We start from the raw sequence: 112,910 nt of genomic DNA, 5'->3' as shown, positions 1-112,910 counted from the left end.
TCGTCATCCAGGGCGATCCAGGCACGGGCAAGACCGTCGTTGCGATCTACCTGCTCAAGCTTCTCAGCGACGTGCAGGCCTGGGATCCCAAGGAGCCGGTCGATGCCGATACGCCGCTGGCTGAGTTCTTTCTTGAGGGCTACCGCGGCCTGCTCCAGGGGTTTCGCCTTGGCCTCGTCGTTCCTCAGATGTCGCTGCGTAAGACGATTCAGCGGGTCTTCAAACGAACTCCCGGGCTGCATCCCTCGATGGTGATGTCGCCCTTCGAAGTTGGTAACAGCGCGGAGCACTTCGATCTCCTCGTCGTCGATGAGACACACCGCCTCCGCCAGAGCGGCAACCAACCCGCCGGCCCCCTCTACAAGATGTTCTCCGACATCACGACGAAGCTGTTCGGCTCCGATGATCCCGACATCACTCAGCTCGACTGGATCAAGGCGAAGAGCACCCACCAGGTCTTCCTGATGGACTCAGCTCAGAGTGTCCACACCGGTGACATCTCCTCCTCGACGCTCGCAAAGCTGATGGCACGGCATGACGATCAACACCGCACTTACCGACTCATGACGCAGATGCGCGTCGCGGCTGGCGAGGACTACGTCGCGTACGTCCGGTCAGTCCTGAGCCCCGCCGCGCCCCAGCCGCAGTCATTCGCCGACTACGACGTCCGCATGTTCGATGACCTTGGCGACATGCAACGCGCCATCCAAGCGCGTGAGACCGAGGTCGGGCTGGCTCGGATGGTCGCCGGGTTTGCCTGGCCGTGGAGCAGCAAGAAGGACAAGGCGGCATACGACATCGAGGCCGACGGCATCCGGCTCCGCTGGAATCAGACGGACGTCGACTGGGTGAGCTCGCCGACGTCCATCGACGAGGTCGGCGTCATTCACACGATCCAGGGCTACGACCTCAACTACGCCGGCGTGATCATCGGCCGCGACCTCCGTTACGACCCCGCCAAGGGCAGGCTTTGGTTCGACCGCGCGAACTACTTCGATCCGACGGCAGCCAACAACATGCCCCGCCGAGGCATCAAGTTCAGCGACGAGGACATCCTGGGCCTCGTCCAGAACATCTACGCCGTCCTACTCACCCGAGGCATTCGAGGGACGTACGTCTACGTGTGCGACGAGGGTCTTCGCAACTACTTGCGCCCGTACTTCAACGCGACTGTCTAGGCGCTGACGAGGCTGGCCGCAGCGAAGAACTCGCTGGGCATGGCGTGCTCGAGTTTCCATGTGATCGCGATGGGACGCTCTCCGACATGGCTGACGTACGACGCCGGTCCAAGGAAGACGTACGGAGCCGTTGCAAACTCGCCCTGCTGCTCGATACGACAGAACAACAGCACCGTGCTCGTTCCCTCGAGGTAGCGCCTTCCGGTCGCGGATGTCAGCGACGTCGCGTTCTGCGACTCCCAGTGAAACAGCGTCGGGCTGATCGGATAGTCGCGATACATCGTCGTCGGGGAGTAGTCCGCTTCCGACTTCTTCAAAGTCACGAAGAGCACATCGACATTCAGCCCCTCCGAGTACGCAACGCCTTGCATCATGCTCGTGGGCTTGCGCTGCAGGTTTGCGTATTCCAGCGCGGCGAGGATCTCCTCGCGCTGGTAGGAAGAGTGGATTCGAAGCGGCACGTCGGCGAGGGCACCACTCATGGGGGCGGCACCGTGCCGTGACTCGTCGAAGACCAGGTCGACCACCGCCTTGAGTTCGGCCGTGACCGCCTGCTCGCTTCGGATGGCTCCGAGTCCCTCATCGTACGAAGCGAAACCCCCTCCGCTCGGGAACGCAGAGAAGAACAGCATGCGCGCAAGCCGTTGCTCCGCGGGCGTCAGATCCCCGTAGTCCCGGTCCGAGGCGAGAAGGCGCTGGTACCCCTCGGCGCGCACGCCGTCGTCGACGTGGGCGAACGCACGGATGCGCTTGAGCAGCTCAACCTCGTGTGTGGAGCCAGTCGGGGTAGGGAGGTCAGCATCGCGACGGAGTTGGGTCCACGACTTCTTACCGGCCCGAAGCACGTCTGGAAGTTCGAGGCCTGATTCGTAAAGGAACGTGGCCAAGTCGAGATCGCCGTAGGAGCGAAGCTCGGCAGTCATTGACCTCCAGCTGTTCGCCACTTGGGTTCGAAGATTCTCGAGGATCAGGCTTTGCGCCTGGCGATCCATGACGATCTGACATCCCGACGGCAGGAATGGGAAGCCGCGCTCCACTTCCCGTTCGAGGCCACGACGGGTCTCACCCGTCAGCGCTCGCAGCTTCTTGTCGAACCTGAACTCCTGGCGATGATGACCAACGAAGTCGAGGACCGTCAGAACCGCCTTGTCGTGGGTTCGACGCAATCCTCGGCCGAGTTGCTGCAGGAAGATCGTGGCGCTCTCGGTTGGCCGCAGGAACAGCACCGTGTCTACCGAGGGGAGGTCCAATCCCTCATTGAATAGGTCAGCAGCAAAGAGGACGTTGACCCGACCGGCCTTGAGGTCGTCCAACCCGCGTTGCCGCTCGGCGGGAGGCGTGTCGCCATCCACCGCACGTGCGGCAATGCCAGCGGTGGTGAAGGTGTCCGCCATAAAACGGGCGTGGGCAACGCTGACACAGAATCCCAGCGCTCGCATGGCGCCGGGATCGATCACCTTGTCGCGGAGTTGCTTGAGAACAAGCGCCGCCCGAACTTGGTTCCCTGTATAGACGTCTGAGAGCTCGGCCTCGTCGTACCTCCCACGACTCCACGCGACGCGACGAAGGTCGGTGCCGTCCGAGACGGCAAAGTAGTGGAACGGGCAGAGGAGATCTTGTCCGAGCGCATCCCACAAGCGCAGCTCGGTCGCCGTCCGCCCATCGAAGAACTCCGCGCGAACGTCGATCCCGTCCGCACGTTCCGGAGTCGCGGTGAGCCCCAAGAGTTCTCGAGGCGTGAGGTGGTCCAAGATCCTGCGGTAGGTCGGCGCCTGGGCGTGGTGGAACTCGTCGATCACGACAACGTCGTAGCTATCGGCCGGGATGTTGGTGACGCCGTACGACTGAAGTGACTGGACGCTGGCAAAGACGTGGTCCCAGCGCTCCGGCCTTGCTCCAGCGACGTAGAGCTCCCCGAACTCTGGGTCGGCCAGCACCTCGCGGTACGTCCGCAGCGATTGCTCGAGGATCTCCTTGCGGTGAGCCACGAAGAGAAGTCGCGGGCGGTCAGCTCGCGTCGAACCGCATAGTCGTCGGTAGTCGAGCGCCGCGACGACCGTCTTCCCCGTTCCCGTCGCTGCCACCACCAGATTGCGGTGTCGTGCGTGGAACTCGCGTTCCACCGCGATCTCGTCGAGCATCCGCTGTTGGTATGGGAAAGGGCGAACCTCGAGTCCTGAGAGGCTGATGGTGACTCGGTCGCTTGGCCTGCGCCCTGACGCCTCAGCAAGGGCGTCGTCAAGCCGGTCGCGATCCCGGTCCGGGTCGTAGAGCTCGAAACTCGCATCGTTCCAGTACGTATCGAAGGTCGCCCGGAACTTCTCCAGGAGAGACGGGGTCGCAACACGCGAGAGTCGGACGTTCCACTCCACGCCATCGAGGAGCGCAGCCCGCGAGAGGTTCGAGGATCCGACGTACGCGGTGTCATACCTCGTCTCGCGACGGAACATCCATGCCTTCGCGTGCAGCCGGGTGCGTGCGGCGTCGTACTGGATTCGAACTTCAGCGCCAAGCTCTCGGACCAGGCGATCGAGAGCACCTCGCTCCGTCGCGCCCATGTACGTCGTCGTGATGACTCGCAATGGAGCTCCGCGCCGACGCAAACGTCCGAGCTCGTCTTCGAGAAGGCGAAGTCCATGCCACTTGACGAAGGCGCACAGCAGGTCGACTTCGTCTGCTGTGTCGATCTCGGCGCGCAGTTCCGCTCCAAGATTCGGCTCACCTGCGCTGTTCGTCAGCAGGGCAGCCTCGGACAGCGGTGTCTTTGGGCGAACCGATTCAATTCTGAATGCCCCGGGCGCCGCGGGGAGCGTCAGGCTCCGAAGTTGGCGCGCTGGCGCGATGACAGATGACTCGGGCGCATCCAAGAGGGCGACGAGTTCGTTCAGGAGTCCGAGTCGACGGTCAGGGTCCGTCCGGCCCTCAAGGGCACGGCGGGTCAACTCGTAGACGTGCCGGGCAAGAACATGCGCCTGGTCGGCAGTGTCGACGTTTGCGATATCCGCGGTGAGCTCACTCGCGAGGTCGAGCACCGCCTGAAGCTCGTTAGTCACCAGACTCTCGTGGAGCCCGAGCTCAATCGGCATTTCCGTCACGGACTCAAAGCTCTCATGCCCCATCACTCGCGTTCACCAGATCGACCCGATTTACGACGTGTCGGGACGGAAGGACCCGTATTGAAGGGGCGCCGAGGCCACGCGTCCCGAGCAACCATCCGCCATACGGAGGACGTCAATATTGGCGTCCTCTCACATCGACCGACTGCCGCTGCCAGGATCTATCGCAATCGATTGAAAGAACCGAGGGGCAGCCCAATGAGCCGGAGTGAGAAGTCCTTCCCCCGGCGTCAGCTCGCCGCCGATCTTCGGAACTACCTGCGTCACAACCGTCTACGCCTACTTCTTGTGGGCGCATATTTGTTCGCTCTCGGGACCATCTTCAGCGTCGTCGAGTATCTACTCCTCCAGCACGTCCCGGCCTTTTGGTACGGACTGGGAGCCGTGCACGCGACCATCGTCGCAGTCTTCGTTGGGATGGTTGGGGTCATGTGGCTCGCCAGCTCTCAACGGGCGATACTCCTGTTGCGAGGAGCGTTCGGCGAAGACAACACGACCGACGTACTTAAGGCGGCCCGGCGTAAGACAATCTGGGGCTATGTCACCAGCGTCGAGGTCGCGAGCGGCGACGTCGATCACGTGGTTGTCACCCGCGCCGGCGGCGTACTGGCGATTGACTCGAAGTGGCGGAACGAAGTCACCCCCGACAAGATTTCGGCCATGGCGGACTCCGCGCGAAAGGCCTCACGCCGCGCCGAGCTCATCATGCGATCAGAACAAGTCGGAACCCTGAAACGCGACTCACGGGCACGGCATCGGTCATCCGGGACCGCCTATCAGGTGCGGCCCATCGTCGTCTTGTGGGGAGCTGAAGGCCACCGAATGCCCGCATCCGCCATTCACGGGGACGTGGAGTTCGTCGCCGGGCCGAATCTGGCCGCATGGCTCAGGGGCATCGACGGGGAACACGTCGATGCCGCCTCCGCTCGCGATCTGCTCAATCGATTGGCCGCGTTCAAAGTGCGGCCGACAGCTCAACGACGCCCGGCCGGATCAGCTTCAACCTGAGATTGTCGTCGCTACCCCTGGCCTTCCGACGCCCCGCCGATCGTGCCTCCTCCGCCGCGTCCACTCCCCACCGTTACTAGCAATCGACGGCTCACCAACTAGTCCTCCTTTCAGGCCGCTTCACCCTCCCAACCAAGCGGCACGCATGCTACGAACGTAGGTAACGGGAGGACTGCAAAGGACCCCCTGAACTGCGGAAACACGGTTGTCGACGGTTGTTGCGGGAGGCGCTTTCGATGCACGGCGGGCTCAAGATCTATCGCGGCGCAGCTGCGGCCGCGCGGCACTACGTCGAGGCCGATCGATCGCGTGCCGATGACTATTACCTCGCCGAGGGCAGCGGCCTCGCCATGCACGTCATCTCGCGACGCAGGTCCGACACCGGCTCCGTCATTCTCGACCGGTCCCCGGACTTGGACGGCGATACCTACGAGCGCTGGGTCGCGGGCCTCGACGTTGACACCGGGGCCGCCAAGGGCCGGCTCCGCAAGGACGACCAAGCCGTGCGGTTCCTTGAGGTGACGGTCAACGGGCCGAAGACCTGGTCGCTCGCCGCTGCCCTGCATCCGGACATCGCCGAGGCGTACGACGCCGCCCAGATGGCTGCCGCAGACGAGATCGTCACCTGGCTCGGGACCCACGCCACTACCCGAGTTGGACCGCGCGGCCGACAGGTGCAGGTACCTGTGGAGCAGCTCGATGCAGCTGTCGTCCGACACTTCACCTCCCGAGCCGGCGACCCCCATCGACACCTCCACCTCCAGATCAACGCACGAGTCTTCGCCGCCGGGGCATGGCGCGGGATCCACACCGTCGGCGTTCGCGACAGCCTCGAGGCGATCAACGGGATCGGACACGCCGCAGTGATGACGAACCCCGAGTTCCGCGACGCACTTGCCACCCACGGATTCCACCTCGACCCAGAGACCGGCGAGGTCGCCCAGCTGGCGTCGTACGTTGCCGCCTTCAGCGCACGCGCCCGCCAGATCGAGGCCAACATCGAAACCTACGAGTCCGAGTGGCGCGACGAACACCCTGATGAGGAGCCAGGGCCGGCCCTGCGCCAGGCATGGGACCGCCGGGCGTGGGCCGATGCCCGCCCGGACAAGGTCGTCCCGATCTCGGGCGAGGACCTGCGGCGCCGGTGGATCGAAGACCTCACCGAGAGCGGATTCACTCCCCCGCCCACATCCACCGTGACGGAGTACCTGAAGCCGGGCGAACTCAACAGGGACGCAGTCGTCGACCTCACCCTTCATCGCCTCGCTGCCAAGCATTCGGCCTGGAACGAGGCCGACTTACGTGGCGAGGTCGAGCGGATCATCGCGGGAACGGGAGAGGCCATCGATCCCGTCGTTCGCCGCGAGCTGGCCGAAGACCTCACCGCGCGCGCCGTTGCCTCGTCGAAGCGACTCCTCGAGCAGGCCGACGTGCCCGAGCACATCCGCTCGCTAACCTCCGACCGCGTCGTCGCGGTGGAGCGAGAGCTCATCGACCGGATCAATCGACGCGGCAGCGCAGGCGCCCTGTCGATCATCGAAGGCGCCGCCGGGGCAGGCAAGACGACCCGACTCGCCACCACCCGACAGCAGGTCGAGAGCCACGGTCATCGAATGGTCGTCGTCACCCCGACCCGGAAGGCATCCCAGGTCGCCTCCGGCGCAATCGGGGCGCCGTCGTACTCCGCCGCCTGGCTCCTGCACCAACACGGGTTCCGCTGGGACGAGGACGGACGGTGGACTCGCGTCACCTCCTCCCCCGACACGCGAGCGCGGCTGCGCGCCGGAGACCTGCTGGTCATCGACGAGGCCGGGATGGTCGACCAGGACACCGCTCGCGCGCTCCTCCGCATCACCGATGAGGCTCGCGCCAGCGTCATGCTCGTCGGCGATCGCCACCAACTGCCGGCCGTCGGCCGCGGCGGCCTCCTCGACCTCGCAGCTCGGTACGCCCCCGACCGGGTCAGCCAGCTCGACCACGTCCGTCGGTTCACCGATCCCGAGTACGCCGACCTCTCGCTGCGGATGCGAACCGGCGACCGGCCGGGCGACGTCTTCGACGAACTTCTCCGCCGCGGCGAGATCGTGGTCCACGCCAGCGACGCCCAACGTCAGGGCCAGCTCGCGCAGCGCGCGAGTGTCGGCGACCTGGTGGTCGCTGACACCCGCGACCAGGTAGCCAAGGTCAACCTGCTCACCCAGACCCGATGCCGCGCCTTCGGGGACGTCACCGACGCCGTTCTCACCGCTGCCGGAGAACGGATCGGCGTCGGCGACCGGATCGCGACCCGCCGCAACGACCGCGACGCCGACGTCGCCAACCGCGAGACCTGGACCGTCATCGCGAACGACCGCGGCCAACTGACGATCCAAGGGGAAGCGGGCCGCCGAGTCCTGACGCCCGAGTACGTGCGCCAGCACGTCGAGCTCGCGTACGCGACCACGGTCCACGGCGCCCAGGGCTCGACCGTCCCGGTCAGCCACGTCGTCGTCGGCGAGCACACCGGCGCCGCTTCGGCGTACGTCGGAATGACCCGTGGCCGCGAAAGCAACGTCGCCCACCTAGTGGCCGACTCCGTCGAGGAGGCACGCGAGCAATGGATCGGTGTCTTCAGCCGCGACCGCGCCGACCTCGGGCCGACATACGCGCGTGAAGCCGCCGCCGAGGCAGTCGAGCGCTACCGGCCGATGCAGCGTCCGTACGTGTCCCGACCGCCGCTGCGACGCTCGAGGCCAACGACTCCGCCACCCAACCTCACACCCCGGCCGCCGGCGCCCTCGCGCGGGCCGGGGCTCGGGATGTGAGCGATTAATCCGTGGGTGGTGGACGCGGGTCGAATCTCGAGCGCCGCGGCTTCGGTTTCGGCCGCGGTGGCGGTGGTGGCAGCGGGGTCCACTTGTGGATGCTCGCTCGCGAGGTTCGGTACCGGTCCTCGTCGTAGAAGTAGCTCAGGGCGTCGATCTCGAGCGGTTCCTGAGCGAGTCTGATCGGCCAGAACCACGCCTCGCGGACCGGGTCGGGCAGGTCGAGCTCCTCCCACACGTCGACGAGGAGACCGCCATCGATCCAACGGATCATCTGCTCCGGGAGCCCGCGCCGAATCAACTGTGTGTAGGCGCCTATGCGTTCCTCGCGGTCGCGCAGGTTCCACGTACTCTTCCCGCCCACCTGGATAAGGTTGGGAAGCTCTAACGTCGCGAAGCACGTCGGGGTCTCGACGCCCCACAGGATGCTCGGCGCCCAGAACGGCACGATCCCCTGCGGATGATGCTCGGTCCAGTCCACGTGTATCGCCAGGCTCAGGTCGTGGCCGGCGGCCTCAATGATCCGCTGGGCCACTTTGAGCGTCGGGGACTTCACCCCTCGCTCGTACGCCGACAGCGTCGCCTGCGACGTACCGGCCCCCTTCGCCAACTCGACCTGAGTGAGTCCGCGGGCTCGACGGGCGACTTCGATCAGGTACGACCGATCCATCCGTCGACCATAACTCCGATCGGATGTACCCAGCCAGGGCTGCCCTCGGCTCCCCGATCGGGCCGCCGACCCTCCTCCGTATGGGGGAACTTCGGCGCTCTCCACCAGAATCGCATATCCGGTTGAATCTATTTGCACCTCCGGTTGGTGTGGCTCGTGCACCTCACTGTTGTCCGCATCTCCCGCGGACCCTCACCAAGAAGGAGTGGTCATGCACACCAACACCCACGATGTTCCCTTCCGGGAGCGCCACGACGACGATCTCCTCACCCTCGACCAGGCGGCGGAGATCCTGATGAAGTCACCGAACACGCTCCGGTGGTGGCGCCAGACCGGCGATGGACCGGCCTTCTTCAAGATCGGCCGCTCCCTCTACACCACCGTCGGCGACGTACGGCGCTTCATCCGCCAGCAGCGGATCGCGGAGAAGCCGGTGCTCGAGCGGCCGAAGGCGGTCTGATCAGATGGAACCGATCCGCGACGTCGACGACCCGCGCCACGTCTTCCTCCATTCCAAGGACGTGCTCAGGCGCTACGGCTGGGGAACGACCCAGGGCTACGAGAACCTCAAGGACCGGGCGTTAATCCCGGCCCCTCTGATGACCCACCCCAACCTGTGGCGGCTAGACCAACTCCTCGCTTGGGAAGAGAAGCGGATCGCGTTGGCCGAATCCGCTTCGATCGAAGCATTCGCTTCGGCGGCCCCGCAGTTCGAGGGCATCGCCGAACTGCTCCCCCAGCCGAAGCGTCGCGGACGATCGGCCTGAGAGAAGGACCCTACGGGTCAGGGCGCCGGCGAGCTCGCCGGCGCCCTGCACCTGACCTGAGTTTCGCTCTGGCCGACCAGGTCGAACGCGGCGGATCGACGCACCTGCAACCGCCGTCCCGGTTCGCGCGACGCACGCAAACGTGCCGGTCTACCAAACCGCCTACCCCTATGCCGGACCGATCTTTACGTCCGTAAGGGCCGGAATACCAATCTCCAACAGCGTCTCGTTCCGCGTCTCGTCTGCGCGGGGCCAAGTTCGCGCAGCCAATGCGTCGCCAACCATCGTGCCAAGGTCATGTGCCATTACAACTCGATAAGCAGGAGCCAACCCAAATGGTAGGTCGATGCGTTCGATATAGGACGGGCATCGTGCCTTCACGTCTATCGAACCCCAGACAAGGTCGACCCGGATGCCCTCGGGATTTGGGTCGGCGATCGGTTTCCGTGCCGAGACCGCGGCATCTCGGTTCGCTTCCGATGGCTGACCGAGGTAAGTCATCGCCACTAGCGCTCTGTCCAGGCAAATAGCCAAATGACGGACTGCAGCTAGTGACATCGCTTGCTGAAAACGTCCCTCCGAGGAATCGTCGGTGCGGTAATTTAGATAGCGACCGAGGAGCTCGGAAACCAGTCGCATGGAATTGCGCACTCGGACCGGAAGACGTTCGATCCAGACGACCCATTCTTCGGCGACGCCCGGGTTTACAGCGAGCCATGACCTTTGGGCATCAGCTCGTTCCAAGATCTCGGTGGCGAGATTCTTGTAATCCGCATTCAAGAGGATAACGGGACCAGGCTCCTCGGCCGCGGACGGCAACGCCCCAAGCGCGTGACGCAATCGCTCACCGTCAACTTGCAACCAAAGCGAGGGGCTCGGCTCTGGAGCGGGCTCGCCGAGGGCCGCCGAGATTCGGCTCGCGTCGACGGTCGCACTCGTGCCGCTCGACATGTAAACGATCGATTCAAGTTCTTGAGGTAGATCGCTGCCCGCGACGCCGTCGACCAACACGCTGATGATTTTGGGCGCGGCCGGACTGTTCAGGGCTAATCCGATTTCCTTTCGTACGAACGGGGAAGCCAGGGACGTCTCGGAAGCCACAAGTAGGAAAACCTCCGACCCATGGATTGCGTCCTCGATCGGCGGCCACAGGGTGTCGCCAAGCATTTGATGCGTCTCATCGACCCATACGTCGTGCCCTCGTTGATTGAGCTCGAATGCTAACTCGTGAACGTAGCGGCGGTCCGCGTGGGAATGGGAAAGAAAGATCACTGGCCGAAGTCTAGAATGACCGCGCTTCGGGCGTGGGGCCTTAGCCTAAAGGTGCGGTCGCAAGCGATCGGCGATGGAGTCAGTCTCCGCGATGCTCAGTTCACATCGCCGCACTGCGTGCTACCACCATCGACCGTGCCTGCGACGTGAAGTGAAGGTGGGGGATCGCTTGATGAGCGTCGGCCCCATTGTTCTGCCAGATGCAGATTCCAGGATTGCTACGCGGAGTCAATCGCCATCGCTGCCCTACGGAGGAGGTCCATCGCCGAACGTGCTTCGCCGTCCTGGGGCTCCAGCATGGCGGAACATGCTGTGTGGGGACCACCAGCCAGTGGGACACCTGTGCACAATTCACCGTGGATGTAAGGACCGGACGGCAAAGTGCGGACTTGCTGCTCGCGAAGGCGGTTCGACACTCCCCAATAGGCATTGCTCCAGCGCCGCTCAGAGATACGGGCGTAGACGCTCCGCGATCAGGTCGGTTTCGCTGATGCTGAGCTCGTCGACGTCGTCCCATTCGGTGCCGCCCCCTGGAACTGTTCCCGCGACGTGGATATGAAAGTGCGGGATCGCTTGGTTTGCCTCCACGCCGTTGTTCTGCCAGATGCTGATGCCTGGTCGCCTGTCGGCTTGGTCAATGGCTGAAGCTGCCCGCCTCGTGAGGTCGATGACAGCGTGGGATTCATCATCCCTTAGGTCTAGGACGGTCGGAGCATGCCTGACGGGGACAACCAGAACGTGGGATGCGCCCCGCTGCTCGCGGGTTACAAGGATGGCTGCAAGCTCCTCCCGGAAGACCACAGTGTATGGACGCGCGCCCGATAGGTAGTCGCAGAAGGCACATGGAAACGCATCTGGAAGAACGATGTGGCTCATGAGTACTTTCGAAGCGAGGCAAGGAACTCCCGGATCTCAAGCAGGTCGAGCCGCTTCTCGTCCTCAGGCCGAACAACGACCACCAGTTCGTCGCATACCCGCTCCTTCCGCGAGGCGAACATGAACGAGAGGATCAAGAAGCGAACCGCATCCTGCATTGGCAACACCGTGGACATGCCGGATTGACCTAGGCCGATGACCGGCGCAGAGACGGCCTCTCCATTGGAGCGTCGGCGAACCTCGTCCCAGAGCCGTTCCATGGCCTCCCACAGCACACCCATGGAGGAGGAAGCCTTGTTGTGCTCATCCAGGCTCGTGTACGCGACACAGAAGTAGTTTGTCCGGTGGTGGCTGATCGTTGCCACAGTGCCAAGCGCGTAGCGGTCGGTGTTGCCCGCCTTAGCGACCGATCCAACCACAGGCTTGCCTGCGAGCGCGGCGTCAAGCTCCGAGCGGAGTGATCCAACATCGTGGGCATAGACCCGATCGAGAAACTGACCCTGGACGCTGTTCGTCGCAATGATGTGCGGCGTCTCGATGTCGAAGGTATCGGCCATTCCAATAACCAAGCTTGTTCCCTGCTCGAACAGGTCACCCGTTACGACCCGGATCTTCGTGTCGGGCGTCGAATAGTGCTGCTCAACCGGGTACGGCCACGACCTACCTACTGCGTAGGCGAGCGACAGCGCCGGGACCACAAGAACCCCGGGGGTGCCCCACTGGTCAAGCTTGTCCGGCCAGAAGAGATCGAATAGCCCAAGCACCGCCGCAAAAATACCCAGCGCAACGAATGTGTGGGTCGCAAGACCAAGCCAGAACCGGCGGTTCCGCAGGTCACGAGTGAAAGTCACGCTCACAGCCTGTCGTAAATCTCCTGCTTGTAGTAGTGAGGCCCCTTGTTCGCGCTGGAGGGGTAGACCGCGGCGTAATTGTCAAGCGCGAACTTGATGATCTTCGGGCTGAAGGCCACCGACAACGTGTAGTAATCGGCGTTGAGAAGCGGAGCAGGAATGAAGTTCTTGTCGATGTTCTTGTCCCCGTCGTGGTTCGCGATCACCACGGGTAGGTCGAACTCCATCATCACGGCGACCTCGTATGCGAAGAACGAGACACCGTCGCCACCCTTCTTCTTCGCCTCCGGCGTGCCAATGATGACCACCTGCTTGGCGTTCTTCATCCGCTCACGCAGGTTGCGCTTGATGGTCTCGGGCTTGCTCGTGTCACGAGAAACGAAGAGGTCGTGTGCATCGAGGAAGCTGAAGTCGATCTTGTCGTTCTCTCGCCAGGCCTCCATGAGGCGGTAGAGGTGAATATTCTCGCTTGCGAATGCCACGTAGGTCTTGTTGCGGTAACTCATGGGTCTCCTGTCGGCTGCCGACCTGAGTGTCACAGCCTAGAAGAGGCGTCCGACACAACCAGCCGCCCACGCCGCTAAGGCATGGCTTCGGAGGCCTGCTCTGGACCGATGCGGTGGTGCGGCCACGTCCGCTTTGGGGCTTAACAGCGCGGGAGTGGTCGCGGCCTTGTGGTAGCCCATTGCGGGTGAACAGACGTACCTACTTCGGAACCCAGCGCCGCTTGCCGTCGGTATCTATGACCAACTTTGTGCGCGCCCGGGATTCGCGGTCGGCGACCCGGGCTGCGGCAGCGCGTTTTCGCTTCTCTACCAAAGTCAATTCCGGCACGTCAAGCTGATCACCGATCTGGTGGCCCGTCGGATGGAACGGGCGTGATGTCAGTCGATAGCGATCAGCGAAGCCGACTGTTTTGATCAAGCCAGCGGCGGCGAGGTGAAGGAGCCAGGCATTTATCGGAGCATCGGCCGCACGGCGATCGAATCCAATGCCGTTCTTCTCCAAGGCTTCAGCGGCGGCTACTAGACCGAAGGGTTCGGTCTTCTTGTGTACGAGGTCCTCGTAGATCAGTGCGCGCCAGAGCGGGTCGGCCGCCTCGATCGCGGGTGAGGTTCCCTGCCAGGCGCCTTCGTTGGAGCCCTTCGTCATCGCGAGGTCCTCGGGGATTGAACCCCATCGGTCAATGAAGGTTTGGCGGAGTGGCGAGGCCTCCCACAGCGCCGCCCACGCGATGCGGTACTGCTGCCGTTGGTCCTCAACTTCCGCCTGTTGCCTCTCGGCGGCCTCGATCGGAAGCATTGACGGCGTACGAATGCCGTGCCGGGCGCTAAACCGGCATTCGTCGAGCGGATCAATATGAAGCCAAGCGTGCCCGCTGCCGTCATACCAGGCGGCGCCGGTGCTGTCTGTCAGCGTGCCGATCTCGCGGGTCACCGGATTAACGAGGACTACCGGCTTTCCTGCGCGTGCGATCGCTGCGGCCAGTTCGGGGAGCACGACTTCGTTGGCTGCGCATCCGATGGCTTTCGCGGGTCGGACGCGAGTGTGGCCGATTAGCCAGAGGGTCGTGATCGATGCTGCATCGAGGTCCTCCTGCTTTTTGCGCCAGTCGTCGACCGCCCAGGCTTTGTACTCGACCTCATACGCGACCTGGGCTCCTGTCCTGCCTGTGGCGATGACGTCCGGCCTCCGGTGAAGTGCGCTGTTGGGGTCCTTCACTGTCTGCTCAACTTGGACTGTCGCACCATCCGGCACGACGCCGGCGAGCCACTGGGCGATCATCGCCTTTGCAGCGAGGTGCGATTCCGACTCAGGCTCGGTCTCATGCGGCGTCGTGTTGGGGTGAAAGTAGTGATCTCTTCTCGATCCGCCTCGGGTCGATATCTCGACGTCGCATCCGGGATAGGGGCATCGGAGGTGCTTCTTTGCGTACGGCCGAAGGCTGTCGGCCTCACCGACCTCGATGTACCGAGGCTCGCCTGTATCGCGGTGGAGCGCCCACACCTGGCAACGCTCACCGTTAAGAAATACCTTCGGGTGCGATGTCATCCGACGAGGGTAGGTAGGGATAGCCGCCCTTGAGGGCGCATTGCAAGGATTCCTCGGCGACCACGCGCCCTCGGAGACAGCTCAGGGGTGCAGGGCGGTGTGCTCGTCCCGTGTATTGGATGCCGCCCGGTCCAGCTCGTCGGAGAAATGCTGGATTGCGGCGATGGCATCACGAACTCTGCTGTGTGAAGTCTCAGGACATCGTGGACGCGCCATGCACGGTCAACGCCCATTCAAGTGCGTTCAAAGCGACTGCGCGTGACCCCCTGCTCGACGTCTCGAACGGCTGTCTCGCGGCAGATCCGGCCGCTGCGTCGATCTGGGCTACTAGAGACTTCTGGAAGGACCGGTGTCTGGCCAGACTTGGTCTAGGTGCCTAGCGGGCTCACTCTCTTCTGGGCTGCCCACTCCGGTGTGGCTCTTCTGGTTTGCGGCCCGCCGGGCGAATCGGTGATGTCCTCGACCGGGCCCGCCGTTTCGACGATCAGATCCGCGACTTGGTCGATGCCGCCGATGTCGTGGCAACGCTTCAGATGGTCCGTTGCTTCAACCAGACTGATGGCGAAGAGGGCCTTTTCGGATGACACCTCGACCGCTCGCAACTCGATCTCCTTCACACGATGCGAGCAGACATCGGTTCCGACGAATACGGAATCACTCACTGGTTGATGCATTGGCGAGCGACGGGCCAAGCTCCCCAGGCGACGCCAGGTATGACGTTTCGCGATGTGTTCAGCTGCGATTGCCCACCCCGCGTGCTGGCTGAGCAACTGCCGACACGGACTAGGCAGCAGCCGAAGGTCGCGCCCCTGTGTCTTGGAACCCAAGGACCGCACAAGTCATCGCGTTACCGGTAGCAAGCTGGGGCGGCCAAGGCTTGCTCAGGCTCCTCGATGACTGCCGACGACGCCTCTGTCCCGGAGTTCGTGCGGCCGGCTGCGATCATGGCGGAGCGCCGCAGAAGCCTTGAGGAATGGACGACTTAGTTACCGATGCCGTACGCCGTGTCGATCCGCCCACGTCGCACTTTTCGGTCGATCGTCTAGCGACGCCGACTTTGTCTACCAGCCTTGCAAATGTTCCATCCGTTCCTCAGACACGGCTTCGTCTAGCTCCGTCCGTAGTCGGGACGCGGCAACCTCGCAAACGCGTCCCAGTTCTGGCCGGCGCGCACTGAGCCCAGCGAAGAAGGTCAGATCTCCTCGGATGGACTCAGCCACAGATCCAGACGTCTCGCGAGTCATCAACGCCCTGCCGGCGATTACCTCGGGGTCGACCCCAGCTGCGACCAGCAATGGCGCAAGACCCTCAACCGTATGATCACGGCGCCCGCTCATCGAACGAAGCAACAGGTCGACTTCGACAACGCCTTCGGCGAGGAGTTCGGCAGCGACCCCATCGCCCATCCCGAGCAAGTCACCGGCGAATCCGCTCCTGATCAAGGTAGCGGCAGGAAGCTGCGTGCAAATGCGCCGCTTCTGCGCAGAAGGCAACGCCCGAATTACCTCTGAGAACGATTTCACTGGGCCACGGAAGCGATACGACGAAGAACGCATCTCGGCGTTTGCAATGAACCATTCTGCGCATAGTTCGGGATCCGAGGTGACCGCGTATGCGAGGATTTTCTCAAGTCGCCACCGTGAGTGATGCGGTAGGTCTTCAGGATCGGCACCGACCAAGGCGGCACGCCATTCTTGACGCAGGCCATCGGGAAGTTGGGGGCCGTGTTTGGTTCCCTCCCCGAAGGAGACAGCCGCCGCGGCCCGAACCTCGGCGAGCGGGTGAACAATCAAGGCACGAAGCATCGGGGTCGCAGTATCAACGGTCCAAATGTCTCCAGCGATGGCAGCGTCGCCCTTGCGCAGAGCGGCTAGGACTGACTGCGCGACCGAGTCGAGTTCGTACGTCTCGTGGAAGAACACGCGCAGCACCAAGTCACGCAGGTTGAGGTCCCCGAGAGCGTCCTCCACCAAGTCATCGACTACCAGCTGATCCGCTCGAGCTCTGGTTAACATCGGGCCGACGACACTGCGGATCCCGCTGTCGACCGCTATGCGAAGCCAGGCAGCTGGCTCAGCCACATGCTCAGCTAGGAGCGTTGCGAGGCCATCCCCGCCGTAGTGCCCATCGAGCACCTCCGATTCAAGTAAGAGTCGTTCGAACTCGTTCAAGCCGTCTCTGGCGCCGAGACCGGCGAGTTCCATGGCCAGGGCGTCCTCCTCACGGCGACGTTCTGCAATCCATTCTTCGATGTCATCGTCAGGCTCTCGGACACCAACGAACCGCGCGATGCGGTCATCCAAAATTGGTAGCGCATCGAACCCACTCGCACCGTTGCTCCAAAGCGCAATCAGGTCCAGTTGACGATTCACTCGGACTGGAATCGCAGGGAATCGATGAGCTAGGTAAGCCAGGGTCTTGAGTACCCGCGCGGCTCCCTCGCGGGCGACCGTTTCGAGTTGGGGCGATGTCGCTTGTCGTTCATCCACGCTGCCTGTGGAGAGAGACGACCACACCCGGAACACTTCGCAGAGATGCGAGGCCGCGGGGCGGGACAACTCTGATCCGACGGCACCGCGTACGCGCGAGTCAATCTCGTCCCAGAGGCTAACGAGCTTGGCGACGGCGTCTGCTGTCTCGATTCCCCTCGCGATCGTGAAGCTGCGATGGCTCCCTGGGTCCAGCCAGGTGCCCTCGACGTGCGGATCGAAGATGTAAGAAGCCGCTTCTGCGAGCACTCGCCAACGCGTTTCCCCAGGGTTCTCATCGAACCAGTCGAGTGCATTGCCCAGTATTCGCTCCCGGAGTTCAGAGATAGGCCCCATATCGGGATCGAGGTACTGCGTCAGCTCCTGGACAGCTCGCATCGGGTGATCGGGGTGACTATGACGGGGCCTATCGTCCTCGATCGTCAGGTCGAGCAGGCCTTTCGTTGATTCACTCGAGCAGGTTCGACGAAACGCCGAGACCAAGACGTCGGTCGCAGCGTCTCCGATGGGATCGGAGCGCGTACCGAAGGCATTCGTCTCGATCTCACGGGGCGCGGCAAGCACCCGCCGCGCCAGCGCCGCTGCCCGGTCGGCGGCCCCTTCGGTGAGTTGGCCGTACAACGCGACCAGCCCGAGCACCGCTTCGTCGTTCGTGCCACTCGCTTCAGCCGCGAGGAACCACTTGTCCGCGAGGTCAAGAGCCTCTCGGCCCGGCACAAGGCCCGCGATCTGGAGCAGCGTCCGATCTAACCTTGGATCCGGGGCGAAGCGCGTCACGATGCTTTCCCAGCGTCGCGTCTTACGCACGCCAAAGAACCATGCCGCAACCATCAATGGTTGAAGAGCCGGGAACACGGTCCAGGAATCTCCCGTCCGCGCGACCATGCCGCCCTGAGCAGTCGCCTCAAGCCACGAGACGAGGTCGGCGTAGCCCGCACCTGTCACGGCCGCAACAGTCTCGAGATCCTCGAGGGATGCCGTTCCCAGCGCTGCGATGCACGCGAGAGCATCATTGAGTGCAGCAGTCCCCGAAATGGATCGCGATAGCCCGGCCACCTGGTCAAGTAGATACTGCCCCGACGTCAGGCCCTCACCGTTGCCATCGACTACTAGCTCGCTGAGGACCGACGCCCACCCCGGCCTGCCGTCCGATTGGTCAAGGATCACCTGACGAGCGCGTACCCCAAGAATGCCGAGCTGCTGGATCAGCTCGTCGATCTCCGCCCGCGGCTGGCGGTCAAGTTGAACTCGCGTTGGCATCTCCAACAGCGGCTCGACATCGGACTCAGCGCCCGGCCAAAGAACGGCAACAATCCCGAACGAGAGCTGCTCCCTGACGCGCACGCGGACAAGCTCCTCGAGAACATCCAAGTGCAAATGCGCGTCGTCGAGCACGACAATGGAGGGGGCGGTGGCGACGAGGTCATCAGCTAGATGCTCCCGCGCGCGCCACTCGATCTGGTGGATCGAGCCGTCGAGCTCAGAGACCAGGCGGCTCTTCCCGACTCCAGGGAGACCCACCAGGCTGGTGTCTCCCGGGAGCTCGACGGCAGCCTGTAACTCACTGAGCTCGTCCGCCCGCCCGATCATCGCCGGTTGATCTGAAGTTTGCGCTGTCCGGGACCTCACCGCTTCAAGACGCCCTTGCACTCCGGTCAACGCGACGCGCCATTCCGGGTCCTTCCGCAACGCGTCTAGCAGCCAGCCTCGGGTCCAAATCTGAGGCACCGGAAGGTTGTTCAGTTCGCAGAACTTCAGGATGTTGCGCCGCTTAGCGTCTGAGAGCGGAGCATGTGTGACCATGACTAGCTGGTCGACCCGGAAGGGCACTCCAGAGGCTCGGGTCTTCTCCCACATCGCGTGGCTGCTCTTGAGATTGTCGAGCATGTCGCCGGTCGTGACGAGGATGCGACCACGCGAGTCAGGATCGTCCGCGATCGGCCCGTAGATGTCCGCGTCGCGACCGCCATCACTACCGCCCTCGATCGGCTCGACCTTGTCGTAGACGTTCGCCATGAGCGCGACAGCGCATCGCTCGAAGACGTCGGCGTTCACACCGCGATCGAGCGCAGCCTCGACCCGGCCAATAAGGTTCACACGCCGAGGATCTCAGGTGTGCCGCCCGCCCGGCTGGATTCAAGGGAACTGACTAAGGTGCGGGCGGTCGCGAACGCTCGATCTCGAGCGCTCCACGCTCTGGGCTGATAACTGTTGGAAAAGAATCATTTATGTCTTCCAGGCGCTGTTACTATTCGAATGTGAACAGTGAAGGTGGCGCGATCGAAGACCTGATCCTCCTCCTCGGTACACAGTTCCGCGCCCAGCGACTGGCCCTCGACCTCGACCAAGAGACCCTCGCACTGCGCGCCAACGTGAGCCCGAGCGCAGTCCGCGGGCTCGAGGCCGGCCGCGGCACCAGCTTGCGAACCCTGGTTCGCGTCGCCCGAGCCTTGGGCCGCCAGGACTGGATCGAGGACTTCTATCCCGAACCCGAGGTCAGCCCGCTCGCGCTCGCCCGCACCATGGAAGGCACCACCGCACCTCAGCGCGCCTCACGGAAGAAGAAGCACTGATGGCCTTCGAAGCCGTCACCGTGCTCCGCGTCCGCGCCTGGGGCCATGACGTCGGCGCCCTCGCCGCCAGCCGCCAACGCAACCTCTACGCCTTCGAGTACGAGCCCGCGTGGGTGCGCCGCAAGATCGAACTCTCCCCCGCCCAGATGCCCACCACCTCCCGCGTCCGCACCTGGCTCTTCCCTCAACTCCCCACCGAGACCTTCCATGGGCTGCCCAGCCTGATCGCGGACTCACTGCCCGACCGGTTCGGCAACGCGATCATCAACGCCGCCCTCGCCCGCGAAGGAGTCACGCCCGAAGCCGTCACCCCGCTAGACCGTCTGGCCTACCTGGGCGAACGGGCGATGGGGGCCTTGACCTTCCACCCCGACCAGGGCCCGCGACGGAACCTCCCCACCAGCATCGAACTCGCCGACCTCGTCACCGCCGCCCGCGAAGCACTCCAGGGCAACCTCAACCCCGACTCAGCCACCCACTCACTGACAGAACTCCTCTCGGTCGGCTCCTCCGCCGGAGGGGCCCGCGCCAAGGCCGTCGTGGCCTGGAACCGCAGCACCGGCGACCTCCAAGCGGGCAACCTGCCGGCCCCCCACGGCTTCGAACAGTGGCTACTCAAGTTCGACGGCGTCGAGAACACCGACAAGGGCACCGTCTTCGGACTCGGCCAGGAGTTCGGCCGCATCGAGTACGCCTACTCCCTCATGGCCCGCGACGCCGGAGTCGACATGGCCGAGACCCACCTGCTCGAAGAAGGCGGCCGGGCGCACTTCATGACCCGCCGCTTCGACCGGCCCGGCGTCGACGGAGCCCGCCTCCACATGCAGACTCTCGGCGGGCTCGACGGACTGGACTACAACCTTGTCGGAACGCACGACTACGCGAGCTTGTTCAACCGGACGCGCAGTCTGACCGAATCCCCTGCCGACCTCGCCCAGGTCTTCACCCGCGTGGCGCTCAACATCCTTGCGGCGAACAACGACGACCACGTGAAGAACCACTCGTTCCTGCTCCCAGAGAGCGGCGGTTGGATGCTCTCCCCGGCCTACGACATCACCTTCGCCGACGACCCCAGCAACAAGTGGCTCGCCCATCACCTGATGGGTGTCGAGGGGAAGTTCTCCGACATCACCCGCGCCGACCTCATCCGCCTCGGCGAGCGCTACGAGGTCCCCGGCATCAAGGGCATCCTGGACCGGGTCAGCGAAGCCGTCGCCCACTGGCCCACCCATGCCGACGCCGCCGGACTCAGTCCTGGCCGACGCGACGCCATTGCGGCCCGCCTGGCCGAGGTGGCCCGGATCAGCGCCTGATTCTGCTGACCGACCGGGCGGGCCGCTCCGAGGTAGAGTGGAGGTCGCAGGCCCCCGCTCCGCTTCGGCGTTCGAGCAAGGTCACGAACCCTCGCCAGGCAGGCCCGGTGATGCAACTTGACGATGCAAACGGCCTCGAAACGGCCGTTTTTCGCCGGATTCACCCGGTCCATCGCGGGGCACGATTCACGGCGAAAAGGGCCTCTGACCTGCGGTTTTCGTCAATGACCGGTCGCTGTAATTATGACACTGAGGGCCATGGCACCAATGACAGCACCAGCGGCCAGCGAAAGCCTCCCGACGTAGACGGCGGCAGACCCGGAACGGCAGGCTCAGTAGCCGAAAATGTGAAGTGATCGCACGTTCGTGTAGTTGCCGCTGGTGAAGAACGACCCAAGACGCTTCACGACGGCGGCGTACTCCTTCTTCGGCGCCATCGTCGGGTTGTGCCGCAGCGCCTGAGGCACCATCAGGAACAGATGATGGGCGTGCTCGCAGATGTGGCATTTCCAGAGATCGAGGAGGTCCATGTTGTTCGTGGTCGTCTTCCCCCGCTCGACCTCCATCAGGATCCCGGAGTCGCCCTCGGGCCGGAAGTAGTCCGGGCGGAGGGCTCGGTTCTCGTAGGTCTCGAAGAGCCCCTTCGCCTCACTCGTGAATCCGAGCTCGGTGGCGAAGGGGAGGAATGTGGCCTGCACCTCGGCGCTACTGATCCCCGGCATGTTCGCTCGGATCAGGAGCTCCCGCGCGCTCACCGTGTTGAGGTGGCCCAGAAGCTTGTCGCTCACCCGTGTCACGGCCCTGCTCTCCGCCGAGTCTCGCCATTCCTCCTGAAGGAAGATCGATCGCATGGTGGGCACAGCGGCAGCTTGGCGGACGAAGGGACCGAGCGTCAGCGAATGCGAGGTTCCGAGTTGCGAGGCTCGCTTCACTCACACCTCGAACAGCGGCGGGCGGGTCGCTACGGTGGGCCAGTGGCGACCGATGACACCCTGAAGCGCTGGCACGACGCCGTTCGAGCCAAGCGCCTGCCGGACGACTTCCTGGCCGACGACGCGGTCTTCCGTTCCCCGGCGGTGCACCGGCCGCAGGAGGGTGCCGAGCTGACGAGCCGTTACCTCCAGGCTGCCCTCGTCGTTCTCGGCCCGACGCTCGCGTACCAGCGCGAGTGGATCGCCGAGAACAGCGCAGTGCTCGAGTTCACCGCCGACCTCGACGGGATCGCGGTGCACGGGGTCGACATGATCACCTGGGGCGAGGACGGCAAGGTCACCGAGTTCACGGTGATGGTCCGACCGGTGAAGGGGCTTCACGCGCTGATCGAGCGGATGGCAGCAGAGCTGACGCGCGAAGCCACCGCCTGAGCACCAGTCCGGTCTAGGGTGCGAGGCGTGACTTCGCCCAGCGGTGCACCGGAACGTTTCGTCTCTGCCGGCCGGCTCCCGGAGATCGCCGCCGTCCAAGCGATCGTCGATGACGCCCACGCGCAGTTCCTCACCGAGACCTCAGGTGCGCTCTCGACGGTCTACCCGGCGCTCGAACGCGCAGATCCGAACCAGTTCGGGCTTGCCGTCGTCTCGGCCGGCGGGGAGCTGGCCACGGCCGGCGACGCCGAGGTGAGCTTCACGACGATGAGCGTGGCCAAGCCGTTCGTCTTCGCGCTCGCGTGCGAGGCCCACGGCATCGAGGGCGTACGGCGCCGGATCGGGGTCAACGCCACCGGGATGGCGTTCAACTCCGCCTTCGCCGTCGAGCGCGACCCGCACGGTCGCACCAACCCGCTGGTCAATCCGGGCGCGATCGCCACGACGAGCCTGATCCCTGGTGACTCGGTCGAGGAACGCTGGACCTACGTCCGCGATGGCCTGTCGCGATTCGCCGGCCGCCCGCTGGAGCTCGACGAGGAGACCCTCGCCTCGGCGCGGGCGACCAACTTCCGCAACCGCGGCCTGGCCAACCTGCTGACCGGGCTCGACGCCCTGTTCTGCGAGCCGAGCGACGCGGTCGAGGTCTACACCCGGCAGAGCTGCCTCTCCGTGACCGCGGTCGACCTGGCTGCCATGGGCGCAACGCTCGCCGCCGGCGGCTCGAACCCGATCACCGGGCTTCCGGTGATCAGCCCCGAGGTTGCCCGGGCCGCACTCGCGGTAATGACGATCGCGGGCCTCTACGAGACCTCCGGCGACTGGCTCTTCGACGTCGGCATGCCCGGCAAGAGCGGGATCAGCGGCGGGATCGTCACCGTCTCCCCCGGCAAGGGCGCGCTCGCGACGTACTCTCCACCGCTTGATCCCGCAGGGAACAGCGTGCGAGGTGGCCTCGCTTCACGCCACCTCGCACGCCGCCTCGGGCTCGACGTACTCGCCTCCGAGTCCGTCGCTCCCTGAGGCGCTCAGGTGCCAGAACTGACGGGCAGGGACCTATGCGGCACGCGCGCACGCTGACCTTCCCGAGTTCGATGAAGGTCAGGCCTGCCGGGCGCCAGCCATCGCGGCTCGGCGGGCTCTGAGTGCACGAAGGACCTCTGTCGCAGCAGCCCGATCAACTGGCTGGCCCTCGAGCGCGGCGAGCCAGTCGCCCAGCTTCCGTCCAGCGACGAAGTCGATCCCGTCGGTGTTCTCCCCTTCAGACACTGAGTCCTGATCGGCGCCCCACAGGACAACCACCGATCGAACGCTCAGCGGATTCACCCGTGCGCGTCGACTTCCGCGGGCCGCCCCGTTGACGAGGTCCCGCGTCAGCCCCTCGGCTCGCAGGCCCACCTTTCTGGCCGCTTGCGCCATTTCTGCTCGATCATCTGCCTTGTTCCGCCACTTGGAGTCAATGGCCACGAGTCCGCCTCGGCGAGTCACGACGAGGTGATCGATATCGCCGTACTCAAGCTCGAGGCTGTCGACCCACCCCCAGATGTGGCCCTTCCGCTTCGCGCGCAAAAGCTCATCCCGTGTGTTGTCCTCTCCCCAGGCTCCTCGGACATGCCAGATCGCCTCGGTGTCATTCGCGAGGTACGCGGTATTGAGGAGATGGAGATACGCGGCTACGCCTCCGGCTTGGAGCACGCCGACAAACCACCAGGTGAAGGGGCGGTCGGGCATGGTGGTGGCGACGAGCCACCCGAGCATGCCCAGAAAGACAACGACACCCAGGGTGAGCGGGACGATGAGCCTGGCGTTCCGACCGAGCCAAGCGGCCAGCCGCGTTCGGAACCTTCGCCGAGAGTACGGATGAGGTGCGCGCATCGTTGCTCCCAGGGTGTCGGGTGTCCAGCGTCAAACTAGTGCGACTTTTGCTAGTCACGTGGCTGAATCCACCGACCCAGTTCGAAGAACGTGTGATCGTGCGGCCCTTCCTGCCCGCTGTCACGAACAGGAAGGGCCCTCACCGGATCAGGGGCAAAGACCGATCCCGTACGCCCGGCCGTTGACCGTGCCCAGCTCGATGCAGGTCTTCAGCAGCGGGATGGCGGTCGGGGTGGAGCCAGCCGGGCAGTAGCCCAGGCCGACGACGGGGCCGGTGCTGGAGGTCGCGAGGCCGAAGCAGGCGCTCGGCAGCGTCGGCGCTGCGGTCGGGGTCGCGGCCTGGGCGGCGACGGGGGTGGCGACACTGAACGCGAACGCGGCCAGGGCGATGGAGGCGGAACGGATCTTCATTGACATGCCTTTCATAGGAATCAGAAATGGCAGTTCTGCGCCCTCCCGCACAGGCACCCTGCGGACCGATGTGACCCATCCCACACATCAGCCCGCGAGCGGACGCTAGCAGCGCTCACGGCACCGCGCGTGCGAATACGAGAACAGGTTCTAGTGCTGCTGGCCGAGAGCCCGCTCGGCGACGTAGCGACTCTCCAGGTCCAGCACGCCGGTGAAGATGCCCCCGAAGAAGCCGACGATGGGCAACAGGAACCACGAGACGAGGACCACCATCGTCGCGATCGCGTTCCAGAACACGGTCCCCTCGCTGAGGGCATCCGACTCGGCGACCACCGCCACGAACGCCTGCGAGACGATGAAGGCCACCGACACCAGCAGGTACGGCGCCATCGTGACCTTCCACCGCAGGCGCATGCGTTGTCCGTAGATGACGACGCCCACAGCCCCGGCCGCGACGATGCCGGACTGCGCGAGCCACCCGAGAGTGCTCGGCCCCACCTCCGCATCCGGTTGGAGGGTCAGGGCCCATCCCATGCCGATGGTGACGAACAGCGGTCCCAGGACCAGGGGCAGTGCTCGCTTCATGGGCGCGGCGGGCGGGTCGCGACGAGGTAGCCCTCGATCGTGACGTGCCGCTTGAAGAAGTTCCAGAACCCGCCCACGTCCGGCAGCGAGCTCGGGTCGGTCACGATCACAGGGTCGACGCACGCGAGCTCGCGCCCGCGGAAGGTGAGCGTGAAGGTGCCGGCGTGCCGCAGATTGCGCACCCAGTCCCGCTCGAGGCCGTACATCAGCGGGATCACGATCGAGTCCCGACGGACGGCGACGAGAACCGGAGACGCATAGGCCTTCCCGCTGCGCCGGCCGACGTGGTGCACGATCCCGAGCCACGGTGCGACGCGCGCGAGCGGCATCATCACCCGGTTGGTGAAGACCCGATTGATCCGGGCCAGACGCTCGGGGAATCGGATGGTCCTGGGCCTGGTCACGGTCTTCACCGTAGCCCTGCGGAGCGCGCGTTCTCAGGATTACTCTGGCGGCGCGAGCAGGTACGCCGTCCAATGTCGGTGGCTTTCGGGGCCCGTTGTCTCGCGACATGGCCGAGATAGGTGCGGGATGTGTGACGACGCGAGCTGGCTCGTCGGCGACGGTCCGATCGAGCAGCTGATCCGCGCCACGGACTGGTCACAGACTCCCCTGGGCACCATGGCCACGTGGCCCGAGAGCCTGCGCACCACCGTGTCGCTGACGCTGGCGTCCTCCTTCCCGATCAACCTGATCTGGGGCGACGGTGCGGTCCAGATCTGGAACGAGGCCTACTCCTTCCTCGCCGGTGACAAGCATCCCGCCGAGTTCGGCAGCGACTTCCGGGAGTGCTGGAAGCTGGCGTGGCCGGTCATCGGCACAGCGTTCGACGAGGCCCGGGCGGGGCGGGCGGCATTCCTGGAGAACCAGCCGATGCACCTCGATCGCAACGGCTTCCTCGAGCAGGGCTGGTTCACCCTGTCACTCAGCCCCATCCGCGACGAGCACGGCGAGGTCGCGGGCCTGTTCCACCCCGTCACCGAGAGCACCGCCCGGATCCTGTCCGAGCGGCGCACCCGGACGCTGCGCGACCTCTCCGACACGATCGGCGGAGCCAGCTCCACGATCGAGGCCCTCGACGGCATCGGCGCCGTCCTGGCGCGCTCGCTCGCCGACGTACCGTTCAGCCGTCTCTACCGCCGCGACGACACCGGGCGTACGGCGACGCTGCGGGGCCAGACCAACGACCACCGCGCCCACACGGAACCGCCGGCGGAGATCGACCTGGCCGGCGAGTCCCCGATCGCGACCGCGATCCGCGACCTGACCCCGATCCGGCTCGACGAGCCCGGCGCCCGGTCGACGCTGATCCTGCCGATCGTGGCACCTGGCGCCACCCGGTCCGACGCGGCGATCGTGCTGGGGATCAACGAGCACCTCGTCTTCGACGAGAACTACCAGAGCTTCCTGGAGCTGATCGCCCAGACGGTCACGACCGCGATGACCAGTGCCGGCGTGCGGGAGCGGGAGCGCGAGCGCCTGGCCGCGCTGGCGGAGCTGGACCGGGTCAAGAGCGCCTTCTTCGCCGACGTGTCCCACGAGTTCCGCACCCCGCTCACCCTGATGCTCGGGCCGCTCGAGGCCGAGCTCGCCGCGAGCGAGGGCTCACCGGAGCACCGCGAGCGGATCGAAATGGCGCACCGCAACAGCCTGCGCCTGCTGCGGCTGGTCAACTCGCTGCTCGACTTCTCCCGCGCCGACCAGGCCACGACCGAGGCGGCCTTCGTGCCGACCGACCTCACCGCCTTCACCACGGACTTGGCCGAGCTCTTCCGCTACGCCGTCGAGAGCGCGGGCGTGACCTTCACCGTCGACTGCGAGCCGATCACCCACGCCGTCGCCGTCGACCGCGACATGTGGGAGCGGATCGTGCTCAACCTGCTCTCCAACGCGTTCAAGCACACCTTCACCGGCGAGATCACGGTCGCGCTGCGGGAGGACGGCGACGCGGTCGTGCTGTCGGTGACCGACACCGGCGTCGGGATCCCCGAGGCCGACCTGGCGACCCTGTTCGAGCGGTTCCACCGGGTCAAGGGCGCCCGGTCGCGGTCGATCGAGGGCACCGGGATCGGGCTGGCCGTGGTCGACCAGCTCGCCCGACGCCACGGCGGCGACGTCGCCGTGGTCAGCGAGGAGGGCCGCGGCTCGACGTTCAGGGTCACGATCCCCGCAGCGAACGGTCTCACCGCAGCCGAGCCCGCGACCCCGAGCGGGGCTGCCGCCGCCGAGGCCGAGGAGGCCGCGCGCTGGCTGCCCGAGGCTCCCAGCACTGACCGCACACCGGACCTCCCGAGCGGAGTCGAGCGGCCCCGGATCCTGCTGGTCGACGACAACGCCGACATGCGCCGGTACGTCGCCCAGCTCCTCGAGCCGCACTACGCAGTGCTCACGGCGGTCGACGGCGTCGATGCCCTGGCCACCGCGCACGCCGAGGTCCCCGACCTGGTGATCAGCGACGTGATGATGCCCCGGCTGGACGGGTTCGGGCTGCTGCAGGCGCTGCACGGCGACGAGCGGACCAGCACCATCCCCGTGATCATGCTGTCGGCGCGTGCGGGCGAGCAGGCTGCGGTCGAGGGCATCCGGGCCGGGGTCGACGACTACCTGGCCAAGCCGTTCGCCGCGCAGGAGCTGCTCATCCGGGTGGCCCGCAGCCTCGAGCTCGCCCGGGTGCGCCGGGAGAACGAGCAGCGGCTCGCGGCCGCGAACGCTCAGCTCTCCGACGCCCTGGAGCAGGTCACCCTGCTGGCCCACACCGACCCGGGCACCGGGCTGCCGAACCGCCGCAGCTGGGACGAGGAGCTGCGCACCCAGCTGGACCTCGCGAAGCAGCGCAGTCGTCCGGTCTGCGTCGCCCTGCTCGACCTCGACAACCTCAAGGAGTTCAACGACCAGCGCGGACACCAGGCGGGCGACGAGCTCCTCGCCGTCACGAGCGCGGCCTGGCGGTCGGCTCTGCGGTCGTCCGACCTGATCGCACGGATCGGCGGCGACGAGTTCGCGATCCTGATGCCGGGCCAGACGCTTGAGCGGGCGAAGGCCGCCATCGACCGGATCTGCCGCGCCACCCCGCTGGGCCAGTCGGCCTCCGCCGGCGTCGCCCTCTGGGACGGCCAGGAGTCGGCCGACGAGCTGACCGCACGGGCCGACGCGGCGCTCTACGCCGCCAAGAACGCCGGCCGCGGCCAGGCCATCGAGGTCTGAGCTCCGCCCCTCAGTCGCGGGTCACGAGCACTGCGCCGGGTTGAAACCGGCCTTGTAGGTCGGCGCCCCGTCGACGTACGTCGTGCCGGGCCAGGTGGTGCTGGACTGGGTCAGGTCGACCATCGGGACGGCCGAGAGCTCGGCGGGCGGTGCGTCCTTGCCGATCACCGGCATCGTCTGGCCGAACGAGCGGTAGCCGCCGCTCGGTGCGTTGGCGGTGACCTGCTGGTTGGCCAGGCTCGTGAACTGGACGCCGTGCTGCTTGAAGTAGGGGCGCCAGTCGTAGCCGGTGATCCGGCTCAGCTCGATCAGCATGAAGTCGTTGCCCGGCATGTCGTCGACCTGCCGACCGGCGCCGTAGACGGCGTCGTTGGTCCAGCCGAACAGGCTCATCCCGTGCCGGGCCCGGGCCCCGGTGGTCCAGGTGGCCGCCGAGTCGGTGTCGCGGGACCAGGCACGGGCCGCCTCGTAGAGCAGGGTGTGGATGTTCCAGCCGTCGGTGAGCACGGTGCCTCCGGCCATCGTCTTGCCGTCGACCATGAGGGGCAGGTCGTCGTAGAACGAGAGCCGCATGTTGGTGTCGGTGGCGTTCCAGATGGTGTCCGAGATCGCCACGTCGGCCGGGGTGGAGAGCGGGAAGGTGGCCTGGGTCGCGCAGTTCTGGTCGTACACGACACGGGCGCCGGCCTTGGTCAGCAGGCCGTTGACGGACTGGTTGACCGAGAAGAGGTTCTCCCCCGCGTAGTTGATCCCGAGCTGTTTCGTGTCGGGGCCGCTGCCGGTGCGGGCCGGCAGCAGGACCCGGAAGTACTGCCACAAGGTGTGGGACGGGAACAGGTTGTTCGAGACCTCGCCCGACCGGCCGACGTAGTTGGTCCACAGGTCGCGGTTGGCCAGCGCGTGGCCCTGGTCGGTGTCGACCCAGCTGACGTTGAGCTGGCCGCGTTGCAGGTTGTGCCCGAGCTCGTGGCTCTCCCCCCATCCCATCGGCGTCGGGGTCCAGTCGGCGTCGAACGGGTTGCCCGAGCAGCCGTTGCCGCAGGTGGCGTGCAGGTCGTAGTTGACGTGCTGGATCTCGGTGCGGCTGTTGATGCTCGCGTCGGTGCAGGGCAGGCCGAGCGTCGTGCAGATGCTCTGCACCTCCGCCGGCAGCGTCTCGGTCAGCGGCTTCGTCCCGATCTGCAGCCCGGCCTGGCGGTAGACGGAGAAGACGAAGGCATCGCGGAAGTCGAGCAGGAACTGCTTGATCCCGCCGAAGGCCTGGTTGTAGACGACCGACCGGCCACCCGAGCCGACGGGCTTCGTCATCGCAGCCTTGATGTACGAGACCGGCAGGTGGGCCTGGAAGCCGTTGCCGACGAGGTCGGCGTAGTAGGCGCCCTCGGCCAGGTCGTCGACGAACCGGTCGATCTGGGTGTCGTCGGTCATGTCGAGGATCGCCGGATGGGTGGCGACGTGGTCGAAGGTCAGCCGCACGTCCTGGCCGGCCAGCGCGGAGGTGCCGGCCAGGTTCACGTAGAGCGGGCCGCCGTACGGGGAACTGATCGTGACGGCCTTGCCGGGTGTGACCTTGACCCAGTCGGTGGCGAGGTACTGCGGGCGGTCGTAGTGCGAGACCGCGCCCGACATCGAGCGACTCTTGGTGGTCGGCGAGCGCTGGAAGAACGTCCGGACGAGCACCTCGAGGCCGGGGTCGCCGGTGAGCCGGACGGACACCGGCTGGCCCGGGACGGCCGACAGGCCGGTGGCCTGCCACTCGCTGCGGCCGGTCGCTTTGAGAGTGAGGTCGTGGGTGCCGACGTGCGGGAAGACCGGGGTCGGGCAGGTGTGCGCGAGCACGTCGGCGCGGCCGCAGTAGACGGTGCCGAGGTCGGCCGCCCGCTGGTTGCGGTCCCACGCGGTCGGGGTGACGAAGTCGGCCAGGAGGGCGCGGGTCAACGCCGTGCCGTCCTTCTGGGTGTCGACCGGGTAGGTCAGCGCGACGGCGTCGTCGTCGGCCGGCGCCAGGCCCGGGGTGTTCTGGGCGGTGCCGGTGCGAGCCTTGTCGGCGAGCATCACCACGAGCCGGAACAGGTCCAGGTCGGGGGTGCGTCGTCCGTCGAAGACGGTGGCATCGCGGCGGTCATAGCTGCTGATCAGGCTCCGGAGGGTGCCGAGCGCGGCGACGTACGGCTCGATGCCCAGCGCGGGTCCGCTGGTGGCCTTGCAGCCCGCCCAGTCGCCGCCGCTGCTCTCGCAGCCGGCGTAGTCGGCGGGCACCAGCGGGTGGGCGCCCTGGCGGTCGACGATCCTCGTGATCATCCGGCCGAGGGAGTCCAGTCCGCCGGGCAGCTGCTGGGCCTGCGTCGCGCCCTGGAGCCCGGTGTTGTCGAAGTAGGCCGAGTAGTAGTCGACGCTCATCCCGAAGGCGGCCGCGATCGCTCCCGGCGTCTTGTTGTTCCAGCCGTGGGCGAAGAAGAGCACCGGGGTGCCGGCCGCGTGAGCCGCGGCCACCTGCGCCCCGACCGTCGGTGCGTTGGCCTCCGAGCCGTCGCCGCCGACGATGAGGAGGTCGGCGCCGTTCAGACAGGTCGTCGTGGTGGGCAGCTCGCAGCTGTTGGCGGCGTTGACGGCGGCGTGCGGCATCCGGCTGGTCAGCCAGGTCGCGGTGTGGGCGTCGAAGGAGCCCCCGACGTTGCTCAGCACGATGTGGGCGGTGGAGTCCGCGAGCGGGGTGCCGCCGAGCAGCCAGGACACGGTGGCGGCGCCGAGCTCGTTCATCCCCGGGTCGGCCTGCGGCCGCCAGCTGCCGCCGTCGGGCTGGTCGACGAAGGGGTCGGTGGCGAAGTACGCCAGCCGGGTGGTCGAGACCGCCGTGGAGCCGACCAGGCCGAGGATCTGCTGGTGGCTCGCGGTCGGGTCGGGGTCGGCGTAGTCACGGTTGCTGATCAGCAACGGCTGCTGATAGCCGAGCGCGTACGACGTCACCGTCTGCCCCAGGGAGCGGGTGTTCCACGTCATCGGGGTGGTGGGCGGCAGCAGCTGGGCCGCGAGAGGGCTGCGACGAGCGAGAAGCGCCTCGGCCCGGGCGACGAGCTCCTGGCGGGAGACGATGTTGGGGTTGCCCGTGGTGAGCGCCTGCTCCATCCGGTCGACGCGGGCCGGCGGCGTGGGCGCGACCACCGTGATCCGTGCCGTGCCGCGCTTGCCCTTGAACGTGGCGCCGACGGTCGTCGTCCCTGGTCGGCGGCCCGTGAAGCGGGCGCCGGTGCGGGAGACGATGCCGGCGCGATCGGGGCGCCATTTCACCCAGCGGGTGACGTCCTGCCTGAACGTCCGGAAGACCGCCGTGGCGACCACGGCGCGGCTCTGGCCCTGGGCGACCTTGCTCGTGGCGGGTGTGAGCACGACCTTGATCGGGGCGCCGGAGCGCACCACCAGCCGGGTCCGAGCGACCTGGGTGCCGTACGCCGCCGTGATCGTCGCCTTGCCGGCTCGGCGCGCCTTCACGTAGCCGGCGGCGTTCACCTTCGCCACCCGCGGGTTCGAGCTGCGCCAGCGCACGCCCGCGTTGAGCCGTTCCACCGAGCCGTCGGAGAAGCGTGCGGTCGGCTTCAGCTGGACCCCGGTGCGCGTCGCCAGGACGGCGCGACGCGGTGCCAGCGTGACCCCTGTCAGAGCGGCGTCGACCGCAGGGGACGCGGTCGGTGCCGTCTGGGTGGGTGCTGCCACCGCGGCAGGATGCGGGACCAGACTCAGGCCGGTGATGATGACACCGGCGACCAGCAGGGCGGAGATGGAGCGGCGGATCCGCATCGTCCTCTTTTCACGAATCTGGGAGCACGAGGAGGCGCCTGCTTCACGATCGGCCACAGCCGTGCGCGAAACCCATGACAGGCGCTCCTCGGGTGGACTCGTCCACCAGCGGGATCAGTATGGTGCGGACGATTTCGGCCGAGCAACCACCGAACGGTCAATCCCCCGTGGCCCTCTTGACCTTGGCGAACACCACCGTGTGCACCGCCCGTTGATGCCCGGGCGCGGTCACGATGGGTCGGACCTTGGCAATCAATCGCGACCCTTCCGTTTGGCGCCGTTGGCGGCAATTCCCAATTTGAACGATGGCGCACCGTGATCGCGTGTGCCGCAATTGACCTGTCGCTCATGGGGGCCACCAGCGATGACCATCCCCCACGAAGGACGACAGATGAGACGTCAACGAGCAGCCATTCTCGGGAGCGCGGTCGCGCTCGCGCTCGGATTCCTCCCCACACCGGCGGCCACCGCCGGAGGTGGCGGCAGCGGCGGTGACTGGACGATGTCGGGTTACGACACATCGAACACCCGCTACAACACGTCCGAGGACGAGCTCGGCGTACGCAACGTCGGCCGCCTCAAGGTGAAGTGGAAGCTGCCCACCGAGGGAGACATCTCCGCAACCCCTGCCGTCGTCGGCGGGATCGTCTACGTCCCGGACTTCGCAGGGAACCTGTACGCGGTGAACGGCCGCACCGGCGCGGTCGTGTGGCAGGCCGACATCGCCGCCTTCACCGGTATCCCGGGTGACCACGCCCGGGCCACCCCCGCCATCTCCGGCAACACCATCGTCATCGGGGACCAGGCAGGAAAGGTCTACAACCCCGACGGATACCTGCTCGGCATCGACCGACGCACCGGCGCCCTGAAGTGGAAGACGAAGCTGGCGGGCGGCTACCCGATCATCACCCAGTCGGCCACGATCAAGGACGGGGTCGCCTATGTCGGGGCCGCCTCCAACGAGGAGGCCCTGGTCCGCTTCGGGTTCCCGTTGACCTTCCGTGGCTTCATGCTGGCAGTCGATGTGGCGACCGGGGCCGTGCGCTGGAAGACGTCGATGGTCCCCGAGGGCTACACCGGCGGGGCGATCTGGGGCAGCTCCCCCGTGGTCGACACCAAGCGCCGGAAGGTCTACATCGCCACCGGCAACAACTACTCGATCCCCGACTCAGCCACCGCCTGCATCGCGACTGCTCCCACCGATGCTGCGCGTGCGGCCTGCATGCCGGCGGGCAACCTGTTCGACAGCATCGTGGCGTTGGACCAGCGCACCGGCGCGGTGGCCTGGGCCTTCAAGGCACTACCCGTCGACGCCTGGAACGTCGCCTGCGGGATCTCGTTCGTCCCCGGTCTCGACTTCCCCGTGGAGGGCTGCCCCGATGATCCCGGGCCGGACTTCGACTTCGGCCAGGGGCCCGCGCTCTACACCGCCGCCACAGGCCACGGGAAGAAGACGGACTTCGTCGGAGCGGGCCAGAAGAGCGGCAAGTACTGGGCACTCAACCCCGACACCGGCGCGCTGAAGTGGAGCACGCAGGCAGGAACGGGCGGCCTCGCCGGCGGTCTGCAGTGGGGCTCGGCGGTCGACGGGGAACGGGTCTACACCGCCAACTCCAACAGCGAGTTCAAGCCGTGGGTGCTCGCGGACGGCAGCTCCGCCGGCAACCGCGGCGGGTGGAGCGCACTCGACGCTGCGACCGGGGCAATCAGGTGGCAAACGCCGAACCCGGCGTACGAGCGCGCGATGGGCCCGGTCTCGACGGCCAACGGTGTGCTCTACGGCTGCTCGATGGATCCCGAGGGCCACATGTACGCCTTGAAAGCCTCCACCGGAGCGATCCTGTGGGACTTCCCGTCCGGCGCATCCTGCCTCGGCGGGGCCGCGATCTCCGACGGGACTCTCTATTGGGGCACGGGTTACGACGCCTTCTCCTCAGCACCTGATGACGACCAGGCGCTGTACGCGTTCGCCGTGAAGCGGTAGATCAGAGGCTGCGTTGCGCCGGGCCTGACGGGGTCCGGCGCACGTGGTCGTGCCGCTACTTCATCCTGCCTTTGCCGTGGCGCTTGGCCTTGCCGGGCTTCTTGGCGTGCTTGGCAGCGTGGCTCGCCTTCGGCGGGGTGGCCTTGGCGACGACCCGCGGCGACACCGACGCCGAAGTCGATCGCGGTGTCGCACTGGCCGACGGACTGGCCAGGGGGGCGATCGTCGTTGCCGCACCTGGATCGACCGGCGGCGTGGGGTCTGAGCCGCCCTGCATCCAGGCCGTCCCGCCTGCGAGAGCGATCATCGCGACCATCGCGGCCGCCACGATCGGGACCTTCCGGGACCACCGAGGGCGTGAGACGACGGCGGCCATCCGCGCCGTGCTCGCTCCCGTCGGGAGCACAGCCGACCTCGTCCGGGTTCCTTCACCGCTCAGCACCGCCAACCTGGCGGCCACCTGAGCGGCGTCGGGACGATCGACGGGCTGACTGGCCGTCATCTCGTCCAGAAGCCGGACCCACCCCGAACCCAATGAGATCGGAATGAGTGGACCGCGGTGCAGCCGCGCCAGCGCCGACTCGGTTGCCGGACCGGGGTAGGCCCGAACACCGGTCGATGCCTCCAGCAGCACCAGCCCCAGCGCGTAGACATCGGTGGCTCCCGTCACGGACAACCCCATGGCCTGTTCGGGCGCCAGGTACGCGGCAGTCCCGATGGTCTGGCCGGTGCCGGTGAGGTCGGAGATCTCGCCGGTCATGCGTGCCACCCCGAAATCCGCGAGCTTCACGTCTCCGGCGGTGGTCAGGAGGATGTTCGCAGGCTTGACGTCGCGATGCACGATGCCGTTGGCGTGCACGTGAGCGAGCGCTGACGCGAGCGCCGCACCGATGCGTGCCGACTCAGCAGGATCGAGCGGACCTGCAGCGATGCGTTGCGCCAACGACGGCCCTTGGACCAGCTCCATCACCAGCCACGGGCGCTCCGCGTTTCCACGGCAGTCGATCCCGGCGTCGAGCAGGGTCACCAGATGCGGGTGGTCGAGGCTCGCGAGGACCCTCGCCTCGGCGGCGAACCGCTCCCGGTCGACATCACCGGCGAGCGTGGGGCGCAACACCTTGATCGCGACGTCGCGTCGGAGCGCGAGGTCGCACCCGCGATAAACCGCCGCCATCCCACCCTGAGCGAGCAGCTCCCGCACCTCGTACCGCCCGTCCAGGACTGTGCGAGCAGGCTCAGACATGGGAGGACTCCGTACGATCTCGGGGCGCCGCTGACACGTGAGTCGAGGGCAGCGGGACCCCTCGCTCAGGCTATGTACCCCGATGAGCACCACCTCAAACGTGAGCCGGCGCCGCGTCAGTCCCCACGCAGCATCGCGGTCGACAGCATCCCGAGGGCGGCGCCGAGCGCGATCACCTCGGGGGCCGGCGAGCCGAGCTGGACGTCGATCGCGTGGTCGGGCGACGCCGCACCGAGCGCGGCACGGACGGCGTCGAGGTAGGCCTGCGGCTCCCGGCGGATGTGGCTGCCGTAGAGGATCACGCTGTCCACGTCGAGGAGCCGGACGAGATCGAGGAGGCCTTCGCCGACCAGCTCCCCACGCTCGGCCACGGTCACCGCCTTCCGGTGCAGCTCCTCAAGGCAGCCGCGCCGCCCGCAGGCGCACACCGGTCCGCGGCGATCCAGGGTGATGTGCCCGAACTCGCCAGCCCCCGAGTGCGGGCCGCGGTAGACCCGGTCGTCGTAGACCAGGCCGGCACCGATGCCCGTGTCGACCAGCACCACGGCCGTCGCCCCGCCGGGCGCCGCGGGCCAGCAGTGCGCGAGCGCGCCCGCGTTGGTGTCCTTCTCGAGTGTGACCGGCAGGCCGGTCTCGGTCTCGAGCAGCTCGCCCAGCGGTACGTCGACCCAGTGACTGAGGCCGGTCGCTCGCAGCACCCGGCGGGTGCGGTGATCGAGCGGCCCGACGGCACCGACCCCGATCCCGAGCGCCCGCCCGGGCGGCTGGTTGGCGAGCAACGACGCCACCGCTCCCCCGAGCCGGCGCACCGCGGTGGCCGGGGTGAAGTTGCGCGGCAGCCGACCCTCGTAGCTCTGCTCGAGGCGCCCGTCGAGCCCGATCCGGACCGCGGTGAAGCCCTCGCGGCCGAGCTGGATCCCGATCACACAACCCGCCTCGCTACGCAGCTTGAGCAGGGTGCGCGGCTTGCCGACACCAGGACCGGGCCGGGTCGACCGCTCGACCATCCCCGCCTCCACCAGTTCGGCGGTGATCTTGGAGATCGCCTGCTGGCTGAGCCCGATCGAGCCGGCCAGATCGAGCAGGTCGGAGCCCCCGGACCGGAGCAGGATGTCCAGGACGAGGCCGCGGTTGTGACGCCGCACCGCCTCCAAGTTCATCCCGCCGCCTGCGTTCACATCACTATCCTAAGTTTCACAACAGCATGGTGTAATAGATCCTATGAGCACTCCTTTGCGTGTCGGCATCGTGGGCTACGGGATCGCGGGGCGGGTCTTCCACGCCCCGCTCGTCGCGGCGACCGATGGACTCACTCCTGCCGTGATCGTGACGTCGTCCCCGGAGCGCGTGGCCCAGGCACACGCGGAGTATCCGGACGCGACGATCGTGCCGACGATGGACGACCTGTTGGCCCACGAGCTCGACCTGGTCGTGGTCGCCTCCCCCAATGCCACCCACGTCCCGCTGACCCTGCAGGCGATCGAGGCCGGGCTGCCGGTCGTCGTCGACAAGCCGATGGCTCCGACCGCTGCCGAGGCCCAGCGGCTGGTCGACGCAGCCGCGGCCCGTGGGGTCGGGCTCACCGTGTTCCAGAACCGTCGCTGGGACTCCGACTTCCTCACCGTCCGGCGCGTGCTGGAGTCGGGTCGACTGGGCAACGTCGTCCGGTTCGAGTCGCGCTACGACCGCTGGCGCCCCGAGCCCAAGGAGGGCTGGCGCGAGCTGGCCGATCCCGCGCAGGCCGGCGGACTGCTCTACGACCTCGGCGCTCACATCATCGACCAGGCGATCCAGCTCTTCGGGCCGGTGCGTGAGGTCTACGCCGAGGTCGACGTCCGGCGTGCGGGTGCCGCGGTCGACGACGACGTCTTCGTCGCGCTGCACCACACCAACAGCGTGCGCTCGCACCTGTGGACCACCGTGCTGGCCGCGACGCTCAACCCGCGCTTCCGGGTGCTGGGCGATGCAGCGACGTTCACGAAGTTCGGCCTCGACGTGCAGGAGCCGCAGGTCAAGGACGGCCTGCGTCCGGGCGACGAGGGCTGGGGCGTGGAGCCGGCCGCGGATGCCGGCGTGCTCGGCGACGGCGTCGACCTGGAGGTGGTGCCGACCGAGGTCGGTCGCTACCAGGACTTCTACGCCGAGGTGCGTGACGCGCTCCTGACCGACGGGGCGTTCCCCGTCGACCCGCGCGACGCCGTGGCTGCGCTGCGGGTGATCGAGGCGGCCCAGACGTCGGCCGCCGAGAAGCGCGTCGTGACGCTGGGATCCGACCGATGAGCGACTCCACCGCTGCCACCGCCGCTGCCCTGATCCCCGCGCTGGAGGCCGAGCTCGCAGGGTTCGAGCTCGACGCGTTCGAGGCCGCCGACGCGTGGCGCCTCGGGGTGCTGCTCTCGGACCTGGCCGCCGAACGCGACCACGCCGTCACGATCGACGTGCGCCGTCCGAACCAGGTCCTCTTCCACCACGCCCGCCCCGGCACCACCGCGGACAACGACCGCTGGGTGGAGCGCAAGTCCAACACCGCGTTCCACTACGAGGAGCCGTCCTGGCTCGTGCGGCAGCGCTTCCTCGCCCGCGGCGCCGTCTTCGAGGAGGCGTCCGGCCTCGACCCGCAGGAGTACGCCGGCCACGGCGGTGCCTACCCGATCCGGGTGCGCGGTGCCGGCGTCGTCGCCGTGGTCACGGTCTCCGGGCTGCCCCAGCAGGTCGACCACGAGCTCGTCGTCACCGCGCTGACGGCGTTCACCGCCAACGGCTGACCGCAGCCCTCAGGCGTCGTACTGCTCCGGCTCGTTCGCCGACGCGACGCGGTTCTCGGCGTCCATCATCCATGCGAGCTGCTCCACCCGCGCGGTGATGGCGTGCAGCAGGTCCGTCGAGGTCGGGTCCTCGGCGTCGACGTCGTCATGGATCGACCTGATCGTGCTGGAGACGACGTACAGCGCGGTGACCACGAGGTCGATCCCGACCGCGGTGTCGACCTCGCCGGCGGGGAACGGTGCGAGGTTCGTGGACTGGGTGACGACCGACGATCGTCCGTCCGGGGTGACCATGATCGCGCGCATCCGCTCGGCGACCTCGTCGGCGAAGCCACGGGCGGCGTCGACGACCTCGTCGAGCTGGAGGTGCAGGTCGCGGAAGTTGTGCCCCACCACGTTCCAGTGCGCCTGCTTCCCCTGGAGGTGCAGCTCGATCAGGTCGACCAGCACCGCCTGGAGTCCGTCGGCCACCGTCGGCGACGCCTGGTAGCTCGGACGGGAGGCGTGGCGGGCCCGGGACGAACCGGGCTGGGTCTCGTCGGTCGGGTGGGTGTGCGCGTCGGGCATCAAGGTCATGAGATCTCCTTCGATCGGTCCCCCGGCAGGTACCCGGCCCGGACGCGACCGAAACAGGCTCACGCCTCGGGCTGGGCCAGCCGGAGCACGGCGCGGTCGAGGCTGCCCTCGGTTTCCAGGGCGGCCCGTTGCCGACTCGCCCCGGTGCCCGAGGAGAAGATCCGCTCGATCCCCCGGTCCACCCGGGCGACGTCCCCGGCTTCGGACAGGGCCTTGGCGACGTGGTCCAGCAGGCCCTCGATCACGCGTCGGGCGGGCTGAGGCCGCCGGGTGGCCGGATCGATCAGGTCACCGGTGACGCCGTACCGACCGGCCTGCCAGGTGGCCAGGCGCAGCACGCCGATGGAGACGTCGTCGGCCTCCTCGCCGTCGTGCCACGCGGCTGCAGCGGTGGTGACCAGGCCCCGCACCAGCGCGGCGACGACGAGCGAGTCCTCCGGGTCGAGGCAGACGTCGGCGACCCGCACCTCGACGGTCGGGAACCGCTGGGACGGCCGGACGTCGAAGTACGCCATCCCCTCGTCGAGGACCACTCCGGTGTCGATCAGCTCCTGGAGACGGGCGGCATAGACCTGCGCGGTGCCGAACAGGTCCGGGGGTCCGTGCATGGGCCAGCGCGCCATCACCTGCGACCGGAAGCTCTGGTAGCGCGAGTCCCGGCCGTGCCAGAACGGGGAGTTCGAGCTGAGCGCGAGCAGTGACGGCAGCCAGGCGCGGATCCGGTCCTGCACCGCGATCGCCTCGTCGCCGGAGTCGATGCCGACGTGCACGTGGAAGCCGCAGGTGAGCTGCTCGGTGGCCGTCATCCCGAACCGCTCCGTGATCCCGGCGTAGCGCGCGACCGCGGCGGTCCGCTCGCGCCGGACGGAGAGCGGCGTGGTGCCGCTGGCGAGGACGAGAGCTCCGGTCTCGGCCGCTGCCTCCCGCGCCCGAGTCCGCCACCCCCGGAGGTCGGCCTCCAGCTCGGCGAGATCGGTCTCGGGTGGCGAGTTCGTCTCGAGCTGGTGCTCCTGCATCTCCGCGACGATCGACCCGTCGGCCTCCGCGTCGAGGCCCTCGGAATCGGCCGCCCGCTCGGCAAGTCGGAGCACTTGGCTCGCCGAAGCGCGCGGCTCCCCCGTCTTCTCATCGACGAGGAGCAGCTCCTCCTCCACCCCGACCGTCCTGATCACGCCGTCCCCGTACCCGCGGCCGGGCACCGGCATGCGGGGCGCGACCGGACCGTCAGTTGATGATCTCGCCGCGCTCGTCTGCCCGGAGGGCGGCGAGACGCTCGCGCCACATCGCCAGGGCTTCGGGCGTCTGCCGGGTCCAGTCCTCGACCTCGCCGATGACCCGCAGCGGGTCCCGGGTCCGGTAGGAGCGGGTGGGATTGCCCGGGAACTTCTTGTCGGTCACGTTCGGGTCGTTCTCGAAGGGGCCGGTCGGCTCGACGGCGTAGACCCGCGGCGGCGCGTCACCCGGTGCGAGCTCCGCGGCCAGGCCCGCGCCGTCGGCCAGGGCGGTGAAGTAGACGTGGTTCATCACCACCTCCGGCCGGTAGTTCGACCGGAACCCCGCGGTCAGGAAGTCGCCCACGCGCAGATCGGCCTTGGTGCCGTGGAAGAACGGGCCCTCGTCGAGAACACTCATCGGCTGAGCGGCGCCTCGGCTGCGATCCCGGCCAGCTTCTCGGGGTTGCGGACCGCGTAGATCCGGCTGATCCGACCGTCCTCGACGGTGAAGGTGATCGCGGTGTCGTAGCCGTCCTCGAGCCCGACGATCCGCGCGCCCGGCGCCGCGTTGTAGGAGACGGACAGGATGTCGGCACCGGCCCCGAACTTCGGGAACGTGCGCAGCAGGTTCGCCACCTTCTTCGCCCCCAGCACCGGGATCTTGATCGCGTTGGCGACCCCGCCACCGTCGGCGATCATCACCACGTCGGGGGCGAGCACGTCCAGCAGCGCCTGGAGATCCCCGCCGGCCACGGCGGCGAGGAACCGCTCCACGACCGCGGCCTGCTCGCTCGCGTCCACGTCGACCCGCGGCCGCCGAGCGGCGACGTGCTTCCGGGCGCGCGTCCCGATCTGGCGTACGGCGGCAGCCGACTTGTCCACCGCCTCGGCGATCTCGTCGTAGGGCAGGTCGAAGACCTCACGCAGCACGAAGACGGCCCGCTCGGTCGGCGTGAGCGTCTCCAGCACGGTCAGCATCGCGAACGAGACCGAGTCCGCGAGCTCGACGTCGTCGGCGACGTCGGGGGCGGTCAGGAGCGGCTCGGGCAGCCACTCGCCGACGTACTCCTCACGGCGGCGGGCGTTGGCACGCAACCGGTCGAGCGCCTTGCGGGTGACCATCCGGACCAGGAACGCCCGGTCGTCGCGCACCTCGGCGCGGGCCTCGGGCCCGATCGCGTCCCAGCGCAGCCAGGTCTCCTGGACCACGTCCTCGGCGTCGGAGGCCGAGGAGAGCATCTCGTAGGCGACGGTGAAGAGCAGTCCGCGGTGCGCGACGAACGGATCGACAGCTGACTCGGAGGTCACGGTCACGACCCTACGACGCTGTCGTTCGGTCGGTCGGCCAGCGGCTTGAGCCCGCAGGCGTCGGCGAAGCCGTCCGACTCGATCCCGAGCGCGACGTTGGGCCGGGTGGTGAAGTTGGCGAACGCGATCACCGCGGTCAGCTCGATGAGTGCGGCGTCGCCGAGCTGGGTGCGCAGCGAGGCGACCATCTCGTCGGTGACGGTCGGCGCGGTCTCGGTCATCGCCTCGGCGTAGGCCAGCACGTCCCGCTCGAGCGCGGAGAACACGTCGGAGGTGCGCCAGCGCGGGATCTCGCGTGCCTTCTCCATGTCGAGCTTCTTGTTGTTGGCCTCGAAGTAGTTGAAGTCCAGGCACCAGGTGCAGCCGACCTGGGAGGCGACGGCCATGTGGGCGAAGGACTTGAGCTGCTCGTCGCAGGCGTCCCACTTCTTCAGCTTGCCGCCCAGCCCGGCCATGGACATCAGGACCTTCTGGTTGTGCCAGTAGACGCCGATCGAGGTCGGCACCCGTCCGCCGAGGGACTTCTTGGCGAACCGCTTGATCAGTGCTCCCTTGAAGCCGGTGATCTCGGCGGCGGGGATGCGGGTGGTGCTGGTCATGTCGTGCTCCTCTGTGAGTCGGTACGACATGAAGACGCCGGCCGCGGGCGATGTGTGACAGATCAGCCCGACTCCGGGGTCGGGCGTTCGAACACTTGGAGCACCCCGGCCACAGCGAAGCACACGGCACCGGCGAACGTGCCCCAGTCGACCAGCCCGAGGTTGACCACGGTCGACGTCGCCGGGCGGGTGTACGCCGCCACTCCGGCGAGGAAGAACAGCACCGATCCGAGCTGGTTGATCGCGACGATCCACCAGCCGAGGTCGTCGAACCGCAGCCGAGGGCGGCCGTGGCAGACCTCGACCAGCGCCAGGTGGCCCGAGATCAGGAAGCACACGCAGCCGGCCATGTCGGGGAGCCAGATCCACCCGTTGGTCTGGCGTGCGGTGAGGTCCGAGGCGAACGCCGCGACCAGGCTGACGCCGAACAGCAGGGTGCCGGCGAACAGCACGGCTGCGCTGAGCCAGCCGATCTGGTGCGGCTGCCAGGCCCACCATCGCCACCGGGTCGAGCTCAAGGAGGCATGCTCGTCGATCTCGGTCGGTGCGTTCGAGGCTTGGAGGACCGAGGCGTACCCGCCGAGGCTGAACCACACTCCCCCGACGAGGTAGACCAGATCGATCGCGTGGACGCTGCCGACCTCCCGGTCGGCCAGGACGGCACCGAGCGCGAACAGGGATCCACCCAGGATGAACGAGGTCGCCGCCACCCCGTTGACCCGGCCGAGCCGCCGTGCCGTTGCCGGTTCCGCCGCGACGAGGCCGGTCAGGTTCCCGTCGCTGTCACGGCGCTCGACCCGACCCCGCCGCCGTGCCGTCCGGGAGGCCCACCGCACGCTCGAGCCGTCGGCGAGGTGCCACGTCATCCTGGTGGCGAACCACCCCGACCGTTCGACGTGCCCCAGCACCCACCGTGCCGGGTGGGTGATCGTCAGATCGCCGGTCAATGCCGGGTTCGCAACGGCGACGTGCGCTTCTTGGCGTGCGCCGCCGCCTTGTCCGGCGCCGTCCACAGGTCCGGGCGGGTGCTGGACCGGCGCGGCGGCTGTTCGGCGGCCAGGTGCTCGTAGGCGCCCGCCAGGTCTCGCAGCAGGACGTCGATCATCGTCCGGCTCAGGTCGAGTCGGACCACGATGCGCAGCAGATGCACCTCCTCCGCATCGGGCGGGAGGTTGTACGCCGGGATGATCCATCCGTGCTCCCGCATCCGCGACGACAGGTGGTAGACGTCGAAGCCGGGGTCGTCGGCCAGGGTGAACGTCACCACCGGCTCAGCGAGTCCGGGGTTGAGGATCCGGAAGCGACCGGTGGCCTCCAGCCGCTCGTTGAGGTGGCGGGCATTGGCCAGCATCGTCTGCACGATGCCCTCGTAGCCGGCGCGACCCAGGCGCAGGAAGTTGTACATCTGGGCCTGGATCATCGATGAGCCACGGGAGAAGTTGAAGGTGTACGTCGGCTGGGCGCCGCCGAGGTAGTTGACGCTGAAGATCAGGTCCTCGGGCAGCTTGCTGCGGTCACGCATGATCAGCCACCCGACGCCCGGGTAGACGAGTCCGTACTTGTGCCCGGAGGCGTTGATCGAGGCGACCTGCTCGAGCCGGAAGTCGAACTTGAAGTCGGGCTCCGAGAAGGGTGCGACGAATGCTCCGCTGGCGCCGTCGACGTGCAGCGGGATGTCCCAGCCGTGCTCGCCCTTGACCGCGACCAACAGGTCGTTGATCTCCTCGATCGGGTCGGACTCCCCGATGTGGGTGGTGCCGAGCACCGCGCCGACGGCGATCGTGTTCTCGTCGATGCGCTCGCCGACGTCGGCGGCGCTGATCGTGTAGCGGTCCGGCTTCATCGGGATCTTGCGCATCTCGACGTCGAAGTAGTTGGCGAACTTGTCCCACACCACGTGGGTCTCGGCACCGAAGACGATGTTCGGCTGGTCGGTGCTGAGCCCGGCCGCCTGGCGTCGGTTGCGCCAGGCACGCTTGTGGGCGAGCAGCCCGAGCATGATCGCCTCGGACGACCCGATCGTGGCCACCCCGACGACCTCCGCAGGATCCGGAGCGTTGAAGAGCGCGCCGAGCATGTGCACGCAGGCCTCCTCCACCAACGACGCGGCCGGGTACTCCTCGTGGTCGATGTGGTTCTTGCTGAGGGTGTCGTGGATGAGCTTCTCCGCTTGAGGCTCCATCCACGTCGTCACGAACGAGGCGAGGTTCAGCGTCGGCTGCCCGTCGAGCATGAGGCTGCTGTGCACCAGCTCGTAGGCCTCGTCGGGCGACATGCCTCCCGCGGGGAAGGTCAGGGGATCGATGTGCTCGCTGAATCCTGGGAGGGCGTGGATCGGTGTGGGGCCGAAGTCACGCTCGGGCCTCGGGGTGGCGCTCATGACTGGCTTCCTTTCAGCCGTTGCGCTGGTGGGGGGAGCGAACGGCGCCACGACGCTGCCACGGATCCTGCCCCCGGCGCCGGAAGCCGCCCGCCCATACCTCAATTGGGCGAACGGCACCCCGGAGACCGGACGCTTCTGCTGGGCTCAGCGCGAAGCGCCGTCCTGGATCGTGAACACGCCGCAGCCGACCCCGTCGACGGAGTAGTGGACGCCGATCCCGGCGACCGATTCCGTCTCGTCACTGGTCGTGGTGATCTGCAGGGCGGCATCGCCGTCGTGCAGGACGGAGTCCTTGGGAATGGTGATCACGTAGTCGTCGCCGACGGTCGCCGTGGACACGGAGTGGGCGAGATCTCCGCACGGCGACTCCTCTGTTGCGGCCGGCGGCGCGTCCTCGACCGACGTGCCGGCCTCCCCCGGCCCGCTCAGCTGAGCCGATCCGCCCGTGCTCAGGGTCGGCCCCTCGTCGCCGGTGGCGCCGCCCGCCGGCGGCTCCCCGGCAGGACTGTCGTGCTCCATCGTGATCAGTCCGTCGGGTCCGGTCGTGATCTGGAGCGGCTTGTAGTTCACCTCGGCAGTGATGCCGTGCTTCGCGAGCTCCCTCTCCAGGCCGTCGGCGTCGTCGAGCCGGTGGATCGTGATCGTGATGTCCCCGTCGGCGTCGTTCTCCACGGCGTACGCCGCCGGGGAACCGAGCGTGGACAGACCGAGCGCGACGGCGGCGGTGGCGGCGATGCCCCCGACCGCGATGACGCCGCGGCGGCGGCCGGAACGCCGCGCCGGTGCGACGTCGCCCTGCAGGACCCGCTGCTGCAGCTGCGCCAGCAGAGCGGTGTCGAAGGAGTCGAGCGGCTCAGCGCCGCTGGTGCCGGTCGTGCCGGCGGTGTGGGTGTTCATGCTTGTGCCTCCTGGATGACGAGGACGGGCAGGTCCGCGTCGACCGATGCGAGTAGGGATGCGTCGCCGAGGTGGGCCCTCAGCCGGGCGCGGCTGCGGTGCAGCCGGACCCGCGCGGTGCCCGGCTTCACCCCCAGCTGCTCGGCTGCTTCGGCCACCGACAGACCGTCGACCGCGACGAGCTCCATCAGCAGCCGGTCCCGGTGGGGCAGCTGCGCGAGGGCGTCGTAGAGGGAGCGGGTCAGCCGCTCGGCCTCGATCCGCTCGTCGATCCGGGCCGTCGAGTCCTCGTCGAGGAGCCGGTGCCCGATCAGCTGGCTCTCGGCGCGGAACCGGCGCGAGCGGCGGCGACGGGCGTCGGCCACCTTGTTGCGCGCGATCCCGAGCAGCCAGGCGATCGGACGCCCGTGCTCGGGGCGGTACCGGTCGGCGGTCTCGATCGCGGCGAGGAAGATGTCGGCGGTCAGGTCCGCGACCTCGTGCGGATCGGCCACCCGGCGGGTCAGGAAGATCCGCACCGCGGCGGCGTGCTCCCGGTAGAAGGCCTCCAGGAGATCAGGGTCGCGCCCGATCCCGGAGACGTCGTTGTCGTCGATCTGCTTCACACCCGTTCTTCGTCACTGCGCGTCCCAGCGTTACATCGGATGTCAGTCGGCGACCTTGATCACCAGCTTGCCGAAGTTGTCCCCGCGCAGCAGCCCGCGGAACGCCTCGGGCGCGTTGTCGAGTCCGTCGACGACGTCCTCGACGTAACGCACCGACCCGTCCGCGATCCAGGTCGGCATCTCGCGCGTGAACGCCTCGGTGTGGGTGGGGACGAACTCGTTCTGGATGAAGCCGCGGATCCGCAGGCTCTTGCTCAGCACGAGGCGCATCAGACCGGGGAGCCGATCGGGCCCGTCCGGCGCACCCGTCGCGTTGTAGTCGGCGATCAGACCGCAGACCGGAACCCGGGCGTAGGTGTTGAGCAGCGGGAAGACCGCAGCGGCGACGTGGCCGCCGACGTTCTCGAAGTAGATGTCGATCCCGTCCGGCACGGCCGCTGCCAGCTGCTCGGCGAAGTCGGGGGCACGGTGGTCCAGCGCGACGTCGAAGCCGAACGTCTCCGTCAGCGCCGTGACCTTGGCGGGACCACCGGCGATGCCGACAGTCTTGAGGCCCTTGAGCTGGGCGATCTGACCGACCGCACTGCCGACGGGACCGGTGGCGGCGGCGACCACGAGGGTCTCGCCGGGCTGCGGCTTCCCGATCTCGAGCAGGCCCGCGTACGCGGTGAACCCGGGCATGCCGAGCACCCCGAGGAACAGGCTCGGCGACAGCGCACCGGGATCGATCCGCTTCGTCTCCCGCGCCGGTACGGCGGCGTACGACTGCCAGCCCGTGTAGGCGAGGACGAGGTCGCCGACCGTGCGGTTGGCGGCGCGGGACTCAACCACCTCGCAGATGGTGGCGCCGACCATCACCTCGCCGAGCGGCACCGGGGCGGCGTACGACTTCGCCTCGCTCATCCGGCCGCGCATGTAGGGGTCCAAGGAGAGGAAGAGGGTGCGGAGCAGGACCTGGCCGTCCTCCAGCGCGGGGACGTCGACCTCGACGAGCTCGAAGTCGGAGTCCTGCGGCTCACCGACCGGGCGGGCGGCGAGTCGGATCTGGCGAGTCTTCACAACATCTCCTCGAGCTTCATTCACAGCGGACTTCCGACCCTAGTGCGCCCCGAGTGCGACACTGACGCCGTGCACGAGGCCAAGCAGACGCGTCGCCGCGGAGCCGTGCTGGAGCAGGCGATCCTCGACGCCGCCTGGGCCGAGCTGAGTGAGCGCGGGTGGTCCGGGTTCACCATCGAGGGCGTCTCGGCGCGCTCGGGGGCGGCGAAGTCGGTGATCTACCGCCGGTGGCAGGGTCGGGTCGAGCTCGCTCAGGAGATGCTGCAGCGCTCGGCCGCCACCAGTGTCGGCCACTTCCCCACCCTGGGCGACCTGCGCTCGGACCTGATCGCGTTCACCGTCGGCATGGCCCAGTTCCTCCGGACCCCGTTCGGCGACGCGGCTCGCGGGGTCTCGCACGAGGGTGATCCGAGCACGAAGGTCAGCCTCTTCACCGACACCCCGATCATCGCGCTGGTGGCCGACATCGTGGACCAGGCCCGCGCTCGGGGCGAGCTCGAGGGACAGCCCTCCGTGTTCGCCATCAACCTCGGCCATGCGGTGGTGATGTCGGAGTTCCTGCACATGCACACCCCGCCGAGCGAGGGCGCGATCATCGAGCTGGTCGACACCGCCTGGTTGCCAGCGATCCGCGCCACGGCAGCAGGGGCGCCGGGATCCTGAGATCCCGACGCCCCTTCACCGATCAGGCGTGATCAGCGCTTCTTGACCACCTTCATCTTCAGCACGCTCGAGCCCGACGGCTTGAACGCCGAGGTGCCGACGTACTGGGCCGTGATCCGGTGCTTGCCCGCACGGAGCTTGGGCAGCAGCACCCGCACCTTGCCGCCACTCAGGGCGGCGGTCGCGCGGACCTTGCCGTCGATGCTGATCCGCACCACACCGCCGGGCTCGCGGGCCGCGGCCGTCACGGCGACCGTGACGCGAGCCCGCTTGTCGGAGCGCACCGACGCGGGTCCGGTCAGCTGGGTCCGCGTCGCCTGCGCGACGACCACCGGCGGCGTGACGGGCGCCGGCTTGAGCGTGACCTCGCGGTACGGCGTCAGGACGACCGGCCCCATCAGACCGGTGCGCTGCCACGCACCGCCCGAGTAGTTGCTGTCCCCCGTGGTGCGCACCGCGTTGAACATCGTCGTCGCCACCCGGACGACCACGGTGTTGGTGCCGACGTGCAGGGTGCGACCGAGGTCGATCCGGCCGCGGTCGGACTGGTTGACGCTGACCTGGGTGCCGTTGACCGTCACGGTCGCGGTGTCGAGGACGTCACCGAGGGCGAGGTAGGCACCGTCGGCGGCGGTCCAGGTCGTCGGCAGCTCCACCGTCGTGGTGTAGGTGCCGATCCCCGAGGAGGCGCTGAGGTTGACGGCACCCTTGATGTCGAGCCACGACGGCAGGTTCCCGCCCTCGTCGGCTGTGACCGCCACGGCCGGCTGGTCGGTCTTCGTCGTCGTGTACTCGTTGACACCCGGGGTCCAGGTCTGGGCCTGGAGACTCCAGGTGTTCAGCGCCTGCGGAGCACCGATGCCGGCCACGACCGACGAGCGGGTGGTGCCGTTGCTCAGCGCCGCGGTGTAGGTCCCGTTCTCGTCGGCACGCAGCGTGACGTTGGCCCCGGCCACGGCGGTGACCTCACCGTTGCTGCTGACCGCGTGCAGGCCGGGTGCGGCGCCGAACCCAGCGGCCGGCGAGGCCAGCGCCAGGATCACCTTGTCGTACGGCGCGATCCGGACGTGCACCTTCACACCGCCCTTCGTGGCGACGTACGACGCGACCGGCGTGATCTTCCCGGTCCAGGTGTCGAGCACGTACGGCGTCCCGGAACCGGTCAGGGTCAGGTCGGTCTCGACCGTGCTGGCCGAGCGGTTGTAGACGAAGTCGTACGTCGCCCGGTTGGTCTCGCGCCGGACCAGCCCGAGAGCCGCGGACGGCTCGGCCGGGGTGACCGCCGGGGTGATCCCGGCCGCCTTGAGTGCTGCCGGGAGCGCCGTCTCGTCCGCGACCTGGGTCACGGTCGACTCGGCGAGCAGGTCGGCGACGACGTCAGCGACCTCGGCACCCGCCGGGGTGGCACCGACGACGAAGATCTTCAGTCCTTCCTCGGCCAGCGCCAGCAGGCGTCGGGCGTTGACCGGCGACAGCGTGCTCTGCTGGTTGAGCACCAAGGCCTGATAGTCGGCACCGTCAGCGAACAGGTGGCCATCGTTGTCCGGGGTGGTCTTCCCGAGGATGCCGGGGGTCAGGTACTCGTAGGTGTAGCCCGCGCTCGAGGTGGCCGAGCCGGTGCCGAGCAGGTGCTGGGTCGGCTCCTGGTCCCCAGCGCTCTTCCCGGCCAGGCCCTTGTCCTGGTAGTAGACGGCAATGTCGGACGTGCTCCGGCCCTGGCGCAGCACGAGCTGGGTGCGAGCGAGGTTGTCGTTGACCGGGGCGTAGTCGGGCCAGCTGGCCTGACGCGGACCGAACTCGTCGTTGACGTTGAGCGCGCCGTAGATGTCCCACGGGTGGTAGCCCGGCCAGGTGCCGCCGTCACGACCGGCGACACCGACCCCCTTCGGGGCGTCGCGGTAGGCGTAGCCGTGCCAGACCAGCTGGTTCACGCCACCGGCGTACGCCTTGTAGATGCTGTCGAGCAGACCCTGCTGCTTGCCGGCCAGGTCGGTGAACTGCCCGCCGACGTTGGGGCCGGCGACGCTGGAGCGGAAGTTGCCCGTGAAGGCGGCGCAACATTCGGTGGAGACGATGTTCTTGCCACTCGCGTGCACGCCGCCGGCGAGAACCCGGTAGTCCTGCTCGGCGCCGACCGCGTTGGGGCTGCCGAAGTTGAGCGACTCACCCTCGGCGATGCCGGCGGCAGCCGCTGCGTCGCCGCTGGCGATCGGGGTGCCGTAGGACTGCACGCGGAAGTTCAGCCCGTGGCTCTGCGCCCAGCGCTGCATGGGGGCGACGTACTTGGTGGTGTAGAGGTCGCTCATCGTCTGGCGGTAGTCCTCGCGCAGCTTCGGGCCGATGCCAGCCAGCTCGAAGGCCGGCGTCCCGGTGCCCTGGAGGCCCGTGCCCAGCAGGGCCGGGAGCGCCAACGTGGCGTCGTAGCCGCGCAGGTTCTCAAAGGACTGAAGCAGGTTCGACGTCCACTTCTGCGTCGATCCGAGCTCGAGGGAGTCCTCGAAGATCGAGCCGCGCCCGATCTTGTCGAGGTTGGACTGAACCGTGTCGGTGAGGATCTTGTCGTCCCAGAAGTTGGTCTGAATCTGGACGCCCCCGGTGCTCCAGTGGTCGACGACGTAGTTCGGCTGCGTCATCGTGTAGCCGCCGCTCTGCGCGATCTGGCCCGACGCCGTCTGGACCAGGTTGAGCAGGACCCAGGGCTTCCCGTTGCCGGCGGGGAAGGTGTAGTCGAGCTTGCCGCCCGAGACCTGGGAGCTGACGTCGACGACCGAGGCCGGGTCGAGTGCGATGGTCCCGGCGGTGCTCGCGTCGCAATCGGCGGCGCACTGGGCGACGATCGTCTTGATCCGCGTGGTGCGGGCGACGTTCACGACGGTCTCGGGAACCGCGTGTGCGCCGCTGACCGGGGAGACGGACAGCTCACCGCAGGTGGCGGTGCGGTCACCGAGGCCGGTGACGGTGACCTTCTCCGCGCCCGCGCCGGCTCCGACAGTGATCGTGTCGCCGGCGGCGTACCCGCCGAGGTTCTCCACCCGCAGCGTGTCGTCGCCAGCCGAGGCCGGGGCGCAGAGCTTGGTGCTGACGGTCGGGATCCCGCTCGCAGGGGCCGGCAGTGCGCCGGACCGGGAGCCACCGGCGGCGGTGAACTCGCGCCCGTAGAGGAGCTGCTGCTCGGCCTGGGGCTGGTTGAAGCTGTTCAGCGTCGGCACGGTCGGCGGGTAGGCCGGTCCGAGGTTCTGGTCGACCTGCAGCCCGAGCTTCACGGCCTCGTCGGTGATCACCTCGAGCTTGTGCTCCCACGCGGGGGTGCCCCATCCGTACTGGGCGAGGAAGGCGTTGGTCTGATGCCCCGTGCCCGGGACGATGAACGGCGCGATCTCGACGCCACCTGCACCACCGGCCGCCATGTCGCGCAGCTCCTGGCGGAGCTCGTCGTCGTCGGTGTAGGCCAGCGGCATCCACCAGCGGTACATCGGCTTCACCGAGGTGGGCGGCTCGGCGAAGGTGGCCGGCGTCAGGTCCGACCCCGCCTTCGACGTCGACGCCGCGGGGGCGGCTGAAGCCGCCGGGGAGGTGCCGGACAGGGCGGCGATCGGCAGCAGGCCGACCGCGAGCGCCGCGGCTGCGGTGCCCGCCAAGGACCAGCGCAAACGGCTGCCCGAACGGGGTTGGGTGTGTTCGTGGGACATGGGCCACCTTCGGAATTGAAACGTTACAACGTGACCCGCGTCACGCTAGGTGACATCACGTGTTTTTAGCAACGCTGCGTTGCTTAATCATTCTTTGGAACGATCCACCACGCGTATCGCCGGCGCGCTACGGTGGTCGCTCACAGTCCGAGGGACACGAGGGATGGGGATTCAGATGGGTTCGATCGTCGTCGGGTACGTGCCGACACCGGAGGGCGCAGCCGCTGTGGACTACGCCGTCAGCCTGTCGAAGGCCGACGGCCGCGAGCTGGTCATCACCAACTCCGGTGTGCGGGGGAACGACGCCCACCCCGCGTTCGCCCCGGCCGGTGACTGGGACACGCTCGACCGCCAGCTCACCGAGCAGGGCATCGCTCACCGGATGGTGCAGCCGCTGCTGGCCGACTCACCGGCCGACGTCATCCTCGACACTGCCCGCGAGGCGAACGCCGACCTGATCGTGATCGGTCTGCGTCGCCGCTCCCCCGTCGGCAAGCTGTTCCTGGGCAGCAGCTCGCAGCAGGTGCTGCTCGAGGCCGACTGCCCGGTCGTCTCGGTCAAGCGCCCGGACTGAGAACGCCGAAACCCGCCTTTCGGTGAACCGAAAGGCGGGTTTCGAGGGACGACTCAGTCCTCGTGGTGCTCGTGGATCCCGCGACGGGGACCGGTGTGCTTGTCCTGCTCGTCGGAGCTCATCCGGGAGGAGGCGATCAGGCTCGCCACCGTGGTGACCACGAGCGTGCCGATGATGACGGCCAGGGAGACCCAGATCGGGATGTCGGGCGCCCACTCGACGTGCTCACCACCGTTGATGAACGGCAGCTCGTTCTCGTGCAGCGCGTGCAGGATCAGCTTGACCCCGATGAAGCCGAGCAGGAACGCCAGCCCGTAGGACAGGTAGATCAGCCGCTGCAGCAGCCCGCCGATCAGGAAGTAGAGCTGACGCAGACCCATCAGCGCGAACAGGTTCGCGGTGAAGACGATGTAGGGGTCCTTGGTCAGGCCGTAGATCGCGGGGATCGAGTCGAGCGCGAACAGCAGGTCCGTCGTCCCCAGGGTGAGGATGACGAAGAACATCGGGGTGACCAGACGCTTGCCGTCGATCCGGGCGAGGATCGAGGTGCCGTGCCACTCCTTGGTCGCGGGGAGGTGCTTCTCGGCCCACTGGACCAGCTTGTTCTCCTCGTACTCGTCCTCGTCCTCGCCGCCCTCCTTGGCCAGCTTGAAGGCCGTCCAGACGAGGAAGAAGCCGAAAATGTAGAAGACCCAGGAGAACTCGTTGATCGCCGCGGCGCCGACGACGATGAAGATCGCGCGGAAGATCAGCGCCAGCACGATGCCGACCATCAGGGCGCTCTGCTGCAGCTCCCGCGGCACGGCGAAGTTGGCCATGATCACGATGAAGATGAACAGGTTGTCGACCGAGAGCGAGTACTCGGTCAGCCACCCGGCGAAGAACTCGGCGGAGGGGTTGGCCGACAGCGAGGTCGGTTCGGCGAAGACGGCCAGCCCGATCCCGAACAGGATCGCCAGCCCGACGAAGAAGACGAGGTGTCGCGACACCTCACCCATCGACGGTTCGTGCGGACGCCGCGCGATCACGAGGATGTCGACGGCCAGCAGACCGACCAGAAGGACCAGGGTGACGGTCCAGACCAATGGCGAGGCGATCGAGTCGCCCGTCAGGGAGCTCACAACAGAAACCGAACGACTCAGACGGTCCCAGAGTTCCGGTCAACCGGGTCCGCGGAGGACGGCAGGATGCCTGCTTCGCGGTTCTTGGCGGCCTTCTTGAACTGGCGCGACATCGAGAATCCGAGCGCGACGACGGCGGCGAAGAGCAGCAGGAAGATGATGAAGGCGGTCCAGCCGGCCTTGACGTCGGCCGGCTCCGGCGGGGCGTCGACGGCCGTGTGCACGGCGGCGATCAGGGTGTACGCGGCATGGGACAACATCACGAGACGGGACCAATCACATCGGGGGTGATCCCGGAGAACAGGTCGTCCTCCGGAACAGGGGCGTCGACGAAGCTCTCGACGAGCTCGAAGTCTTCGGTCGGCCAGACCTCGGCCTGCAGCTCCCGGGGCACCGAGAACCACCAACCGTCGGGGTCGATCTGGGTGGCGTGCGCGAGCAGGGCCTGGTCACGCACCCCGAAGAAGTCGGAGCAGGGCACCTTGGTGGTGACGCGGGCGTCCCACTCGGGCTCCTCCTTCCACTCCTTGAGTCGATCGCCGTACGGCGACTCCAGCCCGTGGGCCAGGATCGCCTCGTGCAGCGCGACCGCCTTCGGGCGGTTGAAGCCGTGCGAGTAGTACAGCTTGAGCGGCTGCCACGGGGCGCCGAGCTCGGGGTGGAAGTCGGCCTTGCCGGCGTGCTCGAAGGCGAAGACCGAGATGTTGTGGCACTGGATGTGGTCCGGGTGGGGATACCCGCCGCGCTCGTCGTACGTCGTCAGGACGTGCGGCTTGACCGACCGGATCAGCGCGATCAGCGGCAGTGCCGCCTCCTCGACCGGGACCAGGCCGAAGCAGCCCTCGGGCAGCGGCGGCCGGTTCCCGTCCTCGTCGGGCTCGGGCCAGCCGGAGTCGATGAAGCCCAACCACTCCTGGGTGATGCCGAGGATGTCGCGGGCGCGGGCCATCTCCTCGCGCCGGATCTCGTGGATGTTCTCCAGGATCCCGGGCCGGTCCATCTTCGGGTTGAGGATCGAGCCGCGCTCGCCGCCGGTGCAGGTCGCGACGTGGACGTCGACCCCGTTGGCCGAGTACATCGCGGTCGAGGCGGCGCCCTTGCTCGACTCGTCGTCGGGGTGGGCGTGCACGTGCATGAGTCGCAGGCCAGCCCACTGAGCAGCGCGTGGATGCTGAGGCATACCCACCATCGTAGGTGGCACCGCGCGGATGCGAGGATCGTGGGGTGAGTGATCTGGCGCAGCGCTACGGAGGGCATCGGTCTTGGACGTCGCGGATCTTCCCCGTGCTCGCCGTCGTGATCGTGGTGGCCCTGGTGGTGTGGACGGTCTGGGTGGTCTGGATCAAGTCCAACCCGGTGATCTCCTCGACCCTGGCCACGTGGGAGGTCGTCGACGACCACTCCGCGGTCGCGTCGGTCCGGGTGACCCTCGACGACGACGTCCGCGACCCCAGCTGCCTGATCCGGGCCACGGCGGAGGACCACGTCACCGTCGGTGACCTGACCTTCACGCCCGTCGCCGGAAACAACGAGGTCACCATCCGCACGGAGCGGATGGCGACCTCGGTCGATCTGGTGGGCTGCACCGCCCAGGGGCAGAACGACCCGCGCTGATCGCAGCGCTCAGCAGCTCAGCGTCAGCTGAAGACGACGACCTTCAGCACCTGCACCTTGAGCGGCCCGCGCGGGCCCTCGAAGGTGACGACGTCGCCGACCGAGGCACCCAGCAGGGCGCCACCGACGGGTGACTGCGGGGAGCTGATCTCCAGCCCGTGGGAGTAGTCGTCCATCTCGATCGCGGCGATCAGACGGACCTCGGCCTCGTCGTCGTCATCGCCCTCGAACTTGAACGTGACGACCTTGCCGGGGCCGACGATGCCGTCGTCGGTGGGCTCGGTCGTGTCGACCTTCAGCAGGAGTGCGGCCAGCTGCGCGATCTCACCCTCGAGACGTCCCTGAGCCTCCCGAGCGGCGTGGTAGCCGCCGTTCTCCTTGAGGTCTCCCTCGTCGCGGGCGGCGCTGATCTCGGCGACGATCTTCTCGCGCTGGGGGCCCTTCATGTCCTCGACCTTGGCGGTGAGCTGCTCGAAAGCGCTGCGGCTCATCCACACGGTCGAGGCCGACGTGTTGTCAGTCTGCTGGGTCATCGGGGTGTGCTCCTACTTCCGGTAAAGGATCAGAGAAGTCTAGCAACTGGGGTTCTTCTGCTTGCGGATCTTCAGCGAGGTGGTGGACGACCGCGTTGATCGCCGCGGCCATCGGTACGGCGACCAGGGCGCCGACCACGCCGGCCACCAGGACACCGACGGCGATCGAGACGATCACCGCCAGCGGGTGCACCGCGACCCAGCGGCCCATCAGGAACGGCTGCAGGATGTGCGCCTCCAGCTGCTGCACCAGGATCACCCCGCCGAGCATCAGCAGCGCGGTGACGAAGCCCTGGTCCACCAGGGCGACGAGGACCGCGACCGAGCCGGCGACGGTGGCGCCGAGCAGCGGCACGAACGCGCCGAGGAAGACCAGCACGCCGATCGCGGCCACGAACGGCACCTGCAGGATCGCCGCGACGATCATGATCCCGATCGCGTCGACGGCGGCGACGATGACGGTGGCCCGCACGAACTGGGTCAGCGAGACCCAGGCGACGGTGCCGGAGGAGTGCACCCGGTCCCGGGCAGCCTGGGGCGCGATCCGCACGATCCAGGACCAGATCGTCGAGCCCTCGGCGAGGAAGAAGTAGGTCGCGAACAGCGCGATGAACATCCCCGCGACCACGTGCCCGACGGCGGTGCCGAACTCGGTCACGTGGCCGAGCACGTTGCCGTCCTGGCTGGCGTTGGTGATCGCCGTCTGCACCCGGTCGATGACGTCGTTGATCTGGCTGTCGCTGGCCTGGAGGGGGCCGGTCTTCAACCAGTCCTTGATCTCACCGAGACCCTGGACGGTCTGGTCGGCCAGGTCCTGGGCTCCGCTGGCGACCTGCGCCCCGGCGAAGACGAGCCCGGCGGTGATCACCGAGATCCCGGCGATCACGATCAGCAGGGAGGACAGGACCCGGCCGAGCCCGATCCGTCCGAGCACGGCCACCAGGGGCGCGCAGAGCGCCGAGATCAGCAGCGCGACGATCAGCGGGATGACGACGACGCTGAGGTAGCCGAGCACGCGGGCCAGCACGTAGCCGGCCGCGGCGATGACCAGGAAGCGCCACGCCCACTGGGCAGCGATCTCGACTCCGCGAGGGACCATGTGCGTGAGCGTAGCCTCGGGAACGAAGCGGGACACCGAGTTGTTGCACCCATCGCACCACCCATCAGCAACCGCAGGAGGCACTCATGTTCGGTCGACCGAAGACCCTGTTCCCCGCCGACGCCACCCTGGCGGGCCGTGCGGAGCCCGAGTTCGCCCTCCCCGCGCGCCACCGCGTGCTGGGCACTCCGCTCGACGCGGTCCCCGGCCAGGACGGCACCCCCGAAGGCCTCGAGGTCGCGTACTTCGGCCTCGGCTGCTTCTGGGGCGCCGAGGAGATCTACTGGGCCAAGCCCGGCGTCTACACCACCTCGGTCGGTTACCAGGGCGGGACGACCCCGAACCCGACGTACGAAGAGGTCTGCAGCGGTCGGACCAACCACACCGAGGCGATCCGGATCGTCTTCGACCCGTCGGTCATCTCCTACGCCGACCTGGTCAAGACGTTCTTCGAGGTGCACGACCCGACCCAGGGCATGCGCCAGGGCAACGACGTCGGCACCCAGTACCGCTCGGCGATCTACTTCACCTCCCCCGAGCAGGAGGCGACCGCCCGCGAGCTCACCGCGGTGTACGGCGCCGAGCTGGCGCGTCGCGGTTTCGACCCGATCACCACCGAGGTGCGTGAGGTTCCGACGTACTTCCCGGCGGAACCGATGCATCAGCAGTACCTTGACCGCGTGCCCAACGGATACCGTTGCCACGCCACGACGGGGATCACCTTCCCCGCCGAATCCTGAATCCTCCACACCCCTCGGAAGGAACCCGCATGAGCGTCATCATCGTCGGAGTCGACGGAAGCGAGACCGCTGCCCAGGCAGCCCGGAGCGCCGCGATCCTCGCGGTCGCCCTCGGCGCCGACCTGCACGTCGTGTCCGCGTTCGCGCACTACGAGGAGAAGGTGTTCGACCGGGGTCCCGGCGAGCAGTTCGTGGTCAGCAGCCGCGACAGCGCCGAGGCGCTGGCCCAGGACGTCGCCAACTCGCTGCGCGCCGACTACCCGAACCTCACCATCGAGGCCGAGGCCGAGTCCGGCAAGCCGGCCGAAGCCCTGGTCGCGGCGGCCGAGTTCACCAAGGCCGAGCTGATCGTGATCGGGAACAAGCGCGTCCAGGGTGTCTCGCGCATCCTCGGCAGTGTCGCCGTGGACGTCGTCCGCAAGGCGCCGTGCGACGTGTACATCGCGCACACGCACGCGCGTTGACCTCAGCGCTCAACGCCGGGCTGCAGCGCGACCTCGGTGACGGGGTCGTGCTGCGCCCGGTGCAGCGCGAGGACCTGGTCGAGCTGACCACGCTGGTCGTCGCCAACCGCGAGCACCTCGCGCCCTGGGACCCGCTGCGCGACGAGGACTACTTCACCCTCGCCTCCCAGGAGGCGGTGATCGAAGGGCACCTCGCCCGGCTCGCCGCCGGCTCCGAGGTGCCGCTCGTGCTCGTCGTCGACGGACATCTCGCCGGCCGAGTGACGCTGTCCAACGTCGTGCGCGGACCGCTCCAGAGCGCCGTGCTGGGCTACTGGATCGACGCCGCCCTGCAGGGCCGCGGCCTGGTCTCGCGTGCCGTCGAGGCCGTGGTCGAGATCGCCCGCGACGACCTCGGCCTGCACCGGCTCGAGGCCGGCACGCTGGTGCACAACGAGCGCTCGCAGGCTGTGCTGCTGCGCGCCGGGTTCGAGCGGATCGGCATCGCCCGCGGGCTGCTTAAGATCGCCGGCGAGTGGCAGGACCACGTGCTGTTCCAGCGCCTGCTGGAGGAGTAGGCGCGGCGCTGCACGCCTGGGTTCAGCCGACCTTGTACGTCGCGGAGACGAACTGCCCAGCCTGCTTGGTCTCGACCAGCGTCAGCCGGTCGGACTCGAAGCGGCCGGTGAACAACGGCGCTCCCCCACCGAGGGTGACGGGGGCGATCGAGAGCTGCAGCTCGTCGAGGTGACCCGCGTCGGCGAACTGGGTGGCGAGATCCCCGCCGCCCATCACCCAGATGTCACCGTCGCCGGCAGCCGCGCGGATGGTGTCGATGTGGTCGGCGACCGCACCCGACAGGAACTCGACGTCGGCACCCTCGATCCGCGGCATCTCGTCAGGGCGTGAGGTGAAGACGTAGGTCTTCTTCCCGCCGTAGAACCCCGACCACTTCTCCGGGTGCGCGACCAGGTCCTCGTGCTCGACGACCCAGGTGTAGGTGGTCGAGCCCTCGACGATCACCGTCACCCCGGCGGCGAACGCCTCGACGTCGGCCAGGGCCTCCTCACCGCCCTCGACGACGAAGAGCCAGTCCAGGGAGTTCTCCGCATCGGCGAGGTAGCCGTCGAGCGTGGTGGCGGTGGCGAAGACGATCCGGGTCATGCCTCCAGCGTGCCAGCAACCAGGCCGAGTGCGCGATGCCAGCTCTCCTCGGCCGGCGGGCTGCTGTGGTCGAAGGCGCCCGAGGCCTCGAGGCTGACGAACCCGTGGATCACCGACCCGATCAGCCGGGTGGCGTGGACGGCGTCGTCACCCGCGACGGCGAAGCCGCGCAGCACCGCGGCGAGGAGGTCGGCGTGGCGGCGACCGGCGGCGATCGTCTCCTGCGCGGCGACAGAGTCCGCGAGGGCCTCGGCGATCCGCTGCCGGGTCGCGGCGTACCGGCCGGGGTGCTCGGCCGCGAAGGCACGGACCGTGTCGCCGTACGCCCGGAGCGCGTCGACGCCGGAGCGGCCCGCGAGCTGCTCGGCGACCCGGTCGGCGAGGTCGTCGAGGCTGACGGCGCTGATCCGCAGCATCAGCTCCTCGGAGCCCGCGACGTGTGCGTAGAGGCTCGGGACGCGCACGCCCACCCGGCGGGCGACCTCACTCATCGTCACCGCCGACAACCCGACCTCGTCGGCCAGGTCGGCTCCCTCGCTCCCGATCCGGCGCACCGTCAGGCCCTGTCTCACCACGGCACCACCCTAGCGCCCATATTGATTTGCCTAACACTATTAGGAGACCTACCGTGAGGTGCATGACTCCCCTGACCGAGCGTGACCTGCGCGCGAGCATGCTCAACGTCACCAAGGGCGAGGCGACCCGGATGGCGATCCCGCGCGACCTGGCCGACCAGTCGTGGGACGACCTCGACTACCTGGGCTGGCGCGACCCGCAGTCACCGCTGAAGGGCTACCTCATCGCCGAGCTCGACGGCCGCATGCAGGGCATCGCGCTGCGGGTCCCGAGCGCCAAGCCCGGCCCCAAGCGCAGCATGTGCTCGATCTGCCTGAGCCAGCACTCCGGCGGGGTCTCCCTGATGGTCGCGCCGCGCACCGGCAAGGCGGGACGTCAGGGCAACACGGTCGGCACCTACATCTGCTCGGACCTGCGCTGCTCGCTCTACGTCCGCGGCCGGCTCAAGACCGAGACCCTGACGGTGCGCGAGACCCTCACCACCGAGCAGCGCGTCGAGCGCCTGGTCCGCAACCTGGGCGACTTCCTCGCGCAGGTCTCCAGCGACGATCAGTGAACGCTGGCGACCGAGAGCCGCACGGCGAACGCGAGGAACGCCGCCCCGACGCCGGTGGTCGCGATCGCTGAGGCGACCTTGCGCTTCCGGAACGTCTCGGCAAGCCGGTCGCCGCTGAAGATCAGCAGCGACAGGTAGCTGACGCTGATCACCTGCGCGATCGCGCCCAACAGCAGGAACGACAGCCAGGGCTTGTCGTAGGCCGGGTCGACGAACTGCACGAAGAACGCGATGAAGAACAGGATCGCCTTCGGGTTGAGCAGGCTGATCACCAGCGCGCGGCGGAACGGCCGCTCGAGCGCGACGCCGGTCAGCGGGATCTCCCCCGCGGCGATCTGGGCCACCACCTTGCGCGAGCGCCACATCCCGTACGCCGCCCGCAGCATGCCGATCGCCAACCAGACCAGGTATCCGGCGCCGGCGTACTTGACGATGTCGAACAGCACGTCGTTGGCCTTGAGCAGCGAGGCCACCCCGCACGCCGAGAGCGTCATCAGGACGGTGTCACCGACCCACACCCCGGACGCGGCGGCGTAGGCCCGGCGGACGCCGGCGCGGGCGGCGACGCTGAGCACGTACAGCGAGTTCGGTCCGGGCAGCAGCACGATGAAGACGGTCCCGAGGACATAGGTCTTGAGGTCGGTCACGCCCAGCACGTCTGGGAGTGTGACATGCCGAGCCCTGGCGTCACGACTTGCTGGGTCACCCGCAGTTGACCCGGCCGCACGGCGCGGGATAGAAGCAGGTCCGTGATTCCGACCGACCTGCCGTTCCGGGTATGGCTCGCGATGGCGCCGGCCGCGGCTCTCGTCTGCGGGCTGCTCCTAGAGTCATGGCTGAGCGGGATCTTCGCTGGACTGATGATCCTCGGCCTGGCCTGGCTGTTCAAGGCTCCACCGGACGAGCCCGAGGCGCGCCGCTCCGACCAGGCGCCCGGCGAGCTCGGCGCCAAGATGGGACGCGAGCTGCGAGACCAGCTGCGGGGACGGCTGCCAGGGAGGAGCCGGTCAAACGACCGGTGGCTCGACAACAGCGCCTGGATCATGGGCCTCGTCGCAGCTCTCGGCGCCCCCTTGATCTGGTTCGGATTCGCCGTCCCTGCCATCGACGACATCAAGTTCCGCCAACGCGATGACCTGGTCCTCCTCACGTCGGACACCCTCCGCAGCCGGTGTGAGGGAAAAGCCTGCGGGACGAAGAACTACTACGCCGGCTTCACCCTGAACGGCGAGACTTACCGGGACGTACTCGTTGCCGCGCAGACTACGCACGACCTCGGGCCCTCCGTCGACCTGTTGGTCGACCCGAAGGACCCGCGCCATGCCCAGGTGATCGGGCAGAACGACACTCCCCGACTCATCCTGGCCTCGATCGGCACCCTTGCGGCACTCTGGTTCTCCATCGCCTTCTTCCGGTCGTGGCGGATCCAGCGTCACTGGGACGCGCGAGCGCGAACGTCCACGAAATAGTTGTTCTGACCTGCGGAAACAGGTTGAATCTAGAACGTTTGTTCGATAGAATCGGATGCATCCGGTCGTGAGGGAGGCTCGCGATCCAAAGAGTCGAAGCGACCGGTCAGCCGAGGAAAACCACCTTTGCTCCTGTGAGCCGGCGAACGAAGAGAAGCACCCGCATCGGACGGGTGTGACCACGTTTGCTGAAGCCCGGAGGAGGTGGCCCGATTGAGCAGCATGCTGGAGCGATCGCACCCCATCTGCGCCGCGATCGAGGCCGCCAGCGCGGCGGTGGCCGAGGTCGCTGACGTGGATCCCCTCTTCATGCGCCCGGGTGACCAAGTCGACGCACTGATGACGATCACCGTGCTGGAAACGCAGCTGACGGAGCTCAAGAGTCGCGTCATCGTGCCCCTCGATCAGTCCACCACGGTGGCGGAGGACGCGGGAGCCAAGGACCTGGGCTTCTGGTTGAACCAGCAGACCCGCCTCGGACTCCGCCAGGCACGTGCCGCGGTCGCGTTCGCCCACCGGCTGCACGACCACCCGCTCACCGCTGCGGCGATGCGGACCGGTTCAGTGTCCGCCGCCCAGGCCGACGTGATCTGCCGGGCGGTCGATGCACTGCCCGACGACCTCACCGACGACCTGGCGCCCCAGATCGACGCGTCGGTGCTCGAACAAGCGGAGCGCCAGCTGTTGGCTGATGCCCGAGCGTTCGATCCGGGTGCGCTCCGTGTCCTGGGCGCCCGGATCCTGGAGGCCGTCGCTCCAGAGATCGCGGAGGCCGCCGAGGCCGCCAAGCTGGAGGCCGCGGAACGGCGCGCCGCCGAACGGGTCCGGTTGAGTCTCCGCAAGCGGGGTGACGGCATCAGCCGCCTCATCGCGGACCTTCCCGATCGGTACGCCGCCCAGCTCGCCGTCATCCTCCAAGCTCTGCTCAACCCCCGCCGCACCCCGAGTTGGGCCGAGGCAGGTCCGACCGACGCGGCCGACCCGACCGATGACGCCGACCAGCGGGTCGATGGCGACCGGGCACCGCCCTCACCGGCACCGTGGTGGGCGCTCCCGGCGCCGTACAAGCTCGGTCAGGCGTTCTGCGAGATGCTGGACCGGATCGACCCGAAGGATCTCCCCACTCACGGCACCACCATCACGACCCTGGTGGTCACGATCCCCCTCGACCGGCTCGAATCAGGTCTTGGCGCCGCGACCCTCCACGGCGTCGATGGGCCCGAGCGACTCAGCGCAGCGGAAGCACGCCGACTCGCCTGTACGTCGGGGATCATCCCCGCCGTCCTCGGCTCGAAGGGCGAGGTGCTCGACCTGGGCCGCTCCGCTCGGTTGTTCAGCGCCGCCCAGAAGCGCGCTCTCGGTCTGACGCAACCGACCTGCCGGACCGCAGGCTGCACGATGCCCGCCAGCCACTGCGAGGGCCACCACATGGTCCCCTGGGAGGACGGCGGACGCACCGACCTGGAGAACGGCAAGCTCCTCTGCAGCTATCACCACCACCGGATCCACGACGCCGCCCTCACCTACGAGATCGGGCCCGACGGGCTGATCACCTTCCTCCGCCGGTGACTGAGGTATTCAGGTCGACCGACCATGCCGAGATGAGGGCGCATCCCTGCCGACGCTAGGCCTGTGGCTAGCATCGGCGGGTGAGCACGATCCGGGTTCTCAACGACGGCCGACTCGTGCTCGCTGACGGCACGAAACTGGACCTGGACTACGGCTGGCTCAGTAAGGATGAGGCCCGCTCCGTCGCCGAAGTTGCAGACGTTGTCGTGGCTGCGTCCGGACTTTCGTCCTCCGATATTTCGTCCGATGCACGCCGTATCCGTGAGCTTGTCGGCATGGTCGACGCCTCGGGCGATCCCGTCGGAGCCCGCCGCTACCGAGGCGCTGGAATGGTGGCATTGGTTCTGACCTCCGGGCACTGATCGCCCGCTGTGCCGCTGTCAGGGCGGAACGCCCGACCATGGCTCCCCTCTGTGTCAATGCGTACCGGGCGTGGGGGTCCTAGGCTGGGTCTTCGACGGGTTCGGGTGTGGCTTATCCGAAGAGTTGGCGTGGGGCTGTGAGCCGGCCGCGCTGGAGTCAGAGTCGTTGCCCTGTTGCCCACTCGGGCCCGTCGCCTCGGCGCTGATGGTGTGGCCGATCGTGTCGTCGAGCATGGTGCGGTAGACGACGTCAGATAGCCGTCTCTTCAACGCGCGCATTGCTTCGTTCGATGTCTTCCCGTCAGCTTTGCGGCGGTCGTAGTAGGCGCGGCCCTCGGTCGGGTGCCGCAGTTGGACGGTGGCCATGATGTGCAGGGTTCGGTTGATCTGACGGTTCCCGGCCCGTGACAGCCGGTGGCGGACCTGGTCACCCGATGACGCGTCGATGGGGGCGGTGCCGTTCCAAGACGCGAAGTGGCCGCGGTCGGGGAACCGGGTGATATCGGCGACGTCGACCAGCAGTTGGGCGGCTCCGGACGGACCAATGCCGTGCAGGTTCATCAGGGTGCTGCCCGTGGCGGCGACTAAGGCACTCAGTTCCTGGTCGGCGGCCTTCTTCCGCTGGTAGATCCGTTCCAGATCGGCGATGAGTTCGGCCGCGACGCGGCGCCGGGCCTTGCCAGCGGCGTCGCGTGGGCGGACCTTGGCCAACATGGCCTTGGCCTGAGCGGCCGACAGGTCACGTTTCGCGCCGCCGGGGATCAGCTCGAGGAGGTGCTGGTGGAGTTGGGACACGATCCTGGTGTGGTCCTCACCCAACGAGCGGCGACGGTCGGCCAGTACCCGCAGCACGGTGAGCTGTTCGTCATCGACGACACGACGCAGCCCGGCGATCCGGGTCCCGACTAGCGCGACGGAGTGCGCGTCGGTGGCGTCGGTCTTGCGTCCCTGTCCGGTCGCGAAGACTCTCATCCGTGCCGACATCTTCGGAGGCACGTCGACCACCTGCTCACCGGCAGCAAGCAGCCGGACCGCGATGTGGTGGCCGATCCCGTTGCAGCCCTCGACCGCCCAAACCCGTCGGTCACGGTCGGGCTGGATCTGGTTGACGTAACCGGTCATGTCGGCGAAGCCGGCTTCCTCGGTGTTGTAACGGCCACCGCCGAGGACAGACTCCTCAGCGGTCATGACCTCGATCGTGGCCGACCTCTTGTGCGGGTCCATCCCGACAACGACATGTTCTGCTTGCTGGTGCATGCGCTCTCCCGTTGCTCGATCCATCACTGGTTTCGAGTCGGGAAGGGCAACGCTACTTCGAGCTGGGCAGACCCCTCTTGAGCCTCTTGCCGACCCTGCGACGCCCGGCTCGCGCATGCCATGTGAGAGCCACACGGGACCCCGACGGGGTCAGCGTGGGCAGCCGCAATGAGAGCGACGGACCGGGCGCCTGGATCGAGCCTTGCCAGACCCGAACCTGAGGTCAATGAAACAAGTAGCCGCGTTGAGGCGAAGACCGACCATGCCGCGAGCCGGTCGGTTCCCGTGACGAGATCAGGCCGTCACGCCTGCAGGTCGGCACCGAAGATCAGGGCCGGGCCGCCGAACTTCTCGACCTCGCGCTCGAGGACGAGCCCGATCTTCGTCGCCACGCGCTGCGACGGCAGATTGTCCGGCCGGATGATCGCAATCATGTGCTCAACGCCGGCCGCGCGAGCCGCTTCGCGCACCGCGACAGCTGCCTCCGTCGCATAGCCCTGACCACGGAGATCGGAGCGGACGTGCCAACCCGCTTCTACGAACCACTGCTGTTCCACCTCCTGCATCGTCAAGCCGCAGTCGCCGACGAAGTGCCCCTCATGGGTCTCGACGACCCACAGCCCGAACCCGTGCTCGTCGTAATTGCGCCGACTCCAGGCGATCCACCCCTCCGGGCCACGCGAGCCTCCGATCTCCAAGGTGGCGATGTCAGGAAGGTCGGCATCGGTCATCTGACGAAAGCGAAGTCTCGACGTCGGAAGCGGAAGCACGCCGTCACGGTAGCGGCAGACGGTCGACCGACCTCGCTCCTGCGAAGCTCACCAGAGCCCGAAGACCCTGATCCCCAGCGTCACGATGAACGCGCCGACCACGGCGAGGAAGAACGCCCGGACGAACCCGGGGCCCACCCGCAGCGCGGTCCGGGCGCCGAGCCAGCCGCCGACCAGGTTGCAGGCGCCCATCACCAGGCCGAGCCGCCACATCACCGCGCCCTGCGGGATGAAGACAGCCAGCGCTGCGGCGTTGGTCGCCCAGTTCGCCAACCGTGCGCGTGCCGAGGCATCGAGGAACGAGTAGCCGACGATGCCGACCATCGCAATGGTGAGGAACGAGCCGGTGCCCGGCCCGAGCGCGCCGTCGTAGAACCCGATCGCCAGGCCGATCACGCCGAGCGCGACGTACTCCGGCCAGCCGTGCCAGCGCAGCGCGGTGACAGCACCGAGACGCGGACTCAACAGCACCCAGGAACCCACCACGACCAGCGCGCCCAGCACCACCGGGTCGAAGACGGAGCGCGGCAGGTGGCTGGCCACCACCGCTCCCCCGGCCGAGCCGACGAAGGCGGACGCCATCAGCACCAGCGACGTGCGCAGCGAGGGGCGGAGCTTGCGGGTGTAGGTCACGGCCGCGGCCGACGTACCGCAGATGGAGGCGAGCTTGTTGGTCGCGAGCAGGTGGATCGGCGCGACCCCGGGCAACGCGATCACCAGGGCCGGGAGCTGGATCAGGCCGCCACCGCCGACGACGGCGTCGACGTACCCGGCGGCCAGCGCTGCCAGGCCGACCAGGATCAGCACGGACAGGCTCACCTCGGACACGGCACAATCATGGCGTGGCCTCCCCTCCGATCGAACGGCACCTGCTGCGGGCCAAGGACCTGATGGAGAACCGGTACGCCGAGCCGATCGACCTCGACGACGTCGCCGGCGCGGCAGGGTTGAGCCGCGCGCACTTCAGCCGGCTGTTCAAGACGGCGTACGGCGAGACCCCGCACGCCTACCTGCTGACCCGCCGCCTCGAGCGAGCCGCGGCGCTGCTGCGCGACACCGACCACACCGTGGCCGACATCTGCATGGAGGTCGGGCTCTCCTCGGTCGGGAGCTTCACCACCAGCTTCAAGCGGATGTTCGACCGGACCCCGACCGAGTACCGCGCCGCGTACCCGCCGGTGGCGGACCGGGTCACGCTGCCCAACTGCGTGGTGCGGTTCTACGGCCGGCCGCAGCGTCGGACCGTCAGTGAGGGCAGCACTTTTCGAGAAGCCAACGGCCCGGACGGGCCCGTAGCGTCGTCGACATCGGATCCGACCGGATCCCCCGACTCGTAGGAGTGTTCATGTTTTTCATCAAGAACGTGCAGGTCTGGACCCTCGACCAGGACGAGGCACTGAAGTTCTGGACCGAGAAGGTCGGCTTCGAGGTGCGCGAGGACGCGACCTACCCGGAGATGGGCAACTTCCGCTGGCTCAGCGTCGGTGTCCCCGGACACGAGAGCCCGGAGATCGTGCTGATGGCGATCCCGCCGGAGCCGATCTTCACCGCCGAGGCGGTCGCGGCGATCCGGACCCTGCTCACGGCCGGCAACTCGGGCGGCATCTTCATGCTGACCGACGACGCCCGCAAGATGCACGAGCAGCTCGTGGCCAACGGGGTCGAGATCACCGACGCCCCGGAGGAGCGCCCGTACGGCATCGACTTCGGCTTCCGCGACCCGTCCGGGAACCATTTCCGGGTCTCGCAGCGCACCGACATCTGAGCCGGTGAGCTGACCATGTGCCGCTGGGCGTTAGCCCGCCCACCAGCCGCGGCCGCCCCAGCCGTCATCGACCCCGCCGCCGTACGACGGCCCGGAACGGCGACCGAGGTACGACCCGACCACGGCAGCGCCGAGGTCGTCGAGCTCGGGGGCGACCACCGAGCCGTCGACCCGGCGCGCCATCTGGTCGATGAACCGGGCCAGCCCGGGATCCTCGCCGAGCCGGAAGAACGTGGCCTGCGCGCCGAGCCGGCGGGCGTTGTCGAGCTCGTCGACGGTGAGGCTGATGGTCCGCATCTGGGGCGGGTAGGCGAACGCGATGTGGCCGTCAGGCTCCAGGTGTGAGGTCGGCTCACCGTCGGTGACGATCAGCAGCACCGGTTGGGCGTTGGGGTGCTTGCGGAAGTGCCGGTTGGCCAGCAGCAGCCCGTGATGCAGGTTGGTGCCCTTGTCCCAGCGGGCGTCCAGCCCGGTGAGCTCCTCGATCTCCATCACCTGCGCGGCGCGACCGAACGCGATCAGCTGCAGGTCGTCGCCGCGGAAGCGGGACTTGATCAGGGTGTGCAGGGCCAGTGCGGTGCGCTTCATCGGCACCCAGCGACCGTCCATCGCCATCGAGAAGCTGGTGTCGACCAGCAGCGCGACGGCGGCCTGGGTGCGGTCCTCGGTCTCGGAGACCTCGATGTCGTCCATCGTCAGCCGCAGACGTCCCGGGGTGTGGTCGGCCGCGGTGCGGGTGACGGCGTTGAGCACCGTCCGGGGCAGGTCCCAGGGCTCGGTGTCGCCGAACGCCCACGGCCGGGTGCCGCCGGTGAGGTCACCGGTGGCGCCGGCCGCGCGGGTGTCGCGGTTGCCCTGACGGCCGTTCATCCGTTGGGCGACGTCACGCAGCAACGCCTTGCCGAGCTGGCGCATCGCCTTGGGGGTCAGCCGCAGGTTGCCGTCCGAGCCGCGTTCGAGCTGGCCGGACTCACGCAGGGAGCGTTCCAGGTCGCGCAGGGTGCGGGCGTCGACCGCGGAGTCCTCCCCGAGCTGCCGCGCCAACGCATCGAGGTCGATGTCCTCCATCCGGGCGCCGCCGTACGACTGCGAGAGCTGGTCGGCGAGGGAGTCGAGCTCGGCCAGGTCCTGCAGCACCCCGGTGCCGTCACCCAGCCCCAAGCCTGGGCCCTCACCACCGAACTGCTCCGAGCCGGTCCAGTCCTCGCCGGGGCGCAGGGACTGCAGGTTGGCGTCGAGGCGGCCGAGGGCGTCCATCAGCTGCGGTGAGCCGAACGCCTGGGCGGAGAGCTGCATCAGCTCGGCACGCTGCTCGGGACTCATCGAGTTGAGCATCCGCTGGGCCGCAGCGGAGCGGGCGGCGAGGGTGTCGAGCAGCTCGTCGAGGTTCTGCGGGTTCTCGGGGAACTGGTCGCCGTGCTTGGCCATGAACTCGTCGAAGTCGGCCTGGGTGTCCTCGCCGAGCTGACGCTTCTCCAGGAGCTCGTTGAGGTCCGAGAGCATCTGGTTGATCGCGGCGCGGTCCTCCTCGGTGGCGCCTTCGAGGGCCTGCTTCATCCCCGCGAAGCGCTGGTCGAGGATCTCGCGGCCGAGCAGGTCCTTGATCTGCTCGAACGTCTCGCGGGCCTCACGGGAGGCCCAGTCGTAGGAGCCGAGCTCGGTGACTGCGGCGGCGGTGTTCGTCGGCAGGTTCTCCAGCTGCAGCTCGCGGAAGGCCCGGTCCGCGTCGTCCATCATCGCGTCGCGGGCGAGCTGCTTGCGCTCCTCGAGCAGCGCCTTGTCCAACAGCTCCCGGACCTCCCGCAGGGTGCCGTCGAGGTTGTTGCGGTCGAGCAGCTGCCGGCGGCGTTCGGCGATCCGGCGGGAGAGCTCGTCGAGGCCGACGTTGTCGCGACCGCCGCGGCGGAGGAACTCCCGCATGGCGCGCTCGGGTGAGTACCCGGCCATCACGTCCTCCCCGATCGCCTCGAGGGCTTCGGCGAGGTCGACCGGGGGCGCGAGCGGGTCCCCGCCGTCGTACTTCTTGTATCTCACGACGTCACCCCACGACCGGCTCGGGAGCCGGCTCGGACTCGGCGTAGCTGCGGGTGAGCTGGTGGTAGGTGCGGCTGCGGGAGGCGAGGAACGCGATCACGATCGAGGCCAGCCCGGCGATGACGAACATGAGGCCGATGCCGCGCGCCTCGCCCTCACCGAGCAGCCAGTGCCAGGTCTCGGCGCCAGCGTCGGACTGGAGGTAGGGGATGACCAGGAACTCCGCCAGCGGGGCGACCAGGAACGCGGTGATCGGGGCGGCCCCCATCTCGAACATCATCGCGACCCCGAAGACCCGGCCCTGCTGGGCGAACGGGACGACCCGTTGCACGACGGTCTGCTCGGCTGCCTCGACCGCGGGCATCAGCAGCATCCAGGCCCAGATCCCGGCCGCGAAGAGCCAGCCCCACTCACGCAGGGTGAAGATGGCGCCGAGCGCTCCACCCACCGCGACCAGGAGGAGCATGGTGCGCAGCGGTTGAGCCCCGAGGCCGAACTTGGCCACCAGCAGGCCACCGATGATGAAGCCGCTCGAGGTGATCGCCAGGATGATCCCCCACGCCTCCACGCTGAACAGCTCCAGGCCGTAGGGATCCATCAGCGCCATGTAGACGCCGCCGAGCAGGTTGTTGAACGTGGAGAAGATGATCAGCCCGAAGAGGCCGGGCACGGCGCGGACGGCGGCGATGCCTCCGGCGAGGTCGACGATCGGCGCACCCTCTGCCACCTCGGGCTTCTCCTCGTGGATCCGGATGAGGAGCAGGTCGATGAAGGTGGCGACGCTCAGCGCGATCGCGATCGCGATCGTCCAGCCCATCCCGAGCAGGCCGACCGAGAGCCCCGAGAGCACGCTCGTGACGGCGAACCCGATGCCCTGCACCGTGCCGACCAGGCCGTTGGCGTTGGCGTGCTTGTCGTCGGGGAGCAGCAGCGTGACCGTGGTCGACAGCGCGATCGAGCGCATGTTCTCCACCACGGCCCCGACCAGGAGGATCAGGCTGAAGACCCAGAACCAGACCGAGTCGAGCTCGGACATGTCGCTCTCGCCGACGACGAAGAAGATCACGCCGGCCGCGGCGAAGAAGCTGGTGGTGACGACACCGGACAGCAGCATCACGTGGTGCTTGCGGTAGCGGTCGACCAGCGACCCGAAGACCGTGCTGAAGGCGGCGACCAGCAGCATGTAGGAACCGGCGATGACGCCGTTGACCAGCACGGAGCCGGTCTCGAGGTAGGCCCAGAAGATCAGTCCCCACCAGAGGTAGCTGGTGGTGACGTTGGCGATCCCGGTGTTGATCAGGACCCGGACGAAGGTCTTCACGCGCAGCCCACCGGTACTCCAGCGCGCAGCGCTCGGGGGATCTCGGCCACCGCATCGACCCGCAAGATCAGGCTGTCGACGGCCCGCGGTGTCGCATCGGAGTCGACGGTGACGCGGTAGGCCACCCCGGTCGAGATCCAGGCCTCGTCGAACCCACCGTCGGCCTCCACGGCCACCCCGCGGATCTGGACCCCCATCTGGGCGGACTCGCGGTAGAGGTCGTTGAGGACGCACAGCGCCACGGAGAGGTGGAGCGCCTGCGCGCCGTTGGCGACGGGCCCGGCGGTGACCCCCTCAGGAGTCCAGGCGTGGGGCAGCACGACCGACCCGGGGGCAGGATCCGCCCGCAGGGAGCCAGCACCGGCGCGGACGCCGTACGGCGAGAGGTCAGCCATAGATCACCTCCCGGCCGTCGGTGTCCTTGCCGATCTTTCGGGCCAGGTAGAGGCCTTCGAGGGCGAGCTCGATGGCACCGGCGCGCTCACCGTCGTTGGTCCCGCCGAGGCGCTCGATCACCTGGTCGTAGAGGTCGGACTCCCCCAGCACGGGCAGGCCGGAGAGCAGGTCGCGGGCGGTGATGTGGTCGCCGGTGGTGACCATCGCCCCGTTCTCGATCGCGTCGACGAGCAGCGCGAAGTCGATCCCCCGCAGCCGGGAGCGGACGGTCTCGGCGATCGAGGTGCGCAGCAGGTGGGTGAGGATCTCGGACTCGCGCCCCTCCTCGCCGGTCTCGAACTCGATCTTCCCGCCGAGGACGTCGACGGCGGTGTGCACGTCGACCAGCCGGGCGACCGGGTCCTCCTGGTGGACGGTGGCGCGGCGCAGGGCGGCGGCGGCGATCGTCTCGGCGCCGGCGATCGAGAAGCGGGCGCTGACACCCGAGCGCTGGTCGACCGCGGACGAGGCCCGCAGGTTGCGGGTGAACCGGGCGAGGATCTCGACCAGCACGTCCGGCACCTCGGCGACCAGCTCGGCCTCCTGGTCGATGACGGCGATCTCGTCGGCCAGCTCGAGCGGGTAGTGGGTGCGGATCTCGGCGCCGAAGCGGTCCTTGAGCGGGGTGATGATCCGGCCGCGGTTGGTGTAGTCCTCCGGGTTGGCGCTGGCCACGACGAGCACGTCGAGCGGCAGCCGGACGACGTACCCGCGGATCTGGATGTCGCGCTCCTCCATCACGTTGAGCATCGCGACCTGGATCCGCTCGGCGAGGTCGGGCAGCTCGTTGATCGCGACGATGCCGCGGTGGGAGCGCGGGACGAGCCCGAAGTGGATCGTCTCCGGGTCGCCGAGGTGGCGACCCTCGGCCACCTTCATCGGATCCACGTCACCGATCAGGTCCGCGACGCTGGTGTCGGGGGTGGCGAGCTTCTCGGAGTAGCGCTCGGACCGGTGCTTCCAGGCGACGGGCAGGTCGTCGCCGAGCTCCTCCGCGCGACGGACGGAGGCGACGGTGATCGGCTCGTAGGGGTGCTCCCCCAGCTCAGCGCCGTCGATGACGGGCGTCCACTCGTCCATCAGTCCGACCAGGGTGCGCAGCAGCCGGGTCTTGCCCTGCCCCCGCTCCCCCAGCAGTACGACGTCGTGGCCGGCGATCAGCGCCCGCTCGAACTGCGGCAGCACGCTGTCCTCGAGGCCGTGCAGCCCGGGCCACGGGTCCTCCCCGGCCGCCAGGCGCGCGAGCAGGTTGTCGCGCAGCTCGGCGCGCAGGCTCTTCTGCACGTGGCCGGAGGCCCGGAGCTGGCCGAGTGTGGTGATCTGAGGGCGCTCTGACACGGAGACAGTCACACCTCTCACGCTACTCAGGGATGCAACCCGCTTCGGCTCCGTCCTAGGCTGGCGACCGATGTTCACCAGCGACCTCTGCCCCTGCGGTTCGGCGACGACGTACGACGCGTGCTGTGGTCGGCTGCATCGGGGGGCGGCTCAGGCGAGCACCCCGGAGGAGCTGATGCGGTCGCGCTACAGCGCCTACGCGGTGGGTGATTCCGACTACGTCTGGCGGACGTGGCACCCCCGGACGAGACCCGATTCGGTCGAGCTGGACCCCGAGCTGGTCTGGACCGGTCTGACGATTTCGGGCTCCGGTGACCACTGGGTGGACTTCGTCGCGGAATACCTGACACGCGACGGCGCGGGCGAGATGACGGAGCTCAGCCGCTTCGAAATGCGCGCCGGACGCTGGTTTTACGTGGACGGGGACCTCAGTTGACCCATCCGTCCCAAAATTCACGTGTCATGTTGGTGAACTGAATTTCACATTGCTGGAACAGAGTTTCATCCGCCACGCCGCCGTAGACTAGTAACAGAGTGCAGTAAATGGACACAATGCTCATGTGTTCTCGGGAAACGTCGATTATCCGGCCGTGACGATCACGTCGCCGTCCACAGCCTCCGCCCCCGTGCTGCCTCCGCGGCCCCGGGGCGACCTGCTGAGCGACCGCGACAAGGTCCTGGCCATGTTCACCAACGGCAGCGTCGGAGCTGACTACCAGCCCATCGTCGACCTCGCCTCGGACCGGATCTGCGGCTGGGAGGCGCTGGCCCGCTACCGGCCCAACCCCGCGACGTACACCGCGCTCGACCTGGTCGAGGCCGCCCGCCACCACGATCTCCTCGACGAGCTCACCTGGGCGATCATCAACAACGCCCACGCCACCCTGATGGCCGCCTCGCGGATCGTCGACGTGCCGCTGATCATGAGCGTCAACATCGAGATCGAGCAGCTCCGCCACGACAGCGAGCTGTTCCGCCGGATCGCCTCCCTGCCCTGGCCCGACCAGACCCGGCTGATCCTCGAGATCACCGAGCGCGGCCAGGACCTGTGGCACGAGGACTACGCCCGCGCCGCCCGGGCCCTGCACGACCACGACATCATGCTGGCGCTGGACGACTTCGGTGCCGGCGCCGCCCGCCTGACCTTCCTGCAGCACCCCGAGTGGGCGCTGGTGAAGTTCGACCGTCAGCTGATCGCCAGCGAGGGGCGCACCGAGGGGATCGTGATGTCCCACACCGCCCGGATGTTCGCCGAGCTCGGCGTTCTCTCCGTCGCGGAAGGGATCGAGACCCCCGAGCAGCTGGCCAACGTGAAGGCCCTCGGCATCGAGATGGGTCAGGGCTACCTGCTGGGTCGACCGGCGGCGGCGACGTACCTGCTCGAGGCGTTGCAGCGCGACGGCCTCGAAGTGGCTCGCGCCTCCTGACCCACTCCGCCTCGCCTCCCGCGCATCCCGCGCCTCAGACCGTGGCGCGCATCCGGATCTGCTCGGCGAACAGCGCTCGCCGGATCGCGGTCCGTCCGTTCTCGTCGGCGGTGAGCATCACCACGAGCTCGACCCGCGGCGTCTCCTCGTCGACGATCTCGGCCGCCCGGGCGACCTCACCCTCGAGGACGAACTCGTCGCCGTCGAGCTCGAAGCGCAGCTCGACCGTCGCACCCGCGGTGAACGCGGCCGCGTCGCGCTGACGCAGGGAGCAGCGCACCGAGGCCTCGGCCACGTCGAGCGTCAGACCCTTGGCCTGGGTGGGGATCCCGACCAGCGCGGGGTCGAGCGGGATCGGGTCGAGGCGTACGGCGATCGGGCGCTGCACCGGCACCCGGACGTAGCGCCGCCGCTGCACCTTGGTGATCTCGCCGCTGCCGTGCAGCGTCACCGCCGGGGCGTTGTCGATCACCGAACGGTCCACCACCGTGGTGGGGAACTGGAGCACGTCCGGACCTTCGATCCAGGTGAGCGCGAACGGCGTGCCGACGGGCCCGCTGTGCCCGGCGTCGAGCCGGACGGTGAACAGGTCCTCGCCCTCGACGGCCAGGACGATCCCGGGGAGCTGGTGCCCCTGCTCGTCGATCAGGTGGACCGGATCATGGACCGCGGGCAGCATCCCAGGACCCCTCTCAGGCAGTGGCTCCCGCTGGCGGCGCGAGCTCGATCGTGACATCGGCGTCGGGGTAGGTGTCGTGGGCGATCCAGACCACGCTGCGCGTCGCTGGTCGACCCGGTCCACAAACCTCGTCGCGGAGTCGATCGGCCGTTGCGGTGTCGAGGTGAGCCGTTGGTTCATCGAGGACCAGAACCTCGTGCTCGGCCAGCAGGCTGCGCGCGATCCCGAGCCGCGCCCGCTCTCCCCCGCTGACCTCGGCGTAGCCGTCACCGAGCCGGGTGTCGAGGCCGTCGGGCAGGTCCGCGACCCAGTCCGCGAGCTGGGCGTCGGCCAGGGCCCGCTCGATCTCGGAGTCGCTCGCCCCCGGCCGCGCGAACCGGATGTTCTCCGCGACCGTGCTGGCGAAGACGTGCGGGTCGTCGTCGACCAGGCCGACGGTCGTGCGTACGTCGACCACGGCCGCGTCCTGCAGGTCGGTCGCCCCGAGCCGGACCGAGCCGTGGTCGGGGTCGAGGAACCGCAGCAGCAGCGCGGCCAGCGTGGACTTGCCGGTGCCGTTGGCGCCGCGGACGGCGAGGATCCCGCCGGGCGGCAGCTGGGCGACGACGTCGCCGAGCAGCATCCGTCCGCCGCGGTCGACGGCGGGATGGTCGATCGTCAGATGAGGACTGGTGATCGGGGTCGGGTGATCGACCTGGGTGACCGCCGGGGTCGCATCCAGGAGCGCGTCGAGCCGGGACTGGGCCGCGGCGACCCGGGCCGCGGCCACGCCGGCGTCGGCGAGCGAGCCGATCGGGTCGGCCAGCGCGAGCGGGGTGAGGATCAGCAGCGCCAGCACCGCGTCGGGGGCATCGGCGGTCAGCGCGATCGTCGCGATGGCGAGGCCGGCCAGGAGGAGCGCGAGGGTGCGCGCACCGGTCGAGGCACGGGCGCTGGCCCGAGCGGCGACGGTGGCCTCCTCACCCAGGGCGTCGAGCCGGTCGAGGACGTCGTCGGCACTCTGCCAGCGTCGGCGCTCGGCCGCCGTCTGCACCGCCTCGGTGACCTCGACGCTGATCCTCGCCCGCACCGTGACCGCGGCGGACTCGGTGCGGGTCGCTCCGCGCCGGGCGAGGCCGAACACCAGCGCCCCAGCAGCGGTGAGGACGCCGACCACGAGACCGGTCGGCAGGTCCAGGTAAGCGATCACGCCGGTGACGAGGACGGCCATCAGCGCGTAGCCGCGCACCGGCGTCCGGACCCGCAGCACCCGGTCGAGGGCGACGTCGACGTCATCGACGACGGCGGCCAGGACGTCACCGCGCGCGCGACCCAGTCGGCCCGGCACCAACGGCACGAGGGCGTCGTACACCTGGACGCGGGAGCGCCCCAGCAGCCGCAGCGCCTCGTCGTGGGAGACGAGCCGCTCGGCGTAGCGCAGCACCGGCCGCGCGATCCCGAAGGTGCGCACCGCCACGATCGCGACCAGCAACGTGAGGAACTCGGGCTCGGCCGCCGCCCGCACGATCAGCCACCCCGCGGTCGCGGTCAGCGCGACCCCGCTGGCCACGGCGAGCCCGTCGAGCACCCACGCCCATCGCCGAATCCCGGGTTCTGGTGGCTCGAGTCCCGGGTTCTGGTGGGTCGAAACCCGGGTAGTGGTGGAACTCGGTGCCCCATAACCCGGGACTCGGTGCCCCAGAACCCGGGACTCGGCGAGCGGCGGGACCACCTCCACGACCACGTCGGCGCGGGCGAGGAGGGTGGGGCGGTGGGCGACGACGACCACGCGGGCGGTGCGGGCCAGGTCGGTGACGACGTCGGCGATCAGCTGCTCGGTGGCGGCGTCGAGGTGGGCGGTGGGCTCGTCGAGCAGGACCAGCGGGCGGCGGGCCAGCAGCACCCGGGCCAAGGCCAGTCGAGCGCGTTCGCCCGCCGAGAGGGCGAGGCCGTCCTCATCGACGATGAGGTCGAGGTCGGGCAGCCGCTCGGCCAGGCCCACTCGAGCGAGTACGGCGCCGAGGTCGGCGTCCGACGCGGAGGGAGCTGCCAGCCGCAGGTTGGTGGCGACGCTGGCGGCCAGGAAGACCGGGCGCTGGGGCAGCCACGCGATCCGTTCCCGCTCGATCACCGTCAGGCTGCCGGTGGTCGGGGTGACCTCGCCGGCCAGGATCGCGAGCAGGGTGGACTTCCCAGCGCCGGAGGGGCCGACGAGCGCGGCCAGGCCGGGGCCCTCGAGATGCAGCGAGGTCGGCCCCAGGGCGGGCACGGTGCGACCGGGCCAGGTCAGTCCGACGTGCTGGAGGTCGACCACCGGGATCGCGCCCGAGCCCAACTCCGGAGCGACCGCCTCCGTCCCCGCCGGGACATCGGCCTCGAGCTCGGCCAGCTCCTCGAAGACCGCCACCCCTTCGGCCGCGGCATGGAACTCGACCCCGACCTTGCGCAGCGGCCAGTACGCCTCGGGAGCCAGCAGCAGCACGGGCAGGGCGACCGAAAGCGGGATCGATCCGCCGGCCAGCCGCAGCCCGACGGTCACCGCGACCACGGCGACCGACAGTGTGGCGATCAGCTCCAGTGCCGCCGACGAGACGAACGCGATCCGCAGGGTGCGCATCAGCCGCTCGCGGTATCGCTCGGTGACGGCCGCGATCACCGACGACTGCGCCTCGGCGCGGTTGAACGCCACCAGCGTCGGCAGCCCGCGCATCACGTCGAGGAAGTGCCCGGCCAGGTCGGCCATCGCCCGCCACTGCGACGTCGCCTCGTCGCGGGTGGCCAGGCCGATCAGGATCCCGAAGACCGGGATCAGCGGCAGCGTCACCACCACCACGAGCGCGGACGCGGGATCGGTGACCGCGATCGCGAGCAGCACCAGGGGCGGCAGCACCCCGGCCAGCACCAGCGTCGGCACGTACCGGGTCAGGTACGGCTCGACCGCCGTCGCACCCCGCGTCGCCACGGCCGCGGCAGCACCGCTGCGCCCCGGATCAGCCGTGAGCAGGTGGCCCATCACCCGACGTCGTACGGCGGCTCCGACCCGTCCCGCCGCGCGGGCTGCGGCCAGGTCGGAGACGGCGGTGACTCCGGCGCGAGCGGCCAGCAGCGCGACCGTGGCCAGGGCCCAGGGCCACACCGGCCCGTCCCCGGATCCGATCGCGACGATGATCAGCCGCGCGATCACGAACGCCTGCGCGATCAGCAGGCAGGACCCGATCACGCCGGCGACGACGACGGTCCCGACCTCGCGGCGCGCGGGCGCCAGGGCGCGGCGCACCGCGGGGTCGAACGGACCCGGCATCAGCCCTGAACCCTCATCGTGCGATCAGTGCTCAGTGCTCGTGCTCGAGCTCGGGGATGTGCTCGAGCAGGACCCGGTGCCGGAACACCCAGTAGGACCAGGCCTGGTAGGCCACCACGATCGGGGCGAAGATCAGCGCCGTGACCGTCATGACCTTGAGCGTGTACTCGGTGGCCGAGGCGTTGTCGACGGTGAGCGAGTAGAGCTCGTTGGTGGTCGAGGGCATCACGTCGGGGAAGAGCGCGACGAACAGCCCGGTTACCGCGAACGCGATGCACAGGAACGTGCCGGTGAAGGCCCAGCCTTCGCGGCCGCCCTTGAGCGCGAGCCACGCCGTGACCAGCTCGAAGGCCGCCAGCACGAACAGGACCGCCGATCCGACGTTGCCGGTGTCGAGCTGCACCCAGGCCATGAAGACGATCGCCAGCACGGCGGTGACCACGGCCAGCCGCAGCCCGACCTCGCGGGCCATCACCCGGATGGACCCGTCGGTCTTGAGCGCCAGGTAGATCGCGCCGTGGGTGACGAAGAGGGTCAGCGTGACGAAGCCGCCGAGCAGCCCGATCGGGTTGAGCAGGGTGAACAGGTTGCCCGTGAACTCCTTGTTCTCGTCGATCGGCACACCGCGGACGATGTTGGCGAACGCCACCCCCCACAGGAACGCCGGCACCAGCGAGCCCCAGAAGATCGCCCGGTCCCACCAGCCCTTCCAGGTGGCGCCGGGCCGCTGGTGGCGGTACTCGAACGCGACACCGCGCACGATCAGCGCGAGCACGATCAGCAGCAGCGGCAGGTAGAAGCCGGAGAAGAGCGTGGCGTACCACTCGGGGAAGGCCGCGAACGTGGCGCCGCCGGCGGTGAGCAGCCAGACCTCGTTGCCGTCCCAGACCGGGCCGATGGTGTTGATGATCTGGCGCCGTTCGCGGTCGTTGCGCCCGAGGATCGGCATCAGGATGCCGACCCCCATGTCGAACCCTTCGAGGGTGAAGTACGCGACCCAGAGGAACGCGATCAGGATGAACCAGACGGTGTGGAGCTCCATGCCGAACATGTCTTGAGTCCTTCCTCAGTACGCGAATGTCATGGGGCCGTCGGACTTCTCACCGAGCTTCGGCGAGGGTGGCTCCTCGAACTCTGGAGCACCTGCCTTGACCACCTTGACCAGCAGGCCGACCTCGACGACGGCGAGGACGGCGTACAGGAGGGTCAGGCTGAGCAGCGAGATCCACGCCTCGGTCGGAGACACCCCCGGCGAGACCGCGGTCCTGGTCGTCATCAGGCCGAACACGGCCCACGGCTGACGCCCCATCTCGGTGAAGATCCAGCCGACGGAGTTGCCCAGCACGGCCATCACCGGCAGCGAGATCGCGACCGGCCCGATCCACCGCGCGGTCGGCACCCGTCCCTTGCGGGTCAGCCAGAGCAGCAGTACGCCGCCGGCGACCGAGACCGCGCCGAGGCCCATCATCCAGCGGAAGCTCCAGTAGGTGACCGGGATGATCGGTGAGTACTTCTCCGCGTAGGTGCGACTGTCCGGATCACCGCCGAACTTCTCCTGGTACTGCGCCTCGAGGTCGTTGATCCCCTCGACCTTGCCGTCGAACGTGCCCGTGGCGAGGAAGGACAGCATGCAGGGCACCTCGAGCGCCCACTTCGAGCTGCTGCCGTCGCGGGTGCCGATGGTGAGGATCGAGAACGGGGCGCACGAGTCCGAGGTCTCGTAGAGCGCCTCGGCCGCGGCCATCTTCATCGGCTGGACCTCGGTCATCACCTTCCCCTGGACGTCACCGCTGATCGCGACCCCGAGGAAGCCGATCACCGCGACCACGGCACCGAAGCGCAGGCCCCGACGGTAGAGGTTCCGGTCCTTCTCGCGGCGCCAGTAGAGCCAGCCGCAGATGCCGACGATGAACATGCCGGCCGTCAGGTAGGAGGCGAGGATGACGTGGGGGAACGTGGCCAGCTGGACCTTGTTGAACATCACCGCCCAGAAGTCGGTCAGCTCGGCCCGGTCGGTGACCTCGTTGTAGATGTAGCCCACCGGGTGCTGCATCCACGAGTTCGCCGCCAGGATGAACCAGGACGAGGCCAGCGTGCCGAGGTGCACGATCCACATGCAGCTCACGTGCAGGCCGCGCGGGAGCTTGTCCCAGCCGAAGATCCACAGCCCGAGGAAGGTCGACTCGAGGAAGAACGCGAGCAGCGCCTCGACCGCCAACGGCGCCCCGAAGATGTCCCCCACGAAGCGTGAGTAGTCGGACCAGTTCATCCCGAACTGGAACTCCTGCACGATGCCGGTCACGACACCGATGGCGAAGTTGATCAGCATGAGTTTGGCGAAGAACTTCGTGAGCCGCAGCCAGTCCTGCTTGGCCTGCGGATCTTTGCTCCGCAGCCACATCGTCTCCATCACCGCGACGAGCGCGGTCAGGCCGATCGTGAGCGGAACGAACAGGAAGTGGTAGACGGTGATGATTCCGAACTGCCATCGAGCGATGTCGAGGATGCTGTCCACGTCGAACAACATACTCCGCTGTTTGTGAAGGCGTTCACAAGGGCCGGAGCCGTGCAGTTGAGGGCGATCCGGCTGCCGTTAACCTTGTCCCCGAGATGGGGACGCTGCGCATCGCTTGGAAGGTCGCCTCCGCCGGTAAGGGCGGAGGCGGTGTCGTGCTTGCCGGGGGCGGGCTGCTCGCCCTCCTGGTCGCCGAGGCCCGGCTGGCCCGCGACCGCGTCGGGCGCGCGATCCATCCTGTCCCCGACGCCAACGGGAGCTACGGCTCCCATCGCGGCGGTCCCCCGTTGCGACTCGCGATCATCGGCGACTCCGCCGCCGCCGGCTACGGCGTGCACGAACCCGAGGAGACCCCGCCGGCCGTGATGGCCGCGCGCACCTCGGAGGCGATCGGTCGCGAGGTGCACGTGACGTCGTACGCCGTCGTGGGAGCGCGCTCGTTCGACCTGGCCACCCAGGCGGCACTGACGATCGATGACGGCGCCGACATCGCGGTGATCCTCGTCGGCGCCAACGACGTCACCCACCTGGTGCCGCACCCCCGAGCCGAGCGCTACATGCGCGATGCGGTCCTCGCCCTGCGTCGCGCCGGGATCGAGGTCATCGTCGGCACGTGTCCCGACCTCGGCACGATCAAGCCGATCCTGCCGCCGCTGCGCGACGTCGGCCGGATCCTGTCGCGCCGCCTCGCCGCCCGGCAGGCGGCCGCCGTGGTCGGCACCGGCGCCCGCACGGTGTCGCTGGGCTCGCTGCTCGGCCCCGAGTTCTACGCCGACCCGAAGAGCCTCTTCGGCCCCGACGGCTTCCACCCCTCGGCCGAGGGCTACCGCCGCGTCTCGATGGTGCTCTCGGACGCGATCGCCGCCGTCGCCGGTCCGCGCCAGCTCAGCAGCTGAACGCACAACAGCCCCCGACGACCGAAGTCGCCAGGGGCTGTTGAGGAGAACTCAGTTGTCGCTGAAGAACGCGAGGATCCGCAGCAGGTTGGTGTAGATCCAGACCAGGCTGACGGTCATGCCGAAGGCGGCACGCCACGACTCGCTCTCCGGGAGACCGGCGCGGATGCCCTGCTCGACCATGTCGAAGTCCATGATCAGCATGAAGACACCGAGCACGAGGCCGGCGACCGCGGTGAGCATGCCGAGCTGGCTGACACCGAAGAGACCGAGCTCGGCGCCGAAGAGGCTGAGCACGAGCTCCATCAGGGACAGGCCGAGCATGCCGAAGACGCACGCGATGACGATCGTGCGGAACTTCTGGCCGACCTTGATGTCGAGCACCTTGTAGGCCGCCAGGGTGCCGGCGAACGCCGCGAAGGTGCCGATCACGGCACCGGTGACGACGGTGTCGCCGTACAGGTAGTCGAAGAACTTGGACAGGCCACCGAGGGCGACGCCCTCCAGGGCAGCGAAGGCCAGGACCAGCGCCGGGCTGATGATCCGCTTGAAGCTGTTGACCATCGAGAGCGCGAACGCACCGAGGGAACCGACCGTCATCGCCAGGTACAGGGTGCTGAGGTTGGCCGTCGGGTCGCTCAGGTCCGGCGTGAGCGTCCAGGTCGCCAGGGCCGTGATGATGACAACGCCGAGGGTGAACGCGGTGCGCTGGACGACGGAGTCGATCGTCATCCGGCGGGTGTCGAGACGCGTGGGCGCGTCGGTGATCACCTGGGCGTCGCCGAAGCCGGCGTACGGCTTGCCGTTGAACCCGTCATTGTTGTTGAACACCGGGTTGTTGCTCTGCATGGTGGTCTCCTGTGAGGCCGGTTCATGAGGGGGCCGACCGGATGTCGATCCACCTGTCTCATGAGGTTGAACGCCTCATTCTGGCGCAAAGTTCCCGGGCTCGGGAGCCCGACCTGCTCAGACGGCGCTGATCAGGTTCTCCCGGACCCACTCGTGCTGGGCCTGGGCGCGGTCCGGGTCGGCCTCGACGCGCTGGGACGGCGGGACGAACTCACCCTCGACGTCGGTGACGTCCTCGACCTCGTCGGTGCGGTCGCTGATCCCTTGGAGGCCGCCGAGGACCCGGATGCCGGTCAGCGAGCTGAGCTGGAGCGCGATGACGTCGCCGTGGTCCTGGAGCATCAGGATGTGGTCACCCGCACCCTGGAAGAGACCCCGGTGGCGGTGCGGCCCGGCGTAGATCTCGACCTCGGCCTCACCGACCTCGAGTCGAGCCAGAACCGTTCCGAGCGTCCAGGTCGTGCTACTCCCCAGCACCATCAGGTGCTCCTCCTTTATTCAGCTTCCGCCACGAGTCGGTGTCGCGCCATGCTGGCGCACCTCGTCTATCGGCACTGCCGAACCTGAGAGAAGTAGTCGAACAGATATTCTGCACTCGGTGTTCGGGCTACGCGGGGAGGACCTGGGTGGTGCCCCGGGTGGGACTCGAACCCACACTGCAGCGCTTTTAAGGCGCCTTCCTCTGCCATTGGGATACCGGGGCCGGCGAGCAGGTTCAGGCTAACGACCAGGCGACGCCGTCGAGGATGTCCGACTCGGAGACGACCAGCGTCTCCACCTTCACCCGGCGCAGCACACGGCTCAGGATCAGCCCGCCGGCCGCGATCACGTCGGCACGGCCGGGGTGCATCCACCCGAGGGTGAGCCGCTCCGAGACTGTCATGCCCAGCAGCCGGTCGACGAGGGTGTGCACGTCCTCGACCGCGATCACCGCCTGGTCGATCGCCGCGCGGTCGTAGGCCTTCAGGCCGAGCACGCCGGCGGCGAGCGTGGTGATCGTGCCGGCGACCCCGACCACGGTCGCGGCCCGCGAGGGGTCGACGGGGCACTGGTCGAGGTGGGTGTCGATGTCGCGCACGCAGGCGGCGACCTGGTCCATGGTCGGCGGGTCCGAGCGCAGGTGCCGCTCGTGCAGCCGGACCGACCCGATCTGCATCGAGTGCACCGCGTTGGGCGGTGCGTCGAGCAGCGAGCCCCGGATCAGCTCGGTCGAGCCTCCGCCGATGTCGAGCACCAGCACCGGCAGGTCGGGGGTCTCGCGCAGGTTGCGGACGGCACCGTCGAAGGCGAGCGCCGCCTCCTCGGCACCGGCGACGACCTCGGGGTCGACGCCGAGCCGGGCGTGCACGCCGGCGGTGAAGATCTCGGCGTTGGCGGCGTCGCGGGTAGCCGACGTGGCCACGAAGCGGAGACGCTCGACGTCGTGGTCACGGATCACGGCGGCGTACTCGTCGATCGCGGCGAAGGCCCGCTCGAGGGCCGCCTCCCCGATCACGCCGGACTCGTCGAGGCCCTGCCCGAGGCGCACCATCCGGGCTTCCTTGAGCAGCACGTCGAGCTGGTGGCCGGACCCGCCGGACTGGTCGGACTCACCAGGGGTCAGGTCGCCGATCAGGAGCTTGATGGTGTTGGTGCCGCAGTCGATCGCGGCGACCCTCACTCCTCCACCTCGTGGTCGAGGCTGTCCAGGTCGACGCACGAGCCGGAGGACCACCACTCACCCAGGGCGTCGAGCACCTCGTCGCCCAGCGGGTTCGCGCCGCGACCCTGCGCCAGGGACTGGCCGGCCAGGACGTGCAGGCACTTCACCCGGGTCGGCATCCCGCCGGCGGAGATCCCCGCGATCTCGGGGACGTCGAGCTCGGCGGAGGCGCCGATCGCGTCGCGAGCGGCCAGGTAGGACTCGTGCGCGCGCTGGTAGGCGGCGGCGAGGTCGGCGTCCTCGGCGAGGCGCGCCTCCATCTCCTTCATCACGCCGTTGGACTCCAGCGTGGAGATCCGGGAGGTCGCCTTGGGGCAGGTCAGGTAGTAGGTCGTCGGGAACGGGGTGCCGTCGGGCAGCCGCGGTTCGGTGGTGACGACGTCGGGGAGCGAGCAGGGGCAGCGGTGCCCGATGTCATGGATCCCGCGGGGGATGCGGCCCAGCTGGGCCTCGATGGCGTCGATGTCTCGCTGGTCGATGGAGCCGGTCACAGTCTCATTCACTCATGTCATTCAGCGTCGGACAGTTTTTGCGCGGGCTGGGTCGGCTCCGCCGGCGGGTCACCGGCCAGATCGACCGAGTCCCACACCTGTGCCCACCACGGCTGGGGAGCGTCCTCGCCCACGCTGTCCGGATCACTCAGCTCGCCAGCTGGCTGGATCCGGTGGCCATTCTCGTCCAGGACGACGTACGACGTCTCCCCCGGCATCACGAAGCCGAACCGCTGCCGCGCCTGCTGCTCGACGTACGCCTTGTCCTTCCAGCGCGCCTTCTCCGACTCGAGGTCGTTGATCGAGGCCTGCTTGGCCGCGATCTCCTCCTTCATCTCGTCGATGCTGTTGCGCTGCTGGATGTAGGCCTGGAGCGAGGAGGCGAAGGAGAGCACCAGGACGGCGCAGACCAGGACGAGCACGATCGCGCGTCCGGTCAGGCGCGGGTTGGACCGCGGGTCGACCCGCTTGAGCCGAGCGGCAGCGGCGGCTGCCGCGGCTCGGGCCTCCGCAGCCCGGCGCGCGCTCCCGATCCGCCCCGGGCCGGTGCGCCCTGGCGGGCCACTGCGAGGGGAACGCTGCTCTGCCACCCGTCAATCCTCCCCCACGGGAGGACCGACGGGTGGCAGCGAAACGCGTCAGCCGTTGAAACGCGGGAACGCGGAGGCGCCGGCGTACCGTGCGGCGTCGCCGAGCTCGTCCTCGATCCGGAGGAGCTGGTTGTACTTGGCGACGCGGTCCGAGCGGGCCGGGGCACCGGTCTTGATCTGGCCACAGTTGGTCGCGACGGCGAGGTCGGCGATCGTGGTGTCCTCGGTCTCGCCGGAGCGGTGGGACATCATGTTGGTGTAGCCGGCGCGGTGCGCGAGCTCGACGGCGTCGAGGGTCTCGGTGAGCGAGCCGATCTGGTTGACCTTGACCAGCATCGAGTTGGCCTGGCCGCCCTGGATGCCGCGCTGGAGCCGCTCGACGTTGGTGACGAACAGGTCGTCGCCGACCAGCTGGGTCTTGCCACCGATCTCGTCGGTGAGGATCTTCCAGCCGTCCCAGTCCTCCTCGTTGAGGGGGTCCTCGATGGAGACGATCGGGTAGTTGGCGACGAGGTCGGCGTAGTAGGCCGACATCTCGGCGCTGGTCTTCTTCACGCCCTCGAAGACGTAGGAGCCGTCCTCGTAGAACTCGGACGCGGCGACGTCCATCGCCAGGGCGATGTCGGTGCCCAGGGTGTAGCCGGCCTTGGCGACGGCCTCGGCGATCAGGTCGAGCGCGGCACGGTTGGACTCGAGGTTGGGCGCGAAGCCACCCTCGTCACCCAGGCCGGTGGACAGACCCTTCTCCTTCAGCACGGACTTGAGCGCGTGGTAAACCTCGGCGCCGTAGCGCAGGGCCTCACGGAAGGTCGGGGCACCGATCGGGGCGATCATGAACTCCTGGACGTCGACGTTGGAGTCGGCGTGGGCGCCACCGTTGAGGATGTTCATCATCGGGACGGGCAGGACGTGGGCGTTCGGGCCGCCGACGTACCGGAAGAGCGGCAGGCCCGAGGAGTCGGCCGCGGCGCGGGCGACGGCCAGGGAGACGCCGAGGATCGCGTTGGCGCCGACGTTGGCCTTGTTGGGGGTCCCGTCGAGGTCGAGCATGGTCTGGTCGATCAGGCGCTGGTCGTCGGCGTCGAGGCCGATGATCGCCGGGGCGATGGTGCCGAGCACGGCCTCCACGGCCTGCTGCACTCCCTTGCCGCCGTACCGGGCGTCGCCGTCGCGCAGCTCGACCGCCTCGAACGCGCCGGTGGAGGCACCGGAGGGGACCATGGCACGCGCGAACGTGCCGTCTTCGAGGAGGACCTCGACCTCCACCGTGGGGTTGCCACGGGAGTCGAGGATTTCGCGGGCGCCGATAGCTTCAATCGCAGTCACGACCTGCAGCCTAACGTGCCGCCTCCCGGGCCACGGAGGGTGAGACGGGGGTCACGAAACAACGCGGACACCTATTGTCGTTACACCTACATGACTTCTGCCACGCTGACGTCCGCCGCCGAGATCTTCACCGACCGTCGCACGGTCTCGCTCTTCTCCGACGAGCCGGTCACCGACGCGGAGCTCGCCCAGGTCTGGGAGTACGCCCGCTTCACCCCGACCGCGGCCAACACCCAGCCGCTGCGCGTCCTGTTCGTCCGCACCCCGGAGGCCAAGGAGCGCCTGCTCGCGCACGTCAGCGACGGCAACAAGCCCAAGGTCGCCTCCGCCCCCGTCACCGCGATCCTGGCGTGGGACCCGGAGTACTACGAGCAGATCCCCCACGTCTTCCCGCACGCCGCCGGGCTGCGCGACACCTTCGCCAACGCTCCCGAGATCGCGGAGCCGGCGGGCAAGCTGTCGGCCGGCATCCAGATCGGCGGCTTCATCTACGCCACCCGCGCCGCCGGCCTGTGGGCCGGTCCGATGACGGGTGTCGACGCCGCCGGCATCGACGCCGAGTTCTTCGGCGAGAGCGGCTGGAAGTCGCTGGTCGTGGTCAACATCGGCCACCCCGGCGAGAACCCGTACTTCGACCGGCTCCCCCGCGTCCCCGAGGACACCGCCACTCAGTACGTCTGAGCCCGAGCCCACGCACGGCCGCTCCCCAACTTTGGGGGGCGGCCTTCGTCTTGCGCCCGACCGGTGCCGGGCGGAGGCTCAGAGCATGGCTCGATACATGGTCGAACGAACTTTTCCTGACGGCCTTCAGGTCCCCGCGAACGACGAAGGCGCCGCCACCTGCGCAGCCGTCGTCTCGGGGAACCTCGGCCACGACGTCACCTGGGTCCACTCCTACGTGTCGCCCGACAAGACCAAGACCTTCTGCATCTACGACGGCCCCTCCGAGGACGCCATCCGCGCTGCCGCGCAGACGACCGGACTGCCCGTCGACCGGATCACCGAGGTCTCGGTCCTGGACCCGTACTTCTTCCACTGACCCCTGCGAGATCAACGCTGGCGCTCGGCGCGCTTGGCGGCCTGCCAGAGCTCCTCGATCTGCTCCAGCGTGTACGGCCCGGCGGCAGCGACCGCCGGGTCGAACACGTGCGGGTTGCGGCGCCTCATCTTGCTCGCCAGCCCACCGATGACGTCGTCCATCGTGAAGGCGCCGGCCTCCTCGGCGATCGCGGCGTGGAAGTAGATCTGGAGCAGCAGGTCGCCCAGCTCCTCGGCGAGGTGGTCCCAGCTGCCGGTCTCGGTGCCCTCGGTGATCGCCTCGAGCACCTCGGCCGACTCCTCAGCGAGGTACGGCGCCAGGGACTGGTGCGTCTGGGAACCCTTCCAGGCGCAGCGCTCCCGCATGGTGCGCATCAGGTCGAGGAACTCGACCAGGCCCTCACCCGAGGCGGGCTCGCTCATCGGTGCCGTCCGTGTCAGATCGCGCCGACGTGGTGCAGCAGCTGGCGCAGCAGGGAGGCGCGTCCGCCCTCGAGCTCGTCGGCGAACGCGTCCGAGACCGCTTCGGCCGGCGTCACCCAGGTGATCTCCAGGGCGTCCTGACGCGGGTGGCACTCCCCGGTCACCGGCACCACGAACGCCAGCGCGACCGCGTGCTGACGCGGGTCGTGGAAACGGTCGGTGGGCCACGGGAAGTACTCCGCGACGGCGGCCGGGACGATCGTGGTCGGCAGCACCGGGAACGCGGTCGGACCGAGGTCCTTCTCCAGGTTGCGCATCAGCGCGTCCCGGACCTGCTCGCCGTGCAGCACCCGACCCGAGACCAGGGACCGAGCGATCAGGCCGGTCGTCGACGAGCCGCGCAGCAGCAGGCCGACCGAGACCACCCGGCCACCCGCATCGACCCGGACCGGCAGCGCCTCGACGTAGAGCATCGGCACCCGGCCGCGGGTGGCGGCGAGGTCCTCCTCGCTCATCCAGCCCGGCTGCGGCTCCTCGCTCTGCTCGGGGGTCCACTCTTCGCCGAACTCGTCTCCGAAGGCTTCCATCGTCACAGCGCTGACCTTATCCGTCAGGCCTCGACCGCAGGGTCGATGACACTGTCGATCACGAGCCTGGCCCACTCCAGCAGCGCGATCCCGTCCAACGGCTTGGCCGGGAACCCGTTCGAGACCGGCCGGGGCACCAGGATCGTGTCGACGGAGTTCTTGATCAGGCTCTTGGGATAGAGCCGCTGCAGCCGCACCTGGCGGCTCTCGGGCAGCACGACGGGTGAGAACCGGACGTTCTTGCCCGCGATCGTGACCTCGGAGATCCCGGCCGCCCGGGCACGGGCGCGGAACCGCGCGACCAGCAGCAGCGAGAGGACGACGATCGGCAGGTCGCCGTACCGGTCCTTGAGCTCCTCCTCGATCGCGTCGACGTCGGCGTCGGCGCGGACCTCGGCGAGGCGCTTGTAGATCTCGAGCCGCAGCCGCTCGGTGCCGATGTAGTCGTGCGGCAGGTGCGCGTCGACCGGCAGCTCGATCCGGACCTCGTTGAGGTCGGGGGCGTCCTCGCCCTTGAAGTCGGCCACGGCCTCGCCGACGAGGCGGACGTAGAGGTCGAAGCCGACGTCGGCGATGTGCCCGGACTGCTGGCCGCCGAGCAGGTTGCCGGCGCCGCGGATCTCGAGGTCCTTCATCGCGATCGCCATGCCGCCGCCGAGGTCGGAGTGCTGGGCGAGGGTCGCGAGCCGCTCGTGGGCGGTCTCGGTGAGCGGCTTCTCGGACGGGTAGAGGAAGTAGGCGTAGGCCCGCTCACGGCTCCGTCCGACGCGGCCACGGAGCTGGTGCAGCTGGGAGAGGCCGAGGGTGTCGGCCCGCTCGATCAGCATCGTGTTGGCGTTGGAGACGTCGAGGCCCGACTCGACCAATGTGGTGCAGACCAGCACGTCGAAGCGCCTCTCCCAGAAGTCGAGCATCACCTGCTCGAGCTGTTTCTCGTTCATCTGGCCGTGCGCGGTGGCGACCCGGGCCTCGGGCACCAGCTCCCGGATCTTCGCGGCCGCACGCTCGATCGAGTCGACCCGGTTGTGGATGTAGAAGACCTGGCCCTCGCGCAGCAGCTCGCGGCGGATCGCGGCGATCACGGTGCGCTCCTCGAAGCCGCCGACGTAGGTGAGCACCGGGTGCCGCTCCTCCGGCGGGGTGGTGATCGTCGACATCTCCCGGATGCCGGTGATCGCCATCTCGAGCGTGCGCGGGATCGGGGTGGCGGACATGCTCAGGACGTCCACGGCCGTCCGCATCCGCTTGAGCTGCTCCTTGTGCTCGACGCCGAAGCGCTGCTCCTCGTCGACGATGATCAGGCCGAGGTCCTTGAACCGGACGTCGGGGTTGAGCAGCCGGTGCGTGCCGACCACGATGTCGACCGAGCCGTCGGCCATCCCCTCCATGATCTCCTTGGACTCTTTGGCGGTCTGGAACCGACTCAGGCCCTTGAGGGTCACCGGGAAGGCGTTCATCCGCTCCATGAAGGTGGACAGGTGCTGGGTGACGAGCAGCGTCGTCGGGACGAGGACGGCGACCTGCTTGCCGTCCTGTACGGCCTTGAACGCGGCGCGCACGGCGATCTCGGTCTTGCCGTAGCCGACGTCGCCGCAGATCAGGCGGTCCATCGGCATCGAGCGCCGCATGTCCTCCTTGACCTCGTCGACGGTCGAGAGCTGGTCGGGCGTCTCCGTGTAGGGGAAGGCGTCCTCGAGCTCGCGCTGCCACGGGGTGTCGGGGCCGAAGGCGTGCCCCTTCGTCGCCTGCCGGGCGGCGTAGAGCTTGATCAGCTCCGCAGCGATCTCCTTGACCGCCTTCTTGGCCTTGGCCTTCCGCTTCGACCAGTCGGCGCCACCGAGCCGGTCGAGGCTGGGCGACTCGCCGCCGACGTAGCGCGTGACCTGGTCGAGCGCGTCGGCCGGGACGTAGAGCCGGTCCGGCGGGCCGCCCTTCTTGGAGGCGCCGTACTCGACGACGAGGTACTCGCGGGTGGCCCCGCCGACCTCGCGCTGCTTCATCTCCACGAAGCGCCCCACCCCGTGCTGCTCGTGCACCACGAAGTCCCCGGGCTTGAGCTCGAGCGGGTCGATCTGACGCTTGCGTCGGGCCGGCATCCGGCCCATGTCGCGGGTCGAGGACTTCTGCCCGCTGATGTCCTCACCGGTGAGCACCGCGAGCTGCGCGGTCTCGTCGGTGAACCCGGTGTCCAGGGTGCCGATCAGGACGTTGACCACGTCGCGGGTGAGCAGTCCGTCGGTGACCAGGCGGGCCGGGACGTCGTGCTCGGCCAGCACCTCGATCGTGCGGGCCGCCGGGCCGTGCGCGGGCTGGACGACGACGGTGCGGTAGCCGGCCAAGCGCCAGTGGTCGAGGTCACGGACGGCCTTCTCGACCTCACCGCGGTAGGGCTCGACCGCCTGCGCCTCCAAGGTGCGGACCGGCACGCCGGCGATGGTCGCGTCGGCGAGCGCCGCGGCCTCCTCGTCCATGCCGAACGGACTCGTGGACCACCAGCTGAGGCCTCCGCCGAGGATCCGTTCCCGGACGTCGCCGAGATCCCAGTACGACGCCTTGGCAGCGAGCTTGGTCAGGTCGATCGGCGCCTGTCCGCCGGAGGCGGCGCTGGCCCAGCTGGCGCCGAGGAACTCCTCACTGGTGGCGACGAGGTCGTGCGCGCGGCGCCTTACCCGCTCGGGGTCGAGGACCAGGACGTGACCGGTGGAGGGCAGCAGGTCGACCAGGAGCTCCATGTCGTCGACCAGGGCGGGGGCGAGCGACTCCATCCCCTCCACCGCGATGCCGTTGCTCATCTTGTCGGTCAGCTCGAGCAGCTGCGGGTGGGTGCGGCCGAGCTCGGCGGCGCGCTCGCGCACCTGCGGGGTGAGCAGGAGCTCGCGGCACGGCGGCGCCCAGAGGCGCTCGCGGGGCTCGAGGGCGCGCTGGTCGGCGACGGCGAAGGAGCGGATCTCCTCGACCTCGTCGCCCCAGAACTCGATCCGGAGCGGGTGCTCCTCGGTCGGCGGGAAGACGTCGACGATGCCACCGCGGACGGCGAACTCGCCGCGGCGCTCGACCAGGTCGACCCGGCTGTAGGCGGCGTCGGCGAGGCGCTGGACGATGTCGTCGAGGGCGACGGTCTGGCCGGGCACGACGGCGACCGGCTCGAGGTCGCCGAGCCCCTTCACCTGGGGCTGCAGCACCGAGCGGATCGGGGCGACGACGACCTGCAGCGGATCACCCTCGGGGTGGACCAGCTCGCGCAGCACCGCCAGACGGCGCCCCACGGTGTCGCTGCGGGGGCTGAGGCGTTCGTGCGGCAGCGTCTCCCAGCTCGGGAAGTAACCGGTCCGGATCCCCAGCCCGAGCAGGACCGCGGTCAGGTCCTCGGCCTCACGGCTGGTCGCGGTCACGGCCAGGACGGTCGCGCCGCGTTCGACGAGCCCGGTGACCAGGAACGGACGCAGCGCCGGCGGGCCGGTGACGTCGAGCGTCGCGAACTCCTCGGACAGGACGCTCTGGAGCGATCCCATGGCGGCTTGGGCGAGTGAGTGCACTCCGGCTCCTGACATGACGAGCGCCCCCGCACCGGATGGCGAGGGGGTGGGCTCAGTCTACGGTGGCTCCGTGATGCGTCGGCTGGCCGTGGCCCTGGGGGTGGTGACCGTGCTCGTCGCCGGTTGCGGCGGGCAGACGGCGACTACGCCGGCTCCCTCACCGACGCCGAGCCTGACCCCGACCCTGAGGCCGACCCCGTCGCCGACCCCGACGCCGACCCCGGTCGCGGGGAGCACTCCCCCGGCGTGGCTGGGCACCCGGGTCCTCCCGGTCGATGCCGACGGCGTCGTACCGCCGCAGGAGACGCCGCCCGAGCTGGTGAACCGGGCCTTCACGCTGCCCGACGTGCTGCCGCCCCTGCCGGGCGACGGGTTCGCCTCCCGGATCACCGCACCGGCGCCGGCCGACGTGATCGCCCGCTCGACGTGGGTGCCCGCGTGCCCGGTCGGCGCGACGGACCTGGCGTGGGTGCGGCTGACCTTCCGCGGCTTCGACGGCGCCCGGCACACCGGCGAGCTCCTCCTCGCCCGCAGCCAGGCCCGCACCATCGTCCGGGCGTTCCACACCCTGTGGGACCTGGACTTCCCGATCGAGCAGATGCACATCACCACGCAGGCCGAGGCTGCGGCGCCGCCGACCGGGGACGGCAACAACACCGAGTCGTTCAACTGTCGCCCGGTGGTGGGCTCGACCGTCTGGTCGCAGCACTCCTACGGCCTCGCGGTCGATCTCGACCCGTTCCAGAACCCGTACGTCCGCGGCTCCGGAGCCGACGAGGTCGTCCTGCCCGAGCTGGCCCGCTCCTACCTCGACCGCACCCACCTGCGGCCCGGGATGATCCCCGCCGCCTCCGCCGTGGTCCGTGCTTTCAGCGCGGTCGGCTGGCACTGGGGCGGCTCCTGGCGCTCGCTCAAGGACTACCAGCACTTCTCCCTGCGCAACCGCTGACGTGAACTTGGGGAAAGTAACCCGAAGAGTGCGGTGAACTTGAGGAAAGTAACGAGCGCCGCTCGTTACTTTCCTCAAGTTCACCGGGTTTCGGGGGTTACTTTCCCCAAGCTCACCGTCAGCTGGCGCGGTCGGCGTAGGTCTGCGCAGCGGCGTACACCTGCTGCACGTACTCCTGGGAGTGGTTGTAGGAGAAGATCGCGGCCGACCAGGTGGTGCCGTTGTTCAGCGCGCCGGAGTGGCAGAGGTAGTTCGCCGCGGCCAGGGCGGCGTCGTTGATGTTCTGCGGGTCGGCGGTGCCGTCGGCGTTGGCGTCGGCGCCCCAGCGCTCCCAGGTCGAGGGGATGAACTGCATCGGGCCGTAGGCCCGGTCCAGGTCGCCGAGCGGGATGCCGGTGATCGGCGAGGAGGGCAGTCCACCGGGCTCGAGGGTGCGGCCGTCGATGGTGCCGTGGTGCGACTCGACCCAGCCGATGCCGGCCAGGGTCGTCCACCCGAGGTGGCACGAGGCCGGGGCCGCCAGCTGGGCCGAGGCGTAGGCGCCGATCGCGACCGCGGGGATGCCGGTGCGCTTCGACATCTTCGCGACCCAGCGCGGGTCGACCGTCGTGGCTGCGTCAGGAGCCGGCGAGGCGACCGCGTCCTGCGGCGCCGTGGACAGGGTCGGCGGCACGACCTCCATCGACACACCCGCCTCCAGCGGCCGCTCCGGCTGGAGCGCGAGGATGGCGACGTACCCGAGGGCGAGCAACGCGAACAGGGCCGACGCCACGACGGCGCCGACCCTGAGCGAAGACGGAGCCGTCGACTGCGAGGTCACGCTGCGAGGCTAACCGCGTGGCGGTGGATCATCCGAAACGACCGTGGACGTAGTCCGCGGTCCGCTGGTCCTGCGGGTTCTCGAACATCGCCCGGGTGTCACCGTGCTCGACGATGCCGCCCGGGGTGTTGTGCGAGGCCAGGAAGAACGCGGTCTTGTCCGAGACCCGCGCGGCCTGCTGCATGTTGTGGGTGACGATGACGATGGTGACCTCCTGGGCCAGCTCCTTCATCGTCTCCTCGATCACGCGGGTCGAGGTCGGGTCGAGCGCCGAGCAGGGCTCGTCCATCAGCAGCACGCGGGGCTTGATCGCCATCGACCGGGCGATGCAGAGGCGCTGCTGCTGACCACCGGAGAGGCCGCCGCCGGGGGCGTCGAGACGGTCCTTGACCTCGTTCCACAGGCCACCGAGGCGGAGGCAGCGCTCGACGAGCTCCTCCTTCTCGGACTTGCTCGCCTTCTTGCCGGTCAGCTTGAGCCCGGCCAGCACGTTGTCACGGATGCTCATCGCCGGGAACGGGTTGGGCTTCTGGAAGACCATCCCGATGTCGCGACGGGCGTCGGTGAGCTTCTTCTCGGGGGCGTAGATGTCCTCCCCGTCGAGCAGCACCTGACCGCCGAGCTGGGCGCTCGGCACCAGCTCGTGCATCCGGTTGAGCGTGCGCAGGAAGGTGGACTTGCCGCAGCCCGACGGGCCGATCAGCGCGGTGATCTCGCCGGCGGCCATGGTCAGGTTGACCCGGTCCAGGACGAGGCGCTCGCCGAACCAGCACGAGACGTCGACGGCCTCGATCGTGGCCAGGCCGGTGCCGCTCGGCGCCTGGCTCGGGCGTACGACGTCGTCGGCGATGGGGATCGCGATGGTCTGGTCGCTCACAGGAGTGTCCTTTAGTGCAGTAACTCTGGTCATCATGTGCTGCTTGAGGTCTTTCGAAGTGTAAGCGGTGGGTGGCCACCCGAGTGGCCACCCACCGTCATGCTGAGCGGATCAGGCCGCGCAGGCCGCGGTCTTGGCAGCCTGGGCCGCCTCGTTCGCCGCGACCGCCTGGGCCTTCGCCGTGGTGGCGTTGGTCTGGGCCGTCTTGGCCTTGGCCGCAGCGGCAGCAGCGTTGGCCGCAGCGGTCTTGGCCTTGGCCGCCACACCCTTGGCCGTGGTCAGCGCCTTGGTCCGGGTGGTGACGAGCTTCTTCGCCTTCTTCTTGGCCGCGCCCTTGGCCTTCTTGAGCGCCTTCTTGGCCTTGGTCAGGGCGGTGGTGGCGCTCTTGACCTTGGTGTCGGCCGTGACCTTCGAGCCCGCGGCGGTCTTGGCGGCCGCGGCCGCCTTGGTGTTCGCCGTGGTCGCGGTGGTGAGGGCGTTGGTGCGGGTGACCACCGCGGCGGCAGCAGCCGTCGCAGCCTCGGTCTTGGTCAGGCAGTCCTGGGTCGGACCACCGGTGACCGTCACCGCCGGAGCGTTCGCCTTCGACACGGCGAAGCTCCACGCCGAGCTCGGGACGAACTTGGCGGTGTAGGTGTGCGCACCGGCCGTGGCGCCGAAGCTCGCCGACGCGGAGCCGTTCGTGACCGTGCCGGAGCCGACCTTGGTCGAGCCCTCGAAGAACGAGACCGTGCCGGCCGCGCTGGAGGGAGTCACCGTCGCGGTGGCGGTGACGGTGCCACCGTCAGCAGCGGCGGAGGCCACGACGGAGCTGGTCGCCGGGGCGGCCAAGGCGGCCGTGGTGACCAGGTTGGCGACCGGGACGTTGGCCGACGCGGTCTCACCGCAGACACCACCGTGGTCGGGGTCGGCCAGCTGGCTCAGCCCACCATCGGTGATGGCCTGCGTCGCGGCGGGCGAGCAGAGGAAGTCGGTGAACGCGGCCAGGTCGGGGCGGGTCACGTCAGCGGCACGAAGCACCGTGTAGACGGCACGCTTCTCGTCCATCCCACCGAGGATCTTGATCCCCGACGCGTTCGGCAGCGAAGCACGGCCGATCGAGAACGGCGCGATCGCGTAGGCATCGGCCGCGATCGGAGCCGGGTCGTGCTCCTGCGTCGACTGGTTGGCCAGGTTGGTCTTGTAGTCCGGGAGGCTGTTGTTGCCCGTGTAGGACTTCAAGATGTTCTGGAAGAAGTCGTGCGTGCCACCCGAAGCCGGACCGAGCTTCACGATCGCGTGGTCACCCAGCGCGGCGTCGATCTGGTTCCAGTTCGTCGTCACACCCGTGAAGATGTTCGCGATCTGGGTCGACGTCAGGGTCAGGCCGGCCAGCGGGCCACCCGCCTTGACCGCCACACCGAGGTGGTCCATCGCGAACGGGATGTTCACCACGGTCGCGTTGCTGATCGAGTCCGTCCGGTACCCCGAGGACCGAGCGAAGTCGACGGCCGGGTTGATCAGCGCCGCAACACCGTCACCCGAACCCTTCGGCCGCGACAACGCCGGCGAACCCGCCGGCAACGGCAGGTTGTCAGCCGTGGGCAGACCCGCGAACGAGACCACCTTGGCACCGTTGGTGAGGTCGGTGTTCCAGACCTTCGCGGCGTTGTTGACCGAGATCATCGTGGTGTCCGAACCCACACCGACCAGGTCGGCGGAGACGGCGTTGACCGGGGTGTCGAACTCCGAACCCACGAAGGGCGAGAGCACCAGGTTGGCGACCGGGACGTTGGCCGACGCGGTCTCACCGCAGACACCACCGTGGTCGGGGTCGGCCAGCTGGTCGAGGCCACCGGCCTTGATCGCCGCGTCAGCGGCGGGCGAGCAGAGGAAGTCGGTGAACGCGGCCAGGTCGGGGCGGGTCACGTCAGCGGCACGAAGCACCGTGTAGACGGCACGCTTCTCGTCCATCCCACCGAGGATCTTGATCCCCGACGCGTTCGGCAGCGAAGCACGGCCGATCGAGAACGGCGCGATCGCGTAGGCATCGGCCGCGATCGGAGCCGGGTCGTGCTCCTGCGTCGACTGGTTGGCCAGGTTGGTCTTGTAGTCCGGGAGGCTGTTGTTGCCCGTGTAGGACTTCAAGATGTTCTGGAAGAAGTCGTGCGTGCCACCCGAAGCCGGACCGAGCTTCACGATCGCGTGGTCACCCAGCGCGGCGTCGATCTGGTTCCAGTTCGTCGTCACACCCGTGAAGATGTTCGCGATCTGGGTCGACGTCAGGGTCAGGCCGGCCAGCGGGCCACCCGCCTTGACCGCCACACCGAGGTGGTCCATCGCGAACGGGATGTTCACCACGGTCGCGTTGCTGATCGAGTCCGTCCGGTACCCCGAGGACCGAGCGAAGTCGACGGCCGGGTTGATCAGCGCCGCAACACCGTCACCCGAACCCTTCGGCCGCGACAACGCCGGCGAACCCGCCGGCAACGGCAGGTCGTCGGCCGTGGGCAGACCGGCGAAGGTCGCGATCTTGGCGGTGTTGGCCGGGTCGGCGTTCCACACCTTCGCCACGTTGGCGACCGAGATCATCGTGGTGTCCGAACCCACACCGATCAGGTCGGCCGAGACGGGTGCAGCGACGCTGTCGTACTCGCTGGCGACGTACGGCGCCGCCATGGCGGGTGCGGCGGTGGCAGCGATGCCGGTGGCCGCGACGGCGAGCCCGACGGCTGCCGTGATGGACTTGCGTGCAAACATTTCTGTGTTCGCTTCCTCTAGATGTCTGCGGTCCGACCGCAGCCCTGGTTGGCGGGGTGTCGTCCGTGGACGACGGGACGTCAGATCAGGTTGGGTAGCAGCCGCATCGCAACATCGGTCGTGACCCATGAAAGTGCGATCACCAGGGGGCTCACGGCCACCCAGACGAGCACCTTCGACCATCGCTGACAGGCGACGACGACCCCCACGGTCAACGCCACCAGGAGTCCGAGGCAGAGAGCGAGCAGGGGCATGGCCCCTGGGTCGCTCGCCATCACGTTCTCCGAATCGGGGACCGCGCTCGGCCTGCCGGCCGGTGCGGGGAAGGACGTCGAGGCATCGGCGTCGACGTAGATGGCCTCGCCGGGGCTCAGCGCACCCAACGGGCCTGACCCTTCGGCTGAGACCAGCGTGAGCCGGGAGTGACCGGCGGCTGCGGGCGCGGGCTGGGGGTCGCCGGACCGGCGCACCCCGAGGACGGTGAAGTCGACCTCGCCCTGGGCCATGCTGACGTGGATGTTGTCGCCGGCCCGCAGGCTCGAGATCTGCCCGAAGGGGCCGCCGTAGGTGGCGGCGCGACCGAAGACCACGGAGGTGCCGGACTGCCCGGGCAGCGGGGTGTTGCGCAGGTGTCCCGGGCCGGCGAGCAGGTCGCCCGACGCGGTGCCCTCCACCACGACCTCGTCGAGGTGGAGCACCGGGATCGTCACGACCGCCACTGGATCACCGGCAGGTACCACCGGGCCAACAGGAGCCGTCGCGCTGGCCAACTGCGTGCGAATCTCGCCGAAGAGCAGGCTCTGCGACCGCGCGTGGCTGAGCGAGCCGAGCGCCAGCAGCTGGATCAGCATCCACAGGCACACCAGGGCGAGCATCAGCGTCGCGGTGTTCACGTAGGTGTAGATCTCCGCCTCGGGGCGCCGCGCCGGTCGCGGACGTTCCACGGCCTGCGGCCGGGCGGGGGTCGCGGTGCTCATCGGCGGCCCTGGAGGGCGAGCAGGCGTCCGACGCCGGTGCCGAGCAGCGCCAGCAGAGCGACGCCGAGGAGCAGCGGGAGTGCCCCGCGCCCGGCCGACGAGGTGATCGCGGCGGTCGGGACCGTCTGGGCGGTCGTCGGCGGCACGGCGCTCGGGGCCGCCAGGTCCGTCGTCGGGACCGCGTCGGGCACGGTGATGCCGAGGCCCGGTGCGATCGCGGTGGGCTTGGTGACCGTCGCCGGCTTCGTCGGTGCGCCCGAGCCCTGGAGCCGGGTCACCATCTCCTTCGCGACGGCCTGGGCCGAGGCGTAGAAGCGGGCGGTCGCACCGGTCTTGAGGATCGGCAGGAAGCCGTCGGGCAGCTGGCCGTTGCCGGAGCCCGCCTTCTGCCCCTCCGTGCTCGCGACCCGGATGAACTGGGAGACCTTGGCGACGTCAGCCGCCGCGAGCCCCTGCAGCTTGGTGGCCGTGTAGACGACCATCGTGCCGGGATAGGCGGTCTTGGACTTCTTCACCGCGGCCTGGTCGAGGGTGAACGCACCGAACTGCGACGACTGCTTCATCAGCTCCAAGGCGGCCGCCATCGACGTCCGGGTCGGGGCGACGTACGTCTTCGGTGCGGTCTTCAGGGCGGCGACGGTCAGGCCGTAGCGCTCGGCGTCGCCGAGGCTGACGATGCCGAGCACGAAGCGTCCGCCGATCCCCTGCCGGTCGACACGGCCGGTCTTGAACACCCCGGGCACGCCGGGGGCCGGCGCGACGACGGTGTCGCAGCGGGTCTGCAGGTTGGGCCAGCCGTCGAGCACCGCGGTGCTGATCTTCGCCAGCGTGGTCACCGGCGCCGCCATGTTCTGCATGTACGGCGACTCGTTGTTGTGCCAGCAGCCGACGGGGTCGTTGTCCGGGAACTCCCAGGGGTCCAGCAGCGGCCACTCGGAGGTCGGCATCTCGAGCGGAACCTTCGGGTCGCTCATGTCGTAGGCCGGGTTGACCACGGTGCCCCACGGGTCGGGCTCGCCGTGCAGGAAGTCCATCGCGTCCTGGTCCTGGGCGATGTACTCGGTGACCTGCTGCATCACGCCCGAGGAGTTGGACAGGGCGAGCAGGGTCGCGGCCGACTCGAAGGTGAACGAGCCCAGGCCCGGGTTGAGCGCGGTGAACTCGGGGTCGGTCTGGATCGAGCGCGGGTTCTTGTCGATCCCCGGGTGGCGCGGTCCGACGACGGGCCCGGGATAGGACTCGCTCAACAGCTTGGCCAGCAGCCGGGCGTTCAACCGGAGCTGGGTGTACTCCCCCGCGTTCTCCGGCTTGTCGATGATGTAGCCGACACCGAATCCGGTGACCGCGGTCGGGGCGTAGCCCACGGGGTCAGCCCCCGCAGGGAACTCCGAGGAGACCTCGGCCGCGACCCCGAGGCCGCCGTTCATCAGGGAGAAGCCCTGCCGGTCGGGCATCTGGTTGAGCTGGAACTTGAACCGGTCCTTGTTCAGGCAGTACGCCGGCGCCCACTGCAGCGCGGCCTGGGCGAGCAGCTCCGAGCCGTAGAACCCGGTCGGCTTGCGCCGATCGAGGACGTCGCAGGTGCTGGCCGGGGTGCCGAAGGTGACGGGGATGACGACCCGGTTCTTCCACACCGAGGGGGACCACCAGAGGCGGGCGCCGACGGCCAGCGGGACACCGTTGCCGGCGAAGTTGGTGCTGCCGGGCTCGTAGAGACCGTCGGCCTTGCACGCCTTGAGCGCCGGCGGCTCGGTCGCCGAGACCGCACCGCCCGGGTCGGACATCCGGTTGTCGCAGCTCAAGCCCACGATCGGCACCATCACGATCGCGCAGTCCACCTTGTCGGAGCAGCCCAGCGACTCGTTCTCGACGTCGGTGCGGACCTCGAACTGGATGTCGCCGGTGCCGTCGGTCTTGGTGAACGCGGCCACGTCGTTGGCCGGGAAGGCACCGTCGGCCGCGGCCTCGGGCGGCATGTGGCCCTGGTCGCAGGCGGAGTAGACCTTGCCGCTGGCGGCCCGGAACGGCACCACCCGGGCGTAGAAGTTGCCGGTCTGGGCGACGTTGGTGCAGTCCTTCGCCGCGGCCTCGGACATCCCGTAGATCTTGGTCCGCTGCGCCTCGGTGTTGAGCGGGTCGTGCACCCACCCCGCATCGAGACGGGAGACGTTGGTGACGGCGCGCTGTCGGGCCGACGTCGTCCAGCAGGTCTCCGGCGTGATCGTCGCTGCGGTGCCGCGGCACTGCATGATCACCATCGGGTACTCCTGGTTGACGCCCTTGTCCCCGAACGGGTCACCGGCGCGCGCCGCACTGGGCCGCGCCCCCGACCAGGTGATGTGGACGCGCTCGCGACCGCGCAGGTTCTCGGTGTGGTCGACCGCGACCTTGAGGTGGTAGGTCGACCCCTGGTTCTGCAGGTCGCCCGCGGCGTCTGCGAACTGCCGCACCACCGTCCTCGAGGTGCTGGCCGCGCCGTCGTCCGTGGCAGCGACCGCCGTCCCGGGCACCGCGGGAACGGCCAGGGCGAGCAGCCCGAGGACCATCGCCACCGGTCCGAGCCGCCTCACGATGCGGACCGCTTCCGGAGCCAGACCATGACGAAGCCCGGGATCAGCACCAGCGCGAGCAGCTCGAGCGCGGCGAGCCAGCCGAACGCGTTGTTGTCACCGCTGCGCTCCGCCGACAGCATCACCGGGGTCGCGGCGACGTCACCCGTCGTCCCGGCGGCGACGTCGGTGGTGCCGCCCGTGGCCGGGTCGACCGTGCCGCCGGCAGCGGGATCACCCCCCGAGGCAGGTGCGGTGGTGCCGCCTCCGCCCGTCGTCGTACCGCCGGTGGTCGTGCCGGTGGTGCCGGTCGAGCCGGTCCCCTTGCTGCCCGAGGGCTTGTTGGTCCCGGTCCCGTCGGTGCACGGACCGGCCCCGGTCTTGTCGCACGACGCCGGCTGCGGCGCCTTCTGCGCCAGCACGTTCTTGTTCGGGTTCTTCCCGTCGAAGGTGGGGTTGTTGCAGCTCTTCAGGTCGCGGTTCCCGGTCTGCACCTTGGGGTCGACCGCGGTCATCCGCTTGATCTGACTGATCCCGGACTGCACCAGGTTGAGCGGCAGCGGCGAGTAGCCGTAGGGCCCGGCCTTGGACTGGCCCTCGCACAGCGAGTAGTAGAGGAAGTCGGCCAGCGTCTGCCGCTTCGCGGTGGTGGCGAGCCGGACGTCGTTCTTCCCGATCGGGATGATCATGTAGGAGTACGACGAGATCGGGTACGCCCGCGGGTCCGGGTTGGTGTAGACCGCCGACAGGTCCTGGGTCAGGTAGAGCGGGTCGGTGACCGGCACGTTGGTGCGGATCTTGGCCTTGGTCAGCGCGACGGCGGTGTTGTACTGCGTCGGCTCGACGAAGTAGCCGGCCTTGTTCAGCACCTTCACGACCGGGTAGTTGGCGTTGACCGGGTAGGAGTACTCGACGTAGCCGATCGTGCCGTTGCCGGAGAAGCCCTTGATGTAGTTCATCACCTGGTCCGACCCGGACTGGGCGACCGTGCGGGAGCCCGACTTCTTCGGGTAGTACGACGTCAGCCCGGAGCGGCCGAAGTAGGGCCGCCACAGCGACGGGTACTGCTTGTCCATCCAGGTGGTCAGCTGCGCGGTCGTGCCGGAACCGTCGGAACGGACGACCGGCGTGATCGGCAGCGAGGGGAAGACGCGGCCGTTGTTGTCCTTGGTGATCGCCGGGTCGTTCCAGTTGGTGATCTTGTTGGTGAAGATCTTGGCCAGCGTCTCGCCCGACAGGCGCAGGTTGCGGACCTGGGTGTTGCCGATCTTCAGCTGGTAGGTGAACGCGGTGCCGCCGGCGACGATCGGCAGGTAGGCGTACGAGCGACCGTTGCTGGTGTCGGAGGCACCCTGCTCGTCGGTGCCCTGGTACGGGATCTCGGAGATCGCGAAGTCGACCGCGTTGTTGGCGAAGTCCTTGCGACCCTTGGTCGAGCCACCACCGGTGTAGACGACCTTCATGCCGTTGGCGTTCACGTCGGCGATCCACTGCTGGACGATGAGCTCCGACCAGGTCGACCCCGTCCCCTCGATCTGGGCGTACACCGTCGCCTGGGCGACTCCCGGCATCGCGAGCACCGCGACGAGGGAGGCGAGAGCGACGAACAGTGTCCGGATGGACTTCACGAGCGGGTCTCCTCAGGAGAATCGAGCGGCACATCGTTGGTGGAACGAAGCGGGATGGCGGGGATGAGAGCGCTCGTCAGCGAGCGCAGGGGACGCCGACGGACCGCGGTCCGTGGGCGGGCGAGCAGGCGGGCGGTGATGAAGAGGATCAGCACGAGCACCATCAGCACGGTCGCGGTGGCGAAGGCCCGGGCGATCGCATTCGGCTCCCCCGAGCGGACGGTCGTGTAGATCGCCAGTGGCAGGGAGTTCATCACGCCGTCGGTCGGGTTGGTCACCAGGAACGGGGCCGCACCGCTGGTGAGCAGCACCGGGCTGGTCTCACCGATACCGCGGGCCACGCCGAGGATGACGGCGGTGGCCAGGCCGGGACGGGCGGTCGGCAGGACGACCTGCCACACCGTCTTCCACCGGCTGGCGCCCAGGCCCAGGCTGGCCTCGCGCAGGTTCCCGGGGACGACCCGCAGGACGACGTCGGCGGCGCGGGCGATGATCGGCAGCATCATCACCGCGATCGCCAGGCCGGCGGCCAGGCCGCTGCGGGGGGCACCGAGGATGATGATGAAGACGGTGTAGATGAACAGGCCGGCCACGATCGACGGCAGGGCCGTCATCGCCTCGACGATGGTGCGGACCACCTTGGCGAACGGGCCGCCGACCTCGGTCATGAAGATCGCGGTGCCGATGCCCAGCGGGAGCGAGATCAGCAGCGCGATCGTCAACTGGATCAGGGATCCGACGATCGCGTGCAGGATGCCGCCCCGGTCGAAGCCGTCCTTGGGGCCGACCCCGCTCATGTCCTCGGTGAAGAAGTTCCAGTGGAAGAGCGCGTCGTACCCGTGCGGGGCGCCGTCGCCGGCGGAGCCGGTGAAGGTGAAGACCACCACCGAGACCAGGGAGAGCACGACGACCCCGGTCAGCACGGTGACGATCGCTCGGACGATCCGGTCGGAGACGTCGACGGCGCGGCCGGTCATCGCCGTCAGCACGGCCGAGGCGAGCAGCCCGGTCAGGAACCAGACCACGAGGAACCACGGCAGGCCGTCGAGCGGCAGCAGCCGCTGGGTGATGATCCAGGTCAGGCCGAGTGCGGAGATCCAGGCGCCCCAGGCGACGAACCGCTCGTCCAGGGTGGGCTTGCCGAGACTCTCGCGCGGCACTGCCGGCGGTGCGTCGGGATCGCGCAGCGGGAGGTAGGTGGTCGGCGACGACGTCGTGGTCGTGGTCGACTCGGCGGTGGCGGTCATCAGGCGTCGGCTCCGGCGCCGGACCGGCTGCGGGCGACCACCATCGCGGCCAGCGTGTTGATCCCGAGGGTGATCATGAAGAGCACGAACCCGGCCGCCAGCAGGGCCGAGAGCTGGGACGCGTTCGCGTCACCGAACCGACCGGCGATCAGGGCCGAGACCGAGTTGCTGCCGATCTCGAGCGGGCGCAGCTTGAAGTCGAAGCTGGGCGAGAGGATGAGCAGCACCGCGATGGTCTCGCCCAGCGCCCGACCGAGGCTGAGCATCGTGCCGCCGATGATCCCGCCGGCACCGAAGGGCAGCACGACCGAGCGGATCATTCCCCACTTGGTGGCGCCGAGCGCGAGTGCCGCTTCCTTCTCCCCCGGCGGGGTCTGGCTGAAGACCTGGCGCATCACGGCGCAGGCCATCGGCATCACCATCATCGAGACGGCGATCCCGGCACAGAAGGCGCTCGAGGCGTACCGGCTGGCGTCCCAGACCGCGGCGTCAGGGTCGGATCCCTTGACGTCGAAGATCGGGATCCAGCCGAAGTGCGACTGCAGCCACCGGGCGAACTCCGCGGCGTGCGGCATGATCAGGAAGAAGCCCCACAGCCCGTAGACGATGGAGGGCACAGCGGCCATCAGGTCGACGGCGGAGACCATGATCGCCTGCAGCCGTGCCGGGGCGTACTCGCTGATGTAGAGCGCGGTGGCGAAGGCGAGCGGGAACGCGATCACCATCGCGACGGCCGCGATCTGGACGGTGCCCAGCAGCACCGAGGCGATGCCGATCTGGTCGTTCTCCGGGGACCACTCGGTCTCGGTGAAGAAGCTCAGCCCGTAGTGCTGCAGCGTCGGCAGGGCCTGCAGGGCCAGGAACAGCCCGATGCCGCCGGTGATGGCCAGCACGGAGGCACCCACCAGCCGCGACGTGTGGACGAACACGGCGTCGGTACCGGTGGGCTTGCGCGACAGTCGGCGCGGTTCGGCAGCGGCGTCACTGACGTCGCGCACAGGAAGAATGGTCAACGAAGGCTTTCTTGTCCCCAGCCCGAGATGGCGTGCAAACGCCGTGAGTCTGGGGAAGAAAGACGACCGGATGCGTCAACTTCGATGGACCGCAGGTGAACAGCCTGCTGCGAAGAGGAGACGATGCCAGGGCTACGGCAGCACGACGTACGGCAGGGAGCCGCTGCTGGAGCTGTGGGCGGTGCTCGTCGGTGCCGGCGGGGCCAGCGGCTTCAGGTCGGGGATCGAACCCCCGCGGCCGTTCTGCCCCAGGACGACCAGGGTGGCGGCGAAGGCGAGGGCGAGCCAGGCGGCCGTGGCGAGGCCGACGTTCGGAGCTTGGCGATCGCGGTGCATGTCACCTCCAGCGGTTCGGGTCAGTGGGCGATCAGGCGGTGCGCCGGCACCCGTCGGGTCTCGGAGCGGTGCCGACCGCGGGCCTGCTGCCGGACCACCTGCTTCGGCGCGTGCGCGAACATCAGCGCCTCGTAGGCGTCGGTGATCCGCATCCAGCTGAACTCCTCGGCGTGACGCAGACGCGCGGCCACCGACATCTGCGTCGCAGCGATCGGGTCACCGATCACCCGGCCGAGCGCCTCCGCGATGGCGACCTCGTCCTTGACGTAGATCGCGGCGGTGCCGGCGACCCAGCGGTTGTAGGGGTTGTCGTGCGCGATGACGGGGTTGGCGCAGCCGAGCGCCTCGACCAGGGACGGGTTGGTGCCGCCGACCTGGTGGCCGTGCAGGTAGGCCAGCGAGTGCGCCCGCAACGCCTGCAGCCGGTCGGGGTCGTAGACCGCCCCGATGAAGTCGACCTCGTCGCTGGCCGCGTCCAGCACGGCTCGCTGGTACGGGTCGTCGCGGCTGTAGTTGCCGACCACGACGAGGCGGCGGTCCCAGTGCAGGCTGGAGAAGGCGCGGACCATCTCGAGGATGCTGTTCTCCGGCACCGGTCGGGCGACCAGCGTCAGGTACTTCCCGGGCTCGAGTCCCAGCTCGTCGAGCGGACCGCGCGGTGCGTCCCGCACCCCCGGGGCGCCGTACGCGATCGTGGTGATCTTGCTGCGCGAGACCCGGGTGGCGAGGTGGTCGGCGATGACGGGGTGGTCGGCGATGAGGGCGTTGCCCAGGGCGCAGGCCGCGCGCTCCTGGAAGTAGAGGAAGACCCGCTGGGCGCCGGTCCAGCCCTTCCGCTTCCACTCGATGCCGTCCATGTTGATCACGTTGGGCACCCGGCGCAGCCGGAGCAGCACGTTGAGCATCGCGGTGTTGTAGCCGAAGGTGACGCACAGGTCGCGGGTGCGGGCGGCGTGCCGGATCGAGTGCAGGTCGAAGTACATCGTGCCCTTGGCTCCGGGGTAGCGCGAGGGCAACCAGACCCGCTCGATGCCCTTCCACTCGTCGACCCGCATCCGGGCGTCGGGGGCGTCGTCCTGGCAGTAGACCACCACGCGCCATCCGCGCGAGACGAGCTCGAGCCCGATGTTCTCCACGGCCGTCTCGAAGCCACCGTGCGAGGCGGGAACACCCCGAGTCCCGAGCATCCGCACGGTCCGGGTCGAGCTCACCTTCGACCTTCGCAGCGACATGCTGGGAACCCCCTGAAATTCCGTGTCGTCAGATCCGATGCAGTACTCGGAATCCGACCTCGATCGGGGCGCCCGACGACGACGCGTCAGCCGAAATCACGCATTTGGGGGACGGCTGCCCTGGACCGTGGGGCGGCCCGGTCCTTCGCGGTCGTGCTCGTAGGCGGCGACCGCAGCGAGCTGCGTGCCGACCTCGAGGCGACGCATCACCTCTTTGACCTGCGAGCGGATCGTCGAGGGCGCAACACCCAGCCGTTGAGCGATCTCGACGACCGGGATGCCGAGGTGCAGCATCTCCAGGACCCGGCGCTGCGCACTGCTGAGCCGCGCGATCCGGGCGGCGTTGGCCTCCTGCTCGGCAGCGGAGTCGAGCCAGTCGGCGACCGCGTTGGCCCACTCCTCCGGCGGCATCGCGGTCCGGTTGCCGGCGATCTCCTCGAGGTGGGCGCAGACCGCGTCGAGTCCGGTGTTGGCCGGCAGCACCAGGTCGGCGCCGCCGACGAGGAGACCTCCGACGGCCGGGCCGTCGGGGACGTCGGTCAGCACCAGCCAGGGCACCTCGAGTCCGACCATGACGGCCTGCGCCTCGTAGAGCAGCGACCAGCGGTCGAGGGCCGAGACCAGGAGTCCGACACGAGGGGCGCGAGGGCGACCGCGCCGTGGCAGGGGCAGCGCCAGCCGCCGGCGACCGCGCCAGGGCACGGCGACGACGGGGTAGCCGCGGTCCATCAGTGCCGCCCGCACCGCCTCGCCGATCAACGCCTGATCAGCAGCGACCAAGATCTCGGGCGGCCCGATCCCGGCATCGCCGTTCGTAGCCTCATTGCTCACGCTCGACTCCCCGCCATACAGACTTCGGAGCTACGTCGGACGACGCTCCCTTCCCGGGTCATCGTGCGGATGTCGGCAGGCTCGCAGGTGTCCGTGATCAACGTCCCACCAGTATTGGGGACGGCCTCCGCGAGGCTGCCGCGAGCAGAGGGAAGCAGCAGCTCTTTCCATCATGCCTTGTTCCCCGCGTGATTCTCGGCACATAATCGCCAGACATGGACCGCTCGGGCCGTCCCCAAGATGGGGGAGTCTGTTGACCGGTTGTTGCTGAACCGGGAACAGGGCTCCCAACAATGAGTCCAGGAAAGTGCCGGCAGGCACCATCCCGCACCCAGGCGGAGGGCAGCATGACCACATTGGCGGACACCATGACCGAGACACCGCACGCTCAGCGGAAGACCAACGCCCGCGGGCAGCTACGGATCACGATCATCGACGATCACCTGCTGTTCGCGGAGTCGCTCGACCTCGTGCTCAGCGTCGAGGGGTACGACGTCCGGCGAGCCGAGATCCCCGACAGTGCCGGGTCGGCCGGCGGCCTGATCGCCTCGGTCCTGCGCGTGCAGCCACGGATCGTGCTGCTCGACCTCGACCTCGGCACCTTCGGCGACGGCGTCCGGCTGATCAGCCCGTTGGCCAAGGCGGGCGTCAACGTCGTCGTCGTGACCGCCTCCGCGGACAAGGCCCGGTGGGGCGACGCGCTGCGCCAGGGCGCACGGACGGTGCTGCCGAAGTCGCGCCCGCTCAACGAGATCCTCGCCGTCGTACGGCGTCTGCTGCAGGGCCTGCCGGTGATCACGCACTCCGAGCTCGAGGAGATGCTCGCCCACGCCAGCCAGCAGCGCACGGCGCACGAGTCGATCCGCGAGCGGTTGGCGATGCTCACGCCGCGTGAGACCCAGGTGCTGGGCGAGCTGATGCTCGGCCGGACGGTGCACGAGATCGCGGTCACGAGCGTCGTCTCCGAGGCGACCGTGCGGACCCAGGTGAAGTCGATCCTGGCGAAGCTCGAGGTCTCGTCGCAGCTGGCTGCCGTGGGTCTGGCCCACCAGGTCGGCTGGCACGCACCGCACGTGTGACGCGTCGGAAACGTGCGGTTCACCGGAGACGCGATCTCGCTGAGAACTGGCTGAGTTCTTCCCTGATTTGCGGCATGCCGCACCCTGAGGAGCGTTCGTAGGTTGGGTGTCATCCCCCGAAGCTGCTCCCACTCAGGAGAGGGACCCGATGACACTCGAGAGCGTGACTCCGTCACGTACGGTGCCGAACCCTCTGGCGCGACCGGAACTCATGCACCTGGCGACGTTGCACGTCGCCGCCCGACTCAAGACGAGCTGGGAATGGCTCGCGGCCGCGGTCGGACTGATCCTCGTCATCCCCCTCCTCGTCCCGCTGGCGATCTGGATCCGGCTCGACTCGCGCGGGCCGGTCTTCTTTCGCCAGACCCGGATCGGACGCGACGGGGTCCCGTTCACGCTGATCAAGCTCCGCACCATGTACGTCGACGCCGAGCTCGACCACCAACCGGCCGCCACCCCGGACGGGACCAAGCATCCCGACGACCCACGGGTGACCCGCGCGGGCCGGATCCTGCGCCGCTGCTCGCTCGACGAGCTGCCCCAGCTGTTCAACGTGCTCCAGGGGAAGATGGCGCTGATCGGCCCCCGCCCGCCGCTCCCCCACGAGATGCGTCTCTACCCCGAGCACGTCTGGCCGCGCTTCACCGTGCGTCCCGGGATCACCGGGCTGTGGCAGGTCTCGGGACGCGCCGACGTGGGCTGGCACGAGGCGGGCCGGCTGGACCTGGAATACGTCGAGGGATGGTCGCTGCGCCGCGACCTCTGGATCCTGGTGCGCACGATCCCCGCCGTGCTCGGCGGGCGTGGCGCCTACTGACCCTCCGCCTCCGCCGGCGGACGGGAGTGGCTGAGGGGGCTCGCCTCGGGGGTGAGCCCCCTCAGTCGGCTCAGGAGCCTGCTCGGGAATCCGCTCAGGAGGCGAGCGGGAACTTGAGCTCGACCCGGGTGCCCTCGCCGAGGGTCGAGTCCAGGGAGACCTTGCCGCCGTGGGCGCCCACGATGCTGGCCACGATCGCCATCCCGAGGCCGGTGCCGGGCAGGTCCTGCACGCTCGGGTCGTGCGAGCGGTAGAACTCGTCGAAGACCCGCTCCTGGTCGTCGGAGCTCATCCCCAGACCGGTGTCGCGGCAGGTGAAGACGGCCCAGCCGTGGTCGCTGGTGAGGTTCAGCTGGACCGATCCGGCCGGGGTGTACTTGATCGCGTTGCCGATCACGTTGGTCAGCACCCGGGTCAGGCCGGAGCGGTTGCCGTCGATCACGGCGGGGTCCGGCGGACCGGTCTCGGCCAGGAAGGCGAGGCCCGCCTGCTCGGCCTGAGGACGGTGGACGTCGACGGCGTAGCGGAAGACAGCCCGCAGATCGACCCGCTCGTGCGGCATCCGGGCCACCTCGGCCCGGTAGAGCACCATCAGACCCTCGACGCTGAAGAGCAGCTCCTGGGTGGCGCGCTGCATCACCTTGACCGCGTGCGAGACCAGCTCGGCGTCGTCGCCGCCCTGCTCGAGCATGTCCAGGTGGAGCCGGATGGCACTGAGCGGACTGACGAGGTCGTGCGAGACCGTGGAGACCAGCCGGGTCTTGTAGTCCGCCATCCGCTGCAGGTCCAGGACCAGCTCGTGCTCGCGCTCCTGGGCGCGGTAGGCCTCGATGCTCTGACCGAGGTCACGGGCGATGTCGGCGACGGCCGAGGTCTCGATCTCGGTCCAGGGTGAGCCCTCGACGGAGCGGCCGACGGCGAGTCCGCCGTAGCACTCGCGGCCGGCACCGACCGGGACCAGCAGCGTGTTCACCAGGCCCATCCGGCCGAGCATGGTGGCCACGTCGGCGGCGTCGGACGGGTTGATCGTGGCGGCCAGGACCGAGGCCGGACGGCTGGTGTCGATCAGGACCGGCCCGGTCCCCTCCTGCCAGGCGTTGACCAGGGCGTCCTCGCACAGCGCGATCAGGGTCCGCTCGCCGGCGTCGACCCAGTCGTCGAAGAGCTGGTAGCGGACCACGTCGGCGCCGAGTCCGTACTCGATGCTCTGCCGCGCCCGGCTCAACGCCTCGGCGGGGCTGAACTCGCTCGTCGAGCGGCGCAGCACGGCGCGAGCGGTCTCGGCCAGACGCGCTCGCTGCGCCTCCTGGTCCCGTTCCATCACGGCGACGACGGCCCGCGCCGCGAACCGGCCGAGGTCGTCGAGCCGATCCCATTCGGCCCCCTCGGGGACGGTCCCGCCGATCTTGGCGTCGAGGCTGAGCACCGCGCGCAGGTTGCCGTCCTTGGAGATCGGGTAGTGCAGGGTGTTGCGGGCGCTCCACGCGATCGCCGGGTCCGACTTGCGTCGGGTGTGCGGCGTCCAGCCGTGCAGCGGGGCCAGGTCGACGACGGCGGGGCGGAGCAGCACCCACCCTCCGTGGGCCTCGCTGCGCTGGTGGGCGTCGTCCCAGACCTCCGGCGGGATCACCATCGTGCCGAGCATCTCCTCGGTGATGGTGGACCCGGTGACGGCGACGACCTGCAGCTGGCCGTCGTCACGGACGACGGAGAGGACCGCGACACGGAAGTCGGTCACGGCAGCGAGATCGGTCAGCACGGCGCGCACCTCGGCGCGTGCGGACTCGTTGATCAGGGGCTGGATGCGCATGCGGCGCTCAGCAACGGCGGCAGCGCTCAGCGCTCCCGTGTCGGCCGCCTGCTCCTCCTCGGGTGGGAGGGCGGTGAATCGTGCTCCTGCTTTACCCATGACCGGTTCTCCCCACGACGCGGCATAGCGATCTCGATCGAACCCCCGAGAGAGTTCCACTCTGACATTTTCCTGAGTGAAGGCCTAGGGATCCGCCCGGTTAATTCTTCCGCTCGGACTACCCGGTTCCCCTCCAGGAGGACTAGCGACAGGGACCGGACCCCCGGGACTTCTGTCCTGATTCGGAGCCAACCCGATCACGGACGGGCCGTTCGGTCGTTTGATTGTCGTGATGGGAACAAGGTCCCCGGTGATGCACCGGACGAAGCAGGCCACCGCGGTGCTCGCGCTGGTCGCCACGAGCGCTCTCCTGGGACTCGCCAACCCCGCCCAGGCGGAGTCGACCCCGGCCGAGACGCCCGACGGGGGCCCGGTGACGGTGACGGCCCAGCGGCAGGTCCCGATGACGACGTTTGCGTCGGTCAGCGCGCGGGCGACCCGGACGGTCGTGGTGCACCACCAGGGCCGGAAGGCACGGGCGACCCGGACCGCATCGGTGACGGTGCGCCTGCCCGCTCACGCGGTCGGGACGGGCGTGGCCTCGTGCACCGACGAGTCCTACGAGCTCGCCTCGGACTGTGCGAACAGCTCGGCCCAGCGGGCGGCACGAGCCGACGGGCAGGCTCGGCTCGAGGACGCCGTACAGAAGGAGCTGCCGCGGGTGGCGAAGCAGCGGGCCGCGAAGGCTGCGACCCAGGCGGCGCGACGCGCGGCGATGCGACGCGTCAGGAGTTGAAGCGGGACTGGGTCTTGTCCAGACCCTCGTTGATCAGGCACTCGACCGCGTCGGCGGCGGTGTCGACCTGGAACGGGAGCACCTTGCGCTCGGCGCTGGAGTAGTTCGAGAGCACGAAGTCGGCCACGTCCTGGCGACCCGGCGGGCGGCCGATACCGACCCGGAGCCGGTAGAAGTCGCCGGTGCCGAGACTGGAGCGCATCGACTTGAGCCCGTTGTGCCCGTTGTCGCCGCCACCCAGCTTGACCCGCATGGTGTCGAAGTCGATGTCGAGCTCGTCGTGGATCGCGATGATCCGGCTGGGCTCGATCTTGTAGAACTGCGCGGTCGCCTTGACCGGGCCGCCGACCTCGTTCATGTACGACTTCGGTCGGCAGAGAACGACTCGAGGGCCGCCCATGGTCAGGCGGCCCTCGATGATGTCGGAGCGCCCCGCCCGATGGCTCTTCCAAGAGCCACCGAGGCGGGTGGCCAGCTCGTCATTGACGAGGTAGCCGATGTTGTGACGAGTTCCGGCGTACGACGGTCCCGGGTTGCCCAGGCCGACGACGAGCCATGCGTCGTCACTCATGATGCGTCAGTGAGCGCAGGTCACTCGGACGCGGACTCGGCGTCCTCGGCCACGGGGGCGTCGAGGGTCGCGTCGTTGGTGTGGGTCTCGTGCGAAGCAGCCTCGGCGGCGGCCTGGTGAGCGGCCTCCTCGGCGGCCTCCTCGGCGGCGACCTCAGCCTCGACGGCCTTGACGTCGCTGGCGTCGATGGCCAGGAAGTCGATGTGCTCGATGACGCGCTTGAGCGGGTCGACCTGGATCGCCTGGGTCTTGACGAACTGGGTCTTGCCGTCGAGGTCGAGCTCGAGGACGGCGTGCACGCCACCGTGGCGCAGGGCCATCGTGGTCACGTGGCTCGCCAGGGTGATGTGGGTGGCGTCGCTGCCGGCCGAGTAGATGACGGCGGGGATGCGACCCTCGCGGCGGGCACGGCGGGCGGCACCCTTGCCGAACTCGGTGCGGGTCTCGGCGGTGAGCTTCTCAGACATGATGTCTCCTGCGGTTCATGGGGAATGAGCGAACGTGTGGTGCTCTGGCCGAGAGACGACGAACGCCGCGCGGACATGGACGCGCGGCGCTGAGAAAGCTGCCGGCCCAGTCGATCACGGAGTTTGTCCTCCCTCGCCAAAGCGACTGCAAGAGTCTAGGAGCGAGTGCCGCCCTACGCCAATCCGGGCGAGCCGCGCAAGACCGGCCCTGTGGATGAGCGCCGACGCGTGGCGCGAAGATCGGGCAGCGTGAGGCTCATGCCATCGCCGGCGCTCGACCTCAGTCAGCCCTTCACCGTCGCGCAAGCACGCGCGGCCGGGATCGACAAGAACGAGCTGCGCTCCCCAGCCTTCCGCAGCCTTCATCGCGGGATCTACATCTCGAGCCAGGTCCCGATGACACCGTTCCTCACCGCCCGGGCGGCCGTCCTGGCCAGCGGCCCGGGGGCCATCGCCAGCCATGCGACCGCGGCACGGCACTGGCGCTTTCCCCTGCCCCACCTCCCCGGGGAACACGTCACCGTCACCGATCGGAAAGCACGCAGGACGCGGTCCGGGCTCACCTGTCACCACTCCACGACCCCGCCGCCGGCCATGAAGTACGGCGACGTCCTCATCTCCCGCCCCGAGCAAGTCTTCGTCGAGCTGGCCTCGATGCTCACTCTGGTGGACCTCGTCGTGGTCGGCGATCACCTCGTTCGCAACGCGGACGCGACCTTGTCAGCACTACGTCAGCACTGCGAGCGCGCGACTGGCCCCGGGGCGGCCGCGGCCCGCCGTGCGGCCGACCTCGTGCGTGAGCACGTGGACTCGCCCATGGAGACGCGACTCCGACTGCTGATCGTCCTCGCCGGATTGCCCGAGCC

The 112,910-nt window shown here is 68.7% G+C and carries 105 protein-coding genes, 1 tRNA gene and 1 pseudogene (2 of these 107 cut by a window edge); 35 read left to right on the top strand and 72 right to left on the bottom strand.

Annotation, left to right across the window (positions count from 1 at the left end; genetic code table 11):
• On the top strand, positions 1–1,178 hold the 3' portion of the coding sequence (locus tag ACZ5J1_RS02140; protein ID WP_464562061.1) for a DNA/RNA helicase domain-containing protein. Its footprint begins 547 nt before the window's first position; only the last 1,178 of its 1,725 coding nucleotides appear in the window; the start codon falls outside the window, past its left edge; the stop codon is at positions 1,176–1,178.
• Here the strand turns inward: ACZ5J1_RS02140 and ACZ5J1_RS02135 are convergent.
• Positions 1,175–4,264: a DEAD/DEAH box helicase gene (locus ACZ5J1_RS02135; protein WP_464562059.1), complete on the bottom strand. Its 3,090-nt coding sequence runs from the start codon at positions 4,262–4,264 to the stop codon at positions 1,175–1,177. The genes ACZ5J1_RS02140 and ACZ5J1_RS02135 overlap by 4 nt on opposite strands.
• A gap of 228 nt (positions 4,265–4,492) precedes the next feature.
• Between ACZ5J1_RS02135 and ACZ5J1_RS02130 the strand changes: the two genes are divergently transcribed.
• Positions 4,493–5,302, top strand: a complete 810-nt coding sequence (locus ACZ5J1_RS02130) for a nuclease-related domain-containing protein (RefSeq protein WP_464562057.1) — start codon at positions 4,493–4,495, stop codon at positions 5,300–5,302.
• Positions 5,303–5,538: 236 nt separating this feature from the next.
• Positions 5,539–8,106 carry a MobF family relaxase gene (mobF, locus tag ACZ5J1_RS02125; protein ID WP_464562055.1) on the top strand — a complete coding sequence of 856 codons (2,568 nt, stop codon included), beginning with the start codon at positions 5,539–5,541 and terminating at the stop codon, positions 8,104–8,106.
• Positions 8,107–8,110: 4 nt separating this feature from the next.
• Here the strand turns inward: mobF and ACZ5J1_RS02120 are convergent, their stop codons facing one another.
• Positions 8,111–8,776, bottom strand: a complete 666-nt coding sequence (locus tag ACZ5J1_RS02120; RefSeq protein WP_464562053.1) for a helix-turn-helix domain-containing protein — start codon at positions 8,774–8,776, stop codon at positions 8,111–8,113.
• Positions 8,777–8,987: 211 nt separating this feature from the next.
• On the opposite strand from ACZ5J1_RS02120, the gene ACZ5J1_RS02115 reads away from it, so the two are divergent.
• Together ACZ5J1_RS02115 and ACZ5J1_RS02110 are read left to right on the top strand one after the other, a co-directional pair.
• Positions 8,988–9,236 carry a helix-turn-helix domain-containing protein gene (locus ACZ5J1_RS02115; protein ID WP_464562052.1) on the top strand — a complete coding sequence of 83 codons (249 nt, stop codon included), beginning with the start codon at positions 8,988–8,990 and terminating at the stop codon, positions 9,234–9,236.
• A gap of 4 nt (positions 9,237–9,240) precedes the next feature.
• Complete coding sequence (locus ACZ5J1_RS02110) at positions 9,241–9,543, top strand: hypothetical protein (protein WP_464562050.1); 303 nt, start codon at positions 9,241–9,243, stop codon at positions 9,541–9,543.
• Positions 9,544–9,711: 168 nt separating this feature from the next.
• Here the strand turns inward: ACZ5J1_RS02110 and ACZ5J1_RS02105 are convergent, their stop codons facing one another.
• The 7 genes from ACZ5J1_RS02105 to ACZ5J1_RS02075 all read right to left on the bottom strand — a co-directional run bounded on the left by ACZ5J1_RS02105 (position 9,712) and on the right by ACZ5J1_RS02075 (position 19,180).
• Entirely contained in the window at positions 9,712–10,815 is a 1,104-nt protein-coding gene (locus tag ACZ5J1_RS02105) for a toll/interleukin-1 receptor domain-containing protein (RefSeq protein WP_464562049.1), read from the bottom strand.
• A gap of 444 nt (positions 10,816–11,259) precedes the next feature.
• On the bottom strand, positions 11,260–11,691 hold the full coding sequence (locus tag ACZ5J1_RS02100) for an HIT family protein (RefSeq protein WP_464562048.1): 432 nt from the start codon (positions 11,689–11,691) through the stop codon (positions 11,260–11,262).
• Positions 11,688–12,542, bottom strand: a complete 855-nt coding sequence (locus ACZ5J1_RS02095) for a macro domain-containing protein (RefSeq protein WP_464562046.1) — start codon at positions 12,540–12,542, stop codon at positions 11,688–11,690. Before ACZ5J1_RS02095 ends, ACZ5J1_RS02100 begins: the two co-directional genes overlap by 4 nt.
• A gap of 2 nt (positions 12,543–12,544) precedes the next feature.
• Complete coding sequence (locus ACZ5J1_RS02090; protein WP_464562044.1) at positions 12,545–13,048, bottom strand: TIR domain-containing protein; 504 nt, start codon at positions 13,046–13,048, stop codon at positions 12,545–12,547.
• A 199-nt stretch (positions 13,049–13,247) separates the two neighbouring features.
• A complete protein-coding gene (locus ACZ5J1_RS02085) occupies positions 13,248–14,594 on the bottom strand; it encodes a competence protein CoiA family protein (RefSeq protein ID WP_464562042.1) in 1,347 nt (448 codons plus the stop codon).
• Positions 14,595–14,962: 368 nt separating this feature from the next.
• Positions 14,963–15,211 (bottom strand): hypothetical protein, encoded by a 249-nt coding sequence (locus ACZ5J1_RS02080; RefSeq protein ID WP_464562041.1) that lies wholly within the window; start codon positions 15,209–15,211, stop codon positions 14,963–14,965.
• Between the two features lie 444 nt (positions 15,212–15,655).
• Positions 15,656–19,180, bottom strand: a complete 3,525-nt coding sequence (locus ACZ5J1_RS02075; RefSeq protein WP_464562039.1) for an ATP-binding protein — start codon at positions 19,178–19,180, stop codon at positions 15,656–15,658.
• Positions 19,181–19,341: 161 nt separating this feature from the next.
• On the opposite strand from ACZ5J1_RS02075, the gene ACZ5J1_RS02070 reads away from it, so the two are divergent.
• Both ACZ5J1_RS02070 and ACZ5J1_RS02065 read left to right on the top strand, forming a co-directional pair.
• On the top strand, positions 19,342–19,656 hold the full coding sequence (locus tag ACZ5J1_RS02070) for a helix-turn-helix domain-containing protein (protein ID WP_464562037.1): 315 nt from the start codon (positions 19,342–19,344) through the stop codon (positions 19,654–19,656).
• Entirely contained in the window at positions 19,656–20,969 is a 1,314-nt protein-coding gene (locus tag ACZ5J1_RS02065; protein WP_464562035.1) for a type II toxin-antitoxin system HipA family toxin, read from the top strand. The genes ACZ5J1_RS02070 and ACZ5J1_RS02065 overlap by 1 nt, the downstream gene beginning before the upstream one ends.
• A gap of 332 nt (positions 20,970–21,301) precedes the next feature.
• Here ACZ5J1_RS02065 and ACZ5J1_RS02060 read toward each other — a convergent pair whose 3' ends face one another.
• Positions 21,302–21,757, bottom strand: a complete 456-nt coding sequence (locus ACZ5J1_RS02060) for a hypothetical protein (RefSeq protein WP_464562034.1) — start codon at positions 21,755–21,757, stop codon at positions 21,302–21,304.
• Positions 21,758–21,943: 186 nt separating this feature from the next.
• Between ACZ5J1_RS02060 and ACZ5J1_RS02055 the strand changes: the two genes are divergently transcribed.
• Both ACZ5J1_RS02055 and glsA read left to right on the top strand, forming a co-directional pair.
• Positions 21,944–22,333 carry a nuclear transport factor 2 family protein gene (locus tag ACZ5J1_RS02055; RefSeq protein WP_464562032.1) on the top strand — a complete coding sequence of 130 codons (390 nt, stop codon included), beginning with the start codon at positions 21,944–21,946 and terminating at the stop codon, positions 22,331–22,333.
• A gap of 27 nt (positions 22,334–22,360) precedes the next feature.
• The gene (glsA, locus tag ACZ5J1_RS02050; RefSeq protein WP_464562030.1) at positions 22,361–23,356 is read left to right on the top strand and encodes a glutaminase A; all 996 of its coding nucleotides are present in this window, start codon (positions 22,361–22,363) and stop codon (positions 23,354–23,356) included.
• Positions 23,357–23,434: 78 nt separating this feature from the next.
• Here the strand turns inward: glsA and ACZ5J1_RS02045 are convergent, their stop codons facing one another.
• From ACZ5J1_RS02045 to ACZ5J1_RS02030, 4 genes are all read right to left on the bottom strand, one after another.
• Entirely contained in the window at positions 23,435–24,091 is a 657-nt protein-coding gene (locus tag ACZ5J1_RS02045) for a hypothetical protein (RefSeq protein ID WP_464562029.1), read from the bottom strand.
• Between the two features lie 264 nt (positions 24,092–24,355).
• A complete protein-coding gene (locus ACZ5J1_RS02040; RefSeq protein ID WP_464562027.1) occupies positions 24,356–24,619 on the bottom strand; it encodes a hypothetical protein in 264 nt (87 codons plus the stop codon).
• Between the two features lie 150 nt (positions 24,620–24,769).
• Positions 24,770–25,204 (bottom strand): hypothetical protein, encoded by a 435-nt coding sequence (locus ACZ5J1_RS02035; protein WP_464562025.1) that lies wholly within the window; start codon positions 25,202–25,204, stop codon positions 24,770–24,772.
• Positions 25,201–25,608: a PNPOx family protein gene (locus ACZ5J1_RS02030; RefSeq protein ID WP_464562023.1), complete on the bottom strand. Its 408-nt coding sequence runs from the start codon at positions 25,606–25,608 to the stop codon at positions 25,201–25,203. The genes ACZ5J1_RS02035 and ACZ5J1_RS02030 overlap by 4 nt, the downstream gene beginning before the upstream one ends.
• Positions 25,609–25,735: 127 nt before the next feature.
• Here ACZ5J1_RS02030 and ACZ5J1_RS02025 point away from each other — a divergent pair, with 127 nt between their 5' ends.
• On the top strand, positions 25,736–28,408 hold the full coding sequence (locus tag ACZ5J1_RS02025; RefSeq protein ID WP_464562021.1) for a diguanylate cyclase domain-containing protein: 2,673 nt from the start codon (positions 25,736–25,738) through the stop codon (positions 28,406–28,408).
• A gap of 21 nt (positions 28,409–28,429) precedes the next feature.
• On the opposite strand, the gene ACZ5J1_RS02020 is transcribed toward ACZ5J1_RS02025, so the two are convergent.
• Complete coding sequence (locus ACZ5J1_RS02020; protein ID WP_464562019.1) at positions 28,430–32,203, bottom strand: ImpA family metalloprotease; 3,774 nt, start codon at positions 32,201–32,203, stop codon at positions 28,430–28,432.
• A 391-nt stretch (positions 32,204–32,594) separates the two neighbouring features.
• On the opposite strand from ACZ5J1_RS02020, the gene ACZ5J1_RS02015 reads away from it, so the two are divergent.
• Complete coding sequence (locus ACZ5J1_RS02015) at positions 32,595–34,187, top strand: outer membrane protein assembly factor BamB family protein (RefSeq protein WP_464562018.1); 1,593 nt, start codon at positions 32,595–32,597, stop codon at positions 34,185–34,187.
• A gap of 55 nt (positions 34,188–34,242) precedes the next feature.
• Here ACZ5J1_RS02015 and ACZ5J1_RS02010 read toward each other — a convergent pair whose 3' ends face one another.
• On the bottom strand, positions 34,243–35,430 hold the full coding sequence (locus ACZ5J1_RS02010) for a serine/threonine-protein kinase (RefSeq protein WP_464562016.1): 1,188 nt from the start codon (positions 35,428–35,430) through the stop codon (positions 34,243–34,245).
• Positions 35,431–35,546: 116 nt separating this feature from the next.
• On the bottom strand, positions 35,547–36,608 hold the full coding sequence (locus ACZ5J1_RS02005) for an ROK family transcriptional regulator (protein WP_464562014.1): 1,062 nt from the start codon (positions 36,606–36,608) through the stop codon (positions 35,547–35,549).
• Positions 36,609–36,651: 43 nt separating this feature from the next.
• Here ACZ5J1_RS02005 and ACZ5J1_RS02000 point away from each other — a divergent pair, with 43 nt between their 5' ends.
• Together ACZ5J1_RS02000 and ACZ5J1_RS01995 are read left to right on the top strand one after the other, a co-directional pair.
• Complete coding sequence (locus ACZ5J1_RS02000; RefSeq protein ID WP_464562012.1) at positions 36,652–37,710, top strand: Gfo/Idh/MocA family oxidoreductase; 1,059 nt, start codon at positions 36,652–36,654, stop codon at positions 37,708–37,710.
• Complete coding sequence (locus ACZ5J1_RS01995) at positions 37,707–38,195, top strand: heme-degrading domain-containing protein (RefSeq protein WP_464562011.1); 489 nt, start codon at positions 37,707–37,709, stop codon at positions 38,193–38,195. The genes ACZ5J1_RS02000 and ACZ5J1_RS01995 overlap by 4 nt, the downstream gene beginning before the upstream one ends.
• Before the next feature lie 9 nt (positions 38,196–38,204).
• Here ACZ5J1_RS01995 and ACZ5J1_RS01990 read toward each other — a convergent pair whose 3' ends face one another.
• From ACZ5J1_RS01990 to ACZ5J1_RS01945, 10 genes are all read right to left on the bottom strand, one after another.
• Positions 38,205–38,771: a Dps family protein gene (locus ACZ5J1_RS01990; protein ID WP_464562010.1), complete on the bottom strand. Its 567-nt coding sequence runs from the start codon at positions 38,769–38,771 to the stop codon at positions 38,205–38,207.
• A 59-nt stretch (positions 38,772–38,830) separates the two neighbouring features.
• On the bottom strand, positions 38,831–39,976 hold the full coding sequence (locus tag ACZ5J1_RS01985) for a carboxylate-amine ligase (RefSeq protein ID WP_464562008.1): 1,146 nt from the start codon (positions 39,974–39,976) through the stop codon (positions 38,831–38,833).
• Positions 39,977–39,995: 19 nt separating this feature from the next.
• Entirely contained in the window at positions 39,996–40,403 is a 408-nt protein-coding gene (arr, locus tag ACZ5J1_RS01980) for an NAD(+)--rifampin ADP-ribosyltransferase (RefSeq protein ID WP_464562006.1), read from the bottom strand.
• Positions 40,400–41,293, bottom strand: a complete 894-nt coding sequence (locus tag ACZ5J1_RS01975) for an RNA polymerase sigma-70 factor (protein WP_464562004.1) — start codon at positions 41,291–41,293, stop codon at positions 40,400–40,402. Before ACZ5J1_RS01975 ends, arr begins: the two co-directional genes overlap by 4 nt.
• A 2-nt stretch (positions 41,294–41,295) precedes the next feature.
• On the bottom strand, positions 41,296–41,892 hold the full coding sequence (locus tag ACZ5J1_RS01970) for a carboxymuconolactone decarboxylase family protein (RefSeq protein ID WP_464562003.1): 597 nt from the start codon (positions 41,890–41,892) through the stop codon (positions 41,296–41,298).
• Between the two features lie 62 nt (positions 41,893–41,954).
• A complete protein-coding gene (locus tag ACZ5J1_RS01965) occupies positions 41,955–42,839 on the bottom strand; it encodes a hypothetical protein (protein WP_464562001.1) in 885 nt (294 codons plus the stop codon).
• The gene (locus ACZ5J1_RS01960) at positions 42,836–44,272 is read right to left on the bottom strand and encodes a glutamate decarboxylase (protein ID WP_464561999.1); all 1,437 of its coding nucleotides are present in this window, start codon (positions 44,270–44,272) and stop codon (positions 42,836–42,838) included. The genes ACZ5J1_RS01965 and ACZ5J1_RS01960 overlap by 4 nt, the downstream gene beginning before the upstream one ends.
• A 147-nt stretch (positions 44,273–44,419) precedes the next feature.
• The gene (locus tag ACZ5J1_RS01955) at positions 44,420–45,172 is read right to left on the bottom strand and encodes a hypothetical protein (RefSeq protein ID WP_464561998.1); all 753 of its coding nucleotides are present in this window, start codon (positions 45,170–45,172) and stop codon (positions 44,420–44,422) included.
• Positions 45,169–45,777 carry an RNA polymerase sigma factor gene (locus ACZ5J1_RS01950; protein ID WP_464561997.1) on the bottom strand — a complete coding sequence of 203 codons (609 nt, stop codon included), beginning with the start codon at positions 45,775–45,777 and terminating at the stop codon, positions 45,169–45,171. The genes ACZ5J1_RS01955 and ACZ5J1_RS01950 overlap by 4 nt, the downstream gene beginning before the upstream one ends.
• A 42-nt stretch (positions 45,778–45,819) precedes the next feature.
• Positions 45,820–46,836 carry an NADP-dependent oxidoreductase gene (locus tag ACZ5J1_RS01945; protein WP_464561995.1) on the bottom strand — a complete coding sequence of 339 codons (1,017 nt, stop codon included), beginning with the start codon at positions 46,834–46,836 and terminating at the stop codon, positions 45,820–45,822.
• Positions 46,837–46,905: 69 nt separating this feature from the next.
• On the opposite strand from ACZ5J1_RS01945, the gene ACZ5J1_RS01940 reads away from it, so the two are divergent.
• A complete protein-coding gene (locus tag ACZ5J1_RS01940; RefSeq protein ID WP_464561993.1) occupies positions 46,906–47,499 on the top strand; it encodes a TetR/AcrR family transcriptional regulator in 594 nt (197 codons plus the stop codon).
• A 32-nt stretch (positions 47,500–47,531) separates the two neighbouring features.
• On the opposite strand, the gene ACZ5J1_RS01935 is transcribed toward ACZ5J1_RS01940, so the two are convergent.
• Positions 47,532–51,188, bottom strand: a complete 3,657-nt coding sequence (locus ACZ5J1_RS01935; RefSeq protein WP_464561991.1) for a glycosyl hydrolase — start codon at positions 51,186–51,188, stop codon at positions 47,532–47,534.
• Between the two features lie 175 nt (positions 51,189–51,363).
• On the opposite strand from ACZ5J1_RS01935, the gene ACZ5J1_RS01930 reads away from it, so the two are divergent.
• The gene (locus ACZ5J1_RS01930) at positions 51,364–51,762 is read left to right on the top strand and encodes a universal stress protein (protein ID WP_464561989.1); all 399 of its coding nucleotides are present in this window, start codon (positions 51,364–51,366) and stop codon (positions 51,760–51,762) included.
• A gap of 53 nt (positions 51,763–51,815) precedes the next feature.
• Here the strand turns inward: ACZ5J1_RS01930 and ACZ5J1_RS01925 are convergent, their stop codons facing one another.
• Genes ACZ5J1_RS01925 through mca form a run of 3 tightly spaced genes read right to left on the bottom strand, consistent with a single transcriptional unit; the run spans position 51,816 to position 54,063 of the window.
• Positions 51,816–52,883, bottom strand: coding sequence for a TerC/Alx family metal homeostasis membrane protein (locus ACZ5J1_RS01925; protein ID WP_464561987.1), 1,068 nt, complete (start codon positions 52,881–52,883; stop codon positions 51,816–51,818).
• A 17-nt stretch (positions 52,884–52,900) separates the two neighbouring features.
• Positions 52,901–53,143 carry a hypothetical protein gene (locus ACZ5J1_RS01920; RefSeq protein ID WP_464561985.1) on the bottom strand — a complete coding sequence of 81 codons (243 nt, stop codon included), beginning with the start codon at positions 53,141–53,143 and terminating at the stop codon, positions 52,901–52,903.
• Positions 53,143–54,063, bottom strand: coding sequence for a mycothiol conjugate amidase Mca (mca, locus tag ACZ5J1_RS01915; RefSeq protein ID WP_464561983.1), 921 nt, complete (start codon positions 54,061–54,063; stop codon positions 53,143–53,145). Before mca ends, ACZ5J1_RS01920 begins: the two co-directional genes overlap by 1 nt.
• Positions 54,064–54,107: 44 nt before the next feature.
• On the opposite strand from mca, the gene ACZ5J1_RS01910 reads away from it, so the two are divergent.
• Positions 54,108–54,497 carry a DUF4307 domain-containing protein gene (locus ACZ5J1_RS01910; RefSeq protein WP_464561981.1) on the top strand — a complete coding sequence of 130 codons (390 nt, stop codon included), beginning with the start codon at positions 54,108–54,110 and terminating at the stop codon, positions 54,495–54,497.
• A gap of 23 nt (positions 54,498–54,520) precedes the next feature.
• Here the strand turns inward: ACZ5J1_RS01910 and greA are convergent, their stop codons facing one another.
• Together greA and ACZ5J1_RS01900 are read right to left on the bottom strand one after the other, a co-directional pair.
• The gene (gene greA / locus ACZ5J1_RS01905; protein WP_464561979.1) at positions 54,521–55,030 is read right to left on the bottom strand and encodes a transcription elongation factor GreA; all 510 of its coding nucleotides are present in this window, start codon (positions 55,028–55,030) and stop codon (positions 54,521–54,523) included.
• Positions 55,014–56,129, bottom strand: a complete 1,116-nt coding sequence (locus ACZ5J1_RS01900; protein WP_464561977.1) for an AI-2E family transporter — start codon at positions 56,127–56,129, stop codon at positions 55,014–55,016. Before ACZ5J1_RS01900 ends, greA begins: the two co-directional genes overlap by 17 nt.
• Before the next feature lie 86 nt (positions 56,130–56,215).
• On the opposite strand from ACZ5J1_RS01900, the gene msrA reads away from it, so the two are divergent.
• The 3 genes from msrA to ACZ5J1_RS01885 are packed head-to-tail and all read left to right on the top strand — an operon-like array spanning position 56,216 to position 57,890.
• Positions 56,216–56,869, top strand: coding sequence for a peptide-methionine (S)-S-oxide reductase MsrA (gene msrA / locus ACZ5J1_RS01895; RefSeq protein WP_464561975.1), 654 nt, complete (start codon positions 56,216–56,218; stop codon positions 56,867–56,869).
• A gap of 29 nt (positions 56,870–56,898) precedes the next feature.
• Positions 56,899–57,333 (top strand): universal stress protein, encoded by a 435-nt coding sequence (locus ACZ5J1_RS01890; RefSeq protein ID WP_464561973.1) that lies wholly within the window; start codon positions 56,899–56,901, stop codon positions 57,331–57,333.
• On the top strand, positions 57,330–57,890 hold the full coding sequence (locus ACZ5J1_RS01885) for a GNAT family N-acetyltransferase (RefSeq protein ID WP_464561971.1): 561 nt from the start codon (positions 57,330–57,332) through the stop codon (positions 57,888–57,890). The genes ACZ5J1_RS01890 and ACZ5J1_RS01885 overlap by 4 nt, the downstream gene beginning before the upstream one ends.
• Positions 57,891–57,912: 22 nt before the next feature.
• Here ACZ5J1_RS01885 and ACZ5J1_RS01880 read toward each other — a convergent pair whose 3' ends face one another.
• Together ACZ5J1_RS01880 and ACZ5J1_RS01875 are read right to left on the bottom strand one after the other, a co-directional pair.
• Positions 57,913–58,476, bottom strand: a complete 564-nt coding sequence (locus ACZ5J1_RS01880) for a dihydrofolate reductase family protein (RefSeq protein WP_464561969.1) — start codon at positions 58,474–58,476, stop codon at positions 57,913–57,915.
• On the bottom strand, positions 58,473–59,051 hold the full coding sequence (locus ACZ5J1_RS01875; RefSeq protein WP_464561967.1) for a TetR/AcrR family transcriptional regulator: 579 nt from the start codon (positions 59,049–59,051) through the stop codon (positions 58,473–58,475). The genes ACZ5J1_RS01880 and ACZ5J1_RS01875 overlap by 4 nt, the downstream gene beginning before the upstream one ends.
• 62 nt (positions 59,052–59,113) lie before the next feature.
• On the opposite strand from ACZ5J1_RS01875, the gene ACZ5J1_RS01870 reads away from it, so the two are divergent.
• Positions 59,114–59,608: an FBP domain-containing protein gene (locus tag ACZ5J1_RS01870; RefSeq protein WP_464561965.1), complete on the top strand. Its 495-nt coding sequence runs from the start codon at positions 59,114–59,116 to the stop codon at positions 59,606–59,608.
• Here ACZ5J1_RS01870 and leuE read toward each other — a convergent pair.
• A complete protein-coding gene (gene leuE, locus ACZ5J1_RS01865) occupies positions 59,602–60,264 on the bottom strand; it encodes a leucine efflux protein LeuE (protein WP_464561963.1) in 663 nt (220 codons plus the stop codon). The genes ACZ5J1_RS01870 and leuE overlap by 7 nt on opposite strands.
• A 93-nt stretch (positions 60,265–60,357) precedes the next feature.
• On the opposite strand from leuE, the gene ACZ5J1_RS01860 reads away from it, so the two are divergent.
• From ACZ5J1_RS01860 to ACZ5J1_RS01850, 3 genes are all read left to right on the top strand, one after another.
• Positions 60,358–61,077 carry a hypothetical protein gene (locus ACZ5J1_RS01860; RefSeq protein WP_464561962.1) on the top strand — a complete coding sequence of 240 codons (720 nt, stop codon included), beginning with the start codon at positions 60,358–60,360 and terminating at the stop codon, positions 61,075–61,077.
• A 222-nt stretch (positions 61,078–61,299) separates the two neighbouring features.
• A complete protein-coding gene (locus tag ACZ5J1_RS01855) occupies positions 61,300–62,646 on the top strand; it encodes an HNH endonuclease signature motif containing protein (RefSeq protein ID WP_464564683.1) in 1,347 nt (448 codons plus the stop codon).
• Positions 62,647–62,726: 80 nt separating this feature from the next.
• Positions 62,727–63,008 carry a hypothetical protein gene (locus ACZ5J1_RS01850; protein WP_464561961.1) on the top strand — a complete coding sequence of 94 codons (282 nt, stop codon included), beginning with the start codon at positions 62,727–62,729 and terminating at the stop codon, positions 63,006–63,008.
• Between the two features lie 54 nt (positions 63,009–63,062).
• On the opposite strand, the gene ACZ5J1_RS01845 is transcribed toward ACZ5J1_RS01850, so the two are convergent.
• The 3 genes from ACZ5J1_RS01845 to ACZ5J1_RS01835 all read right to left on the bottom strand — a co-directional run bounded on the left by ACZ5J1_RS01845 (position 63,063) and on the right by ACZ5J1_RS01835 (position 65,863).
• On the bottom strand, positions 63,063–64,196 hold the full coding sequence (locus tag ACZ5J1_RS01845) for an IS110 family RNA-guided transposase (protein WP_464561960.1): 1,134 nt from the start codon (positions 64,194–64,196) through the stop codon (positions 63,063–63,065).
• Between the two features lie 371 nt (positions 64,197–64,567).
• Entirely contained in the window at positions 64,568–64,996 is a 429-nt protein-coding gene (locus ACZ5J1_RS01840; protein ID WP_464561958.1) for a GNAT family N-acetyltransferase, read from the bottom strand.
• Between the two features lie 87 nt (positions 64,997–65,083).
• Positions 65,084–65,863 (bottom strand): TSUP family transporter, encoded by a 780-nt coding sequence (locus ACZ5J1_RS01835; RefSeq protein ID WP_464561956.1) that lies wholly within the window; start codon positions 65,861–65,863, stop codon positions 65,084–65,086.
• Positions 65,864–65,877: 14 nt separating this feature from the next.
• Between ACZ5J1_RS01835 and ACZ5J1_RS01830 the strand changes: the two genes are divergently transcribed.
• Complete coding sequence (locus tag ACZ5J1_RS01830) at positions 65,878–66,372, top strand: helix-turn-helix transcriptional regulator (RefSeq protein ID WP_464561955.1); 495 nt, start codon at positions 65,878–65,880, stop codon at positions 66,370–66,372.
• 8 nt (positions 66,373–66,380) lie between these two features.
• Entirely contained in the window at positions 66,381–66,800 is a 420-nt protein-coding gene (locus ACZ5J1_RS01825; RefSeq protein WP_464561953.1) for a VOC family protein, read from the top strand.
• Positions 66,801–66,830: 30 nt separating this feature from the next.
• On the opposite strand, the gene ACZ5J1_RS01820 is transcribed toward ACZ5J1_RS01825, so the two are convergent.
• From ACZ5J1_RS01820 to ACZ5J1_RS01805, 4 genes are read right to left on the bottom strand one after another with little or no spacing between them, the layout of a single operon-like run.
• On the bottom strand, positions 66,831–68,834 hold the full coding sequence (locus ACZ5J1_RS01820) for a VWA domain-containing protein (protein WP_464561951.1): 2,004 nt from the start codon (positions 68,832–68,834) through the stop codon (positions 66,831–66,833).
• A 4-nt stretch (positions 68,835–68,838) separates the two neighbouring features.
• A complete protein-coding gene (locus ACZ5J1_RS01815) occupies positions 68,839–70,155 on the bottom strand; it encodes an MFS transporter (protein ID WP_464561950.1) in 1,317 nt (438 codons plus the stop codon).
• Entirely contained in the window at positions 70,152–70,550 is a 399-nt protein-coding gene (locus ACZ5J1_RS01810) for an OsmC family protein (protein WP_464561948.1), read from the bottom strand. Before ACZ5J1_RS01810 ends, ACZ5J1_RS01815 begins: the two co-directional genes overlap by 4 nt.
• Entirely contained in the window at positions 70,543–71,940 is a 1,398-nt protein-coding gene (locus tag ACZ5J1_RS01805) for a sigma 54-interacting transcriptional regulator (protein ID WP_464561947.1), read from the bottom strand. Before ACZ5J1_RS01805 ends, ACZ5J1_RS01810 begins: the two co-directional genes overlap by 8 nt.
• Before the next feature lie 58 nt (positions 71,941–71,998).
• Between ACZ5J1_RS01805 and ACZ5J1_RS01800 the strand changes: the two genes are divergently transcribed.
• Together ACZ5J1_RS01800 and ACZ5J1_RS01795 are read left to right on the top strand one after the other, a co-directional pair.
• Positions 71,999–72,364: a YchJ family protein gene (locus ACZ5J1_RS01800; RefSeq protein ID WP_464561945.1), complete on the top strand. Its 366-nt coding sequence runs from the start codon at positions 71,999–72,001 to the stop codon at positions 72,362–72,364.
• A 154-nt stretch (positions 72,365–72,518) separates the two neighbouring features.
• Positions 72,519–73,355, top strand: a complete 837-nt coding sequence (locus tag ACZ5J1_RS01795; RefSeq protein ID WP_464561943.1) for an EAL domain-containing protein — start codon at positions 72,519–72,521, stop codon at positions 73,353–73,355.
• A gap of 34 nt (positions 73,356–73,389) precedes the next feature.
• On the opposite strand, the gene ACZ5J1_RS01790 is transcribed toward ACZ5J1_RS01795, so the two are convergent.
• The 5 genes and pseudogenes from ACZ5J1_RS01790 to ACZ5J1_RS01770 form a co-directional block, all read right to left on the bottom strand.
• The gene (locus tag ACZ5J1_RS01790; protein WP_464561941.1) at positions 73,390–74,034 is read right to left on the bottom strand and encodes a PilZ domain-containing protein; all 645 of its coding nucleotides are present in this window, start codon (positions 74,032–74,034) and stop codon (positions 73,390–73,392) included.
• Positions 74,035–74,047: 13 nt separating this feature from the next.
• Positions 74,048–75,583 carry a thiol reductant ABC exporter subunit CydC gene (gene cydC / locus ACZ5J1_RS01785; RefSeq protein ID WP_464564681.1) on the bottom strand — a complete coding sequence of 512 codons (1,536 nt, stop codon included), beginning with the start codon at positions 75,581–75,583 and terminating at the stop codon, positions 74,048–74,050.
• A gap of 219 nt (positions 75,584–75,802) precedes the next feature.
• Positions 75,803–77,314: pseudogene (gene cydD, locus ACZ5J1_RS01780) on the bottom strand (thiol reductant ABC exporter subunit CydD); the annotation flags it as partial.
• Between the two features lie 31 nt (positions 77,315–77,345).
• The gene (gene cydB, locus ACZ5J1_RS01775) at positions 77,346–78,365 is read right to left on the bottom strand and encodes a cytochrome d ubiquinol oxidase subunit II (RefSeq protein ID WP_464561940.1); all 1,020 of its coding nucleotides are present in this window, start codon (positions 78,363–78,365) and stop codon (positions 77,346–77,348) included.
• A 15-nt stretch (positions 78,366–78,380) separates the two neighbouring features.
• Positions 78,381–79,829, bottom strand: a complete 1,449-nt coding sequence (locus tag ACZ5J1_RS01770) for a cytochrome ubiquinol oxidase subunit I (protein WP_464561938.1) — start codon at positions 79,827–79,829, stop codon at positions 78,381–78,383.
• 95 nt (positions 79,830–79,924) lie between these two features.
• On the opposite strand from ACZ5J1_RS01770, the gene ACZ5J1_RS01765 reads away from it, so the two are divergent.
• The gene (locus ACZ5J1_RS01765; protein WP_464561937.1) at positions 79,925–80,725 is read left to right on the top strand and encodes an SGNH/GDSL hydrolase family protein; all 801 of its coding nucleotides are present in this window, start codon (positions 79,925–79,927) and stop codon (positions 80,723–80,725) included.
• 51 nt (positions 80,726–80,776) lie between these two features.
• Here ACZ5J1_RS01765 and ACZ5J1_RS01760 read toward each other — a convergent pair whose 3' ends face one another.
• From ACZ5J1_RS01760 to eno, 7 genes are all read right to left on the bottom strand, one after another.
• Complete coding sequence (locus tag ACZ5J1_RS01760) at positions 80,777–81,574, bottom strand: Bax inhibitor-1/YccA family protein (RefSeq protein ID WP_464561935.1); 798 nt, start codon at positions 81,572–81,574, stop codon at positions 80,777–80,779.
• Between the two features lie 117 nt (positions 81,575–81,691).
• Entirely contained in the window at positions 81,692–82,054 is a 363-nt protein-coding gene (locus ACZ5J1_RS01755) for a hypothetical protein (RefSeq protein ID WP_464561934.1), read from the bottom strand.
• 147 nt (positions 82,055–82,201) lie between these two features.
• Positions 82,202–82,277 (bottom strand) — tRNA-Leu (locus ACZ5J1_RS01750).
• A 12-nt stretch (positions 82,278–82,289) separates the two neighbouring features.
• Positions 82,290–83,234 (bottom strand): Ppx/GppA phosphatase family protein, encoded by a 945-nt coding sequence (locus ACZ5J1_RS01745; RefSeq protein WP_464561933.1) that lies wholly within the window; start codon positions 83,232–83,234, stop codon positions 82,290–82,292.
• A complete protein-coding gene (locus ACZ5J1_RS01740) occupies positions 83,231–83,767 on the bottom strand; it encodes a DUF501 domain-containing protein (protein WP_464564679.1) in 537 nt (178 codons plus the stop codon). Before ACZ5J1_RS01740 ends, ACZ5J1_RS01745 begins: the two co-directional genes overlap by 4 nt.
• A 17-nt stretch (positions 83,768–83,784) precedes the next feature.
• Positions 83,785–84,357 carry an FtsB family cell division protein gene (locus tag ACZ5J1_RS01735; protein WP_464561931.1) on the bottom strand — a complete coding sequence of 191 codons (573 nt, stop codon included), beginning with the start codon at positions 84,355–84,357 and terminating at the stop codon, positions 83,785–83,787.
• A 48-nt stretch (positions 84,358–84,405) separates the two neighbouring features.
• Positions 84,406–85,683: a phosphopyruvate hydratase gene (eno, locus tag ACZ5J1_RS01730; protein WP_464561930.1), complete on the bottom strand. Its 1,278-nt coding sequence runs from the start codon at positions 85,681–85,683 to the stop codon at positions 84,406–84,408.
• Between the two features lie 90 nt (positions 85,684–85,773).
• Between eno and ACZ5J1_RS01725 the strand changes: the two genes are divergently transcribed.
• The gene (locus tag ACZ5J1_RS01725) at positions 85,774–86,364 is read left to right on the top strand and encodes a malonic semialdehyde reductase (RefSeq protein ID WP_464561928.1); all 591 of its coding nucleotides are present in this window, start codon (positions 85,774–85,776) and stop codon (positions 86,362–86,364) included.
• A gap of 85 nt (positions 86,365–86,449) precedes the next feature.
• On the top strand, positions 86,450–86,722 hold the full coding sequence (locus ACZ5J1_RS01720) for a DUF4242 domain-containing protein (RefSeq protein WP_464561927.1): 273 nt from the start codon (positions 86,450–86,452) through the stop codon (positions 86,720–86,722).
• Positions 86,723–86,733: 11 nt separating this feature from the next.
• Here the strand turns inward: ACZ5J1_RS01720 and ACZ5J1_RS01715 are convergent, their stop codons facing one another.
• The 3 genes from ACZ5J1_RS01715 to mfd are packed head-to-tail and all read right to left on the bottom strand — an operon-like array spanning position 86,734 to position 91,243.
• A complete protein-coding gene (locus ACZ5J1_RS01715; protein ID WP_464561925.1) occupies positions 86,734–87,144 on the bottom strand; it encodes a MazG nucleotide pyrophosphohydrolase domain-containing protein in 411 nt (136 codons plus the stop codon).
• A 14-nt stretch (positions 87,145–87,158) separates the two neighbouring features.
• Positions 87,159–87,731, bottom strand: coding sequence for a DUF4916 domain-containing protein (locus ACZ5J1_RS01710; RefSeq protein WP_464564677.1), 573 nt, complete (start codon positions 87,729–87,731; stop codon positions 87,159–87,161).
• Between the two features lie 23 nt (positions 87,732–87,754).
• On the bottom strand, positions 87,755–91,243 hold the full coding sequence (gene mfd / locus ACZ5J1_RS01705; protein WP_464564675.1) for a transcription-repair coupling factor: 3,489 nt from the start codon (positions 91,241–91,243) through the stop codon (positions 87,755–87,757).
• Between the two features lie 97 nt (positions 91,244–91,340).
• On the opposite strand from mfd, the gene ACZ5J1_RS01700 reads away from it, so the two are divergent.
• Positions 91,341–92,216, top strand: coding sequence for a M15 family metallopeptidase (locus tag ACZ5J1_RS01700; protein ID WP_464564673.1), 876 nt, complete (start codon positions 91,341–91,343; stop codon positions 92,214–92,216).
• 118 nt (positions 92,217–92,334) lie between these two features.
• Here the strand turns inward: ACZ5J1_RS01700 and ACZ5J1_RS01695 are convergent, their stop codons facing one another.
• From ACZ5J1_RS01695 to ACZ5J1_RS01645, 11 genes are all read right to left on the bottom strand, one after another.
• Positions 92,335–93,036 carry a lytic transglycosylase domain-containing protein gene (locus ACZ5J1_RS01695; protein WP_464561923.1) on the bottom strand — a complete coding sequence of 234 codons (702 nt, stop codon included), beginning with the start codon at positions 93,034–93,036 and terminating at the stop codon, positions 92,335–92,337.
• A 28-nt stretch (positions 93,037–93,064) separates the two neighbouring features.
• A complete protein-coding gene (locus ACZ5J1_RS01690) occupies positions 93,065–93,913 on the bottom strand; it encodes a phosphate ABC transporter ATP-binding protein (RefSeq protein ID WP_464561922.1) in 849 nt (282 codons plus the stop codon).
• A gap of 111 nt (positions 93,914–94,024) precedes the next feature.
• Positions 94,025–96,652 (bottom strand): Ig-like domain repeat protein, encoded by a 2,628-nt coding sequence (locus ACZ5J1_RS01685; protein ID WP_464561920.1) that lies wholly within the window; start codon positions 96,650–96,652, stop codon positions 94,025–94,027.
• An 80-nt stretch (positions 96,653–96,732) separates the two neighbouring features.
• Positions 96,733–97,629 (bottom strand): class E sortase, encoded by an 897-nt coding sequence (locus tag ACZ5J1_RS01680; protein ID WP_464561918.1) that lies wholly within the window; start codon positions 97,627–97,629, stop codon positions 96,733–96,735.
• The gene (locus ACZ5J1_RS01675; protein ID WP_464561916.1) at positions 97,626–100,199 is read right to left on the bottom strand and encodes a hypothetical protein; all 2,574 of its coding nucleotides are present in this window, start codon (positions 100,197–100,199) and stop codon (positions 97,626–97,628) included. Before ACZ5J1_RS01675 ends, ACZ5J1_RS01680 begins: the two co-directional genes overlap by 4 nt.
• The gene (locus tag ACZ5J1_RS01670) at positions 100,196–101,806 is read right to left on the bottom strand and encodes a substrate-binding domain-containing protein (RefSeq protein ID WP_464561915.1); all 1,611 of its coding nucleotides are present in this window, start codon (positions 101,804–101,806) and stop codon (positions 100,196–100,198) included. The genes ACZ5J1_RS01675 and ACZ5J1_RS01670 overlap by 4 nt, the downstream gene beginning before the upstream one ends.
• Positions 101,803–103,053, bottom strand: a complete 1,251-nt coding sequence (gene pstA, locus ACZ5J1_RS01665) for a phosphate ABC transporter permease PstA (RefSeq protein WP_464561913.1) — start codon at positions 103,051–103,053, stop codon at positions 101,803–101,805. Before pstA ends, ACZ5J1_RS01670 begins: the two co-directional genes overlap by 4 nt.
• On the bottom strand, positions 103,053–104,051 hold the full coding sequence (gene pstC, locus ACZ5J1_RS01660; RefSeq protein ID WP_464561912.1) for a phosphate ABC transporter permease subunit PstC: 999 nt from the start codon (positions 104,049–104,051) through the stop codon (positions 103,053–103,055). Before pstC ends, pstA begins: the two co-directional genes overlap by 1 nt.
• Positions 104,052–104,198: 147 nt before the next feature.
• On the bottom strand, positions 104,199–104,402 hold the full coding sequence (locus ACZ5J1_RS01655) for a hypothetical protein (protein ID WP_464561910.1): 204 nt from the start codon (positions 104,400–104,402) through the stop codon (positions 104,199–104,201).
• Between the two features lie 20 nt (positions 104,403–104,422).
• On the bottom strand, positions 104,423–105,634 hold the full coding sequence (locus tag ACZ5J1_RS01650) for a DUF1972 domain-containing protein (RefSeq protein ID WP_464561908.1): 1,212 nt from the start codon (positions 105,632–105,634) through the stop codon (positions 104,423–104,425).
• Positions 105,635–105,730: 96 nt separating this feature from the next.
• Positions 105,731–106,465 carry a helix-turn-helix transcriptional regulator gene (locus tag ACZ5J1_RS01645; protein WP_464561907.1) on the bottom strand — a complete coding sequence of 245 codons (735 nt, stop codon included), beginning with the start codon at positions 106,463–106,465 and terminating at the stop codon, positions 105,731–105,733.
• A 347-nt stretch (positions 106,466–106,812) separates the two neighbouring features.
• On the opposite strand from ACZ5J1_RS01645, the gene ACZ5J1_RS01640 reads away from it, so the two are divergent.
• Complete coding sequence (locus ACZ5J1_RS01640) at positions 106,813–107,544, top strand: response regulator (protein ID WP_464561905.1); 732 nt, start codon at positions 106,813–106,815, stop codon at positions 107,542–107,544.
• Positions 107,545–107,707: 163 nt separating this feature from the next.
• On the top strand, positions 107,708–108,361 hold the full coding sequence (locus tag ACZ5J1_RS01635) for a sugar transferase (RefSeq protein WP_464561903.1): 654 nt from the start codon (positions 107,708–107,710) through the stop codon (positions 108,359–108,361).
• 94 nt (positions 108,362–108,455) lie between these two features.
• Here the strand turns inward: ACZ5J1_RS01635 and ACZ5J1_RS01630 are convergent, their stop codons facing one another.
• Positions 108,456–110,270 carry an ATP-binding protein gene (locus ACZ5J1_RS01630; RefSeq protein WP_464561902.1) on the bottom strand — a complete coding sequence of 605 codons (1,815 nt, stop codon included), beginning with the start codon at positions 110,268–110,270 and terminating at the stop codon, positions 108,456–108,458.
• A gap of 253 nt (positions 110,271–110,523) precedes the next feature.
• Here ACZ5J1_RS01630 and ACZ5J1_RS01625 point away from each other — a divergent pair, with 253 nt between their 5' ends.
• Positions 110,524–111,006: a hypothetical protein gene (locus ACZ5J1_RS01625; RefSeq protein ID WP_464561901.1), complete on the top strand. Its 483-nt coding sequence runs from the start codon at positions 110,524–110,526 to the stop codon at positions 111,004–111,006.
• Here ACZ5J1_RS01625 and pth read toward each other — a convergent pair.
• Both pth and ACZ5J1_RS01615 read right to left on the bottom strand, forming a co-directional pair.
• Positions 110,996–111,577: an aminoacyl-tRNA hydrolase gene (gene pth / locus ACZ5J1_RS01620; protein ID WP_464561899.1), complete on the bottom strand. Its 582-nt coding sequence runs from the start codon at positions 111,575–111,577 to the stop codon at positions 110,996–110,998. The genes ACZ5J1_RS01625 and pth overlap by 11 nt on opposite strands.
• Positions 111,578–111,597: 20 nt before the next feature.
• On the bottom strand, positions 111,598–112,044 hold the full coding sequence (locus ACZ5J1_RS01615) for a 50S ribosomal protein L25 (protein ID WP_464561897.1): 447 nt from the start codon (positions 112,042–112,044) through the stop codon (positions 111,598–111,600).
• Positions 112,045–112,302: 258 nt separating this feature from the next.
• On the opposite strand from ACZ5J1_RS01615, the gene ACZ5J1_RS01610 reads away from it, so the two are divergent.
• Positions 112,303–112,910: the 5' portion of an endonuclease domain-containing protein gene (locus ACZ5J1_RS01610; RefSeq protein WP_464561895.1), read on the top strand. Its footprint extends 322 nt past the window's final position; 608 of the gene's 930 nt are visible here — the first part of the coding sequence; its start codon is at positions 112,303–112,305; its stop codon lies beyond the right edge, outside the window.

Source organism: Nocardioides sp. JCM 18999, assembly GCF_055391175.1.
Note: the sequence above shows the minus strand (reverse complement) of the source record. Positions and strands in the feature narration are given on the sequence as shown.

Coding starts and splice junctions, on each gene's coding strand:
- ACZ5J1_RS01900 (WP_464561977.1), bottom strand. CDS start 56,129: ATGGTCCCTCGCGGAGTCGAGATCGCTGCCCAGTGGGCGTGGCGCTTC.
- ACZ5J1_RS01990 (WP_464562010.1), bottom strand. CDS start 38,771: ATGACCTTGATGCCCGACGCGCACACCCACCCGACCGACGAGACCCAG.
- ACZ5J1_RS01870 (WP_464561965.1), top strand. CDS start 59,114: ATGACTCCCCTGACCGAGCGTGACCTGCGCGCGAGCATGCTCAACGTC.
- ACZ5J1_RS01680 (WP_464561918.1), bottom strand. CDS start 97,629: ATGAGCACCGCGACCCCCGCCCGGCCGCAGGCCGTGGAACGTCCGCGA.
- ACZ5J1_RS01630 (WP_464561902.1), bottom strand. CDS start 110,270: ATGGGTAAAGCAGGAGCACGATTCACCGCCCTCCCACCCGAGGAGGAG.
- ACZ5J1_RS01765 (WP_464561937.1), top strand. CDS start 79,925: ATGGGGACGCTGCGCATCGCTTGGAAGGTCGCCTCCGCCGGTAAGGGC.
- ACZ5J1_RS01715 (WP_464561925.1), bottom strand. CDS start 87,144: ATGAGCGAGCCCGCCTCGGGTGAGGGCCTGGTCGAGTTCCTCGACCTG.
- ACZ5J1_RS01615 (WP_464561897.1), bottom strand. CDS start 112,044: ATGTCTGAGAAGCTCACCGCCGAGACCCGCACCGAGTTCGGCAAGGGT.
- ACZ5J1_RS02115 (WP_464562052.1), top strand. CDS start 8,988: ATGCACACCAACACCCACGATGTTCCCTTCCGGGAGCGCCACGACGAC.
- ACZ5J1_RS01655 (WP_464561910.1), bottom strand. CDS start 104,402: ATGCACCGCGATCGCCAAGCTCCGAACGTCGGCCTCGCCACGGCCGCC.
- ACZ5J1_RS01890 (WP_464561973.1), top strand. CDS start 56,899: ATGAGCGTCATCATCGTCGGAGTCGACGGAAGCGAGACCGCTGCCCAG.
- pstA (WP_464561913.1), bottom strand. CDS start 103,053: ATGACCGCCACCGCCGAGTCGACCACGACCACGACGTCGTCGCCGACC.
- ACZ5J1_RS02040 (WP_464562027.1), bottom strand. CDS start 24,619: ATGAAGATCCGTTCCGCCTCCATCGCCCTGGCCGCGTTCGCGTTCAGT.
- ACZ5J1_RS01725 (WP_464561928.1), top strand. CDS start 85,774: ATGACTTCTGCCACGCTGACGTCCGCCGCCGAGATCTTCACCGACCGT.
- ACZ5J1_RS01640 (WP_464561905.1), top strand. CDS start 106,813: ATGACCACATTGGCGGACACCATGACCGAGACACCGCACGCTCAGCGG.
- ACZ5J1_RS01935 (WP_464561991.1), bottom strand. CDS start 51,188: ATGTCCCACGAACACACCCAACCCCGTTCGGGCAGCCGTTTGCGCTGG.
- ACZ5J1_RS01880 (WP_464561969.1), bottom strand. CDS start 58,476: ATGACCCGGATCGTCTTCGCCACCGCCACCACGCTCGACGGCTACCTC.
- ACZ5J1_RS02045 (WP_464562029.1), bottom strand. CDS start 24,091: ATGCTCGGGTGGCTCGTCGCCACCACCATGCCCGACCGCCCCTTCACC.
- ACZ5J1_RS02120 (WP_464562053.1), bottom strand. CDS start 8,776: ATGGATCGGTCGTACCTGATCGAAGTCGCCCGTCGAGCCCGCGGACTC.
- ACZ5J1_RS01840 (WP_464561958.1), bottom strand. CDS start 64,996: ATGACCGATGCCGACCTTCCTGACATCGCCACCTTGGAGATCGGAGGC.
- ACZ5J1_RS01760 (WP_464561935.1), bottom strand. CDS start 81,574: ATGCAGAGCAACAACCCGGTGTTCAACAACAATGACGGGTTCAACGGC.
- ACZ5J1_RS01960 (WP_464561999.1), bottom strand. CDS start 44,272: ATGAGCGCCACCCCGAGGCCCGAGCGTGACTTCGGCCCCACACCGATC.
- mca (WP_464561983.1), bottom strand. CDS start 54,063: ATGCCTCAGCATCCACGCGCTGCTCAGTGGGCTGGCCTGCGACTCATG.
- ACZ5J1_RS02100 (WP_464562048.1), bottom strand. CDS start 11,691: ATGAGCCACATCGTTCTTCCAGATGCGTTTCCATGTGCCTTCTGCGAC.
- ACZ5J1_RS01720 (WP_464561927.1), top strand. CDS start 86,450: ATGGCTCGATACATGGTCGAACGAACTTTTCCTGACGGCCTTCAGGTC.
- ACZ5J1_RS02010 (WP_464562016.1), bottom strand. CDS start 35,430: ATGTCTGAGCCTGCTCGCACAGTCCTGGACGGGCGGTACGAGGTGCGG.
- msrA (WP_464561975.1), top strand. CDS start 56,216: ATGTTCGGTCGACCGAAGACCCTGTTCCCCGCCGACGCCACCCTGGCG.
- ACZ5J1_RS01985 (WP_464562008.1), bottom strand. CDS start 39,976: ATGCCGGTGCCCGGCCGCGGGTACGGGGACGGCGTGATCAGGACGGTC.
- ACZ5J1_RS02065 (WP_464562035.1), top strand. CDS start 19,656: ATGGCCTTCGAAGCCGTCACCGTGCTCCGCGTCCGCGCCTGGGGCCAT.
- ACZ5J1_RS01930 (WP_464561989.1), top strand. CDS start 51,364: ATGGGTTCGATCGTCGTCGGGTACGTGCCGACACCGGAGGGCGCAGCC.
- ACZ5J1_RS02035 (WP_464562025.1), bottom strand. CDS start 25,204: ATGAAGCGAGCACTGCCCCTGGTCCTGGGACCGCTGTTCGTCACCATC.
- ACZ5J1_RS02135 (WP_464562059.1), bottom strand. CDS start 4,264: ATGCCGATTGAGCTCGGGCTCCACGAGAGTCTGGTGACTAACGAGCTT.
- ACZ5J1_RS02015 (WP_464562018.1), top strand. CDS start 32,595: ATGAGACGTCAACGAGCAGCCATTCTCGGGAGCGCGGTCGCGCTCGCG.
- ACZ5J1_RS01685 (WP_464561920.1), bottom strand. CDS start 96,652: ATGTTTGCACGCAAGTCCATCACGGCAGCCGTCGGGCTCGCCGTCGCG.
- ACZ5J1_RS02025 (WP_464562021.1), top strand. CDS start 25,736: ATGTGTGACGACGCGAGCTGGCTCGTCGGCGACGGTCCGATCGAGCAG.
- arr (WP_464562006.1), bottom strand. CDS start 40,403: ATGAGTGTTCTCGACGAGGGCCCGTTCTTCCACGGCACCAAGGCCGAT.
- mobF (WP_464562055.1), top strand. CDS start 5,539: ATGCACGGCGGGCTCAAGATCTATCGCGGCGCAGCTGCGGCCGCGCGG.
- ACZ5J1_RS01790 (WP_464561941.1), bottom strand. CDS start 74,034: ATGCTGCCCGCGGTCCATGATCCGGTCCACCTGATCGACGAGCAGGGG.
- ACZ5J1_RS01845 (WP_464561960.1), bottom strand. CDS start 64,196: ATGACCGCTGAGGAGTCTGTCCTCGGCGGTGGCCGTTACAACACCGAG.
- ACZ5J1_RS02085 (WP_464562042.1), bottom strand. CDS start 14,594: ATGACATCGCACCCGAAGGTATTTCTTAACGGTGAGCGTTGCCAGGTG.
- ACZ5J1_RS02000 (WP_464562012.1), top strand. CDS start 36,652: ATGAGCACTCCTTTGCGTGTCGGCATCGTGGGCTACGGGATCGCGGGG.
- ACZ5J1_RS01955 (WP_464561998.1), bottom strand. CDS start 45,172: ATGAACACCCACACCGCCGGCACGACCGGCACCAGCGGCGCTGAGCCG.
- ACZ5J1_RS01650 (WP_464561908.1), bottom strand. CDS start 105,634: ATGTCGCTGCGAAGGTCGAAGGTGAGCTCGACCCGGACCGTGCGGATG.
- ACZ5J1_RS01995 (WP_464562011.1), top strand. CDS start 37,707: ATGAGCGACTCCACCGCTGCCACCGCCGCTGCCCTGATCCCCGCGCTG.
- ACZ5J1_RS02110 (WP_464562050.1), top strand. CDS start 9,241: ATGGAACCGATCCGCGACGTCGACGACCCGCGCCACGTCTTCCTCCAT.
- ACZ5J1_RS01755 (WP_464561934.1), bottom strand. CDS start 82,054: ATGGTGCTGGGGAGTAGCACGACCTGGACGCTCGGAACGGTTCTGGCT.
- greA (WP_464561979.1), bottom strand. CDS start 55,030: ATGACCCAGCAGACTGACAACACGTCGGCCTCGACCGTGTGGATGAGC.
- ACZ5J1_RS01970 (WP_464562003.1), bottom strand. CDS start 41,892: ATGACCAGCACCACCCGCATCCCCGCCGCCGAGATCACCGGCTTCAAG.
- pth (WP_464561899.1), bottom strand. CDS start 111,577: ATGAGTGACGACGCATGGCTCGTCGTCGGCCTGGGCAACCCGGGACCG.
- ACZ5J1_RS01710 (WP_464564677.1), bottom strand. CDS start 87,731: ATGGAAGCCTTCGGAGACGAGTTCGGCGAAGAGTGGACCCCCGAGCAG.
- ACZ5J1_RS01855 (WP_464564683.1), top strand. CDS start 61,300: ATGCTGGAGCGATCGCACCCCATCTGCGCCGCGATCGAGGCCGCCAGC.
- ACZ5J1_RS01700 (WP_464564673.1), top strand. CDS start 91,341: ATGCGTCGGCTGGCCGTGGCCCTGGGGGTGGTGACCGTGCTCGTCGCC.
- ACZ5J1_RS01920 (WP_464561985.1), bottom strand. CDS start 53,143: ATGTTGTCCCATGCCGCGTACACCCTGATCGCCGCCGTGCACACGGCC.
- ACZ5J1_RS02090 (WP_464562044.1), bottom strand. CDS start 13,048: ATGAGTTACCGCAACAAGACCTACGTGGCATTCGCAAGCGAGAATATT.
- ACZ5J1_RS01625 (WP_464561901.1), top strand. CDS start 110,524: ATGCACCGGACGAAGCAGGCCACCGCGGTGCTCGCGCTGGTCGCCACG.
- ACZ5J1_RS01800 (WP_464561945.1), top strand. CDS start 71,999: ATGTTCACCAGCGACCTCTGCCCCTGCGGTTCGGCGACGACGTACGAC.
- ACZ5J1_RS01825 (WP_464561953.1), top strand. CDS start 66,381: ATGTTTTTCATCAAGAACGTGCAGGTCTGGACCCTCGACCAGGACGAG.
- mfd (WP_464564675.1), bottom strand. CDS start 91,243: ATGGGATCGCTCCAGAGCGTCCTGTCCGAGGAGTTCGCGACGCTCGAC.
- cydB (WP_464561940.1), bottom strand. CDS start 78,365: ATGTTCGGCATGGAGCTCCACACCGTCTGGTTCATCCTGATCGCGTTC.
- ACZ5J1_RS01810 (WP_464561948.1), bottom strand. CDS start 70,550: ATGGCTGACCTCTCGCCGTACGGCGTCCGCGCCGGTGCTGGCTCCCTG.
- ACZ5J1_RS02130 (WP_464562057.1), top strand. CDS start 4,493: ATGAGCCGGAGTGAGAAGTCCTTCCCCCGGCGTCAGCTCGCCGCCGAT.
- ACZ5J1_RS02020 (WP_464562019.1), bottom strand. CDS start 32,203: ATGCGGATCCGCCGCTCCATCTCCGCCCTGCTGGTCGCCGGTGTCATC.